Below are 113,838 nucleotides of genomic sequence, written 5' to 3' on the forward strand. Positions count from 1 at the left end.
ATCCAAACCGATAAAAAACGGTCAAAATTTTGACCGCACTTTATACCATTGTAAAGGTGCGGGTGATTTTTTATCTGTTTTTTACTCTTTCGGCAGCTTAACGATTGAAACTATTAATCCGCCCCAAATGATGGCGAGGGCAATCACCATCATCACGATTGCACTGGTATTCATGATTGTTCTCCTTTACGTTCCGTTATCACTTCGTTTTTCCATTTCAAGCGAGAAAGCAGGAAAGCCACCACGACTAGCATAATCGACATGCCCCAGCCGAACGTGTTGATAAACCAATTCGGATATCCTTCATAACCTTCCGTGAAGACTTTCGCTCCTTCGCTGAACAACATGAAGGCCAGAATTCCTGTGGTTACCACGATACACAACCGCCACACGAAACCGACTTTGAATGAAGACGTTTCATTAATGTGCTGACCCAGCACGCCTAATTTTTCGTCCGCGACAATGACCATCAGCGAAACGAACGCCACCGCGACGATACCGAAATAATTCACGAATTTATCCATGACGTCTAACATCGGCAAGCCGGTGGTAGAACCGAATAAAATCACGGAAACCGCCATCATAGGCAAGCCGACCAGGAAAGTGACTTTTGAACGACGGATGCGCAATTTATCCTGTACGGCGGAAATGATAACTTCGATAACGGAAATAAACGACGTTAATGCCGCAAAGGTCAACGAACCGAAGAATAACACACCGATAATTTCACCAAACGGCGCTTCGTTAATGAGGGTCGGGAATGCAAAAAAGGCTAAACCAATACCGCCTTTCGCCACTTCGCTGACTTCCTGTCCCTGCGCGGTCGCCATAAAACCGAGTGCGGCAAAAACGCCGATTCCCGCCAACAGTTCAAAACTGGAGTTGGCAAAACCTACCACCAAGCCGGAACCGGTTAAATCGGAGTCTTTCTTCAAATATGAAGCATAAGTGATCATAATTCCAAAACAAATGGATAATGAGAAGAAAATCTGCCCGTATGCCGCAATCCAAACACTCGGATCGGATAACTTATCCCAATCCGGCGTAAATAAAGCGTTTAATCCTTTTGCCGCGCCCGGCAGAAAAAGCGATGACACCACAAGCACAATAAACATCACCACCAACACCGGCATTAAAATATTGGAGGATTTTGAAATCCCTTTTTGTACGCCCAACGCCAACACTCCTAAGGCGACCAGCCAAACCGCAATCAACGGTCCGATCACCATGCCGACAAATTCGAAACTCACCCCTTGCTTAATATCGCCGACTCTCAAATATTCGTTAATAAAAAACTGAACGGGATCATTCCCCCACGCGGCGGTAAAGGAAAAATAGGTGTAAGTTGCCGCCCAACCGAGCACCACGGCGTAATATAATCCGATGATGACATTCACCATCACCTGCCACCAACCGAAGGTTTCAAAATGCTTATTGAAACGGCGATAGGACAACGGCGCGCCGCCGCGGTGACGATGCCCGATGGCGTAATCTAAAAATAAAAGCGGAATACCGGCGGTCAATAACGCCACAATATAAGGAATAATAAATGCGCCGCCGCCGTTTTCATAAGTAGTGTAAGGAAAACGCCAAATGTTTCCCAACCCGACGGCGGAACCGATGGCCGCCATAATAAAGGCTTTACGCCCGGAAAATGTTTCACGTGTAGAATTCGACATTCTGACACCCCTTTGTTGTTATAAGTAAAGATTAAGTCAAGACATTGGATAAGGAAATATAAAGGAAAAATCCTCTCAGTCAATAAAAAACTGGTTAACCGAAACGATTAAGCTTGACAATTACGCTGAAATTTCCAATAAAATTCAACTTCCGCGCATCATATCGCCTTGATTATGCTATGCTAACATCCGTTAATTTTAGAACGGACGGCATTATGCAAAAACGCGTTTTTATTACTCACGGCTACACCGCAAACTCGCAAAAACATTGGTTTCCCTGGCTAAAAGTGCGGTTGGAAAATGAAGGATTTTCCGTTAAGGTTTTCGATATGCCGAATGCCGACAAGCCGAATCCCGCAATCTGGCTGGCGCATCACCGGGCAAATATTCCTAACGTTTCACCGCAGGATATTTTTATCGGACACAGTTTGGGCTGCATCGCCACCTTGCGCTTTCTGGCGCAACAAAACCGGTCGGTAGGCGGGCTGATTTTGGTGGCGGGATTCGATCAAGCGTTACCCAACTTGCCCGAACTGAACGACTTCACCGCGCAACAACCGGATTATGCCGCGCTCATCCGCCGCATCCCGCAACGCACCGTTATCGCGTCGCTGGACGATAATGTGGTAAATCCCGCTTTCAGCGAACAACTGGCGGCGAATCTGCAAGCGAAATATATCACAACTCAGGGTTATAAACATTTCACCGAACATTACGGCGTCACCCAATTGCCGTTGGTTTATGACGAAATAATGACCTTTGCCCGCTAATAAAAAGTGCGGGCAAAAAACGCCGCATTTTTCCGAAAAAAACATTCAAAAAATCGCCCGCACTTTTTCTACCCTTTTTGTGTGATCAAGATCATATTTTAAGCAAAAAAAATTTGACTATTTTCACCCGACATTTAGACTTGCCAATGTTCAGCAACCGTTTGCATTGTTATTTGACGAGCGGCTGAAACGTGACAATTATCAATCCTCATTACAAACGGAGATCTGAAATGACGCATCTTATCGTTGCGACACACGGAAAATTTTCAGAAGAAATCGTAAACTCAGCGGCCATGGTTTTCGGTGAAGATGAAAATACCCATGTAGTCACATTTTTACCCGGCGAAGGCGGCGACGACCTGGTTGCCAAATACAATGCCATCCTTGAAACATTGCCTGAAAACGAACCGGTTCTGTTTATGGTGGACTTATTCGGCGGCAGCCCTTACAACGCGGCGGCCCGTGTTGCCACCAACCGCGAAAACACCGATATCGTAACCGGTATCAGCCTGCCGATGCTGCTTGAAACTCTGGACGCCAAAGACAGCGCTTCTTTAGAGGAATTAGTGGAAACGGCGAAAGAAGTCGGCGTGATGGCGGTGAAATCTTTCCGCAATCCTGAACCGAAAGCCGCCAAAACGGAAGAAAAACCGGCAGCCGCGGCGGTTCCGGCGGCGCCGCGCGATCCGAACTTAAAAGGTAATATGAACATCTCCTTATTGCGTATCGACAGCCGTTTAATCCACGGACAAGTGATGACGTCCTGGGCGAAAGCCGTAAAATGCGAAGCGATTTTTGCCATTAACGACGGTGTCGCAAAAGATGACATCCGACGCGAATTATTGCTTCAAATCGTGCCGTCTCACTTAAAAGGTTACGTTATTACGGTTGAGAAAGCGATTAAAGTATGGCACAACCCGAAATACGCAGGCAAAAACATCATTTGGCTGGTGACCAATCCGGCCGATATCGTGCGCTTAATTGAGGGCGGAGTAAAAATTTCGGACGTCAATGTAGGCGGCATGACTTACCGCGAAGGCGACAAGCTGATTTCGCAAGCCGTTGCAGTAAACAAAGACGATGTGGCGGCATTCAAAAAATTATTGGAACTCGGTGTGAATATGTCGCTTCAACAGGTCGCCGCGAACCGTAAAGAACCGCTTACCAAAGAAAAACTTGATGCAATTCAATTCTAATTCAGGAAAACATTATGACTACATTAGAAATTATTTTAGTAACCCTCGTCGCCGCGATTTGCGGTATGGGTTCCGTGCTTGACGAACGTCAAACTCACCGTCCTCTGGTGGCTTGTACTTTAATCGGCTTAGTATTGGGCGATTTACAGTCCGGCGTGATTGTCGGCGGTATGCTGGAAATGCTGGCGTTAGGCTGGATGAACGTCGGTGCGGCAATGGCGCCGGATGCGGCGTTGGCCTCCGTTATTGCCGCAATTCTGGTAATTAAAGGCAATCAGGATAAAGCGACCGCAATCGCCGTCGCTATTCCGGTTGCCGCAGCGGGCCAGGTATTAACCATCTTCGTCCGTACTTTAACCATTTTCTTACAACACAAAGCTGATGATTATGCGGAACAAGCCAACTTCCGCGGTATCGAAATCTGTCACTTTGCGGGTCTCAGCCTGCAGGCGTTACGCGTAGCCATTCCGACATTTTTCGTGGCGCTGGTTGCCGGTACGGATACCGTAACCGCCGCGTTAAATGCGATTCCTGAAGTGGTTACCCGCGGGTTACAAATCGCCGGCGGATTTATCGTGGTCGTCGGTTACGCCATGGTCATCAACATGATGCGCGCCGGTGCGTTAATGCCGTTCTTCTTTATGGGCTTCGTTATCGCCTCCTTCTCAAACTACAACTTGGTCGGTTTGGGTTTCCTGGGCGCATGTTTAGCCCTAATTTACATCCAATTAAATCCACAATTCAACAAAGCGGCGGGGCAAGTCGGTAGCGTAAAACGCGAACTTGCGGACGACGAACTTGAAGGTCTATAAGAAGGAATACGAAAATGTCTGAGAAAAAACAATTAACCGCGCGCGATATTCGCTCAACTTACTGGCGTTCAACATTCCTTTTGGGTTCTTTCAACTTTGAACGTATGCAGTCCATGGGATTTTGCGTATCCATGATTCCGGCGATAAAACGCCTTTACAGCAACAAAGAAGATCAGGCCGCCGCCTTAAAACGTCACCTCGAATTCTTCAACACTCAGCCTTGGATCGGCTCCGCCATTATGGGTGTAACGGCGGCCATGGAACAGGAACGGGCCAACGGCGCGGACATCGACGATGCGGCAATCAGTGGGGTGAAAGTCGGTCTGATGGGGCCGTTAGCCGGTGTGGGCGATCCGATTTTCTGGGGAACCTTACGTCCGGTATTAGCCGCGCTCGGCGCCGGTCTTGCCATCAGCGGCAGCTTACTCGGCCCGTTATTATTCTTCATCGGCATCAACATTTTCCGTGCGCTGACCCGTTGGTACGGCTTTAAATACGGTTATGCCAAAGGGACGGAAATCGTGTCCGAAATGGGCGGCGGTCGTTTACAAAAAGTCACTCAGGGCGCCTCAATTCTCGGTTTATTCGTGATGGGCTCACTGGTATCCAAATGGACCAGCATTAATATTCCGCTCGAATTGTCCCGTTATAAAAACGCCATGGGCGAAGAAGTGGTCACTACCGTGCAAAGCGTGCTGGATCAGCTGTTGCCGGGGCTAATGGCATTGTTACTGACTTTCGTCTGTATGTGGTTATTACGCAAAAAAGTGAACGCCATGTACATCATTTTCGCCTTGTTCGGCGTCGGTATTTTAGGTTATTGGCTAGGTATTTTGGCGTAATTCTTACGGACCGTGATATAATTCGGGGCAGTCTTCTTCGGGCTGCCCTGTTTTTATTTAGCTAATAAAGTGCGGGCGATTTTTTCATCGTTTTTTAGAAGGACCGTTATGAAACTCAAAGATCTCATCCAACCGCCGCCAAGTGAAACCTATGTGAAAAATTCATCGCCGTTAGTGACCGCACTTTTGATTATCGCGGGATTGCTGTGGTATGTAACGCAATACGGTTCCATTATCGCTTTGGTGCTGGCGTTATTTGTGCTGATGGGGCAGAAAATGCTGTTGGCGCAGGCAAATAAAGACTTCCGCGAAATGTATCTGTCGCAACAACAGTTTGAGAAAACCCGAAACGCGGATTATTTACGCTACATCCAGGCTCGCAGCGAACAAATGTTGCGGGATAATAAAGTGCTGTCCGACAAAGCCAAACGCGAAATCGCGCAATTACAGGCTTATGCGGCGAAAAATCTGAAACAGGAAAATCCGCAATGATTCCGATTCTGGGCGTCACCGGTTACAGCGGCAGCGGCAAAACCACTTTATTGGAAAAAATCGTGCCGAAATTGACCGCACTTGGACTGCGCGTAGCAGTCATCAAGCACAGCCACCATAACGCCTCGGTGGATAAGGAAGGCAAAGACAGTTGGCGCATGAAGGAAGCGGGTGCCAGCCAAGTGATTATGGCCTGCGACAGCCGCTGGGCGTTAATGACGGAAACCCCGCGGGAACCGGTTTCGCTGCATTATCTGGCGGCGCAGTTTGATCAAAACCTGACGGATCTCGTGCTGGTGGAAGGCTTCAAACAGGAACCGATTCCGAAAATTCTGCTTCATCGTCGCGACATGACAAAACCCTTGCCGGAATGCGATGAAAATGTGCTTGCCATCGCCACGGATTATCCGTTAAATACGGAAAAAGTGCGGTTAAATATTAACGAGATTTCGCAAATCGCCGCCTTCATTTTCGATTATTACCAACGACAGAAATAACCATGAACAGCGCCACCGAAAAAACACAAGATTACCGTCCGCTCGCCTGGATTGCCGCCATGGCGCTGTTTATGCAGTCTCTCGACGCCACCATTCTGAACACGGCGTTACCCGCTATTTCCCGTAGTCTGAATCAATCGCCGCTGGAAATGGAACTGGCGATTATCAGCTACGCCTTGACCGTCGCAGCGATCATTCCTTTAAGCGGTTGGATTGCCGATCGTTTCGGCACATTGTTCACCTTTCGCGCCGCCGTGTTCATTTTCGTGCTGGGTTCTTTGGCCTGTGCCCTTTCCACCAACCTGGACGCGTTGGTGGCCTCGCGCATTTTGCAAGGCGTAGGCGGCGCGTTAATGTTGCCTGTGGCGCGCCTGGCCATCATCCGCAATGTGGAGAAAAGCCAGCTTATCGTAGCCTGGAATCTGATGGCGATGTCGGGTTTAATCGGGCCGGTGTTGGGGCCGATTCTCGGCGGTTGGATCGTCACTCACGCCAGTTGGCCGTGGATCTTTCTAATCAATCTGCCCATCGGCATTATCGGAATAATCGTGGTGGGAAAATACATGACCAACAGTTACGGCAATGCGGGAAAACTGGATTGGGCGGGTTTTCTGTTGTTTGCCGCCGGGTTGGTCACGACGACTTACGGGCTGGACGTCATCGCCGAAAATCTGGCGAATAAAAGCAAAGCGGTAATACTTATCCTCAGCGGCATAATGTTGCTTATTGCATATTATTTGTACGCCTTACGAGCGAAAAATCCGCTGATTCCTTTGTCTTTATTGCGTTTCCGCACCTTTAATCTGGGCATCCTCGGCAATCTGTTCATCCGCATTTCGGGTTCGGGCATTCCCTTTCTGTTGCCGCTGATGTGGCAGGTTGCTTTTCATTTTGATGCGCAAACCTCAGGGTTTATGCTGGCGCCCATTGCCATCAGTTCTATTCTGGCGAAATCCGTTGTCACGAAAATTCTGTACCGTTTCGGTTATCGCAACAGTTTGGTGGTCAACGCCCTGCTGATGGCGGCGGCGATTGGCGCGATGTCCCGTTTCACCCAGGACACGCCGCTGTGGCTGTATATCCTGATTATGATGTGGTACGGTTGCTGTATATCGTTGATGTTTACCGCTGTGAATACGCTGGCGGTTTGCGATTTGCCGGATAATCTGGCGGGTTCCGGTTCCACTATTTTAAGCATGATGCAGCAACTGGGAATCGGCGTGGGCATTGCCATTTCTTCCGTTGTGCTCGCCTTATTTCGCGAATATTTCGGGCAAACCGGGAATTTGGTCTCGGCATTCAGTCATACCTTTCTGGTTTCCTCTTTGTTCGCCGTATTTCTGGCGATCCTCATGTCGCGCCTGCATCCGGAAGACGGCAATAATTTGCGTCACCGAAAATCGATAAAAAACTGACCGCACTTTACAAAATTTCAGCCTCGATAAGCCGAATCCGTAAAAGTGCGGTCAAAAAAAACCATGTTTTTTTATCGCGCGGAATGCGTTTTATCCTTTAATTTTCCACATCCACCCGCAGCACCTGCGCCTGCTGTTTCAGCAGCGAATAAATCCGCTCAAGTGTCTCCGATGTCAGCGGGCCATAACGATAAGATAACTTAATTTCGCCGTTGCCCTGTTCCTTCATGGTAAAGTTTTCAAAAGGGAAATTATTCACCAACAGCAAATCCGTCACATAAGTCATGGCCGAAATTTGCGACACATAAACCCGAATCACCGCTTTCTTTTCCTTCGCTTTCTGACGGTTATGAACAAAACGCTGCACAATCGGACTCAGACGAATCGCAACCAGAATCATCGCTGTCGCCATAACGGCATCGAAAAAGAATCCGGCTCCCGAGGCAATGCCGATGCCCGCCGCCGCCCAAATAATCGCCGCCGTCGTCAAGCCCGAAATGGCGTCGTTGCTTTTACGCAAAATCACGCCTGCACCCAGAAAACCGATACCGCTCACCACCTGCGCCGCCAAACGCATCGGATCGGTTCGGATATTTTCCGAAATCTGCGCATAATATTCCGCCGATTGAATGGAAATCACCGTTAAAATGCAAGTGGTAATGGCAATAATCGCGCAGGTTTTCACGCCGACGGGTTTATGCTTCAACTCGCGTTCCAACCCGATAATCGCCCCCAACAGCAAGGCAATAAACAGTTTTAACAAAATAATAAAATGCGTGGACGACAGCAGCACGTCCTGCATTTCATGCAAAAAATTCATGATTTTCCCCTTATCCCGAGGTTAAGAATTGTAACGAATTTTAGCGGGAACAGAAAGCGGTGCCGCGCGGAAAATAGATTTTCCACGCCGATTTATGCCGCGCAGAACGGAATTTTCATTCTCCCGACAAGAGAAACTCAAACCCGCGCCAATCCCCACGCCTGAATATGCTGCACGCCCTGCTTACGTAGTTGTCGGGCAATTTCATTCAAGGTGGAACCGGTGGTAATCACATCGTCCAGCAAAGCGACCGAACGATAAGGCACGGAAGCATTCACCCAAAAAGCGTTTTTCAGATTAGAACGGCGCGCCGCGGCGGTTAATCCGCGTTGATTGGGCGTTCGTTTTATACGCCGGATCTGGTGTAAATCGCAAGGAATATTCAGCCACTCGGATAAATAACGGGCAAGCAACGCGGTTTGGTTGTAACCCCGTCGCCATTGGCGAAAATGATGCAACGGCACGGGCAAAATCGCTTCCGGCAAACACAAACCCTGTTCCCGCCTGGCACGAATAATCGCCAGCAACATCAGGCGCGCCAGCGTGCGATCCAACCAAAACTGACGCCGGAACTTAAAGCGATGAATCAGGCTCGATAAAGGCTCGTCGTAACGCCCGATCATCACCAGCCGATCCCAACCGTGTTTAGATTGCAAGCAGCGTCCGCAATGCAAGGCGTTTTCCCGCAGCGACGCGCCGCAAGTGCCGCAATAAGGAAAACGTTCAATCAGCCGATTGCAACGGCTGCACAAACCATGACGGGCCAGCGCCAGACGCTCGCCGCACCGTACACAACAAAATCCCAACGGATTCATAAAAAAACATCCCGATTTTTTCCCGCACTTTTGTGCACTTTAATTGAAAAATAAGGAATACGGGTGAAAATATCACGGGATTGGAATATCGATCACAAAACACTTGAAATACGGCGGGCGGAATAACAAAATGAAGCGGAAAAGTCATTTGGCGGAAGGTCATGGGAGTCGAACCCACCCAAGAACGCTGGCGTCCTTAACAGGATTTGAAATCCTGCCGCTTCACCGGAAACGACGACCTTCCGAAAGGAACTCAACTTTAGCTCAAAATCGCCGGCGATTCAAGTTGAAAACCGTTTAAGAGGAAAATCATGCATAAACCCAACATCACTATGGCATGCGTCGTGCATTGCAAAGGCAAATTTTTGTTCGTGGAAGAAATCGAATACGGCAAACGAACCTTAAACCAACCGGCGGGACATCTGGAAAAAAACGAAACCATTTTACAAGGCGCCAGTCGCGAACTTTACGAAGAAACCGGTATTCGCGCCGATATGCAAAAACTGGTTAAAATTTACCAGTGGCACGCGCCGCGCAGCCAAACCGATTATCTGCGTTTCGTGTTTGCGCTGGAACTGGACGATTGGCTAACGACAACGCCGCATGACAGCGACATCACGCGGGCGTTATGGTTAACCTTGGAGGAATTCCGGCATTACATTGCCCAGCCCGAACAATGCGAACGCAATCCGCTGGTGATTCAAGCCGTTCAGGATTATCTGAAAGGCGAATCTTATCCGCTGGATTTGTTGTCGGTATTTGAATAATTATTTCTCATACCAGATTTCGTTGATATACAGCGTAACCTTGCCGGCGGGTGTTTCCACCCGCACTTCGTCGTCCACCGCTTTACCGATTAACGCCCGCGCCACGGGAGAATCCACCGAAATCCAGTTTTTCGCCGGGTCAAACTCGTCGCAGCCCACAATCCGATATCGCTTTACTTCGCCATCCTCGTTTTCCAATTCCACCCAGGCGCCAAAAAATACTTTGCCTTCCTGCCGACTGTGATAATCCACAATTTGCAACACTTCCAGCCGTTTCATCAGAAACCGAACGCGGCGATCGATTTCGCGCAAACGGCGCTTACCGTAAATATATTCCGCGTTCTCGCTGCGATCGCCTAACGCGGCCGCATCAGAAACCGCCTGCGTCACTTTCGGACGTTCCTCTTTCCATAAAAATTTCAATTCCTGATCCAGAGCGTTCCAGCCCTGGCGGGTAATATAATTCGATTTAGCCATAATATTCCGTAAAAGTGCGGGCAAAAAAAGCGATGTTTTTTGAAACGTTAGCCCTGCCGACGCCCCAAATAAAGCAATGCTTCCGAAGATTATAAACAAAACGCCGGTTTTTCCGACCGTTCCGCCCGCCGATAGACACAAATTATTGCAATTATAGCGGGTAAACCATGAAAGAATTATAGTGAAAATTTGCATAAACGTCTCTATCGGCGTATTATTCCCGACCATAAAACTCAGATAAAATCAGGAATATTTATGGAACATATTAAAATTTCAGAGGCCGCGCAGGCTCATTTCCGCAAATTGCTGGAAAGTCAGGAAGAAGGCACCAATATTCGAATTTTCGTCGTCAATCCCGGTACGCCGAATGCGGAGTGCGGCGTTTCTTACTGCCCGCCGAGCAACGTGGAAGAAAACGATACCGAACTGAAATTCAACGGATTTTCCGCCTTTATCGACGATATCAGTTATCCGTTTCTGGAAGATGCCGAAATCGATTATGTAACGGAAGAACTCGGCACCCAGTTAACCTTAAAAGCGCCCAATGCCAAAATGCGCAAAGTGGCGGATGACGCGCCGTTAATCGAACGGGTGGATTATGTGATTCAAACCCAAATCAACCCGCAACTTGCCAGCCACGGCGGTCGCATTACCTTAATCGAAATTACCGACGACGGCTACGCAGTGCTGCAATTCGGCGGCGGTTGCAACGGCTGTTCGATGGTGGACGTCACCCTGAAAGACGGCGTGGAAAAACAATTGGTGGAACTCTTCGGCGGCGAACTCAAAGGGGCGAAAGACGTCACCGAACATCAGCGCGGCGAACATTCTTACTATTAATTATGTATTTTCAAATCGGCGCCTTACGCCGATTTTTTATGGCGGAAGAAAAATATGACACGTTGTGATTGGGTGGGCGACAGCGAAATTTATCGGGATTACCACGACAATGAATGGGGAAAACCGCAATTCGACAGCCAAAAACTATTCGAAAAAATCTGTCTGGAAGGCCAACAGGCGGGATTATCCTGGATTACCGTGCTGAAAAAACGGGACGCTTACCGCGCCGCGTTTCATCAGTTTAATCCGGAAAAAATCGCGCAAATGACGGAAACCGACATTGACGGTTTAATGCAAAACGCCGGGCTCATTCGCCACCGTGCGAAGCTGGAAGCCATTGTGAAAAACGCCCGCGCCTATCTGGAAATGCAAAAGTGCGGGCAAAATTTCAGCGATTTTATTTGGTCATTTGTCAACCATAAACCGCAAATCAACGATGTGTCGGATTTAAGCTGCGTACCGGCGAAAACGGAAACCTCCAAAGCCATGTCGAAAGCGTTGAAGAAAAAAGGTTTCGTCTTTGTGGGCGAAACCACTTGTTATGCGTTTATGCAATCCATGGGGTTGGTGGACGATCACCTCAACGGCTGCTTTTGTAAAAGCCAAAAACAGGCAAAAAAATGACCGCACTTTTGTTATAAGATATGACGTTTTTTTATTTCGTCGCCCGGCCGAATTCTATTAGAATGCACGCAAATTTCATTTCAATCTTAAAAAGGAAAGTTCTATGTTTAAAAAATTAGCATTACTGGCAACCTCCGTATTCGCGCTTGCGACCGCAACTCAGGCGGCGGCTGCGGACAGCTTACTTGATCGCATTAACAATAAAGGCACTATTTCCGTCGGTACGGAAGGAACTTATGCGCCTTTTACCTATCATGACGAAAACGGCAAATTAACCGGTTACGACGTGGAAGTAACGCGCGCCGTTGCGCAAAAATTAGGGGTGAAAGTGGATTTCAAAGAAACGGCTTGGGATTCCATGATGGCGGGACTGAAAGCCGGTCGGTTTGATGTTGTGGCAAACCAAGTGGCGTTAACCACGCCGGAACGTCAGGCGACATTCGATAAATCCGAGCCTTACAGCTGGTCCGGCGCCATGATGGCGGTACGCGCCGATGAGAACGGCATTAAAACCCTGGATGATATTAAAGGTCGCAAAGCGGCACAATCCTTAACCAGCAACTACGGCGAACTGGCTCGCGAAAAACAGGCGAAAATCGTGCCGGTTGACGGTTTGGCCCAATCTTTGCTGGTAGTTCAGCAAAAACGCGCGGACTTAACCTTAAACGACAGCCTGGCGATTTTAGACTATTTAAAGAAAAACCCGAACGCCGGTTTGAAAACCGCCTGGGAAGCGCCGGCTGAAGAAAAACTGGGCGCCGGTTTAATCGTCAATAAAGGCAACGACGAAGCCTTAGCCAAAATCAGCGCCGCAATTGTCGAATTGCGACAAGACGGTACATTGAAAAAATTAGGCGAACAATTCTTCGGAAAAGATATCAGTGTTAAATAATCTTCTTCTTTCTTTGCCTTTTATGACCGAGTCCCGTGCGGACTTGGTCATTAACGCTTTCTGGCCAATGGTGGAAGCCGCCGTTCTGGTTTCCATCCCATTGGCGATTGCGTCTTTTATTATCGGCATGATTATTGCGGTCGGCGTGGCGTTAATCCGCATTACGCCGGTGAACGGATTGATTCACCGCATCGCATTGGTGCTGGTCAAAATCTATATTTCCATTATTCGCGGCACCCCGATGTTGGTGCAAATCTCCGTGGTGTTTTACGGCTTGCCGGCAATCGGTATTTTTATCGATCCGATTCCGGCGGCGATTATCGGTTTTTCGCTCAATATCGGCGCTTACGCTTCGGAAACCGTGCGCGCCGCCATTTCTTCCGTGCCGAAAGGGCAGTGGGAAGCGGGTTACACCATCGGCATGAATTATATTCAAACATTCCGCCGCATTATCGCCCCGCAGGCGTTTCGCGTCGCCGTGCCGCCGCTAAGCAATACTTTTATCGGCTTGTTTAAAGATACTTCGCTGGCCTCCGTTGTGACGGTAACGGAAATGTTCCGCGTGGCGCAGCAAGTGGCGAATATGTCCTACGATTTCCTGCCGGTTTATATCGAAGCCGGTTTGGTTTACTGGTGTTTCTGCTGGATTTTATTCTTCGTTCAGGCACGCCTTGAGAAGCGCATGGCACGTTATGTCGCCCGTTAATGTGGCAGGAAAAAACATGATTAAAGTCAGAAATATTCATAAATCTTTCGGTGACAACACAATTTTACGCGGTATCGATTTGGACATCACCAAAGGTGAGGTGGTGGTTATCCTCGGCCCTTCCGGTTCGGGTAAAACGACGTTTTTACGCTGTTTAAATGCGCTGGAAATGCCGGAACAAGGAACGATTGAGTTTGATAACGCCAATCCGTTATCGATAAATTTCGCGGCAAAACCGTCGAAAAAAGACATTCTTGCCTTACGTCGCAAATCCGGTATAGTTTTTCAGAATTACAATCTGTTTCCCCATAAAACCGCATTGGAAAACGTGATGGAAGGCCCGGTTCAGGTGCAAGGCAAACCGACGCCGCAAGCCCGTCAGGAAGCGTTGGAATTGCTTAAAAAAGTAGGGCTGTCCGATAAAGCGGATTGGTATCCGTTCCAACTTTCGGGCGGTCAGCAACAACGGGTGGGAATCGCCCGCGCGTTGGCATTGCAACCGGAGCTGATGCTGTTTGACGAGCCCACTTCCGCCCTTGATCCGGAATTGGTACAGGATGTGCTGGACACCATGAAATCCCTTGCCAAAGAAGGTTGGACCATGGTGGTGGTAACTCATGAAATCAAATTTGCCTTAGATGTAGCGGATTTGGTGATTGTAATGGACGGCGGCGTGATTGTAGAACAGGGTTCGCCGCAGCAATTATTCGACAATCCGCAGCACGAACGCACAAAAGCGTTTTTGCACCGGTTACGTTCCCACTAATTCTCCATTCTTATTCATAAAAAAGGCTGCAACATAAATTTGCAGCCTTTTATGCAGAAAAGTGCGGGCAAAATTTACAACGTTTTTTGCCTACATAAACGCCGCCACATATTTCAGCATAACCCCGGCGGCAATGGCGGAACCGATTACGCCGGCCACATTCGGCCCCATGGCATGCATAAGCAGGAAGTTCTGATTATCCGCTTCCAACCCGACTTTGTTAGAAACGCGAGCGGCCATCGGCACCGCAGAAACCCCGGCGGAACCGATAAGCGGATTGATTTTGTTTTTGCTGAATTTATTCATCAGTTTCGCCATCAACACACCGCTACCCGTGCCGATACAGAAGGCGATTACGCCCAATAACAAAATTCCTAGCGTTTGCGGTTGCAGGAATTTATCCGCAATCAGTTTTGAACCGACGGATAATCCCAAAATAATCGTCACGATATTGATTAACGCGTTTTGTGTGGTATCGCTTAAACGATCAACCACGCCGCTCACTCTCATCAAATTACCAAAACAGAACATCCCCAGCAACGGTGCCGCATCCGGAAGCAATAAGCCCACGAGCAACAACAACACAATCGGGAACATGATTTTTTCCGTATTGCTTACCGTACGTAATTGCGTCATTCGGATTTTACGCTCTGCTTCCGTGGTTAACGCTTTCATAATCGGCGGTTGAATAAGCGGAACCAACGCCATGTAAGAATATGCCGCGACCGCAATCGCACCAAGCAATTCAGGGGCGAGTTTACTGGTCAAATAAATGGCCGTCGGACCGTCCGCACCGCCGATAATCCCGATAGACGCCGCTTGCGGCAAAGTAAATTCGATAATACCGAAATAGTTCAGCGCTAAGGCTCCCAATACGGTGGCGAAAATACCGAATTGTGCCGCCGCTCCCAACAACAGGGTTCTCGGATTCGCCAATAACGGACCGAAATCGGTCATCGCGCCTACGCCCATAAAGATAATGAGCGGCGCCACGCCGTAACTGATGGCCACTTTATAGAATAAAGCCAGAATCCCGGCGGAATACCCCATATCCACAGACAGCGCTTCAAGCTGGTTAACCGTCGAAGCCGGAACAGAAGACAGCGCCGCTTTGATGGTGGCGGGATCAGCCGCCACACCTAATTCCGAAGCAATAACGCCGATTTGTTCGGGCGAGCCTAAATGCAACAGGTTTTCCAATGCCGTCATCGCCAAACCGGCTTCCGGAATATTGGATAACAGCCCGCCAAAACCGATTGGCAATAACAACAAAGGCTCAAATTTTCTCGAGATGGCCAACCACAATAACAGCACACTGATGGCAATCATTACGGCTTGCCCCCATTCCATGTGCATTACTCCCGTACCTTGGATTAATGCAATAATACTCTCCATTATTTGCTCCTTATGCCAAGGTCATCACAACGTCGCCGACGGAGACGCTGTCGCCCGCTTTCACCTGAATACCGCGAACGGTACCGGCCTGCGCCGCTCTCACTTCCGTTTCCATTTTCATGGCTTCAAGAATAAACAACACATCGCCTTCCGCCACAGCCTGACCTTCGCTTGCCACCACTTTCCAGATATTACCGGCCATTGGCGCGGTAACCGGAACACCACCCGCCGAAGAAGCCGGTACCGCAGCAGCCGGTGCGGCTTGTGGTGCCGCAGGTGCCGCTACCGATGCGATGGCTGAAATATCACCGCCTTCGCTGACTTTTACCACAAAGGCTTTGCCTTCCACTTCAACGGTATAAACCGCAGAACCGGACTGCGCTTTCGGCGCCGCTTTTTCTTGCGTTTTTTGTACCGCACTTTCTGCGGTCGGTGCCGGTTCGAAGGCTGCCGGATTATTACGATTTTCTAAGAATTTCCAGGCGATTTGCGGGAATAACGCCGCAATTAACGCATCATCCACGGTATTTTCCGCCAATTTCACGCCTTTTTCTTGCGCTTGGGCAATCACATCCGCTTCGATTTTCGCCATTTCCGGTTCAAGATGATCGGCCGGACGATCGGTCATCGGTTCCGCGCCTTCTAACACCCGCGCTTGTAACTCGGCATTAACCGGTGCCGGCGTTTTACCGTATTCGCCTTTCAAGACGCCCGCGGTTTCTTTAGCGATAGTTTTATAACGTTCGCCCATCAATACGTTAATCACGGCCTGGGTTCCCACGATTTGCGAAGTCGGCGTAACCAACGGAATGTAACCTAAATCTTCACGGACGCGCGGAATTTCTTCCAATACTTGGTCAAGTTTATCCGATGCATTTTGTTGTCTGAGTTGATTTTCAAGATTGGTTAACATACCGCCCGGCACTTGCGCTACTAAAATACGGCTGTCTACGCCGCGTAACTGACCTTCGAATTTCGCATATTTTTTACGCACGTCACGGAAATAAGCGGCAATTTTTTCCAGCCGAGGAATATCTAATCCGGTGTCAAACGCCGTGCCTTGCAGAGTTGCGACAATGGCTTCCGTCGCCGGATGACCGTAGGTGCCGGACATCGAGGAAATCGCCGTATCCACGCCGTCAACGCCCGCTTCAATCGCTTTCAGCAAGGCCATTTCTGACATACCGGTTGTGGCGTGGCAGTGCAAATGTAATTCCACGTCAAAACGTTTTTTGATTTCACCCACAAGTTCGGCGGCGGCCATCGGATTTAAAATGCCGGACATATCTTTGATAACCAGACTGTCCACACCGATTTCCAATAATTGTTCGGTCGTGTCCAACCAGGTTTGTAACGTGTGAACCGGGCTGGTGGTATAACTTAACGTACCCTGTGCGTGGCCGCCTTGTTTTTTCACCGCCTGTAATGCGGCTTTCATATTGCGCGGGTCGTTTAACGCATCAAATACCCGGAAAACGTCCATGCCGTTTGCCACGCAGCGTTCGACGAAACGATCCACCACGTCATCGGCATAATGACGATAACCTAATAAATTTTGGCCGCGTAATAACATTTGCAGAGGCGTTTTCGGACAGGCTTTTTTCAATTCGCGTAAACGCACCCAAGGATCTTCGCCTAAAAAACGGATGCAGCTATCGAATGTCGCGCCGCCCCAGGCTTCCAATGACCAATAACCGATATTGTCCAATTCCGCCGCAATCGGCAACATATCATCAAGGCGCAAACGTGTTGCGAAAAGAGATTGGTGGGCATCACGAAGTACTAATTCGGTAATTTTAATTTTTTTAGCCATAATAAAAATTCCTTCTATTTTAATTTAAGCCTTGAGAACGGCGATGATGGGCGATAGCCGCCACGATGACGGGACGTAAACGTTCTAAATCGCTGACCGGCGCCGCAGAAAGTGCGGGCGAATTTTGCGAAGTTTTAGGTTGTTTAACGGGTTCGGGGAAAAAATGGTTTATGAGTTTTGATATCAGGCTGATTGCCCAAATTAAAATGAGCAAAAATACAATTACAAAACCCATACCCGAAAGCATCAGGTTAATCCCTTCACCAAAGAGTTCTGCTGGAGTCATTGGTTAGTCCTTTTTTGTTAACAAAGAAACATCGATTTGCGCATTCTAGCTATTATTGACCAGAAATGTTGTGATACAGATCAAATTCTTAAAAATTTCATTTTCACCCGATTAAAAGGCGCGATAAATAACGCGCCTTTTAAAATGCCATGCCTAGGATGGAAAAAACGGGAATAAAATCGGTAATAAAATCATAGCCGCCGCAATTGTCACAATAATGAGCGGCACCCCGGCCTTGGCATAATCCGCAAAACGGTAATGGCCGACAGAAAGAATCATAGTGTTTGCCGGCGTACCGATTGGTGTCGCGAAGGCGCAGGACGAGCCCACCACAACCGCCATTAATACCGCTCTCGGATCCGCGCCCAGAGAATTGGCTATGGAAAGCCCGATTGGTGCAAGCAATGCGGCCGTTGCCGTATTGGACATAAAATTGGTCAGCAGACAGCTCAGCACCAAAATGGTAAACAGCAACAAATAGGAATTCGGATGAGCGCCTAACCAGCCGAGAATGGTATGGGCGATTTGTGCGCCCGCCCCGGTGGTTTGTAAAGCGTTTGCCAGGGCTAAAGTTCCGGCGAATAAAAACACAACCTGACTGTCAATGGCCTGATAAGCTTGTTTTTCCGTTATCACGCGCATAATCACCAGAATCAACGCGCCCACACAAGCGGACAAATACAATTTCACCCCGATAAAATCTTCAAATACCATCGCCATCAGCGTTCCGATCAATACCGCCAGCGAAAGCCACTGTTTCCATTTCGGAATGTGGTTGTGATGGTTATGGTAAGCCTGATATTCTTCCTCATTCACATGCAGATTCAAATTGGAAGGCAATAAACGGTAACCGATAAATGCAAAATATAAAATACCGAAAACCAGAACGGGCAAACCGATTTCACCGTACTCGAAGAAACCGAACTTTTCGCCGGTTTGTGATAAAACGCCCTGAACCACCAGATTATTCGGCGAACCGATAAGGGAAAGATTCCCGCCCAAGGTGGAGGCAAAGGCCATCGGCATTAATAAACGGGAACGGGCAAAATCCGATTTAGCCGAAATCCCCAGAATCACCGGAATCAGAATCGCTGCGGTACCGGTATTGGACAGCACGCCGGACATCACACCGGTAATCACCATTAAAACCACCATTAGTTTACGTTCGCTGGAAGCAAAACGGCTGACAATTCCGCCGATTTTGTTCGCCATGCTGGTTTCAAACAAGGCGCCGCCGATAACGAACATGGCAACGAATAAAATCACGTTGGTGTCCACAAATCCCATGAAAGCGTCCCGGGTCGGTAAAACGCCGGTTAAAGCCAAACCGACGCTGACAACCATTGCCGTCACGGCAAGAGGTAATTTCTCCCATGCGAACATGATGATCGCAAAAACAAGGAAGCAAAGCGTAATAGCACTTGGGGTCATAAAAACTCCGTCAGTCAAATTGTCTTATTGCTTAACTCATATATATCTTTATAAGAGATAAGCCTAACAATACAGGCTTTACGTCTATTCTTTTTTGATCTACAACAAGTTTTGATGTGTTTTTTTCGTTTTATTCACATGCCTCGGCATTTAAAAAGTGCGGTCAAAATTGACGAAGTTTTTTGATGAAAATAAAAAAAATCCTTATTTATCATAAAGTTAGTGGGATACATCCGATGTTTGTTTAATGTTATCGATAATAGGCTTTGCCTCGTCGCTTGCTAAAAAACGCAAACTTGAAACGGGCAGCATGCTGTTCAATTTCTTCCAATCGTCACCCTTGATTGCCTGACGCACGGCGGAAGCGCTGATAATTTGCCCGTCAACGGCTTTTCGTTGCAACACGATGCATTCGATACCGGATTCGGGCAGTTGCCGCTGCATAATCCGATTATAAATATTGGTGACATGGCTGAAAGGTTCGTCGCCCACATAACGTCGCTGAATTCCCAGTTTTTGCGCAATTTTGACGAAAACATTCACATCTACCAGCGCATTGCTTTCGATCACCGCATCATCGTCTTTCTGAAAATAACTCGGAAAAGTGGCGGAACTGATAATATAAGAACCGCTGTCGTGACAAATCACGTTCGGCAAATGCGCCACGCCCGCCAGAATCAATTTTCTGCGCACGTCAAAGGGCACCAGGCTTTGATCCTCGCTCACCATAAACAAATGCACGATGTCATTTTCCGCCGCGGCTTTTTCCACCAAATACTGATGGCCCAAAGTAAAAGGATTGGCGTTCATCACAATGGCGGCAATCCGCTGTCCGGCCTGCGGTTCGGGCGATTCCTCGGCAAGTTTCCGCAAATAATCCGCAAAACCGTTACGACGGTTTTCCATAAACGCAATTTTGCCGTCTATGTTGACAATTTCATAAAAACTCAGACCGGAGAAAAATTTGGCCGCACAACTTTTGGTATACAGAAAAAGATGAAAACGACCGCGCTCAAACTGTTCGTTAATCAGATGGGTAACGATTTGATTCATCAATCCTTCGCCCTGATGCGCCGCCGATACCGCCAGGCACCGCAAACTGTCGGCAAACAAACTGCCGGTGGCGATAATGTTGCCCTCGTCATCGTACATGGCGCAGGTGTAATCCAAATTCTGATCCCGCCGAATGCCTTCCTGCGCCAGTAATTGGTCGATTTCCGCCAGCTCTTTATGATTGGTCGGACTCACTTTGCCGATGTTATATGTCATATTTTCTCCGTCAAACAGATAAACGGCACAAAAGTGCGGTCAAAAAAAGCAACGTTTTTTGAACGTTGGCTTTGCCAACGGTGGCGAAGCCATAAGTAATCGCACCGGCGATCACGCATAAAAAAGCCACGTTTTTTTACACGACTTTTTGTATCAATGCGGAAATATCCGGTGCAAAGCATTCTTCTTTCGCCATTTCCGCAATCTGTGCGTGATGGTATTTTTCGCCGTTGTAAACCGCCACTATACTGATGTCGCCCGGTTGTAAATAATGACTTTCGCCAAACGGCGTGTAACGCGTGGCGCCGATACTGATGATGGCTTTAGCGGGATAATCCGCCTGCCGTAGCAAACGGGCGATATCGTTCATCGGGCCTTCGTCCGGTTGATTATTCATGCGATCGACAATCCAATCCAGTAATTTTTGGTGAAAATAACTGTAACCCACGGCTTGGCTGTCCTGCCCGTATTCGTTCAATTTGCCGTCGCGTTTGTGGAAACAGGCAATGCGATAGGCGTCGATGTTGCCGCCGGCGGAAAATTTATCCAACGCAATCCGGGTGGCGGACAAACCTTTTGAATTCGCGCCCCAATTTTTCTTTTCGGAAATCTTACGGGCGTTAGGGCGGCGGATTGAACAATCGTTATAGGCGGCAAAATGAGTCGGATAAAGTGCGGTCACTTTTTGCCCCGAATATTTGACCTCGCAGATTAAGGCGATTTCCGGTTCGATTTGCAAATTATCGGCATCATTCGGGAAAGTTAAACGATCGGCGGAAACGGGATATATCGATAAAAACTGCATCGATTCATCCGGCTTTTCAGCAGGAACATAAAACGGAAAAATGGCTTTAGGCTGAACCTCTTCCTGAGTTTTGACATTCGCAAAATCCGCGGCTTCGCCGGCTTGTTCGAGGTGTCCGGCAAAATTGCCCGCCACGCCCAAACCGATAAATTTCTCATTGTTCATCATTGTTTTCCTTTCGCTTAGAAATATAGCCTACCATAGAACAAAGGCTTGGAATATCCAAGCCTTTTATCGTACGGAAATTAATCCGCATTGGTCATTTCGTCCAGATTGTCACCCACGACGCCTGAGAGAGTATAAACACGTTTGGTCGTGCTGATGTGGGTGCGGTATTTATTCCAGGTCTTCTCAAAGAAAGTTTCCGGTTGACGTTCGCCTTTGCAGAAGGCCACAAATGCTTTTTCTTCGTCGGTTTTCGGTTTGCGTTCGCCGAGTTCCAACGCTTTAAACGCTTGACCGTATTGTTCCAACGCCTGAGATTCTCTGATGGTATAATCACCGTGACGAGCAAAACCGCGCGGATAATTTTTATCATCGAAAAAACGACGTTCTACGCTAAAGCTTTCTGCCATTTTCATTCCTCACTTACTTTTTTAATAATTCGATTGTTGTTTTTACGTAATCGCCCACAAAATCATCATGGGATAAACCTTCTGCGTTCACCCGGTATTTACCGTTAACGTAAAAATCCGGTACGCCCTGCACTTTAAACTGTTCCGCCAGATTTTGTTGTTTTTTCACTAGCGCGTTGACGGCAAAACTGTTAATGCCGCCGTCGAATTGTTCCGCCGTGATGCCGTTATCGATGAATTTCTGACGAATATCATCCATTGAACGCAATGCGTTTGCCTGCGCACTTTCGAATAGCGCCCGTTTCACTTTACTTTCCGCACCCAACGCCATCGCCAATGCCCAGGCGCGAGTGAGATTTTCACCCTGCGGTCCTAAAAAATCGACGTGATATTGTTTGAATGAAGCGTCTTTCGGCAGGCCGGCTTTGATTTTTTCCGGAATTTTATAGGTCATTTCGAAACTGTAACAGTGCGGGCAATAAAATGAGAAAAATTCAATCACTTCCGGCTCAGAGGAAGGATTTTGCGCCACCGTAATATATTGTTCGCCCTCTTTTAATTCGGCGGCCTGAACATGCAATGACATCGCGGCGGTTGTCGCCGCAATTAAGGTAAACAGCATTTTCTTCATGAAAATATCCTTATTTAATAATACCGCGCGCTTTTAATAATGCGGTTTTAAAATCTTCTTCGTAATCTTTTTTAATGCCGGGAATCGGTTCCAGCTTATCCGCATCACGCATTTTCAACTGATAAATAATGACTTCGTCCGACAACTCCGTTAACGGTTTATCAAATCCCGCTTCATCCGCGATGCTTTGCAAAATCTGCATTAAACTCATTTCCGGGTCTTTTTTAGACCAGTATGGCTGTAAAAGTTCCAAAACTTCATTCAGACGATGACATTTCATAATCATTTCCTTTAATATAAATAAGCTAGCGGTGCATAATACTTGAATTAGAGGCGAATGACAAACAATGATGACAATAAGCGCGGTGATTTTAGCGGGCGGCTTGGCAAGACGCATGAACGGAGCGGACAAAGGCTTGCAAAAATTTCATGGAAAACCGCTGATTCAGCACGTAATTGAACGCTTACAACCGCAGATTTCCGACATATCCATTAATGCCAACCGTAATTTGGCGGACTATGAAAAATTCGGTTTGCCGGTTTTTTGCGATGAACTCGCCGATTATCAGGGCCCGTTAAGCGGCATGCTGACGGGATTAAAAAAAGCCGGCACGGATTATGTGCTGTTCGTGCCTTGCGACTGCCCGTTTTTGCCGCTAAATTTGCTGGAAAAATTAAAAAGTGCGGTCAAAAAAAACGATGTTTTTTTGAACCTTGATTGCGAGGGCGGCTGCGAATCAGCGAGCAATCGCCGACAATCGGACGTTTTAGCGGCTTACGCCTGCGACGGCGAACAAAAACATCCCACTTTTTGTTTAATTTCTCGTCAATTATTGACCGCACTTGCGGAATATCTGGCCGCCGGCGAACGGCGCATGCTGCATTTTTTAAACCGCCAACATGCCGTCGCTGTGGACTTTTCCGAACAGAAACCGGCTTTTCGTAATTTTAATAGCCCGGAAGATTTACAATCCGCTTAATCAAGAAGGAGTGCCTTATGCAACATATTCAACTGGCTCCCGATTTAACATTCAGTCGATTAATTCAAGGATTCTGGCGGTTAAAGAGCTGGCGAAAATCGCCGCAGGAATTGCTTACTTTTATCAAGCAAGGATTGGAATTCGGCATCGATACCCTCGATCACGCCGCTTGTTACGGCGCTTTTACGTCCGAAGCGGAATTCGGACGGGCGCTGGCGCTGGATAAATCCTTGCGCGCGCAACTGACTTTGGTAACGAAATGCGGAATTTTGTATCCTAACGAAGAATTGCCCGAGATAAAATCTCACCATTATGACAACAGCTACCGGCATATTATGTGGTCGGCGCAACGCTCCATCGAAAAACTGCAATGCGACTATTTGGACGTATTGCTGATTCACCGCCTTTCTCCCTGCGCGGATCCCGAACAAATCGCACGGGCTTTTGACGAACTTCATCAAACCGGAAAAGTGCGTTATTTCGGGGTATCGAATTATACGCCGGCTAAATTCGCTATGCTGCAATCCTATGTGAAACAGCCGTTAATGACGAATCAGATCGAGATTTCGCCCCTTCATCGTCAAGCTTTTGATGACGGTACCTTGGATTTTTTACTGGAAAAACGGATTCCACCGATGGCTTGGTCTCCTCTGGCCGGCGGTCGTTTGTTCAATCAGGACGAAAACAGCCGGGCGCTGCAAAAAACATTGCTCGAAATCGGCGAAACGAAGGGCGAAACCCGTTTGGATACCTTGGCTTACGCCTGGTTATTGGCGCATCCGGCGAACATTATGCCGATTATGGGTTCCGGTAAAATCGAACGAATGAAAAGTGCGGCGGACGCGCTGCAAATTTCCTTCACCGAAGAAGAATGGATTAAGGTTTACGTGGCCGCTCAGGAGCATGATATTCCGTAATATCCGCCGCCCCGCTTTAGCAAAGCAAGGGCGGCGTGGATTTATCGAAAACTATCGGCGGAAAAAATAATTTAATTTCGAACGTCCGTTATCAACAAACGCCCGCCATTATTCTTTCTGACGAATATCGTTCACTTCTTTTAACAGCTTCCGAATATCCGTATCGGCAAACATATCGTCTATATTTGCGCTTAAACGGCGGCGCCAGTTGGCATATTGAGTACTGGTGCCCGGAATATTGACCGGTTCGCTCATGCCAAGCCAGTCTTCCGGTTGGAAACCGAATAAACCGCTGCTCACACGGGCCACATAGGTTTGTAACCGATAAATAAATTTTTTGCTCGCCGGAGAACCTAATTCCGCACTAATTTCCGCTTCTACCGGCACATGATGTTGCCGTAATCGGCGTAAAATCTGGGTTTTAGCCCGCACGCGATCCCGCTGTAAAATCTCCAGAATTTTCGGATTCGGATACACGCCGAATTTTTCCCCTAATTCAAAGTCATAACCGCGCCAATAGCCGCTGATGGTCGGCAAATCATGAGTACTTAAAGTCGTCATGGCTTGATAAGGATAGGTTTGCAAATCCCGGCTTTGTCCTTGTTCGTCAAACTCAAAATAGAAGATTTTATAAGATAAAATTCCGGCATTTTTTAATTTGCTGACGATTTCTTTCGGCACAGTACCTAAATCTTCGCCAATGATTAAACATTGGTGGCGTTGGCTTTCAAGAGCGAGAATGGCGATTAAATCGTCCACCGGATAACGTACGTAAGCGCCGTTCACCGCGCTGTCGCCTTTCGGAATCCACCATAAACGAAGCAACGACATAATGTGGTCTATACGTAATGCCCCACAATGTTTCATATTGGCGCGAACAAGATCGATAAACGGACGATAGGCTTGCTGTTTTAACACATGCGGATTCATCGGGGTTAAGCCCCAGTTTTGTCCTTGCGGACCTAACACATCGGGCGGCGCGCCGACGGAAGCCTTTAAACAATAAAGCCGTTTATCGTTCCAGGTTTCCGCGCCGCTTCCCGTAACGCCCACCGCTAAATCGCGATACATGCCGATGCGCATATTTTGTTGCCGGCAAACCGCATCACATTCCGCCAACTGTTGATCGGCGATAAATTGCAGCCATGCATAAAACTCAATATCTTCCTGATGTTCGGCGCGGAATTGTTGCACCGCCGGAGAATGATAATCCTGATATTCTTTAGCCCAAAAATCCCAGCCCCATTGATTATCAAACCGCTCGGCCAAATACTGATGAAGAGCGTCGAAAGTCGCCTGCACCTGCAGACTTTCTCCGCCCTGTTGCACAAATTGCGCAAATTGTCGAACGGAAAGTGCGGTCGGATTTTGCTTAGTTTTTTTGAAGGCAAAACGCAACCCTTTCAGTTTAAGCGGAATCACTTTGCCGTAATCCAGCCACTGTGCTTGGCGCAATTCCGTGAGCTTTTTCTGTACTTCGGCGGAATGAAACCAAGCCTGCGCTTCGTCGCTTTGCTGGAATTCGGCTAACTGATTCACATCAATATAAGCAATATTCAGCCACTGACGAGAAGACGGACTGTAAGGACTTGCCGAATCGGGATTAGCGGGGAAAAGCGAATGAATCGGGTTTAAGCCTAAAAAATCCGCCTGGAACGGCGCAAGATTTTGCAGGAATTTTTTCAAATCGCCGAAATCGCCGATTCCCCAGTTTTGCTCGGATTTTAAGGTATAAAGCTGTAAAAAGGTTCCCCATAATTTTTTATGTTCGCGCAATGCCTGCGGTTGATAACAGGCTTGCGGCGCAACAATCACCGTACAGTTAAAAACTTTACCGCCGCTTTGCAATTGCAGTTGGTGATAGCCTAACGGCAAATCTTTCGGCAAGTTAATTCCGCGCGCCTTAACAGACCCGGAAATCACCGATTGGCTGTTTTCCAATTGCAGTTGCCAACGACCTTTTAACGGATGTTTTTTATCCGCCAGATTAAACGGCAAAAAGTGCGGGCGATTTTGATAAAGAATTTTTACCGCAGGAATAGGAACGGAAGAAGCTTGAATATTACCGTCAAAAGTGTTGAAGAGCGCTTTTTTAATGTTATACGGCGCCCATTTTTTCACGCCTCGTTCATCGAAGAAATAAGGCATGATTCCTGCACGGCGGAATTGCTTGGTTGTTATTGTCATTATTTTTCTCCATGGCTTACACTTCAGGTACATTGGAAAAGCAGACGGCTTCCTCTCGGGAAGAAGCCGCCTGAAAGTGATTATTTCTTCAACCAAATGCGTTGTTGATAATCACGAATGGAGCGATCCGAGCTGAAGGTACCCAGACGGGCGGTGTTTAAAATCGCGCTGCGTAACCAGGCTTCCCGATTTAAATACGCGTTGCCGATTTTTTGTTGTGCCCGGCGGTAGCTGTCAAAGTCGGCAAATACCAGGAACGGATCCCGTTCAAGAAGACTGTCCAGCATTAATTTGAACGTCTCTTTGTCGCCTTTGGAGGCTTTTCCGTGCGCTAAGAAATCCACCGCATTTTTCAATACGCTGTCTTTTTTGTAGTAATTTTTCGGCTGATAACCTTTGGCTAACAATTCCCGCACGCTTTCTACCGTATGCCCGAAAATGAAGACGTTTTCTTCGCCCACCATTTCGGCGATTTCTACGTTCGCGCCGTCTAAAGTGCCTAAAGTCAATGCACCGTTGAGCGCAAGCTTCATATTACCCGTGCCGGACGCTTCTTTCCCCGCCATGGAAATTTGTTCCGATACGTCGGCGGCAGGAATAATTTTTTCCGCCAGGCTGACGCGATAATCCGGTAAAAACGCCACTTGCAGGCGATCGCTGACTTGTTTGTCATTATTGATAATATCCGCCACATTGTTAATGGCATGGATAATATTCTTCGCCAGATAATAACCCGGCGCCGCTTTACCGGCAAACACAAACACACGCGGCGTATAATCCTGATTCGGATTGGCCTTTAAGGATTGATAATCGGCGATGATGTTCAGCAAGTTTAAATGTTGACGTTTATATTCGTGGAAACGTTTAATTTGCACGTCAAAAATGGCGTCAGGATTCACCTGTAAACCTAAAGTATGCTTGATTTCATCGGCCAGTACGACTTTGTTATGACGTTTAATAGCCTGATATTCTTCGCGGAAACCGGCATCGTCCACGTATTTTTCCACTCCGGCCAGCAATTCCAGATCTTTGGTCCAATCCTGTTTGATGGTGCGGTCCAATAAATCGCTTAATTGCGGGTTAGCCTGACGAATCCAGCGACGAGGCGTGATACCGTTTGTCACGTTACAGAATTTGCCCGGGAATAATTTGTTATATTCCGGGAATAAATCGGTAACCAATAAATCGGAGTGAATCTGCGCCACGCCGTTAACCCGGAAACAGGTTACCACGCAAAGGTTAGCCATGCGCACGCGATAATCGAAGAGAATCGCAAGTTTTTCCCATACTTTAGAATTCTCGCCAAATTCCGACCGCACTTTCTGATGGAAAATATCATTAATTTTTTCCACGATTTGATAATGACGCGGCAGTAATTGTTTGAATAAGCGTTGATCCCACTGTTCGAGGGCTTCCGGCAATAACGTATGGTTAGTGTAGGCGAAGGTGTTGGCACAAATGTCCCAGGCCTGATCCCAGTTAAGATGATAATCGTCCAACAACAGGCGCATTAATTCCGGAATGGCCAGTGTCGGGTGAGTGTCGTTAAGCTGAATAACCTGACGTTTGGCAAAATCCGCCAATTGATAGCCTTCGGCAAAATGACGTTCTAAAATGTCGGCAACGGAGCAGGCGCAATGGAAGTATTGCTGCATTAAGCGTAATTTTTGGCCGGCTTTATGATTATCGTTCGGATAAAGCACTTGAGTCAGCGCGGCGGCATTGACGATGGTTTTATCGGCATTGAGGAATTTACCTTCGTTGAAAGCGTCAAAATCAAAGGATTGATCGCTGTCCGCCTGCCATAAACGTAAAGGCTGAATAATATTATTGCGGTAACCGACAACCGGCAAATCAAAGGCTTTGCCTTGAATCGTCAGTTTTGGTGACCATTCGTAATGATCCCCTTGAATATGTTTGATTTTACCGCCAAAACCGACAAGACGGGTTTTCGACGGGTTGAAGCGATGCCAAGGATAGCTATTGCGATCCCAGGTATCCGGCGTTTCTTTTTGCATACCGTCGGCGAAACTTTGTTTAAATAAACCGTATTGGTAATGCAGACCGTAACCCGTAGCATTTTGTCCCAAGGCCGCCATAGAGTCTAGAAAGCAAGCGGCAAGGCGTCCCAAACCGCCGTTTCCGAGCGCCGGATCGCGTTCTTGTTCTAAAACATCTACTAATTCCACCTGATATTGTTTAAGATAGTCACGAATTTGTTCGTAATATCCCAAATTCATCAGGTTATTTCCCGTCAAACGACCGATTAAAAACTCCATAGACAGGTAGTTAACATGGCGGGATTCCGCAGGTTTGACGGCCGGTTGGCTGTAAGCTAATTCGAGTGATCCTTCGGCAACAATTTGATACCATTGTTGTAAGGTGAATTGTTTGGGATCCGCTACATCGAAATAACGGCAATATTTTTCTACAATTGATTGAAATGTCATAGGAAGCTCCTAAATTAGAAATTAGTTGTCGTTTATTATGTGGAATCCGAATAAAAGCAAATCATCCCTGAAATCATCTTATTTAGTATGATTATCGGGAAGTAGTTGAAATGCAAAAGGAGGGGGATTTATCTTCATTTTGCTATGAAAGAAAAACAGAAGCCCATTATGTTGATACCATCTAAACTTATCTGTTCCTATCGCTTACAAAACAGCGTGCAGCGTACGCGTTTAACGCAATTATTAGATAAATCTTCTCTCTATCCCGTCGTATTGGTGAATGCACCCGCCGGTTACGGTAAAACGACCCTGGTTTCCCAGTGGCTTGAAAATAGACAAAATATCGGCTGGTATTCTTTAGACGATGGCGACAATAAATCGGATCGTTTTGCCGCTTATTTCAGCAGCGCACTTTACACGGCGATTAACGAAGCGGAACCGCAGTCGGAAGAAAACCGACAAGCGAACTTGCTAGCGCAATTCAACCAATTATTGGTTAAGGTTTCCCATTTTCCGCAACATATGTACTTAGTTATCGACGACTATCATTTGATCGAAAACGATGAAATTCACGAAGCCTTAAAATATTGGATTAAACATCAACCGTCCAACATGACGCTGATTTTAATTTCCCGTTCGGTTCCGCCGTTAGGCATAGCCAGCCTGCGCGTCCAGGAACAGTTACTGGAAATAGACATGAATCAGCTTATGTTTGATCATTCCGAATGCATCGAGTTTTTCCAGACCAGACTAGGATCGGAGCTCAAACAACAGGACGTCATCGCGCTGTGTAACGAAGTGGAGGGATGGCCAACCGCATTACAGTTGATCAGCCTGTTTGCCAAAAACAAATCCCGCGCGTTACAGGTGCCGTTACAGGATATCGCCAAACGTCTTGCCGTTTCTAACAACTACCACATAAACGAATATCTGGCGGACGAAGTACTGAATAAGGTGGACAATAACACGCGGTTATTTATTCTGCGCTGTTCCGTATTACATTCGATGAACGAATATTTAGTACAAGCGGTAACGGGAGAAAAAAACAGCTGTAATAAATTGGAATCATTAGAAAAACAAGGATTATTCCTACAACAAATGGCTAACGGCAACGGACAATCCATAGACGAAAACTGGTGGAAATTCCATCCGCTGTTTGCTTCGTTCCTGAATTTTCATTGTCACCACGAGCTACATGACGAACTGCCGGAATTACACCGACGCGCCGCCTATGCCTGGGTTAAATTGGGATACGTTACCGAAGCGTTATATCACGCTATGCAGTTATCCGACACCACCTTATTACTCAACCTGTTAGAAGAACACGGCTGGAGTTTATTTCATCAGGGTGAACTCAAACTGCTGGAAGAAAGCTTAAACAGCCTGGATTACGCCCATTTAAGCAAATACATCAATTTAGTGTTATTAAAAGCCTGGTTGGTACAAAGCCAACACCGCCATACGGAAGTGAGCGGTATTTTGGCGGAATTTTCTCAGGCCTTAACGGAAAACAAAATAGAATTAAGTAAAACGGCGCTGGCGGAATTTAACGTATTGCGCGCACAAGTGGCCATTAATTCGGGCGATGAAAATACGGCGCTCCAATTAGCTTCCGACGCATTAAAAGATCTGTCGGAAAACGCCTATTACGCCCATATCGTCGCCACCTCTATCATTGGCGAAGCCCATCATTGCCACGCGAATCTGCCTCAAGCGCTCGCTATGTTGCAAAAAGCCGAACGGATGGCGCGTCAACATCACACTTATCACAACATTCTTTGGTCCCTTTTGCAGCAATCCGAAATTTTACTGGCGCAAGGCTTTTCCCAAGCCGCTTACGAAATGCTGGATAAAGCCCATGAATTCGTCAAGGAAAATCACCTTCAGAAAGTGCCTATGTATGAATTTCTCCTGCGCTTGAAAGGTAAAATTCTGTGGGAATGGTACAATCTCGATAAAGCGGAATCCATGGCCAATGCCGGCATGCAGGTGTTACAGAAAAACGAAGATAAATTACAATGTCTGACCCTGTTAACGAAAATTTCACTGGTCAGAGGTCATTTAGACAACACCGCCCGCCTGCTGAACGAAGTGGAACAGCTGGAAGGCACGCATACCTATCACCACGACTGGATAGCCAACGCCGATCAGGTGCATATTTTTTATTGGCAAATGACCAATGACGTAGAATCCGTTCGCAATTGGTTGATTCAAAATCCTTCTCCCGTTTCGGATAAAAATCATTTTACCCAAATACAATGGCGCAATATTGCGCGGGCCCATATTTTGCTCGGCCAATACGAACAGGCGAAAAGTATTTTGGATAACTTAATTGAAACGGCGGAAGCGTTTTCTCTGGTTAGCGATTTAAACCGGGCGCTGATTGTACGCAACCGCCTCTATTATCTGCAGGGAATGAAGGAATCGGCGCAACAGGATTTAATCGCCGCCCTGAAACTGACCAGACAAACCAATTTTATCAGCGCTTTTGTGATTGAAGGCGATGTGATGGCGCAACAAATCCGTAATTTATTGCAATTAAACGTGTTGGACGAACTGGTTTTACACAAAGCGCAGTTTATTTTGCGCAACATTAACCAATTCTACCGGCATAAATTTGCTCATTTTGACGAAGCTTTCGTCAACCGGTTATTAAACAACCCGAAAGTGCCCGAGCTTCTAAAAATCAGCCCGCTGACTCAACGGGAATGGCAGGTGCTGGGACTGATTTATTCCGGCTACAGTAACGAGCAAATCTCCGATGAATTGCAGGTGGCCGCCACCACCATAAAAACCCATATCCGCAATCTTTATCAGAAAATCGGCGTAACCAATCGCAACGAAGCCATCAGTTACACCAAAGAATTACTGGTCTTAATGGGTTATAATTAAATAAAAGTGCGGTGAAAATTTTGAATGTTTTTTTACTTATATTCGTCTGTCGGCGATTACTCGTTCCTTCGAGGTCGTCGCCGGATCTAAGTTCAAAAAACGTTGCTTTTTTTGACCGCACTTTTCCGATTCAGCTAATTTCCGGCCCAAACCACCATGACTTTATCTTCGCCAAGGGTTCGACTGAAAGCGAAATAGCCTTCGGATTTTAGCGTTTGATGAACGCCGGCGCCAACGGCTTGGTGACGCTGACGGAATTGCGCCAATTTCTGCCAGTGTCGATGCAGCGCCTGTTTGTTCCCATCGTTTTGCAAATCCCACCAATTCATATCCGAACGGGTGCCTTGTATCGGGTCGGAACCGGTGGCTCCGAATTCGCGCCCGCTTTCATCGCCGTAATAAATCTGCACCGCGCCCGAAGAAAGAAGAAGCAGGTTGGCCGCGGTTTTTTGTTTTGCCGTATTCCGTTCGCTGTCGGAATGGAAAAATAACCGCGTGTCATGGGAAGACAAATAGCTCAACACATTGAAATCTTTCAGTTTATCGTTCATTTCCCGATATGCGGGTTCAATCCGGGCAAAACAGTCCAGCGCATTTTTTGCCTGATCCTGAAAATCAAAATTAATCATGGCGTCAAAACCGTTCTGGTAGTAATCGCTTTTGAATACGCCGTGTCCCCAGGCTTCGCCCGTCATCCAAAAATCGTCGCCGAAACTTTCTTTCGGATTGTTCCGTTGCCATTCTTTTAAAGCTTGTTGCGAAGCCTGTTTCAACGCAAGCCAGGTGGATTTTTCCACGTGTTTTGCGGTGTCCACGCGGAAGCCGTCAACGCCGTATCGACGCACCCAGTCCGTTAACCATGCGATTAAATAATCCCGTACTTTGGCATTTTCCAATTCTTTCGCATTGGTATTTTTATGCTGAAAAAATCGCGGTAATTTGACCGCACTTTCGCTTTCCGTTTTTAAATCCGGCAAGGCGGAAAGCGACATTTTTAAATCGTCGAATTTAGGGCTGTCGTAATCGCCGATGTCCGCGCGCACCCAATCTTTTCCCCACCAGTTTTGCCAGGCTTGGCTGTCGCCGAATTTGATGAAATCGTTAAAACTGTGCCAGTTTTGCCCTTTTTTCGGTTGCCAATCCGTCCATTTTTTACCCAGCGTGGCGGTAATTTCTTCCGGTTTGAGATAAAAACCGCCGAAGTTAAATTCCTGCATATCGGCAAGCGTGGCATAGCCGGTGTGATTCATAACGATATCAAACAACACCCGAATGCCGCGCCGATGGGCCTGCTGCATCAGGTTTTTCAGATCCGCCTCCGTTCCCATGTTGGCATCCAGTTTTGTCCAATCGAGGTGATAATAACCGTGGTAGCCGTAATGAGGGAAATCGCCTTTGTCACCGCCGCCGACCCAGCCGTGCATTTGTTCCAGCGGCGAGCTGATCCACAGCACATTCACCCCTAACTGTTGCAAATAATCCAGTTTTGCCGTTAAGCCCTGTAAATCACCGCCGTGAAACGTTCCGATTTCCTGCATGCCGTCCTTATGCCGACCGTAACTGTTATCGTTGGCGGGATTTCCGTTTTGGAATCGATCGGTAAGAACAAAATAAACGGTGGCATTTTTCCAATTAAAACCGTCCGATTTTTTATTTGTCTTCGCCTGTTGGCGATTACTCACCGCTTTGTTGCCTTCAGCAGAACCGCCATTCAAAAAAACATCGTTTTTTTTGACCGCACTTTTCTCCAGCAAAATCAATCCGTCGGCATCGGCGGCCGGCATCATGGTTATTTTGCCGTTTTTCACTTCAGCCGTTTGTCCCGAATAGAAATCCCGAACCGATTCGCCCTCGGAAAAAACGGAAGAAACGTCAATTTCAACGGGTTGTTTATTCCAAATCGGACAGCTTTTCGCCGTATTTTTATCGGTTTCCGCTTGTTGTTCTACGCTGATTCTCAGCGTCGGCGTGCCGCTGCGCATATCGATTTGAGCAATATAATTCCCCTGACGGAATAAACGAAGCTGCGGCGCTTCGCCGGAACAAGGAATCAGTGAAACCGTTTGATTTAATTTCACCGCACTTTGCGGCTGATAACATCGATTATCAAGGGTGAAAGTTAAAGGATAATTACCTTTTTCCAACGACGCTTGCGCCTGAAATAAATGGGGTTCGGCGTTGTCGCTGAAATGCTGAAAATGCGTATGCTGCCAGCCTTGCGCGAAGGCGGCGGACGATGTGAACAAACAAAGACAGAGTAAGGATTTTTTCATAATGACCTGATTTATAAAATAGACATTTCGACTTAAAAAACATGCGAGGCGTTACTTTCAATCGCCTATGGGCGATCATTCGCTTGGTTCTGTTCCGGACAAAACTGGGGTCAAAAAACTATCGTTTTTTTATGCGTAATCGCCGGTGCGATGACTTATGGCTTCGCCACCGTTGGCAAAGCCAACGTTCAAAAAACGTTGCTTTTTTTGACCGCACTTTTACCGTCTTCCGCCATAACGCACGCTTTTAACCTATGTTTGTTTATTCGACACAAATTAAAAAATCTGTGTAGTGTTAAGAGCCGATTATTTACAGCGTCGGTGAATTTAAAATTCTTATTATGCTGCTCCCCTCTTTGAACAAGAGGGGAGTTTAAGCGAATTTAATTATGCGCCGAGGTATGTGTAGAACGTATCGGCTTTGCCTTTTAGGTAAAATTAACCTTTCACCCCGCCGGCGGTTAATCCGCCGATTAACCAACGTTGCGCCAACAAGAACACTAACGTAATCGGAATTGCCGATAGCACCGCTGCGGCGGCGAAATCGCCCCATAAATAGTTTTGCGGATACAGGTATTGCTGCATGCCCACCGCCAGAGTGTAACTGTTCACATCGCGCAATAACAACGACGCTACCGGCACTTCGGTTATTGCCGAAATGAAGGAAAGAATAAAGACCACCGCTAAAATCGGTACGGAAAGCGGTAATAAAATCAGGCGGAAAGCCTGCCACGGCGTAGCGCCGTCCAGTGACGCCGCTTCCTCTAAGGAACCGTCAATGGTTTCGAAATAACCTTTGATCGTCCAAACGTGCAGCGCTATACCGCCCAAATAAGCAAAAATCACGCCGCCGTGGGTATTTAACCCGAGGAAAGGAACGTATTGTCCTAAACGGTCAAATAAAGCATACAACGCCACTAAGGAAAGCACGGCCGGGAACATTTGGAATATCAGCATGCCTTGTAAAATCGTCTTTTTGCCCTTGAATTTCATGCGGGCGAAAGCGTACGCACAGGTTGTGGATAAGGTCACAATACCAACGGAGGTAATGGTTGCCACTTTAATGGAATTCCATAACCAGCGTAATACCGGGAACGGCGGCGGCGTCACCGTGCCGTCCGCATGCGTCACATCGAAGCCTAATGCCGCTTGCCAGTGTTCCCAGGAAATTTGGCTTGGGATAATATCGCCGATAGCAAGGTTGCCCGGGCGTAAAGAAATGCCGATTACCATCAATAACGGGAAAATAATCAGGGCAAGAAAGCAAATTAAAATTAAATGGGTTGCCCATACGCGATAACGCACTGATTTAGATTGAACAATCGCCATAAATACTCCTTAAATCAACTGGGGTTAAGCCAAATTCCTTAACCTGAAAAAATTTTATAATTCCATTTTGGTCGCTTTAATATTCAATAACGCTAAACCGCCCACCAACAGGAAGATAATGGTTGCAATGGCCGCTGCCAAACCAAAATCCTGAGTGCCGCTGCCTTCAAATGCGATGCGGTAGGTGTAGCTGACCAACAAATCGGTATAACCCGCCGGGGTTGTGGTGCCGATCATGTCCGGGCGACCGTTGGTTAACAATTGAATCAGAACGAAATTATTAAAGTTGAACGCAAAAGAAGCAATCATCAACGGAGTCAAGGGTTTCAGCAGCAACGGGAACGTAATTTTGCTGAAATTTTGCCAGGTTGATGCACCGTCCATTGCGGAGGCTTCGTATAAATCCGACGGAATCGCTTTTAATAAACCCATACATAAAATCATCATATAAGGATAACCCAGCCAGGTATTGACGATAAGAATCATCACTTTGGCAAGGAAAGGATCATTAAACCATTCGGGACTGATACCGAATAATTGATTCAGAATCATATTGATTTCACCGAAACTCTGGTTAAACAACCCTTTGAAAATCAAGATGGAAATAAAGGATGGTACCGCATAAGGCAAAATCAGCAGCAAGCGATAAACCGCTTTGCCTTTCAGCGCTTCCCATTGCACCAAACAAGCCAGCACCATACCGAGAATAACGGTAAATACCACGGTTAATAAGGAGAACACTACCGTCCAAATAAAGATTTGCACGAAAGGTTTTTGAATGCCTTTGTCGGTGAAAATTTTCACAAAATTATGGAACCCGGAACTCACCGTATAACCCGGTTCAAGAGTTTCGTTTAACCAATCGCCGCTTTCGTTTACCGCCTGGAAGAAACCGATTTCATTGTTAGCCTTATACAATTTGCCGTTTTCATTATTACGTAAGATATTATTTTCTTTATCGAATTGATAACGGGCTTTTTGTCCGGAAAATTGGCGCAATGAACTCATGGTCAGTTCATTGTTGTTCGGCAAAATCACTTTTATTGCCTGAAGCGCGCTACGATTTTGAGTAATAATTTTCAGCGGAGCAACCTCGCCTGTCGGTTCGGCTTGTTCGCTGACCGGCACCTCCGCCGCCTTCAACGCAATATTTTCGGACACGAAGGTCTGCGCCGTGACAGGATTGGTTAATACAATTTTATATTGATTATCAGCCTGCGGATAAAGTTTAAAATTGTATTTATCGCCGGCAAAATAACGCTGTTCGGTGAGCACGGAAAGCGCACGTTCGAAAGATAACTGATTCGAACCGCTGTAATTGGTAAAGGCGATGGCAATGGTTGCCACTAAGGGGAATAAAATAAAAATAGTCATCCCCATAATGCCGGGATAAACATAACGCCACGCATAAGCGTTCTTGTTGGTAAACACATAAACGCCGGAAGTCAGGATGACGAGGGTTAAAATGGCAAATAAATATTCGCCTTGCAAATACATTAATCCGACCAGGTAAAAATCAAATAACAGCACAAGGCCCGCTATCAGATATTTTAACCAATGAGTGGATTGAGATTGAGTGACAGTAGACATAAAAACACCTCGAATTTTGACCGCACTTTTTAGGCGAATAAAACAGAGTGGGCAACAACGCCCACTCTAATTAAGAAAATTATTGTTGTTTTTGGATACGGGCGTGCGCATCATCCAGTGCCGCTTTGACTGTTTGGCGACCGCTTACCGCATTGTTAATTGCGGATTTTTCCGCGTACCAGAAAGAAGTCATCTGCGGAATATTCGGCATAATTTCACCGTTTTTCGCATTTTCCATGGTTGCCGCAATGCGCGGATCCTTAGCCAGTTTTTCCTGGTAGGATTTTAACGCCACCGCACCTAAAGGTTTATCTTTATTCACTTGATCCAAACCTTCATCGGTTAACAAGTAGTTTTCCAGGAATTCTTTCGCCAAATCTTTATTCGGGCTTGCGCTGTTCACACCGGCGCTTAATACGCCTACGAACGGTTTAGACGCATGACCGTATAAAGTCGGTAATACCGCCACGCCGTATTTTACGCCGCTTTTATCAATATTACCCCAGGACCAAGGACCGTTGATGGTTAATGCGGTCTGGCCTTTATTGAAAGAAGCTTCCGCCACGGCGTAGTCCATATCCGCGCTGATATTTTTATTTTTCACCATATCAACCACAAATTGTAAAGCTTTCACCGCGCCTTCATTGTTCACGCCAATGTCTTTTACGTCATATTTGCCGTTGTTGTATTTGAAAGCGTAAGCGCCGTTAGATGCGGCTACAGGCCAAGTGAAATAAGGTTCGGAAAGATTCCACATAATGGCGTTTTTGCCTTCTTTTTTGAGCTTTTTATCTAACTCAAGAATTTCTTCCCAGGATTTTGGCGCTTCTTTTACTAAATCTTTGTTATAGATTAAAGAAATAGCTTCGATAGCAACAGGATAACCGATAATTTTGCCGTTATAGGTTTCCGCATCCCAAGCGAAATCAACGAATTTATCCTTAAATTCTTTGCTTACGCTGACTTCCGCCAACAAACCGGATTGTGCATAACCGCCAAAACGGTCGTGCGCCCAAAACATGATATCCGGGCCGTCACCGGTTGACGCAACTTGTGCGAATTTTTCTTCGAGTCTGTCCGGATGTTCCACTAATACCTTGACGCCCGTATCTTTCTCAAATTTTTTACCGACTTCCGCAAGACCGTTATAGCCTTTGTCGCCGTTAATCCAGATAACAAGCTTACCTTCCGTCATTTTGGCAGCGACTGCGGAAGACAATAGCAAGCCTGCAACGGCGGTTAAAGTAAATGTCATGAGTTTGTTTTTCATAGTTAGTCCTTACTGTTATTTTATTTAGTAATACCGGAACGAATACGCGAAGCGGCTTCGTCCAATGCTTGTTTTACGGTTTGACGACCGATTACCGCGTTTTTAATGGCGGAGTTTTCCGCATACCAAAATGCCGTCATTTGCGGGATGTTCGGCATGATTTCACCGTTCTCCGCGTTGATCATAGTGGCTTCGACGCGGGGATCGGAAGATAACTTTTCCTGCAGAGAAAGCAGAGGAATCGCACCCAGCGTATTAGTTTTATTGATGGTTGCAAGGCTTTCTTCGGTAAGCAGATAATTTTCAATAAATTCGATGGCAAGATCTTTGTTCGGGCTGGCCGAGTTAATGCCGACACTCACGATACCGACGAACGGTTTGGACGGTTTACCTTCAAAGGTCGGCAGGGTAGTAACGCCGTAGTTCATCTTGGCGCTATCCAGATTTGACCACGCCCACGGGCCGTTGATGATCATGGCGACGTCGCCTTTTAAAAATTGTGTCTCGGCAATTTGGCGATCCATATCGGAGGCGATATGTTTGTTTTTTACAAAATCCACTAAAAATTGCAGCCCTTTTTGCGACCCTTCGTTATTTACGCCGATATCGTTGACGTTATAACTGCCGTTTTCAAACTTGAAGGCATAACCGCCGGCAGCGGCAATGAGCGGCCAGTTAAAATAAGGTTCGGCTAAATTCCAGCTGATGGCGTGTTTACCTTTGTTTTTCATTAATTCTTTATCAAGCGCCGGAATTTCTTCCCAAGTTTTCGGCGGGGTCGGCAACAGATCTTTATTATAAATAAGAGAAAGAGATTCAATTGCCATCGGATAGCCGATGATTCTACCTTCATAGGTTTCCGCATCCCAACTGAATTTGGCGAATTTGTCTTTAAATGTTTGGCTCGGATTTAACTCCGCCAACAAACCGGCTTTGGCATAACCGCCGAAGCGATCGTGAGCATAAATGATAATATCCGGACCGGCACCGTTTGACGCTAATTGTGCGTAGTCTTCTTCAAGTTTTCCCGGATTTTCGACTTTAACGGGAACGCCTGTATCTTTTTCAAATTGTCGGCCTATTTGTGCGATAACGGTATGCCCTTTACCACCGCCCCAAACAACCAATTTACCCTCCTCGAATTTGGCGGATACAGAAAAAGAGCAAAATGCGATTGCACCTGAAAGTAATGAGCAAAACAGAGTTTTTGAGTTGCAATTTAATTTCATAATACAGTTCCTGACAAATTAAAGGGATAAAAGATTCTTTTTACCTGACGGCTATTATGGTTAATCCCCCTATGTTGTTATCATCCCCCCTTCTACGCCCCCCATGAGAAAAATATGAGTAAGATCAAATTTTATTTCTATTCGGCATTATATTGTGATCCTGATCACAAAATATTTTTTTCAAAATGTGATCTATCTCACAAAAAAACGCTGATAAATAAGAATATCTCTTTATTTTATCTAACAATTATCAAATTAATCTCACCCTCAAAAAATTTGTCATGGGATGATTTATTATTGTACTGAAAAGTGAATGATTAAACGCGAAAAATCGTTGTAAGAGGTTAAATTATGGCTAATGTAACATTACGCAATGTAGGTAAATCTTACGGAGATGTCTGTATTTCTAAAGACATTAATCTGGATATTGAAGAAGGCGAGTTTGTTGTTTTTGTCGGCCCTTCAGGCTGCGGAAAATCCACCTTATTACGGATGATTGCAGGACTTGAAGATATTACTACAGGCGAACTTTATATTGGCGATAAATTAATGAATGATGTAGAGCCGTCCAAACGGGGTATCGGTATGGTATTCCAATCTTATGCGCTTTACCCTCATTTAGATGTAGCCGAAAATATGTCTTTCGGTTTGAAATTGGCCGGTGTGAATAAAACCGAACGGGATAAACGGGTAAACCAAGTGGCTGAAATTTTACAGCTTGCCCATTTATTAGATCGTAAACCTAAAGCGCTTTCCGGCGGTCAACGTCAACGTGTGGCTATCGGCAGAACTCTGGTTTCCCAACCTGAAGTATTTTTATTGGACGAACCCCTTTCAAATCTTGATGCCGCATTACGCGTACAAATGCGGGTAGAAATTTCTAAATTACACAAAAAACTAAACCGCACAATGATTTATGTAACCCACGATCAAGTGGAAGCGATGACTCTTGCCAATAAAATTGTGGTGTTAAATGCGGGCGGTATTGCACAAGTGGGCAAACCTTTAGAACTTTACCATTATCCGGCAAATCGTTTTGTCGCCGGGTTTATCGGTTCACCGAAAATGAATTTCCTGCCGGTAAAAGTTACTGCGGTGGAAAAAGAACGAGTAAAAATCGAACTGCCTGATGCAAATCATCATAATTTCTGGATTCCTGTTTCAGGCGAAGGCGTAAATGTAGGGAATAATCTGTCTTTAGGTATTCGCCCCGAACACTTAGTTCCATCGGATCAAACGGCCGTCACCTTACACGGAATAGTACAGGTAGTGGAACTATTAGGTAATGAAACCCAAATTCATTTGGAAATTCCTGAGATCAAACAACCTTCTTTGATTTATCGCCAAAGCGACGTGGTGTTAGTCAATGAAGGAGACGAGATGAATATCGGTATTGTACCTGAACGTTGTCATCTATTTAAAGAAGACGGTACCGCTTGTAAACGATTGTTTTTGGAAAAAGGCGTCTGATTGAGAGAACGATAAGATGTGTTTATCCGTTTACCAAGCAAAACCTTATGTAGAATTAAAACATCCCGAATGGGCGGAAAGTGCGGTCATTTATCAGGTTAATATCCGTCACTTCACAAAAGAAGGCACATTCGAAGCCTTTCGCGCTCATTTGCCGAGATTAAAGGATTTGGGAGTTGATATTCTTTGGTTAATGCCGATTCATCCAATCGGTGAATTAAATCGTAAAGGGTCATTAGGCAGCCCATATGCCGTGAAAGACTACTATGCGGTAAATGCTGAATTTGGTACTGCGGAAGATCTACACAGATTAATTAATGATATTCATGCTCTGGGTATGTTCGTCATATTAGATTGGGTAGCCAACCATTCTGCATGGGATAATTCGTTAACCCAATCCCATCCCGAATGGTATAGCAAAAACAAACAGGGAAATTTTCAACCTACCCCTTGGTATGACTGGGATGACATTATTGAGTTCGATTATACCAATCCCGGATTACGTCAATATATGACGGAAGCGATGAAATACTGGGTGATCAATTATGATATCGACGGTTTTCGTTGCGATGTAGCGGGGTTTGTTCCAACAGATTTCTGGAATCAGGTTCGTTTTGAGCTTGATATGATTAAGCCCGTATTTATGTTAGCGGAATGGGAAAGTCGCGATTTACATCAGAAAGCTTTCGATATGACATACGGCTGGAATCTTTGGGACAAACTACTGGCGGTAGCAAACGGACGAGGATATAACCGGCACGCTTTTCCCGTATTAGTGGAATATATGGCTCATGATGTAAAAACATTTCCGAGAGACGCTTACCGCATGTTATTCACGGACAATCACGATAAAAATGCGTGGGAAGGTAATCAATATTTAAACTTTGCCGATGCTCTCGGTGTGGCGACGGTAATGACCGTTTTAGCTAATGGTATGCCTCTTGTGTATAGCGGTCAGGAAGCCGGGTTAGATCGTTCACTTGCTTTCTTTGACAAAGATTTTATTGAATGGAAACCGCATCCTAATGCGGAGCTTTATCGAACGTTATTTAGCCTGAAACACAAAAACCGAGCCTTACGTAACGGGCAGCGCGGCGGAGAAATGATTAGAATCCCAAATTCAGGGGATAAAATTCTATCCTTTTATCGCGAAAGTGACGGAGATCGCGCCGTTGCCATTCTAAATTTCAGCGATAAAAGACAAATGTTAAAACTTCAATGCGACGGTATTGAAGGAATTTACATAGATTGGTTTAGTCAACGATCTTATCAACTTGAAATATCTCACCAAGTCGAGATTGAACCTTGGGGATATATCGTATTAAGCCAGCATAAAATTGATAATTAACCTAAGTAAGACTTAAGTGAGGTCTATTATGAACAAAAAAACACTTCTAGCAGTTGCAATCGGTGGAGTGATGTTTGCGACAAGTGCGGCGGCAGTGGATTTCCACGGTTATGCCCGTTCCGGTATCGGTTGGACATCCGGTGGCGGTGAGCAAAAAGCGTTGCAAGTAAACGGCGGCGGTTCAAAATACCGTTTAGGTAACGAAGCGGAAACCTATGCAGAATTCAAATTAGGTCAAGAGCTTTATAAAGACGGCGATAAATCCATTTATTTGGATTCCAATCTCGCTTATTCGATAAACCAACAGGTGGACTGGGAAGCTACTGATCCGGCGTTGCGTGAAATTAACGTACAATTTAAGAACTTTGCCGACAGCCTACCGGGCGCTACGCTATGGGCCGGTAAACGATTCTACCAACGTCATGACATCCATATGAACGACTTCTACTACTGGGATATTTCCGGTCCGGGTGCAGGGGTTGAAAATATTGACTTAGGCTTTGGTAAATTGTCTTTAGCGGTAACTCGTAATACCGAATCAGGCGGTGCTTATAGTTGGTCATGTAATAATAATACTTGTACATCCAATCAAGATCGTGATGTTTACAATGACGTATTTGATATTCGTTTAGCGGATTTAAACGTCAATCCGAACGGTAAATTGGAACTCGGTTTCGATTACGGTCGTGCCCGTACCGACGGTGATGCATGGCTTGATCCGAATGCGTCAAAAGACGGCTTTATGATCACGGCGGAACATACCCAAGGCGAATTCTTCGGCGGTTTCAATAAATTCGTGGTGCAATATGCCACCGATTCTATGACTTCATGGAATACCGGTCACTCACAAGGCGGTTCCGTGAATAATAACGGTAAAATGATCCGCGTGCTTGACCACGGTGCGATTAAATTAAGTGAAAACTGGGAAACTATGTATGCCTTAATTTATGAAAAAACAGACTTGGATAACAACCAAGGTAAAACCTGGTACTCCGCCGGTATTCGTCCGATGTACAAATGGACGAAAAATATGAGCACTTTATTCGAAGTGGGTTACGATCGCATTAAAGATCAAGCCAGCGGCGAGAAAAACGATTTGGTAAAAGCCACTATCGCTCAACAATGGCAGGCCGGCGACAGCATTTGGGCACGTCCTGCTATCCGTGTATTCGGAACTTGGGGTCGTTGGAACGATACCTTCAATATCGATCAACGTACTAGCGCCGGCTATAAAGCGAAAGATCAGGAATTCATCGTCGGCGTTCAAATGGAAGCCTGGTGGTAAAATAAAAAGGACGCTCTTCGTAAACGAAAGAGCGTTCCAAACGATAATAACCGGGGGAAAAATACGAAAATTTTCAAAAAAACGACCGCACTTTTCCCCTTTTATCCCATATTAGATGGTTATTCTCGTTTTAACATTTTAAGTTTTGAGGTATTAATATGAAAAAAACATTACTTGCGACCGCTCTTTTAGCATTGTTCTCCTTATCTGTTTCAGCAAATCAGTCTGTTCATATTAATCCGCAGACATTATCAGCCGTTCAATGGCAGGATATTGAATTTTCTAAAAACGTAAAAACGGAACTTTCCGCCAATCAAAATCAAACCTTTACCCGCAGTTTCGCCGGTACGGAAAGCCCGGTGGTGGCATACCGCATTCCCGCCAATCAAGGCGCACTAACCATTGATATTTACAGCCAAATTATAGATGGAAACGTTTTTATACCAAATGCAGTAGTGTTGGATGCCAATTTTAATGTCGCGGCAAGTTATCCTTCCTCTATGTTTAAATTCCAAGAAGAACGCGGCATGTTGCCAAACCGTTTCACGGCGGAACTGAATCTTACTCCGGTTTCCGGTCAGGATTATATTTATTTGCTGATTTACACCACGCAGCAGGATTTAGGTAAGACCACAACGGTTCCGCATCCGGCGAAAATTTACGCTAAAGCTATGGGCAATCAGCCGCCGGCAATTAACGATATTGAAGTCAAACACAGCCGCAGCGGTGAAATCGTTGTGAACGTAAGCAACGAACAAGGTACGCGCTTTATCGGGCTGGATGATATTTTACCAACTAAATCAAGTAAAAAAATGACGGCAGTCGGAGCAACCGTAGACGGATCGGCTGCTCACAGTAAAGCGATAAATACGCCGGTGGATAAAGATACCGAAGCCTATTTCAATCAAGCGGTAACAAAAGCGCTGAAAGCAAAGGATATAAACAAAGCGTTGAATCTGGTTAATGAGGCGGAAAAATTAGGATTAAAATCGCCTCGTCAAATTTTCTTAAAAAATGTGAACTCGAATTAATCCTCTAATAGTCTTTTTCATATTTGTATTTTTTATCTGCACATCAGTGTTGAATTTAAATTCACCCGACGTGCAGATTTTTTATTTAAATTCATCCTCTAATATCAGAGCGATACCGTCTTCATCATTACTTGCCGTCACTTTTTTTGTAACCTGCTTAATTTCATCCGGCGCATTGCCCATAGCAACGCTTAAACCCGCATATTCAAGCATATCCAAATCGTTGAAATTATCGCCGAAAGCAATCATTTCATCGGCATTGACATGTAAATATTTCGCCATGAAATCAATGGCTTTTGCTTTAGTTGCCGCTTTATTCATGATTTCGATATATTCGGGTTTAGAAAGATGAATGCTCAAGTGCGGGAGATTTTGTTTAAGTTTTTGTTCAAGCGGTTTGATTTTATTCGCTTCCCCCATCACCAAAATTTTATGCGCCTTGGTGAGGTTAGCCGGCGTTTGTTTTGGGGATAAACCGGTAATATCCGCTTCCTGCTTTGTCCAATAATTATTCAAATCATTGGTAAACCAATCTAAACCGGCATAATGATTTATCGAGAGAGACGACTCATTCGCCAGAATTCGATTAAGCGCCGCTAAATCGGCCGGATCTATTTGAACGCTATAAAGTTCCTGCAGATTTTTATCCAGAATCAACGCACCGCTGTAACAAATAATCCCATGGTTGGTTTGTAACTGTTCGGTATAAGGTGTTATGGCATAAGGTGGGCGGGCTGAAACGGGAATAAAAGGAATGCCTTTGGCAATAGCCGCTTTAATAGCCGCTTCGGTTCTTGGGCCGATTTGATGTCGGCTATTCAATAAAGTGCCGTCCATATCGCTGAAAATGGCTTTGTATCGCATATTTATTTCCCTGTCGTAAGGTTATTAGCCTATTTAAATTAACAGAGAACAAACCTAAATACCAATACTAAAAAAATAAAGCCGTTCCTAATAATAGGAACGGCTTCAAGTGCGGTCAAAATCAGCGTTTGTTTTTCACTAATTTTTCGGTCAATTCGTAAGCGCGTAATTTTGCCATTTCTTTTGATAATTTTGCTACCAGTAAATCGTGATCCACATCGGCATGTTTTGCCACGATATTTTCTTCCGCTTTGCGTTTCGCATTAAGAATACGTTCTTGATCCAATTCGCTACCGCGGATAGCAACGTCGGCAAGCACTGTAACGATATTCGGCTGAACTTCCAAAAAGCCGCCGGATACATAAAGCACTTCTTCGCTATTATCTTCACTGGTAATTTTGACGATGCCCGGTTTAATTCCCGTTAATAAAGGAATATGTCCCGCTAAAATACCCAATTCACCTTCCGAACCGGTGGCTTGAATACTTCTTACGACACCTTCAAAAATTTTTTCTTCCGCACTTACAACGGTTAAGTTGAATGTTGCCATGTTTTTCTCCTTCAATTCTGGTAATCAGTCTTGAAGTGATTACATATTTTTCGCTTTTTCAATAACTTCTTCGATAGAACCGACCATATAGAAAGCTTGTTCCGGAATGTGGTCGTATTCGCCTTCAAGAATACCTTTAAAACCGCGAATAGTATCTTTCAAGGAAACATATTTACCCGGCGAACCGGTAAATACTTCGGCGACGAAGAACGGTTGCGATAAGAAACGTTCGATTTTACGCGCACGTGCTACCACGAGTTTATCGTCTTCCGAAAGTTCATCCATACCAAGAATGGCAATAATGTCTTTCAATTCTTTGTAACGCTGCAAAATACCTTGTACGCCGCGCGCCACATCATAATGCTCTTGACCTACCACTTGCGGGTCTAATTGACGAGAAGTGGAATCCAACGGGTCAACGGCCGGATAAATACCTAAAGAGGCAATATTTCGACTTAATACCACGGTTGAGTCCAAATGCGCAAAGGTCGTGGCCGGAGACGGGTCGGTTAAGTCGTCCGCCGGTACGTAAACCGCTTGCACCGAAGTAATCGAACCGGTTTTAGTTGATGTAATACGTTCCTGCAATACGCCCATTTCTTCCGCCAAGGTCGGCTGATAACCTACCGCAGACGGCATACGGCCTAACAATGCGGATACTTCGGTACCTGCAAGGGTGTAACGATAAATATTATCTACGAAGAATAATACGTCACGACCTTCATCACGGAATTTTTCCGCCATGGTTAAACCGGTTAACGCCACGCGTAAACGGTTACCCGGCGGTTCGTTCATTTGACCGTAAACCAAAGATACTTTATCCAAAACATTGGATTCCGTCATTTCATGATAAAAATCGTTACCTTCACGGGTACGTTCACCTACACCGGCAAATACGGAGAAGCCCGAGTGTTCAATCGCAATATTACGGATTAATTCCATCATATTAACGGTTTTACCTACACCGGCACCACCGAATAAACCGACTTTACCACCTTTCGCAAACGGGCAAATCAAGTCGATAACTTTGATACCGGTTTCTAATAATTCGGTACTGTTGGATTGCTCCTCGTAACTTGGCGCTTCACGGTGAATAGCCCATACTTCTTCCGCACCGATTTCACCTTTTTGGTCGATTGGTTCACCTAACACGTTCATAATACGGCCAAGAGTTTTCGTACCAACCGGTACGGAAATAGGATGTCCCGTATTATCAACATTTAAACCGCGTTTTAAACCGTCTGACGAACCTAACGCAATACAACGGACTACACCGCCGCCTAATTGTTGTTGAACTTCGAGGGTTAAACCGCCTTCTTCAACTTTTAATGCATCGTAAACTTTTGGTACTGCATTTTGTGGGAACTCAACGTCGATTACCGCACCGATAATCTGTACAATTTTTCCTGCTGACATTACCGCTTTTCTCCATTAAATTGCTGCGGCACCCGCAACAATTTCATTTAATTCATTTGTGATACTTGCCTGACGGGCTTTGTTATACACCAACTGCAGATCATTAATTAAATTACCTGCATTATCTGTTGCTGCTTTCATTGCAACCATTCGAGCCGCTTGTTCTGAAGCCAGATTATCTACAACCGCCTGATAAACCTGAGATTCCAAATAACGAATCAATAAACTATCCAGTAATACTTTTGGATCAGGTTCGTAAATATAATCCCAAACCTGTTGGTTATTACCTAAATTATCGGTTTTCAATTCAGGCAACGGAACCAACTGTTGGAAAACCGGTTTTTGCGACATTGTATTAACGAACTTATTATAAGCGATATAGATTGCGTCAATTTCGCCTTTTTTATAAGTTTCGAATATTGCATTGGCTACACCGATTAATTCTTCCAACGAAGGATTATCACCAAGACCGGAAAGTTGCCCTTTTACGTTCAAACCGAGCGAACGAAAGAAAGCAATCCCTTTAGAGCCAATCAAACCCAACTCTACACTGATAGCTTTTTCTTTCCATTGCTTGATTTCGTTAAGTGCGGTTTTAAACAGGTTAATATTTAAGCCACCACACATTCCGCGATCAGTTGAAACAACCAATATGCCGACTTTTTTTATTTCACGCTGCACAAGAAAAGGATGTTTATAACCAATATTGGCTTTCGATACGTGGCTGATAACATTAAGTATGGTTTCAGAATACGGACGAGAGGCAGCCATGCGATCCTGGGTTTTACGCATTTTCGAGGTTGCCACCATTTCCATTGCTTTAGTAATCTTTTGTGTACTTTGCACACTGGAAATTTTGGTTTTTATCTCTTTTCCACTAGCCATTGTCTTTCTCCGAATCTATTACCAAGCGTTACTCGCTTTGAAATTATCTAAAATACCTTTTAATGTATTTTTAATTTCATCATTGTAATCGCCCGATTTGGTTAATTCACGCATAAACTCGGCATTAGTGCGATTCGCATAATCTAAAAGTGCGGTCTCAAAATCAGCTATTTTATTTAAATCCACATCATCTAAATAACCAAATTCAACAGCGAATAAAAGCACGGCTTGTTCCGCTACGCTTAACGGCGCATATTGTTTTTGCTTCAGCATTTCAGTGACTTTTTCACCGTGAGACAATTGTTTGCGTGTCGCATCATCCAAATCCGAAGCAAACTGAGCAAAGGCCGCCAATTCACGATATTGCGCTAATGCCGTACGAATACCGCCGGCTAATTTTTTAACCACTTTAGTTTGAGCCGCACCACCTACGCGAGACACCGAAATACCCGGGTTTACCGCAGGACGTACGCCGGCATTGAATAGGTTGGATTCCAAGAAGATCTGACCGTCGGTAATAGAAATTACGTTGGTCGGAACAAAAGCGGAAACGTCACCGGCCTGAGTTTCGATAATAGGCAATGCGGTTAATGAACCGGTTTTACCTTTTACTTCACCTTTAGTGAAATTTTCTACGTACTCTTCATTTACGCGAGCCGCCCGTTCAAGTAAACGGGAATGCAAGTAGAATACGTCACCCGGGAACGCTTCACGACCAGGCGGACGACGAAGTAATAACGAAATTTGACGATAGGCAACCGCTTGTTTGGAAAGATCATCATAAATAATTAATGCATCTTCACCTCGATCACGGAAATATTCACCCATTGCACAACCGGCATAAGGCGCTAAATACTGTAAAGCGGCGGATTCGGATGCGGAAGCCACCACAACGATAGTATTTGCTAACGCGCCGTTTTCTTCCAGTTTACGCACCACGTTGGCGATAGTTGATGCTTTTTGACCAATGGCAACATAGATACATTTAATACCGGAATTTTTTTGGTTAATAATGGTATCGATAGCCAATGCGGTTTTACCCGTTTGACGGTCGCCGATAATTAATTCGCGCTGACCGCGACCGATAGGTACCATGGAGTCGACCGCTTTATAGCCGGTTTGTACCGGTTGATCAACGGATTTACGTTCGATAACGCCCGGTGCAATTACTTCAACCGGAGAAAATCCGTCATTTTCAATTTCGCCTTTACCGTCGATTGGCTGACCCAAGGTATTTACCACGCGACCTAATAAACCGCGACCTACCGGCACTTCCAAAATACGACCGGTACATTGTACTTCCATCCCTTCGGCAAGATCCGTGTAAGGACCCATAACCACCGCACCAACAGAATCACGTTCTAAGTTTAATGCCATCGCAAAACGACCGGTAGGAAGAGCAATCATTTCCCCCTGCATTACTTCGCTTAAACCGTGAATACGGATAATACCGTCGCTCACGGAAACGATTGTCCCGGTGTTGCGAGCTTCGCTCACCACATCAAACTGGGCAATGCGTTTTTTTATCAATTCACTGATTTCAGTTGAATTTAGTTGCATTTTAAAATCCTCTTATCATTGCAATTCGTGTGCCAGACGGTTTAATTGTCCGCGGCTTGAACCGTCAATCACAAAATCGTCCGTACGAATGATAACCCCGGCAATCAGGGCATTATCTACACTGCAATTTAATTTAACTTTACGGGCAAGTCTTTTTTCCATTGCAGCGGCAATTTTATCTGTTTGCGTTGCATTTAATGGTTGAGCCGAAATGACCTGAACTTCGGCAATTGCATTGTGTTCTTCCTCATAATGTCGGAATTCGTCAAATACAGCCGGAAGCACAGTTAAACGCTTATTTTCAGCCATTAACCGAATAAGATTTTGCCCGTATTGATCAAGTTGTTCGCCACAAATAGAAATTACCGTATCCGCCACTTTTTGAGCGGGTAAAGATCCTGTCAAAAATTGCTGAACCTGTTCGTCTTTTGCCACTTCCGCGGTAAAAGCCAACATTTCATGCCATTTTTTGACCGCACTTTGTTCCACGGCAAAATCAAATGCTGCTTTGGCATAAGGGCGAGCTATCGTAGTTAATTCTGACATAAGCTCAACCTTCTTATAATTCTGCAACTAATTTATCAATAATGTCATTGTTCGCCGCTTCATCCACGGTACGACCAACAATTTTTTCCGCACCTGCAATCGCCAATGAAGCCACTTTGACACGAAGTTCTTCTTGAACGCGTTTACGCTCGGCTTCCACTTCCGCATAGCCTTGTTCAATAATTTTAGCTTTTAACGCTTCCGCTTCCGCTTTCACTTCATCTAACACTTCATTACGGCGTTTATTGGCGGAATCAATAATTTCCTGAGCCTGGATTTTAGCCTTGGTAATTTCTTCTTCCGCTAACGCTTTCGTGTCCGCTTGTTCTTTTCTTGCGGCTTCAGCCGATGCCAAGGCATTAGCAATAGAACTTTGACGTTCTTCAATCGCTTTAATAATCGGCGGCCAAACAAATTTAACGCAAAACCATGTAAATAATGCGAACGCAATAAGCTGACCGATTAATGTTGCATTTAAATTCACAACACCCTCCTCTGTTAATATTGTCGGCTCTGTTTAAAAGAGCTAATAAAATTAGAAAAAATCGACAATTATTGTAATAAACCGATGAATGGGTTAGCGAAAATGAATAGTAATGAAATACCTACAGCGATCATCGCAATGGCATCCAAAAGACCTGCAACGATAAACATTTTAGTTTGTAAACTTGAAGCAAGCTCAGGTTGACGAGCTGAAGACTCTAAGAATTTACCGCCTAAAATAGCAAAGCCGATTGCCGTACCCAGTGCGGCAAAAGCCAGAAGAATTGACGCACCAATGATTGTAGCTGTAATTACAGATTCCATAATGTTCTCCATTAAGTTAAGGAATAAGCCCCAAAGGGACCGGGTTTAGTTAAAAATTAATGTTCTGCCTTATTATAAGCAATACTCAAATACACTACCGTTAACATCATAAAGATGAAAGCTTGCAAAGTAATCACTAAAATATGGAAAATCGCCCAAGCCAAGTGTAAAGGAATACCTAATGCGGCAATGGCGGCATTCGCGGAATACATAACGGCGATAAGAATAAAGATTAATTCTCCCGCATACATATTACCGAATAAACGGAACGCCAATGAAATGGGTTTGGCCAGCAAAGTCACGGTTTCGAGAATAAAATTGACCGGAATAAAAGCCCAGTGATTAAAAGGATGAAGCGTATATTCTTTCACCAATCCGCCGAAACCTTTAGATTTCACCGTGTAGAAAAGGATTAACGCAAACACACACAAGGACATACCTAATGTTGCGCTGATATCGGCGGTAGGTACCGCTCTAAGATAGTGAATGCCGAATAAACCGGCTAACTGAGGAAGAAAATCGACAGGAATCAAGTCGATGGCATTCATAATGAATACCCAACAGAAAATAGTTAATGCCAAAGGTGCGACAACATTACGCGGACCATGGAAATTTTCTTTAACAATACCGTTAATCCATTCCACCACAATTTCAATCGCACATTGCAATTTACCCGGCACACCGGAAGTGGCTTTTTTCGCTACGGAACGAAATACCGCCAAAAAAATCACAGCCGCTAAAACGGAAAAAAACAAGGTATCAACATGAATATTCCAAAAAGAATCCCCTGTTTTCAAAAATTGTAAATGGTGACCAATATATTCGGAAGTCGTTTGTCCAGACATAATAAATCCTCTGACGATTACGATTTAATTTTTTTACCGATCAACACGGGTAAAAGATTATTCAGTATCAGTGCGACGAAGTAACCCGTAAAAAAAACGATAAAATTCATCGTCACAAATAACTTAAAACAAGCGATAATGCAAATCACGGTTAAGCCGAATTTAATCGCTTCGCCGCGATAAAAAGCGGCCATTTCGGTGGAATAGGTTGCTTTTCTGAAAAAGACAATCAGCACAAAAACCGCAAAAGGTAAAAAAGCCGATAAAAATCCGAGCCCAAAACTGACCGCACTTTTCCATTGCCATAAACACAAAAGCAGGAAAAAAAACATTAATCCGCCCAATTCGACGGTTAATGCTTTTTTATATTGTTGTCTTGCTTGTCCTATGACTTTCGACATAACCCTTTTTACTTATCAAAACACGAATGATTATACGCATATTTCCGGTTTATTCCAACTTAAACCGCGCGAAAAAAATGCAAATAAACCATAATTTTTACATTTTTTTAACTTTAACCAAATGTCGTTCGCCCGTTAATTCGGGAACTTGCAGTTTTATCACTTCAACAACCTGAAAACGATCATCCATATTCATCACTTCATCTTGCTGATAAATCCCCTTCAAGGCATAAAACAAACCGTTATCGACCGGTAAATGATGACACCAATCCGTCATATCTTTCAGGCTGGCAAAAGCGCGGCTCAATACGCCGTCAAATTTATGATCGGGCATATATTCTTCCGCGCGGCTGAGTACGGGTTCTACATTAGTTAGTCCCAACTCACGTACCGCATTGCGGATAAAACTGATCCGTTTGCCAAGGCTGTCGAGCAATACGAATTTTTTATTAGGATTAATAATAGCCAAAGGCAGACCGGGTAAGCCCGGGCCAGTTCCCACATCAATAAAACGATCACCTTGTAAATAAGGACTTACTACCAGACTGTCCAGAATGTGTTTAACCAGCATTTCCTGCGGATCACGTACGGAAGTCAGATTGTAAGCCTTATTCCATTTATTCAGCAATAAAACCAACCGCACTAATTGCGATTTCTGCTGAGAGGTCAAACAAAGTTCGGTCTTTTTTAACAGATTTTCAAGCTTTTGCGCAAGAATCCGCTCTAAATCATTCGCCACGTTTTAACATTCCCTGTTTTTTCAAATTGACCAGCAAAATAGAAATTGCCGCCGGCGTCACGCCGGAAATTCGACTCGCTTGTCCGATTGAAACCGGGCGATGTTGTTCCAATTTCGACCGCACTTCGTTGGATAATCCGGCAACCAACGAATAATCGAAACGTTCGGGAATCAACGTATTTTCGTGACGTTTTTGTTTTTCGATTTCTTCCTGCTGGTGTTCGATATAGCCTTGATATTTAATCGCAATTTCCACTTGTTCGGCGGCTTGTTTATCCTCAAGTGCGGGAGAAAATGCCGCAGTTTTTGTCAGTCTTTCATAGTTCACTTCAGGGCGACGCAGCAAATCTTCACCGCTGGCTTCACGGGTTAACGGCGTATTAACCAAGCCGTTAATCTCGTTCAAATGTTCGGATTGCGGATGAATCCAGATCTGTTTCAATCGTTCGCGTTCTTTGGCAATATTTTCCATTTTCCGATTGAAACGCGCCCAACGGGCTTCGTCGATTAACCCTAATTCGCGGGCAATCGGCGTTAAACGGCTGTCCGCGTTATCTTCGCGCAATAATAAACGATATTCCGCGCGAGAAGTAAACACACGATAAGGCTCTTTGGTACCGAGAGTACACAAATCATCCACCAATACGCCTACGTAAGCCTGATCCCGGCGTGGGAACCAGGATTCTTTTTCCTGTACGTATAAACCGGCGTTAATTCCCGCTAACAAACCTTGAGCCGCCGCTTCTTCATAGCCGGTGGTGCCGTTGATCTGACCGGCAAAAAACAAACCGTTGATTGCTTTCGTTTCCAAGGTCGGTTTCAGATCCCGCGGATCAAAATAATCGTATTCGATAGCGTAACCCGGTTTAACAATGCGGGTATTTTCCAGCCCTTTCATGGAATTGACTATTTTCATCTGTACGTCAAACGGTAAGCTGGTGGAAATCCCGTTCGGATAAATTTCGTTGCTGGTTAATCCTTCGGGTTCAAGATAAATCTGATGGGAAGTGCGATCGGCAAAACGCATCACTTTATCTTCGATAGACGGACAATAACGTGGTCCGATCCCTTCAATCACGCCAGTATACATCGGACTACGATCCAGATTATGGCGGATCACATCATGGGTTTGTTCATTAGTATGAGTTATAAAACAAGGAATCTGGCGCGGATGTTGATCCACCGATCCCATAAAAGAGAAAACCGGTAATTCCGAGTCTCCGTACTGTTTTGCCAAAATCTCGAAATTAATGGTACGAGCGTCCAAACGTGGCGGCGTACCGGTTTTTAAACGATCCACTCGCAAACCGAGATCACGTAATCGGTGAGAAAGTGTGACGGAAGCCGGATCTCCCGCACGTCCGCCTTCATAATTGGTTAAACCGATATGAATTTTGCCGGCTAAAAAAGTTCCCGCCGTTAAAATGACAGACTTAGCCCGAAAGGTTAATCCCATTTTGGTGGAAACCCCTGCGGCGCGATTTTGTTCCAGTAAAATATCCGTGGCTTCCTGTTGGAAAATATCCAAATTAGGTTGATTTTCAAGAGCCTGGCGCACCGCTTGACGATATAACACGCGATCCGCTTGCGCACGAGTTGCCCGCACAGCCGGTCCTTTACTGCTATTTAAGGTACGAAACTGAATGCCCGCCAAATCAGCCGCGGTTGCCATTAAACCGCCCATAGCATCGATCTCTTTCACTAAATGCCCTTTACCGATGCCGCCGATAGCCGGATTACAAGACATTTGACCTAAAGTATCCACATTGTGCGTTAAAAGCAGGGTTTTCAAACCCATTCGGGCCGGAGCAAGTGCCGCTTCGGTTCCTGCGTGACCGCCGCCGATTACGATCACATCATAATTTTCCGTATAAAACATAGTAACCTTATGTAATGAATATGATCGCTTTCACCGATCCATAAATTGAAATATAAAAGTAACGGGCTATTTTACTGAAATTTACCCGGGCTTGAAAGTTGAAATTAAACGTTAGGCGGGATAAAACTCAGAAAAAGCCGGTTGCTAATAAAATAAGATCTTAAATTTATATAAAGATCTTATTATGACGATAATTAGGATCACCTGATCTTTGTGTATAAAAGGATCTTTGTTAGCAAAATAAATCGGTTAGATAAAAAAGGATCCTGTTAAAAATTTTGATCTTTACAGTAAAAAGCCTGTGAATAACATAGTGATTTATCCACAGTTAAATTAAATTGTTATTTTATACACGGGAAAAATACAGCTTTTATGCGTTTTTTTATTAAGTTATCCACAAGATAAAAGTGATAAAAAAGACATCGAAAGTAAACGTTTTATGAAAAGTGCGGTCAAATTTCGTGATAAATTTTGGTACTTCAAGTATAATTAACCCACTTTTATGTTTAACCGGTTAGCTATGAAACATTCTTCTTATTCCTTTATTTCTTTTGCGATTTTGACCGCACTTTACAGCAGCGGCGCGTTGGCGAACGCCGATGATTTACATCGTCAATGTTTGTCGGGTGTGCCTCAGTTTACGGGAGAACCGGTTTCGGGTGATGCCAACGAACAGCCCGTTTATATTGAGGCGGATCAGGCGGACATTGTTAATCCTTCCCGCGCCACTTATAGCGGTGATGTGGATATTAAACAGGGAAATCGTCATTTGCAGGCGCCGGAAGTGGTTGTTACCCAAACGGGTGAAGGCGCGAATGCATTACGTCATGCTTATGCTAACGGTGTTTTTGATTATCGGGATGAATTGATCGTATTAAAAGGTAAAGACGCAAAAATCAATCTGAATAATAATGATGCGGACGTCGCGAATTCCGATTATCAATTTGTGGGAAGACAAGGCCGCGGAACGGCGGAAAGTTCGGAAAATCGCGAGAATTATCGTTTACTGAAAAACGCCACCTTTACTTCCTGTTTGCCGAATGATAACGCCTGGCAAATTGACGCTTCCGAAATGAAACAGCATATAAAAGAAGAATATGCGGAAATGTGGCATGCCCGCTTTAAAGTTGCGGGCGTGCCGGTTTTCTATACGCCTTATTTGCAGTTACCTATCGGCGATCGTCGTCGATCAGGTTTATTGATTCCGAGTGCCGGTCATTCCAGTCGTGATGGTTACTGGTTTGCTCAATCCGTTTATTGGAACATCGCGCCGAATTATGACATGACAATTACGCCTAAATATATGTCGCAACGCGGCTGGCAATGGTTAGGTGAATTTCGTTATTTAAACGCTTTGGGCGAAGGGAAAATCTTCGGCGAATATTTAGGCGATGATCGTTATGAAGATTACACCGGTGAAAATCGTTCGCGCCATTTGTTTTATTGGAAACACGATGCCCGTTTGTGGGACGATTGGCGATTAAATATCGATTACACCAAAGTAAGCGATAAACGTTATTTTTCTGATTTTGACTCCGATTACGGCAGCAGTACCGACGGTTACGCTACGCAATCCGCCCGATTGTCTTACTATCAGCCTAACTGGAATTTTGCGATTTCGGCCAAAGAATTCCAGATTTTTGATGATGTGGATATCGGTCCGTACAAAGCGCTACCGCAAATGGATTTCAATTATTATAAGAACGGACTGGCAAAAGGTTGGTTGGATTTCAAATTATTCGCTCAAGCGGTGCATTTTGATAATGACAGCAAAGCGATGCCGACGGCATGGCGTTATCATGTAGAACCGAGTTTAAACCTTCCGATGGCGAATAAATACGGCAGTCTGAATATTGAAACCAAATTGTATGCCACCCATTACCAACAAAAAGCCGGTACGGGCGTGGATGCGAATATTAAGAAATCCGTAAATCGTACTATTCCGCAAATTAAAGTGGATTTACAAACGGTGCTGGCAAGTAATGAAACCTTTATCAAAGGCTATACTCAAACTCTTGAACCGCACGTACAATATCTTTATCGTCCGTACCGCGATCAAAGTAACATCGGTTCCAAACGTTATTCCAATTATTTAGGTTTGGGTTATGATTCCGCGTTGTTGCAGCAGGATTATTTTTCTCTGTTCCGCGATCGCCGTTACAGCGGCTTGGATCGCATTGCTTCCGCCAATCAATTTACTTTGGGCGGAACCAGCCGTTTCTACGATGAAAACGCCAATGAACGGTTTAACGTATCTTTAGGGCAAATTATTTATCTGAACGATTCCCGTATTGATGAAAATTCCGAACACAGTACCACCGGACGTTCCTCTTCATGGGCGTTGGAAAGCAACTGGAAAATTAACGATCAATGGAACTGGCGCGGCAGTTATCAATACGACACCCGACTGGACGCCGTTTCCTTAATGAATACCAGCCTGGAATATAATCCCGAACGTAATAACCTGATTCAGTTGAATTACCGTTACGCCAGTAAGGAATATATCGATCAGAACTTAACCTCCGGCGTTAACCGTTACAATCAGGATATCAAACAGCTGGGCAGTACGGTCGCCTGGGAAATTGCCGATAATTGGGCGGTAGTGGGACGTTATTATCATGACATCGCCCTGAATAAACCGGTGGAACAATATGCCGGCGTGCGTTATAACACCTGCTGTTGGTCCGCCGGTGTCGGTGTGCGTCGTTACCTGGTGAGCGAAAGCGACACGCGTAAATATAGCGACAGCAAAGACACTCTGTATGATAATAGCGTGAGTTTCACGGTGGAATTACGCGGTTTAGGTCCGAACGATCATCACAGCGGTTTGGTGGATATGCTGGACAAAGGCATGCTGCCGTATGTGAAACCGTTTAATTTATAAAAGATTATTGTTTATATTTCAAAAAGATGGCTAAAAGCCTTGTACTATAAAGATCTTAAGCTACTTTTTAACAACCATTTTGTCTACTATGCCTTTATAAAAAACAACGTAAAAATCGCTGCTAAAAAACGTTTAAAATTTTGCCCGCACTTTTTGAGACCGAACTTTGTAAAATTACAGCGCGGCGATGAAATTCGGCAGCCAGTTTTCCGCCGCTTGTTCGTGATTTTCCTCCGTTAACACATCAATGCGGAGGGCGTCGCAAAGTCGGACGGCGCCTTGGGCGAGCAGCAGATTTTCCACTTTATCCACCGCGAAACAAAAGGTGTCGTAATCGGAATTGCCTAATCCCACCACAGCGAACCGTCGGCCCGATAAATCGGTTTTTTCTTCGGCGATTTGATTCATCAGCGGTTTCAGGTTGTCCGGTAAGTCGCCGGCGCCGTGGGTTGAGGTCACAATCAACCAAATTTTGTCGTCAATGACTTCATCCAGAATTACGGCGTTTTGTACGGTGACATCAAACCCTTTTTCTTGTAGCACATCGCCTAAGTGATCGCCCACATATTCGGCGGCGCCTAAAGTGGAACCGGTGATAATTGAAATTTTTTCTGACATTTCAATACCTTATGTTTCTTATTTGCGATTCAGCCACGCCATATATTCCGCCACGCCTTCGGCAACGGATTTAAATTTTAAATCGCAACCGGCGGCTCGTAATTTGCTGAGATCCGCTTGCGTATATTCCTGATAGCGTGATTTTAAGTGATCCGGGAACGGAATGGTTTCAATGGCGCCTTTACCGTGATGTTTGATCACCGCTTCGGCAACGGCTTTGAAACTTTCGGCATGGCCCGTGCCGCAGTTGAAAATACCGGAAATCTTATTTTGCCACGCCCAGATATTCACGGCGGCAACATCGGCGACATAAACGAAATCGCGCAGGAAGTGTTCGCTGCCGGCGAATAATTTCGGATTTTCGCCTTTCAGAATTTGGTTGTTCAGGTGAAATGCCACGCTGGACATGCTGCCTTTGTGCTGTTCGCGCGGTCCGTATACGTTGAAATATTTAAATCCGCAAACCGGTGAGGCGGCGTTCGGTAAAATCCGGCGCACATATTGATCGAATAAGAATTTGGAATAACCGTATACGTTTAACGGGCCTTCAAATTGGCGTTCTTCCACAAATTCCGTTTTGTCGCCGTAAGTGGCCGCACTCGATGCATAGAAAAACGGGATTTTGCGATCTAAGCAGTAATGCAGCAATTCTTTGGAATATTCGTAATTGTTGTGCATGATGTATTTGCCGTCCCATTCCGTGGTGGCAGAACAGGCGCCTTCGTGGAACACGGCGTTTACGTTACCGAAATCGTCACCGGCGATAATTTGTGCGATGAAATCTTCTTTATCGCAGTAATCCGCAATATCTAAATCCACTAAGTTGATAAATTTCGTGCCGTCTTTCAGATTGTCCACGACTAAAATATCTTTACGACCCAAATCATTTAATGCTTTAACAATATTACTGCCGATAAAACCTGCGCCGCCTGTAACGATAATCATAATGCTGTCCTTTTGTGTGTGAAAACTAATAGGTATTGTAATAGATTTTAATTTTTCAGGCAGGAAAATTTTTGTTATGAATGCTTTTTATCCGTAAAAACATGGATGTTTAACCATGAAAATGGCTATTTTACAGACTTTTACAAAACTTTGCACTGCCTAAATAATAAGTATTAACCCTTTGATATACATATAAATATATTGTGACTGAATTCGGTATATTTTTGAGTTATCGCTTATTTTCGGTTTTTGCTATTTGATCTTGTGAAATCTCTATAGTAGGCTGAAAATGCATCATAAAAAGGAGGATGCCATGATTAGACAATTTATTGCTCTGATAACACTGTCTGTTGCAGTGACAGCGGTTTCCGCTAATACGCAGAATGTCACTGTGTCGGGAAGTGTTATTAACAAGTCTGATTCTGCTGGGAAGGCTTCGGTGAACGTTGGTTCTACCGTGGGTCGGGTTGTCGGTTCGAACAATACGCAAACCGTTGTGGTTAACGGTTCGCTTATTAATACTGCTTCAGGCGGTGGGAAAGCCGCTATTAACTTGGGTTCATCGGTAAATTATGCCGGTAGCAACAATCAGGTTGTATCGGTAGGTACTATCGTAAATTCAGCCTCCGGCGGCGGTAAATCTGAAGTTAATATCGGTTCTGTCGTAAAAGATTAATACTGATCTTTACGAGAACCATTAGGCAATATATAAATTTTTTCTTTTGAATTTTATTCAGATAAGGGGTTTTTGATGAAAAATTTAATGAAAACAGGTCTTGCAGTCGGACTTATCGCTGTATTTTCGGTGGCTACGGCAAATGCCAAAGTTTCTATCGGTGGTAATAACCAGCAATCTGTAGATGTTAAAGGCGCGGTATCAAACTTTGCAATGGGTGCCGGTAGAGCGACTCAAAATTTAGCTTCCAATAGCGGTAAAGTTACTGTCGGCGGTAATAACAAACAATCCGTAGACGTTAAAGGCGCGGTATCAAACTTTGCGATGGGTGCCGGTAAAGCGACTCAAAACTTAGCTTCCAATAACGGTAAAGTGACCATTGGCGGTAACAACAAACAATCCGTTGACGTTAAGGGTGCCGTATCTAACTTTGCTATGGGTGTTGGTCATGCAACACAAAACATGGCGTCTAATAACAGCGAAGATTAATCTTCCTTATTTAACCTCGGGAGCCAATCGATTGCTCTCGAGGTTATTTCCTTCACTTAAAGAGAGATGAAAATGAATAGATCTTTTTACATTTATGTTGCAGCCTGCTTATTCTCATTTTCAACTTCAACCTTTTCCGCATCTTCGGAACTTGCGCCAAGACAAGGGATGTCTCCTTTAGATAAAGCAAAAGTCCATTCCGTACAGGCTCAGAACTGGGCAAAAATGGGAAAAGCGGGATATGACGCCGAAGAGGTGACGGAAAGAACGACGGAAGGCAGTTCAGTGAGCGGTATCGGCTCCAGAAGTTGTACCACAAATATTGGTACCACAACAACGAAAAGCGGCGTAAGTTCCGGTAAGTACGGACCAAGCAAAAATTCCGATAATATCGTGATTATCAAAGGCGATGTTGTCAGTCTCTGTAAATAATCTTCTCCAATAAAAACATTATTCTACAACTTTTTAATTTTTACTTAAGGGAATCATTCTGTGAAAATTCATCATGTGTTTCTTTCATATGTTGCCGCGTCAGTTTTAGCTGGTTGTTCGACGGGAACGCAATTACACGGCGACAGACCTTATATCGAATCTACTACCACCCATACCCGTCCGGTGTCGGAACCGGTCAGAGCCATGACCAGTTTCAGCGACAGTTTAAGCTGTATGGATAATTTATTGTTACAAAGTAATGCGGGACAAACGGTTGTCGCCATTAAAACCATTAACGATCCGTCGGGTAAAGCGTTAGTCGCCGCAAATGACATGATTGTGACCGCACTTTCACAGATGTCTCGTACCAGCGGAGCGTTCAGAGTGGTGGATTTTGAAATCAATCCGATGAAGCAGGACACGGTACAAACTCTTTCCAGTTTACTTTTACCAACCGGCAGCATGCAGATTCCCGCCCCGCAAATTTATATTTCAGGTTCCGTTTCTTATGTTGACCAAAGCGTGTTGAAAAAATCCGACAGCGCGGGAATTTCGGTAAGTGATGACGTAGAACTTGGTCTTTCCGGCGATTTAATCACCACGGCGCTGGGTATGGAATTACATGTGGGGGATTTTTTAACCCGAACTTTATATCCGGGTATTGATTCGGCAAATGAAATTGTCGCCGCCAACAAAGGTTTCGGATTCGATTCCGGAGCAAAAATCCGTAAAGTGGGCGTTCAGTTCTCCTTTGAGCGAAATTTGTCTCAGGGCGTCGGCTCGGCGGTACGGACGTTAACGGATTTAGGCATGATTGAATTGGTGGGTAAATATGCGCAAGTGCCTTATTGGCAATGTTTATCCTTAGATCAGTCTCATCCGGAATTCCAACGCCAGTTGTTGGATTGGTTTGAAGGTATGGGCGAAACTGAAAAAGTGAAGTTATTCCAAACCGGATTACGTAATCTCGGTTATTACAACGGCCCTGTAGACGGTACGCCGACAACGGCATTTAAAGAAGCGCTGACCTTGTTCCAAAAAGACAACAATGCCACACCGTCCGGCGTGATTAACTTTGAAAGTTATGAACGAATGATGAAAAACTACACAAGGGTTGACGGTAGCGGTAATATCAAAAAAGCGGGGTTACAGCCTTCCGGTAAAAAAGATGAAGACGGTTCGAACGAACCTCGTAACGGCTATCCGTATTTTTACACGGATAAAGGCGATCCGATTAGCCTGAATATGTCGTCCGATAAATCGCAATACAAAATCGGCGACAAACTGTCGCTTACCATCAACGCTGATAAAGAAGGTTCGCACGTAAGCTGTTTCTATCAGGATGCGAGCAACAGTATTGCTCAGATCTATCCGAATCCGTTAGAGGCGGAAGAAAATCTGTCCGCCGGGAAACCTCTGAATCTGCCGGGCAGTAACGCTTATTCTCTGGATTTAACCAGTGCGGGCAACGAATCGGTCATGTGCGTAGCTTCCTATTCATCCTTAGCACCGCGTTTGAGCCAGACCTTCGGTGAACCGTTCAATCCGATTGACGTGAAAAGTATGTCGGAGCTTTCCGCTAAGTTGAAAGAAGTCTTTGGTGATGAAATTAAAGGTACACAAACCGTTTCTTACACGGTTAAGTAATCAGGAGGGAGTATGTTGACGCATTTTTGCCGTTTCCCTTTAAATCACATTCTGTTTATGCTGAGTGTCGCCGCATTCGGTATGGGCAGTGAGGCGGCTATCGTGATTAATCAACCGGCCGCCGGTGCGAACGAATATGTCCCGATTCAGGCTCAGCCGGCGACACCGAATGAGGAAGCCGAATCGGATCAAGTGACGGCCCTCGGACAGGCGTTCGAAGCATATAAACGGGAAAATTATTCCTATGCCTATAATATTTTTTCCCATTATGCCGATATGAATGACCCGCACGCTATGCTGGCAACGGGATATTTCCTGTTTATGGGATACGGCACTGCACAGGACTACGCTAAAGCGAAGCGTTATCTGGAACGGGCGAACGGTTTGGGTTTTGTGCGGGCGACCACCTTATTAGGTTTGCTGGAACAGCGTAGCAATCCGCAACCCTCTAACCAATCCGCTCTTCGCTTGTTAACGAAAGCGGCGAATATGGGCGATTCCGTTGCCGCTAATGCCTTGGCGAATCTGTATTATCGTCGCGGCAATACAACGGATGCCGTCGCCTGGAACGAAAAAGCTATCGCTTTAGGCAGCTATGCGGCGAAACGTAATCAGAAAAGCCTGACCGCGGCGCCTAATCGAACTCAGCAGATTGTCAGCGTAAACCATAACGAGCATTTTCAGAAATTACGGCAGGAATCGCAGGCCGGTAACGGACAAGCCAGTTATGAATTGGCAACGCGTTACCACAAAGGTGCGGGCGTTCCTCAGAATTTCGGCGAAGCCATTCGATTATATCGGCTTGCCGCTCAACAAGGGAGCGATCAGGCCCGTAAAATATTGCCGATTATCCTGTCGAAACAAAATGCGTCGGGAAACAGTTTAAACAGCCTGTGGATGCAGGAAACGTCGAATATGGTGACGACACCGCCTATCGTACTGACGCCGGCGCAGGACGGCAAAACGGAGAAAAGTTCGTCTTCACCTGTCGGCGGAACGCCTAATGTCAGTTTAACGGAAGATGATCCGTTGGAAAATTTACTTTTGCTGAAACCGAGCCATTCCGTAAAAATCAATAAATAAGGGAGAAAAATATGACAATGTTAACTAAAGCAATGCAAACCGCCGCTTTAACATTGATGGCCTCGACCGTTGCCTTTGCCGCGGATAACGAACAAAGCGTTTCCGTGCAGGGAACCATCATAAATAAAGCCGTCGGGCCGAATGCGGTTTCCGAGCAAAATATTCCGGGGCGTCACACGGTGGCTAAAAATGCTACGATTAAAACCGTTAACGGAAAAACCACGGTCATTCCGAATGACAAAGCGGATTCCATGCCATTGGAAGCCCGCGAGGATTTCATCAATGCGAAATTAGCGGGTAAGGATTTGTCCAATAAAAATTTCTCCGGCATGGATTTCACCAACGCCAATTTAGCGCGTGCGAATCTGCGTCATGCGAATCTGCAAAACGCCGTGCTGATTAATGCGGATTTACGGCATGCGGATCTTTCCGGGGCGAATTTGAAAGGCGCGGATTTAACCAACGCTCGTTTGGACGGCGCTAAAACCGACGGCACCGTTTGGAAATAATGCCGCGATGTGATTCAATCCGACAAAAGCCCGGTTCGCATACCGGGCTTTTGGTTTTTGTCATCCGTAAAAGTGCGGTCAAAATTTTGCACGTTTTTTTATTGTCACCTTGGCACAGCCGCGCTTATATCAAGCTTGTTAGCGACGGCAACCTTCAAAAAACTATCGTTTTTTTTCCCGCACTTTTATGCTTATTCGCCGATTAACTGATAAATCTCCGCATCTTTGCGATCGAGATAATGAGTGGATTGAATGCGTCGGATTGTGCGGGATTTGCCGCGAATCAGCAAGGTTTCGCTGGTGGCTAAATTGCCTTTGCGTTGAATGCCTTTGAGTAAATCGCCGTTGGTGATGCCGGTTGCCGAAAACACAAGATTGTCGTCTTTTGCGAGATCGTCTAATTTCAAGACGGTGTTGACTTCTACGCCGTTTTCATGACAACGGCGAATTTCGTCTTCGGCGATTTTTCGATTTTCCGCCGTGTCTCCTTTTACTTGATTACGCGGCAGCAAGCGGGCCTGCATGTCGCCGTGTAAGGCACGAACGGCGGCGGCGGAAATCACGCCTTCGGGCGCGCCGCCGATACCGTAAAGCATATCCACGCCGCCGTCGGGCAAACAGCATAACAGCGATGCCGCGACATCGCCGTCGGGAATGCACATGACACGGGCGCCTAAATGTTGAATGCGTTTAATGACTTCTTCGTGGCGGGGTTTGGCCAGCACGGCAACGGTAAGCTGAGTGACGGATTTACCCAGACGTTGCGCGGCGCGGCGACAATTTTGTTCGATAGGCAGCGTTAAATCAATCATGCCGTTTAATTCGGGACCCACCACCAATTTTTCCATGTACATATCCGGTGCGCGCAGGAAGGTGTTTTTTCCGCCTGCCGCCAGTACGGCGATAGCATTTGCCTGACCCATTGCCGTCATGCGCGTGCCGTCGATAGGATCTACCGCAATGGAAACCACTTCGCCCATGCCGGAACCTAATTTTTCACCGATGTAGAGCATAGGCGCCTGATCGATTTCCCCTTCGCCGATGACGATTTCGCCGTCCATGTGAATTTGATTCAGCATAAAACGCATGGCTTTCACGGCGGCGTTATCGGCGGCATTTTTATCACCGCGTCCTAACCAGGCAAAAGCGGCAAGCGCAGCGGCTTCGGTGATACGAGAAAATTCAATGGCTAAAGATCGGTTCATCTGTTTGTCCCCTTTGATTTGATGAAATTGAGCTAATTTTATCACCGCGGCAAACGATTGCGGAAAAAATCTTTCCGGATTTAAAAAAATTCCGTTTCGGTCGTTCAAATTTGTACAGTTCTAGAGTAAAATAACCACACTTTATTTTGTTTTAATCAAAGGGAAATTACCATGTCATCAGAAATTTTAGATCAATTGGAAAGTAAAGTCCGCCAGGCGGTGGAAACTATTCAGTTACTTCAGTTGGAAGTGGAAGAGTTAAAAGAAAAAAATGATCAGGCACAACAAGCTAATGACGCATTGCGTAATGAAAACGAACAACTGAAAGTCGAACATAATAACTGGCAGGAACGTTTACGTTCATTATTAGGTCAAATCGACAACGTTTAATTTATTTGTGACGTAAAAAAACGATCTGTGAAGATCGTTTTTTATCGGCTAAGACAATCATCAGTGCGGGTGTGCCGCGCCTCTGGCAAGCATGCGCAACTGTAAGATCAGACGTTCTTTCAGCTGTTCCCGCTCTTTCGGATTCATATCTAAAGCATTGGCTCCCGCTGTAAACACCAATGTCACCATGCCTTCCGCCTGAACATAAGCGATATATTGAGAATAACCGTGTTTATTCGAGATATATTCCGCCAGTTCGTCGGCAAAATGTTTAATTTCACGCGCCGCCGCGGTGCGGAATGCCTGCGATGTACCGGAACTTTCGCGTAGTAGCAGACGGAACACGTTCGGACTGTTATTGATAAATTCAAAAAAGGTTTCCACCGAAATGGCGATCACACTGCCGCCTTTTTCAATCCGTTTGCGCGCCTGCCGCATTAGTTGACGCAAGGTCATCCCCGCTTCATCCACCATCACCAGGCCAAGCTCGTCCATATCTTTAAAGTGGCGGTAGAATGAGGTGGCGGCGATGTTGGCTTCGCGCGCCACTTCACGCAGACTGAGATTGGAAAAACTTTTCTCCGCATTAAGCTGATTAAATGCGGCGTCAACCAGTGCGCGACGGGTTTTTTCTTTTTGAATTGCACGAACGCCTGCCATTTTAATCTCCCTCTAAAATCGGTTTAACCGCTTTTTTGACCGCATTTGCGACCCGTTCGTAACGGGCGCGTAACGGCGAACCGGGACGGTAAATCAGCGTAATGGTACGTTGCGGTTCCGGATCGACACAGGGAATATATTTGACTCCCTGACGCTGGCCTTCGTTCAACACGGCCAGTTCAGGCATAAGTGTGATACCCGCATTGGCAGCAATCATATTGCGTAACATTTCCAGGCTGGTGGCCTGAAAATGGGCGTTTTCTCTGGCGCCTGCGGCAAAGCAGTAACCCAAAGCCTGATCCCGCAGACAATGACCGTCATCCAGCATTAACACTTCCATGCCTTTTAAGTGATCCAACGGAATATTTTTTTCTTTCGCCCAGGAATGAGTTTCCGAGACTGCGACCAGCATTTTTTCGTTAAACAGCGGTACCTGGATGAAAGGTTCCGTTTCGGCGACGGCGGCCAAAATCGCACAGTCCAAACGGCCCGTTTCCAGCTGATCCACTAATTGGTTGGTTTGCGCTTCATACAAAAACAGCTCCAATTCCGGAAATTCTTCTTTGAGTACCGGCATGATATAAGGCAATAAATAAGGACCGACGGTCGGAATGACGCCGATATGCAACGGACCGGTCATATCTTTACCCTGATTGCTTGCCATTTCTTTCAATAATTTTACTTCGCGCAACACCTGCTTGGCTTGTTCCACCAATAATAACCCCGATTGCGTGAACAATACTTTACGGCTAGTACGTTCAAGCAACGTAATGCCTAATTCGTCCTCTAATTTTCGGATTTGTCCGCTTAAAGTGGGTTGACTGACATTACAGGCATCCGCGGCGCGGCGGAAGTGTTTGAATTCGGCGAGCGAAACAAGATATTCTAAATCACGGATATTCATAATAACGGCAACTCTTAATATAGAAAAAAACGATTGAATGAATAGAAATTAATTGATTGTAACGATAACATAAAACTAATTATAATTCACCCCGTAAACAGAAAATCATTTATTCAAACAGGAGAAAAACTATGAGTATGGAAGGTAAAAAAGTCCCGCAAGTCACGTTTCACACGCGTCAGGGCGATGCTTGGGTAGATGTAACCACATCCGAATTATTCGACAATAAAACCGTTGTTCTGTTCTCGTTGCCGGGCGCTTTTACCCCGACCTGTTCCTCAACGCATTTACCTCGTTATAATGAATTGGCCTGCGAATTCAAAGCCTTAGGCGTCGACGATATCATTTGTGTATCCGTTAACGATACCTTTGTGATGAACGCCTGGAAGGCGGATCAGGAAGCCGAAAACATCACGGTTATTCCGGACGGTAACGGCGACTTTACCGCAGGCATGGGAATGTTGGTGGATAAAGAGGAACTGGGTTTCGGTAAACGTTCGTGGCGTTATTCCATGCTGGTGAAAAACGGCGTGGTTGAAAAAATGTTCGTGGAACCGAACGAACCGGGCGATCCGTTCAAAGTTTCCGATGCGGATACGATGATCAAATACATCAAACCGGACTGGACGGCGAAACCGTCGGTATCGATTTTCACCAAACCGGGTTGTCCTTTCTGCGCCAAAGCCAAAGGTTTGTTAAAAGTGAAAGGCTATACTTTCGAAGAAATCGTATTGGGTCGCGACGCTTCCACTATTTCGGTGCGCGCCATTACGGGTAAAACCTCGGTACCGCAAGTCTTCATCGGCGGCGAATACATCGGCGGCAGTGAAGATTTAGAAAAATATTTCGCTTAATTGACTTTAGCGACGCGGCGAAACGCAAAAAACGTTGATTTTTTTGCCCGCACTTTTATCCGCCCGCCGTTCTGACGTAAGGTTAACGCAGAACGGCAGGCGGATTTTTTTATTAACAAAAAGCGGATATTGAAAAATCCCACAGATCACATCGTTCCGACGTTTAATCATTGAGCAGTTTTGGGTATAATTGCTCCAATTTTTTGCAAAGAGACAGAAGAATGATTCATTTTCAAAATGTCAGCAAGGCATATTTTGGGGGAAAGCCCGCCTTGCAGGGACTTACATTTCATTTGCCCGTAGGCAGTATGACGTATCTTACGGGGCATTCCGGCGCGGGGAAAAGTACATTATTGAAGCTCATCATGGGCATGGAACGCGCTAACGGCGGGCAAATTTGGTTTAACGGACATGATATAACCCGTCTTTCTCATTACGAATTACCTTTTTTACGCCGCCAAATCGGCATGGTTCATCAGGATTATCGACTATTGCCCGATCGTTCCGTGGCGGATAATGTTGCGTTGCCGCTAATTATCAGCGGAATGCACCCGAAAATTGCACGCGAGCGTGCGCTGTCCGCTTTGGATCGCGTCGGATTATACGATCGCGCCAATCATCAGCCCGTTCATTTGTCCGGCGGCGAACAGCAACGGGTGGACATCGCCCGCGCCGTGGTGCATAAGCCGCAATTATTGCTGGCGGACGAACCGACCGGCAATCTCGATAATGCGCTTTCCCTGGATTTGTTTAATCTGTTTGAAGATCTCAATCGTATGGGCATGACCGTGCTGATTGCCACGCACGATGTGGGCTTAATCAGTCAAAAACCGAAGCCTTGCCTTGTGCTGGAACAAGGCCGTTTGCGTTAAAATCGGAGAAATTTATTATGAGTTCAACACAAAAAGCTCCGTTTTGGGTGCAAATGAAATATGTTTTAGGCCACGTGTGGGCGGATTTGGTTAAGCGAAAATACGGCACGCTGTTAACTATTTTGGTGATCGCGGTGTCGTTAACCATCCCTACCGTCAGCTTTTTACTGTGGAAAAATACCCACAACGCTATTACCCAGTTTTCGCCGGACAGCGAATTAACGGTGTATTTGCACAAAAACCTCAATGAAGACGACGCCAACGGCGTGGTGGAAAAAATCCGCTCGCAGGCCGGCGTGGAAAGTCTGAATTACGTGTCCCGTCAGGAAAGTCTGAAGGATTTCCGAGCCTGGTCCGGTTTTGGCGAAGAATTGGATATTTTAGACGACAATCCGTTGCCGGCGGTGGTGATGATTAAACCGACGGCGGAATTCAAAGCCTCGGAAAAACGTCAGGAACTACGCGAAAATCTTGCTAAAATCAAAGGCGTGGAAGAAGTTCGCATGGATAACGATTGGCTGGAGAAACTCACGGCGATAACCTGGCTGATCGCGCATGTCGCCATTTTCTGCGCGGTGTTGATGACGCTGGCGGTATTTTTGGTTATCGGCAACAGTATCCGTTCCGATGTGTACAGCAGCCAGGCGAATATTCAGGTGATGAAATTATTGGGTGCAACGGATCAGTTTATTCTGCGTCCGTTCCTCTACACCGGCATTATTTACGGCTTTTTCGGCGCTTTTTTCGCCTGTTTTTTCAGCGCCTTACTCATCGGTTATTTCACCAGTGCGGTGAAATATGTGACGGATATTTTTGCCGTCACCTTTAATCTCGGCGGCCTGGGTTTCGGCGAAATGCTGTTTTTACTGGTGATTTGCTCCATCGTCGGTTACGCCTCGGCCTGGATTTCCGCCACTCGCCACATTCGTCTGCTGGATAAATAATTTAAGTGCGGTCAAAAATTCTTTCGTTTTTTTGACCGCACTTTTAGCCTTTCCGCCTTTGAAAATCCGCCGACTGCGGTTATACTTAAGCTCTCTTTTTATCATTAATCTATTGAGAACAACATGGAAGAATTTTTAACGCTGGCTACGCCTTTTATCAAAAATCACACCTTATTGGTTGTCGCCTGGGTCGCAATTTTTATTGCTTTTATTTATGTGAATTTCAAAGCCTTTACCAGCAAAGTGAAATTGGTGTCCAATGCCGAAGCGGTGGCGTTGATGAACAATCAAAACGCGGTGGTGATTGATTTGCGCACCATCGAAGAATTCAAACGCGGACACATTGTTAACAGCCAGGAATTCGTGCCTTCGGACATTAAAAATCACAATCTGGGCAAATTGGAACAACACAAAGACGTGCCGGTGATTTTAGTTTGTGCGAGCGGCGTAACGGCCCGCGCTTCGGGTGAAATTTTAGCCAAACAGGGCTTTAAACACGTTTATGCATTACAAGAAGGCATTGCAGGCTGGAATGCCGAAAATTTACCGTTAGTAAAATAAGGAATTCAATATGACAGATGAAAATCAGGCCACCCCGGCGGAACAAGCTCAAGAACCCGTATTGCAGATTCAACGAATTTATGTGAAGGATGTGTCATTTGAAGCGCCGAATCTGCCCGATATTTTTCAGCAGGAATGGAAACCGGATTTAAACTTTAATTTAGGCACGGAAGCCAAACAATTAGGCGAGAATTTATTCGAGGTGACATTAAACGTGTCGGTGGAAACCACGCTGGAAGACAGCGGCGATTCCGCTTTTCTGTGCGAAGTGAAACAGGCCGGCGTATTCACCATCAGCGGGTTAACCGATATTCAGTTAACACATGCGTTAACTTCGCAATGTCCGAACATGCTGTTTCCTTACGCCCGCGAATTAGTAGCGAGCCTGGTCAATCGTGGCACTTTCCCGCCGCTGAATTTAGCGCCGGTGAATTTCGATGCGCTTTTCCTCGAACACATGCGTCGTGTGGAAGAAGAATCCGCTACGGAAGAACAACCGACCATTAATTAATTCCGAATATCGGCAACGCTCACGTTCCCACGTGGGCTTTTCTTTAGGTGGAATCTATGGTGAGTCAAGCTCCGATCAGCATTCTGGGCGCCGGTTCTTACGGCACGGCGCTGGCAATCAGTTTTTCCCGGAACGGCTATCCCACCATATTGTGGGGACATAACCGGGCGGAATGTCAGCAGTTGCGTGAAGAACGGCAAAATCGCCGGTTTTTACCGGATATTGCGTTTCCCGAATCCTTAGTGATTGAGGCAGATCTGGAAAGTGCGGTCAAAAAATCGAAAGATTTATTGGTGGTGGTGCCCAGTCATGCTTTCGGTGAGGTGATTAAACGGATTAAACCGTTTTTGCGTCCCGACAGTCGTATCGCTTGGGCAACCAAGGGCTTGGAGCGGGACAGCGGGCGCTTGCTGCAATCCGTAGTGGAAGAGGAACTGGGGAAGGCGCATCCGTTGGCCGTGTTGTCCGGTCCGACCTTTGCCAGGGAGTTAGCCGCCGGCATGCCGACGGCGATTGCTTTGGCGGCAAATGACGAACGCTTTGCCCGGGAATTTCAGGCGCGCATCCATTGCAGCAAGCATTTCCGGGTGTATCTCAATCGGGATATGATTGGCGTACAGCTGGGCGGAGCGATTAAAAACGTGATCGCCATTGCGGCGGGAATGGCGGACGGTTTGGGATTCGGCGCCAACGCGCGCACCGCCCTGATTACCCGCGGGCTGGTGGAAATTACCCGTTTGGGCGTATCATTGGGAGCAAATCCGAAAACCTTCACCGGCATGTCTGGCTTAGGGGATTTGGTGCTGACTTGTACCGATAACCAATCGCGCAATCGACGTTTTGGTATGATGCTGGGACAGGGAATTTCCGCGCAGGCGGCGATGGAACAAATCGGGCAGGTGGTGGAAGGCTTTTACAACACCAAAGAAGCCATGGCGTTGGCGCAGCGCCAGGGCGTGGAAATGCCGATTACGGAACAGATTTATGCGGCCTTGTTCCACGGTAAAAATCCGCAGGAAATGGCGACCACACTTTTACAGCGCGAACGTAAAGACGAATATTGAGGAACCGAGATGGCAATTAAAGTTTGGAAACAAATCCGGGAAGAAGCCCAATGTCTGGTGGATAAGGAACCTATGCTGGCGAGTTTTTTCCATTCGACCATTCTAAAACACAAACATTTGGGCGGTGCGCTGAGTTATATTCTGGCCAATAAACTGGCGACGGCAACCATGCCCGCCATTACCCTGCGTGAGATTATTGAAGACGCTTATGCGGCGAAACCCAGCATTATCGAAAGCGCCGCCTGCGATATTACCGCGGTGCGCCAGCGCGATCCGGCGGTGGATTTATGGTCTACGCCGTTACTGTATCTGAAAGGCTTTCACGCGTTACAAAGTTATCGCATTACCCATTATTTGTGGCAGGAAAACCGCCGTTCACTGGCGATTTATCTGCAAAATCAGATTTCCGTAGCGTTTGATGTGGATATTCATCCGGCGGCGCGTATCGGGTGCGGCATTATGTTTGACCACGCCACCGGTATTGTGGTGGGGGAAACGGCGGTGATTGAAAACGACGTTTCCATTTTGCAGGGCGTCACATTAGGCGGCACTGGTAAAGAAACGGGCGATCGTCATCCGAAAATTCGCGAAGGCGTGATGATCGGCGCCGGTGCGAAAATTCTGGGCAATATTGAAGTGGGCAAATACGCCAAAATCGGCGCCAATTCCGTGGTATTACAGCCGATTCCCGAACATGCTACGGCAGCCGGCGTACCGGCACGGATTATCAGTAAAGATCACGATTCCAAACCGGCGTTTGAAATGAATCAATACTTCATTGATGACGCCGCAATGCTGAATATTTAGGCATAATCATTTTATTTTGTCGGAGCGGGTTAACCCGCTCTTCTTATTTGTGTGGTAAAATGCTCCCGTTTTTTGAGGAGAAAAAGCGTGACATTAGCAGATTACGTTGAGATCTTACAGGCGGAACATCGCATGGAACGGGTTTATCCCTTTGAATTCGAAGGGAAGTCTTACTGGCTGAAACAACCCGAGCATCCCCACGGCATTCAGCGTTTGCTCAAACCCTTTTCCCGGGCGGCGTTTCGACGGGAAATTCAACGGATAAAATGGCTGATCCTGCATAAAGCGCCGATTCCGCCGGTAAAAATCATCAATTCCCATTGTTTGGTGATGGAAGATGCGGGGCACAATGTGCGCTTCTGGCTGGAAAGCGATATTACGGCCGCACAAAAACAGCGGATTCTGGACGATTGCGCCAAAGCCCTGGCGGATTTGCATGAACACGGCATTGTTCACGGACGCCCTTTGCTGAAAGATATTTTGTGGCAGGACGGCAAAGTTTCCTTTATTGATTTCGAAGCGGTTTCCCATTCCCATAAGCTGATATGGCAGAAAATGCGTGACGCCTTATTGTTTATTTACGGGGTGTGCCGGGAAAAAACCACGCCCGCGCAGATTCAACGCACCATTGACACCTTTGTCTGTTACGAAGACAGCCGCGTGTGGCATTACGCTTTGGCTTTGGTGAAAAAATATCGTTTTTTGTATTACCTCTTGCTGCCGTTTAAACCTTTGGCGAAAACGGATTTGCTCGCTTTTTACGTATTATTTGAAACTTTGCTGACGAAGTTTCTGTAACCAAAATCGGCGCAATACGAAAAGTGCGGTCAAAAATTCTCTCGTTTTTTTATTTGCCATTCCCGGAAGGATTCCTCTCAAAGCGTTGGCAAACGAAGTGCAAAAAACGATGATTTTTTTGACCGCACTTTTATGTACGAATTAAATAATACGCGAGAATTGTTGTCTGCGCGCCTGCTGACGCGAATAGGCGTCAAAGCACAGACAAATGTTGCGGATCAGCAAACGGCCTTTCGGCGAGACGATGATTCCGTGCGGTTTAATGTCCAGCAGGCCGTCTTCCGCCAGCGGTTTCAGTAGCGCCAAATCTTCGGCAAAATGTGTAGTAAAATCAATATGATATTGCCGTTCGACGGCGGCGTAATCCAATTTGAAGTTACAGATTAAAGCCTTAATTACATCCCGACGCAGGCAGTCTTCTTCCGTTAAAGCGAGCCCTTTGTGCAGCGCAATGCCTTTTTCGTCCACATCGGCATAATATTGTTTTAATTCTTTTTGATTTTGCGCATAGCTGTCGCCCAACAGGCTGATGGCGGAGACGCCCAACCCCAGTAAATCGCATTCTTCCTGTGTGGTGTAACCTTGGAAGTTGCGATGCAGAACGCCGTTTTGTTGCGCGATGGCCAGTTCATCGTCCGGTTTGGCAAAGTGATCCATGCCGATAAATTTATAGCCGGCGGCACCTAAGGTTTCGATGGTGTTTTGTAAAATGCTCAGTTTGGTTTCCGGCGACGGCAAATCTTTGTCTTTGATTTTTACTTGGCCGGCGAAACGGCTTGGTAAATGGGCGTAGTTGAACACGCTCAGGCGATCAGGATTCAGCTCGATGACTTTTTGTAAAGTGAACATAAAACTTTCCACTGTTTGGAACGGCAAGCCGTAAATGAGATCCAGATTGGTGGATTGGAAGCCCAGTTCGCGCGCACGAATCAGTAAAGCGCGGATAAAATCTTCGTCCTGCTCGCGGTTGACGGCTTTTTGCACTTCTTTATTGAAGTCCTGCACGCCCATACTGATGCGGTTGAAACCGATGCGACGTAAGTGATCCAACATGGATAATTCGATTTCGCGCGGGTCCATTTCAATGGAAATTTCGGCGTCGTCGGCAATGGTGAAATGGGTTTTTAGCATGTTCATCAGGCGGGCGGATTGGGTTTCGCTCAAATAAGTCGGCGTGCCGCCGCCCCAATGGATTTGGGTTGCCGTCCGGTTTTTGAATAAAGGCGCGCGGTTGCTGATTTCTTTTTCGAGAAAATCCAGATAAATATCCGCTTTATGCCGGTGGCGGGTAATCACCTTGTTGCAGCCGCAGAAATAGCAGAGTTTATGACAGAACGGAATATGCACGTAAAGGGATAACGGCCGCTCGGGATAACGCGCCGCCGCCGTTTCGAAATCTTGTTCGCTGTAATTTTCATTAAATTCCAGCGCGGTTGGATAACTCGTATAACGAGGCCCGGATTGATTGTATTTTTGAATCAGGGCGAGATCGAAAGTAATATCAGTCATATCGTCAGATTAAATGTTAGGGTTGTCGAGTAGATAATCGTTGTCAAAAAGCGGCGTGGAGAAATCTTATTGTAATTCGTTTAACAAGGCTTTCGCTTCGGCTTTAATCGCTTCTTCCAGCTCGATTTCTTTGGTTTCTCGTTCGAGATCCAACTTCATACGCTCATTTTTCTTCAGCAATTTGCGATCTTCATGGGTCGGCATATCGCGCACCGTTTCGTAAAGCCGCCACATGGCGTCATATTCCGATAAGGTTTTCTGTCCAAAAGGCTCCAACAGCATTTTCAATCGAATCACGCCTTCCGAATGATTGCATTCACCCGCATGCATTGCGCGGGCAATAATCCGAATGCTTTCTTTTAAGCGCGCCGAGCGCGCCAGTCTGGCCTGTTCGTAAAGCCGTTTTTGTTTGCGTAATTGGGCGAAAAGATAAAGGGTATATCCCACCATAGCCAGTAAAATTGCAACGCCGATTAGCAATAAAACGCCGGTCATCATCATTAACGGAATTGGTTAATATTGATTTTCTCGAAGGTGCGAAGCAAATCGTCTTCGCCTTCCTCTTCATCGCTAATGCCCAATTCGTCCATTAATTGCGCAATGCGATCCAGACATTCGTCAACAAAAGCCTGATCCGCTTTAGTGAGAACCTTTCCGGCATCCAGTTGATCCAACAAATTGTTCAGACATTCGTTATTTTCAAGCTGTTCCAGCTCTGACATCGGATCAAGTGCGGGCGATTTTTCGTTCGTTTTTTCCGCTTGAATGAACTGACCTTTTTCCGGCTTGTTCACGAATTCCACCATCAACGGCACTTTTTTACGGCTGCCGATGCGCGGATCTTTCACCTCGATTTGCGAACTTTTATCGGTATTTGCGGCGGCACTGTGGCGCGAACCGGAATTCAGGCCTTTATGCTTGCGTTTACGTTTTTCCTCGCGCGCTTTGGCATCCAATTCATAACGGGTTAATTTCTTGCCGGGACGCGTTTTTACCGCACCGATTTCAGGTTTTTTATCGGTTTTGCGGGTCGGCATAATGTCGGTTAAACGACGGGATTTTTTCTGTCTGGACATGATTTTTTCAGCTAAATTAAATTTCCCGCGATTGTATCACAAAACCGCAATGCTTGTTAGAATACTGTTAAATCTATTTTAATGAGGAAATTCCCGATGAAAACCTTAAAACCCGGCGAAAACGCCCCGCACTTTACCTTGCCTAATCAGCACAACGAACCTGTTTCGTTAACCGATTTCCGGGGCAAAAAAGTGTTGATTTATTTCTACCCGAAAGCGCTCACGCCGGGCTGCACCGTTCAGGCCTGCGGGCTTCGCGACGCCAAGGCGGAGCTGGATAAATTAGGCGTTGTAATTCTGGGTATCAGCCCGGATTCTCCGAAGAAACTCGCTCAGTTTGAAGAAAAGAAAGCGTTGAATTTCACTTTGTTATCCGATGAAGACCACCGAGTCGCCGATCAATTCGGCGTTTGGGGCGAAAAGAAATTTATGGGAAAAACTTACGACGGCATCCACCGTATCAGCTTTTTGATTGACGAAAACGGCGTCATCGAACAGGTTTTCACCAAATTCAAAACCGGCGAACATCATCAGGTGGTGTTGGATTATTTGACTAAAAAATAATGGAAAATTTGACCGCACTTTTGAAAGTGCGGTCGATTTTTGAAGAGTTTTAGCGGAAAGTTTTTTACCACTAATTGACGAAATTCCGCGGCACTCCGGATTTGGTCTAATGCCATTAACTGACAGCCTACGTTACCCAGAACGGAAGCTTCTATAGGACCGGCAAAGACATCCATACCACAAAGATCGGCGCAAAGTTGGTTTAAAAATTCGTTTTGGCTGCCACCGCCTACGATGTGTAATGCGCTGATTTGTTTGCCTTGTAATTCGGCAAGTTCTAACGCCGTTTTGCGGTATAACATCGCCAGACTGTCGAAAATACAGCGTGCAAGTTGAGCCGTGGTTTTGGGCACGGTTTGATTGTGTTCACGGCAATATTGTTGAATAGCCTCCACCATAGACGGCGGATTTAAGAAGCACTCTGCATTAGGGTTGATAAGACTTTGGAATGCGGGTTCGGCTTCGGCTTGTTTGACCAAAGCCGGAATATCCGTGATATTGCGTTCGGTGCACAGGCGATTGAATAACCATAAGCCCATAATATTTTTTAGAACTCGATAATGTCCGTCTATGCCGCCTTCATTAGTGATATTTGAGTTCATCACCGTATCGTTAGTACAAGGCGTTGTGGTATCCAAACCCATTAATGACCAGGTGCCGGAACAGAGATATGCGGCATTTTCATCAGAAAGTGGCGCAGAAATGACCGCACTTGCGGTATCGTGGCTGGCAACCGACATGACAGGAATCCGGTTATTCCATAAGCCGACTTGGTGGCCCGGGTGGCAAATGCGTCCGAACCAGCTTGCCGGTAAGCCAAGATAATCTAAAAGTGCGGTATCCCAGTTATCTGTATTTACATTTACCAGTTGTGTGGTGGTGGCATTGGTGTATTCTCGATTAATCACGCCGGTTAAGCGATAATTCAGATAATCGGGAATCATCACAAAATCTTTAACCAGGGAAAGCCATTGCGGATTTTCATCTACCATTGCCTTGAGTTGATAAAGAGTATTGAAAGTTAAGAACTGAATACCTGTTTTACGATAAATGATTTCTTTACCTAATTCGGATTGCACTTTTTGCATTACCCCATCAGTACGGTGATCTCGATAAGCATAAGTCGGCGCAACTACTTCACCGTTTTTATCCAGCAAAACATAATCCACTCCCCAAGTGTCGATTCCGATACTGTGAAGAGGTTTCCCACTGTCTAGAATTTTGCGTAATCCGGTGACAATTTCTTTTTCTAAGGCAAGGAGATCCCAACAGTCATGCCCGTTTTGAGAGATAAATTGATTTTTAAAGCGATGAATTTCTTCCAGTGAAATTGCCTGATTATCAATATGATAAGTGGAAAGCATGATACGACCGCTTGATGCGCCGAGATCGACGGCAGCAATATTGAGAATACTCATAACTTTGTGCTCCAACTCATTTAAGTTGATTGCAGTCTAAGTCTACGGATCGATTAGGGCATTAAATCATCTGCCAAATTTGAGGCAAATATGGCAAAAATTTAAAAGTGCATGTGATCTGATTCACAGAATTGAGAATTAGTTGTAATTAAGAGAAGATTGAACGGATTTTCGGAAAGCACATTATTTTTATTATGATATTCTACCGCCGAGCTTCTTAAGATGGTGGGGAGGATGACATGATTGAAAAATTATCCTTTAAAGATTTTTTTAAATCGGGTCAACAACAATTTGCAATTGAACCGAGAGTACCTCAATCCGATTTTCCGGAACATACTCACGATTTTAGCGAATTAGTTATCGTGACGGAAGGTCGCGGACGCCATATTCTCAATGGTTATCCTCATGATCTATACCAAGGAATGGTGCTTTATATTGAGGCTAGCGACCACCATTTATATGAAAATGTCGATAACCTTTGTCTGACCAATATTTTATTGAAAGATTACAATGATTTTAAATTTATCCGCAACTTAGACACTCTGCTGAAAAATTTAAAACCGGATTGTGCTGATTACAAAATCATCAATCGGGATACGCTCGGTTTGATCAATGAAAATATCACATTGCTCATGCATAGTCAGAATTTCAAAGTAAAAGATTCGTCCGCTATGGTAGAAACAGCGTTACAAAAAGAATTTTCCTTTTTCCAATTGGTAATGTTATTACAAAATCATTATGTAGATGGACAAATGGTAGGTTCAATGGAAGCAAAAGGACGGCAAATTATCAATTGGTTGAATTTCCATTTTTTGGAAGAAATTAGTTGGGATAAGTTGGCGGAAAAATTCAATTTATCCATAAGAACGCTCTATCGTTATGTAAAAGTGCAAACCGGTTTAACGCCTCAGGCTTACGTGTCTAAATTACGTTTGTCCAATGCCTATTATCAACTCCGTTATACCGAAAAGCCTATTACCGATATTGCACTGGATTGCGGATTTAATGACGGCAGTTATTTTTCGACTTGTTTTAAACATGAATTTGGTATTTCTCCTAAGACCCTTAGAGGGTAAAAAACAAGCGTTAAAAAGACCGCACTTGATTGCTAAAAGTGATCTGCCCCCAAAACCTAGACACTTAATTTGAGGTGCAGAATATGACTTACTCTTATCGATTTCGTTTAAAGGTCGTTAAACTGGTTACGGAGCGGGATTTTAGTCTTCGCGAAACGGCAAAACGTCACGCTATTCGCATTCCGTGGTCGTCACCTGGCTGAAAGCCTTTCGCGAAAGCGGGCTAAATGGAGTAAAATCGCTTGGTACTCGACCCGAATAAACCCGCAAAAATCCAGGGGAACAACATGAAAAAACTGCCGAATTACAGGCCGGCATTGAAGAATATTTGGCGTATTACAATCAAAAACGGATTAAACCGAATTTAAAAGACCTGAGCTCTGCACAATACAGAGCGCAGTATTTGACTAACCCGTCCAACTTTTGGGGGGCGGCTCATTTTTTATTACCCACCATACATCCGTACGGCATAATGGGCTAAATTGTATGCAATGCCCCACATCACCGCGCCGATTATGCCGTCCAGCACGCGCCAGGTGGCGGGGCGTTTAAATAACGGAATCAGCAGCCGGGCGCCGTAACCTAAACTGAAAAACCATAACGCCGACGTCGTCAACGCGCCTAACAGAAAAAACAGCTTTTTATCCGCCGGAATGGTGCCGGCAATCCCGCCGATAATAGCGAAGCAATCAAGATAAACATGAGGATTCAGCAGCGTGATTGCCAGAGTTGTCAACACCGCTTTCAGGGAGGAAGATTGCCCGCCGTTTTCGGCGTTCAAATCCAACGCGGCATTGCCGACATAAGCCGAACGAAAGGCGCGCAAACCGTACACAAAAAGGAACACTGCGCCCACAATCGCCAGTGCCACTGTGGCGACCGCGCTTTCGCTGATAAGCGAACCCAAACCCAACACGCCCAGGGAAATCAGCACAAAATCGCAGACAAAACAGGTCAGAATCACCGCCAGAATATTGCGCTTCAGTAAGCCCTGCTTCAAAACAAAAGCATTTTGCGCACCGATCGCGATAATCAAGCCGCCGCATACTAAAAATCCCTGAATAAAAAACGTCATTTTGTTCCCCGTGAATGATGTACTAAAAAACTCGGTAAAATTATACCGCACTTTTGCCGCCTTTCTCTTTAAATTTATAGCCATTAAGTAGTACACTAGGACTGCTTTTGTCAACCCAAAGGGGAACCGTATGAAACCTTATTTAATTGCACCGTCGATTCTTTCCGCCGATTTGGCGCGCCTTGGCGAAGACGTGGAAAACGTGCTCAAGTGCGGTGCGGATTTGATTCATTTTGACGTGATGGACAATCATTACGTGCCGAACCTGACTTTCGGTGCGCCGGTATGCAAAGCCCTGCGCGAATACGGCATTACCGCGCCGATTGACGTGCATTTAATGGCGACGCCGGTGGATTCGCTGGTGCAGGATTTCGCCAAAGCGGGCGCCACCTCCATAACCTTTCACGGCGAAGCCAGTCTGCACATTGACCGAACGCTACAACTGATTCGCGATAACGGCTGTCAGGCCGGGCTGGTGTTTAATCCCGCCACGCCGTTGAGTTATCTGGATTACGTGATGGACAAATTGGACATGATTTTATTGATGTCGGTCAATCCGGGATTCGGCGGGCAATCTTTCATTTCGGCGACACTCGATAAACTGCGGCAAGTGCGTCAGCGTATCGACGATAGCAGTTTTGACATTCGTTTGGAAGTGGACGGCGGCGTGAAAATCAATAATATTGCGCAAATCGCCGCCGCCGGCGCCGATATGTTCGTGGCGGGATCAGCGATTTTCGACGCACCGGACTACAAAAAAGTTATCGACGACATGCGGGCCGAATTAGCGAAAGTACAAAAATAACATAGGAAGAAAAATGGCATCTCAATTCAAATTAATCGGATTCGATTTAGACGGTACGTTGGTCAACAGCCTGCCCGATCTCGCGTTATCGGTGAACTCGGCTTTGGCTGAATTTAATTTACCTCAGGCTCCGGAATCGTTAGTGTTAACCTGGATCGGTAACGGTGCCGACGTGTTAATCAGCCGCGGCGTAGAATGGGCGAGCGAGCAATCCGGCAAAACTCTCGACGAAGCGGAGATCAAACAACTTAAAGCGCGTTTTAACCATTTCTACGGCGAAAATCTGTGTAACGTGAGCCGTTTGTTTCCGAACGTGAAGGAAACCCTGGAAAAACTGAAAGCTCAGGGATTCGTTCTTGCCGTTGTCACCAATAAGCCGACTCAGCACGTTCAACCGGTACTGAAAGCTTTCGGCATAGACCATCTGTTCAGTGAAACGCTGGGCGGTCAATCTTTACCGGCAATTAAACCGCATCCGGGCCCGATTTACTATTTATGCGGAAAATTCGGTTTCTACCCGCGCCAGGTCTTGTTCGTAGGTGATTCCCGTAACGATATTCTCGCCGCCCACGCCGCGGGCTGTCCCGCCGTCGGAATGACTTACGGCTATAACTACAATGTTCCCATTGCGGAAAGTAAACCGGACTGGGTGTTTGACGATTTTGCAGAAATCCTGAATATCGTGTAAAGTGCGGTCGAAATTTTATCAGTTTTTTGGATTAAGGAATAAACATGACAAAACCAGTTGTACTTAGCGGTGTGCAGCCGTCGGGCGAATTGACTATCGGCAATTACCTCGGCGCCCTGCGTCAATGGGTGAAAATGCAGGATGATTACGAATGCCTGTTCTGTATCGTGGATTTACACGCCATCACTGTGCGCCAGGACCCGGCGGCATTACGTAAAGCGACGTTAGACGTTCTGGCGTTATATTTGGCTTGCGGAATCGATCCGGAAAAAAGCACGATTTTTATTCAATCTCATGTGCCGGAACATACGCAACTTGCCTGGATTCTGAACTGTTACACCTATTTCGGCGAAATGGGCCGCATGACTCAGTTCAAAGATAAATCGGCGAAACACACGGATAACATCAACGTGGGATTATTCACTTATCCGGTCTTGATGGCGGCGGATATTCTGCTGTATCAGGCAAATCAGGTGCCGGTGGGCGAAGACCAGCGTCAGCATCTTGAAATCACCCGCGATATTGCTCAACGGTTTAACGCGTTATACGGCGAAAACCGGTTTGTGGTGCCGGAAGCCTTTATTCCTAAAGCCGGTGCGCGCATTATGGCGCTGCAGGAACCGACGAAAAAAATGTCAAAATCCGACGATAATCGCAATAATGTGATTACGCTGTTGGAAGAGCCGAAATCCGTCGAGAAAAAAATTAAACGCGCTATGACCGACGGCGACGAACCGCCTGTCGTTCGTTATGACGTACAAAACAAAGCGGGCGTTTCAAATTTGCTGGAAATGCTTGCCGTCATGAGCGAAAAATCGATTCCCGAATTGGAAAAAGAATTTGAAGGCAAAATGTATGGCCACCTGAAAAGTGCGGTAGCGGAAGAAACAGTGAAAATGTTGACCGCACTTCAGGAGCGTTTCCATCATTACCGCAATGACGAAGCGTTATTAATGCGTATCGCCGCGGAAGGCGCACAAAAAGCCCGAGTCCGTGCGCAGAAAACCTTGAAAGCGGTTTATGACGCCGTAGGATTTGTCCCCGCCGCTTAGGCTTATTATCCGAATAAAACCCGTTGCTAACATAACAACGGGTTTTTTCAGGCTTAAAAATAGCGTAATGACGACGGAAAAATTAAAATATAAAAAGAAAAAGGCCGAGCGATAAAACACTCGGCCTTTATTTTTATATTTTATTCGATATTAGGCTTTCGGACCGGCAGAAACCAGTTTCGCCGCTTCCGGATTTTCCGTATATTTCACAAAGTTTTTCACGAAACGACCGGCCAAATCTTCCGCTTTTGCCTGCCATTGAGCTTTATCCGCATAAGTATCGCGCGGATCCAAAATAGCGGGATCAACGCCCGGTAACGCTTTAGGAATGGATAAATTGAAAATCGGTAATTGACCCATTTCCGCTTTTTCGATTGAACCGTCCAAGATTGCGTCAATGATACCGCGGGTATCTTTGATTGAAATACGTTTACCCGTGCCGTTCCAACCGGTATTCACCAAATAAGCTTCCGCACCGGATGCTTTCATACGTTCTACCAACACATTGGCGTATTGGATCGGATGCAAGCTTAAGAACGCCGCGCCGAAACAGGCTGAGAATGTCGGAGTCGGTTCGGTTACGCCGCGTTCCGTGCCCGCTAATTTCGCCGTAAATCCGGATAAGAAATAGTATTCGGTTTGTTCCGGCGTCAGTTTTGAAACCGGAGGCAATACGCCGAATGCGTCGGCGGTTAAGAAAATCACTTTAGTAGCGTGACCCGCTTTTGATACCGGACGCACAATGTTGTCGATGTGGTAAATCGGATATGAAACACGGGTGTTTTCCGTTTTTGAACCGTCGTCGAAGTCTACGGAACCGTCCGCGCGAACCACAACGTTTTCTAATAATGCGTCACGACGGATCGCACCGTAAATATCCGGTTCGTTTTCTTTAGACAAATTAATGGTTTTCGCATAGCAACCGCCTTCGAAGTTAAACACGCCGGATTCGTCCCAACCGTGTTCGTCGTCACCGATTAATTGGCGTTTAGGATCGGTTGAAAGCGTTGTTTTACCCGTACCGGATAAACCGAAGAAAATGGCGACGTCACCGTCTTTACCCACGTTAGCGGAACAGTGCATAGACGCTACGCCTTTCAGCGGCAGGAAGTAGTTCATCATAGAGAACATACCTTTTTTCATTTCGCCGCCGTACCAAGTACCGCCGATAAGTTGAATGCCTTCGCTAATATTGAACGCCACGAAGTTTTCACTGTTCAAACCCTGTTCTTTCCAGTTCGGATTGGTGCATTTTGCGCCGTTTAATACGGTGAAGCCCGGTTTGAAGTTTTTCAGCTCTTCTTCGGTCGGACGAATAAACATATTTTTCACAAAATGAGCCTGCCATGCCACTTCAGTCACGATGCGCACCGGAATACGGTGTTTTTCACTGGCGCCACAGAAGCCTTCCACCACGAATAAACGTTTACCGGAAAGTTGTTTTCCCACCAATTCTTTCAAGCTTTTCCAGGTTTCTTGCGTCATCGGTTTGTTATCGTTTTTCGCCGCTTCACTGTTCCACCAAACGGTGTTTTTTGTTTTTTCATCATAAACGATATATTTATCTTTCGGCGAACGACCGGTAAATACTCCCGTGTCAACGGCAACCGCGCCAAGCGTAGTTAACGTACCTTTATCGAAACCGTCCAAACCTGGTTTGGTTTCTTCCTCGAAAAGTTGTTCGTAACTCGGGTTATACACAATTTCTTTGACATCGGTAATACCTAAGTCATTCAGTTCTTTAACGAGTTTGTTTAAGTCAGTCATGCTTCACCTCTTGGTAATTAAAATTAAAATTCAAAGTGCAACCATTGTAGAACCATTTTTTTCTAAAAAATGTTAACTAGATCAAATTTTTGATAATTAGTTCTAATTCGAACGCACTTTTTTCATGATTTGTGAGCAACTTCAAATTTTTATGATGATAAATGAAAAAAACACGGTCGTTTTCACTCAAACAGACCGTGTTTTTCGCTATTGTTGCTGTATTCTCAGTTTATCGATAGCTTCCCGATTAAAGAAATAATGCGTACCGCAACATTCGCACTGCATATCGATACTGCCGTTGTGCTCCGCCAGAATCTCATTAATTTCTTCATCGGAAATCAATAATAAAGCAGCGCCCGAACGTTCCGCCGAACAACCGCAATGGAAAGTAACGGATTGCGGTTCATAAAGCTCGACATGCTCCTCATGATACAAGCGGTATAGCATTTCTTCCGCCGATAACCCAAAAATTTCTTCATTTTTTACCGTGAAAGTTAATGTCGCAAGGTGCGAAAAATCATCCGGCGACCCCGAGCCGTCCGGCATAATCTGTAGCAGCATTCCCGCCGCCACCGGTTCACCGTTAAATTCTCCGGTACGGATAATTAATTGAGTTTTTAGCTGCTCCGAACGCTCAAAATATTCTTCCAGACATTCCGTAATGGTCGGTTTATCCAACGCCACCACGCCTTGATAACGCTCGCCCTCTTCCGGCGTAATGGTAATCACCAACACGCCTTTACCAATCATTTGGTGCAATGTCATATCGTCGGTAATTTCGCCCTGCAGGCGAGCCAGAGCGCGAATTTGCTGGGTATCGGTACCGTTCACTAAAGCCAGTTTTAACGGACCGTCGCCTTGCACCTGCACGGTAATGTGTCCGTTAAATTTTAACGTCGCCGTTAACAAACTGGTCGCCACCATCATTTCCCCTAACAGATTTTGCACCGGCAGCGGATAATGATGGGTGTTCAGCGTTTCGGTAAAACTTTTATTCATGCGCACCCATTCACCGCGCACGGCACGGTTTTTGAAGAGGTAACGGTAGAGTTTGTCGTTGTCTTGTTGGTATGTCATTTGGTTTGTCGTTCCTAAAATTAATTGTTATTTCAATGGGATGCTTATCTTACTTTGATTCGGTAAAGAAAAAGTAAAACATCTATTCCTGATGTTTAAATCTCATCAAATCCCGGCGTTCTTTTTTATTCGGACGTCTGTCCGGATGCGGCATGGCGTTCATTTTTCGGGCCAACGCCATTTTTTCGCGCTTTTCGACGCTTTGTTCGGTTTCGCGGTATAGTAACTGCGCTTCCGGAGCGCCGCGGCGTTGGGCGGAAAGTGCAATCACTTCCACTTCTTTCTCGTCATTGCCCTGACGCAATGTGATCTTGGCGCCGATTTCCACCGCTTTGTTCGGTTTAGTGCGTTGCCCGTTGTAATGCACCTTGCCGCCGTCGATCATTTCTTTGCAAATGGTACGGGTTTTATAAAAACGCGCCGCCCACAACCATTTGTCCAAACGAACGTCGTCGCTTTCATTCGACACCTTTTTCTGCGTATTTTTTGCCATAATTTTCCCTTAACGCTGAATCAGGCTTATGGTATCGTTATTCCGTACTTTGTCAAATTAGAGAACAAAAAATGACCCAACAATTACCCGAAATTCTGGCGGTTTCCGTGGCGGCCAAAAGTCGTATTTTCGAAATTCAGGCGGTGGAGTTGAAATTCGGCAACGGCGAATTCCGTACTTACGAACGCTTTACGCCTTCGACCCGGCCGTCGGTGATGGTGTTGCCGATTGACGGCGACGATATTTTAATGGTGCGCGAATACGCGGTGGGAACGGAACGTTATGAATTAGGGTTCACCAAAGGCTTGATGGAAAAAGGCGAAACGCCGGAACAAAGCGCAAACCGCGAAATGCAGGAAGAAATCGGCTTAGGCGCGCGAAAATTCCGGCATTTGCGTACGGTGAACTCGAATCCCAGCTATATGAATAATCCGATGCATATTCTGTTGGCTTGGGATTTTTACCCGTCCAAACTGGCGGGAGACGAACCGGAACCTTTGCAATTGGTTCGCTTTCCGCTGGCAAAAATCGACAGCTTAATCAACGACGCGGATTTTTGCGAAGCGCGTAATTTAGTGGCGTTGTATGCTTTGCGGGATTATCTGGCGGCGTCTTCCGCGGATTAACGTGCATAAACCAAAAGTGCGGTAAAAAAACGAAGGATTTTTTGACCGCACTTTTATATGCAAAATCCGTTAATCTTTCGTCACTTTCAATCCGGCGAAGGTTTGAGTAACCGGCATAATTTCAATCCGGTTGATGTTTACGTGCGGCGGTTGCTGATAAATCCATAAAATGGTGTTGGCAATGTCTTCCGGCTGAATGGCGTGCGCACCTTCATATAAATCGGCGGCTTTGGCGTCGTCGCCTTTAAAGCGTACGTTGGAAAACTCCGTGCCGCCGCATAAACCCGGTTCCACATTGGTGACGCGGATTGCCGTGCCGGCCAAATCGGCGCGCAAATTCAGGCTGAATTGTTTGACGAAGGCTTTTGTCGCACCGTACACATTGCCGCCCGGATACGGATAATTGCCCGCAATGGAACCTAAATTAATAATGTGCCCTTTATTCCGTTGTACCATTTTCGGTAGAATCCGACGGGTGAGATAAGTCAAGCCGATAATATTGGTTTGAATCATGGTGAGCCAGTCGTTGTAATCCACTTCATAAGCCGGTTCCAGTCCCAACGCCAAACCGGCGTTGTTCACCAACAAATCGATTTCCGACCACTCCGCCGGCAGGCCCGCCAGTGCGGCATCCACTTTTGCCGGATCCGATACGTCCATTTGTAACGGGTAAAATTTCTCGCCCAGTTCCGCTTTCAGTTCGTCTAATTTGTCTAACCGACGGGCGGCGCCGATAACCGGATATCCCGCCTTGACGAATGCGCGGCAGGTGGATTTACCGAATCCCGCCGATGCGCCGGTCACTAAAATTGCCATGTTATTCCTCCTTTCGGTTATTGTTTCGTTTTAAGATAGATCGCCCAGACAATAACGTCAAGCCTTGCACTTCACCCGCTTTTTGATAAGATGAAACTACGCCAATCTTCGGAAAACTTCTATGCAACGCACGCCAGACTTACTTCAGGCCGTTATCGCCGTTTCACATCAGGCCGGCGAACATTTAAAACGTTTTTACGCCCGTTCGGTGCATGTTCGCACCAAATCCGACAATACGCCCGTCACCGAGGCGGATTTGTTTATCAGTCGATTTTTAACGGAAAAACTGACCGCACTTACGCCCGACATTCCCGTGCTTTCCGAAGAAAATTGCGAAATGCCGCTGGAATTGCGGTCAAAATGGCAGGAATATTGGTTGATTGACCCCTTGGACGGCACCAAACATTTCATCAACCGTACCGGACAATTCGGCATTCTGATCGCCCTGATTCAGCATAACCGTCCGACCCTCGGCGTGATTTACGCACCAATAACGGGGATTACCCATTACGCCATGAAAGATTACGGCGCCTTTCGTTTACAGGACGGACGCTGCGTGCGACTGCGGGCGCGTCGCATTGATCCGAGCAAACCGCTGAAAATCGCCATCGGTTCCGAACTCGCTATCGCTAAAGTGCGGTCGATTTTGAACGAGAATATTCGGGCGGAATTTGTGGTTCACGGCTCAAGCGGCCTGAAATGCGCCATGGTGGCGGACGGTCAAGCGGATTGTTACGTCCGCCTTGGCAGAACCGGCGAATGGGACACTGCCGCCGGCGAATTGTTACTGGAAGAATTGGGCGGGAATGCGCTGGACGATCACTATCGACCGCTCACCTATAATCAACGGGAAACCTTTGTCAATCCTGACTTCGTCATTACCGCCGACGCCTCGGTGGACTGGAAGACCGTCTTTCGATTTAATTTGTCCTAGCTATTAGATTTTTTGCCGGAATTCAGGCATTATTAACCGACGATTTTCCGGATAAGCATTAGGATAAAAAATGAAAGCAGAAAATAATTGTATTGTGATTTTCGGTGCGTCGGGAGATTTGACGCACCGTAAGTTAATTCCCGCACTCTATAATCTTTACAAAATCGGACGGTTGGAAGAAAACTTTTCCGTCCTGGGCGTAGCCCGTACCGACATGACCGACGACATCTTCCGCCAAAAAATGCGCGAAACCCTGATTACTCACGAAAACGCCGAAGGTGAAACGCTGGATAATTTTTGTTCTCATCTGTATTACCAGGCGGTGAATACTTCCGATTCGTCGGATTACGTCAAATTATTGCCCCGCCTGGACGAATTGCACGATAAATACCAAACTTGCGGCAATACGCTTTATTATCTTTCCACTCCGCCGAGCCTGTACGGCGTGATTCCGGAATGCCTGGCTGCGCACGGTTTAAATACGGAAGAATTCGGCTGGAAACGGATTATCGTGGAAAAACCTTTCGGTTACGACATTAAAACCGCCAAAGCGCTGGACGTGCAAATTCACCGTTTCTTCGAAGAACATCAGATTTACCGTATCGACCATTATTTAGGAAAAGAAACCGTTCAGAACCTGTTGGTGCTGCGTTTTTCAAACGGTTTGTTCGAGCCGCTTTGGAACCGTAACTTTATCGATTACGTGGAAATTACCGGTGCGGAAAAAATCGGCGTGGAACAACGAGGCGGTTATTACGACGGTTCCGGCGCCATGCGCGATATGTTCCAAAATCATTTATTGCAAGTATTGGCAATGGTCGCCATGGAGCCGCCGGCAATTATCAACGCCGATTCCATGCGTGACGAAACCGCCAAAGTGCTTTATTGTCTGCATCCGCTGACCGACGAAGATCTCAAACACAATCTGGTGTTAGGTCAATATACGGCGTCTACCGTCGATGACAAACCGGTTAAAGGCTATCTGGAAGAAGCGGGCGTTCCGTCCGATTCCACCACCGAAACCTACATGGCGTTACGTTGCCAAATCGATAACTGGCGCTGGGCGGGCGTGCCGTTTTACGTACGTACGGGCAAACGCCTACCGACCCGGGTGACGGAAATCGTGATTCATTTCAAAACCACGCCACATCCGGTTTTCAGCCAAAATGCGCCGGATAATAAATTAATCATCCGCATCCAGCCGGACGAAGGGATTTCCATGTTTTTCGGTTTGAAAAAACCGGGCGCCGGCTTTGACGCCAAAGAAGTGTCCATGGATTTCCGTTATTCGGACATCAGCTCTTCCGCCGATTTATTGACCGCATACGAACGTTTATTGCTCGACGCCATGAAAGGCGACGCCACGTTATTCGCCCGAACCGACGCCGTTCACGCTTGCTGGAAATTCGTACAACCGATTTTAGATTACAAAGAAAATCAGGGCCGCGTTTACGAATACGAAGCCGGTACCTGGGGACCGGTGGAAGCGGATAAACTTATCGCGCGCGAAGGACGCGTATGGCGTAAACCTTCGGGCACGATGAAGAAAAAAATCTAACCCGACGGCAGGAGCGTATCGCATGCGCTCCTTGATATCAAAACTGTTATAAGGGCGTATGCGCGTCCTGCGAGAAAAATATGAATTATCTAATCTTCCCGACCGCCCAGCATGCGGTGGAAAAAATCGCACGGGAATTTGTGCTTTACAGCCAATTAAATCGTCCCGTACATATTTCTCTTTCCGGCGGTTCGACGCCAAAACTGCTGTTCAAAACCTTAGCTTCGGCACCGTTTAACACAAAAGTGCGGTGGAAAAATCTGCATTTTTGGTGGGGCGACGATCGCATGGTACCGCCGAGCGATCCCGAAAGCAATTACGGCGAAGTACAAAAATTATTGTTCGATCACATTCGGATTCCGGCGGAAAACATCCACCGAATTCGCGGCGAAGAACCGGCGGAACAAGCGCTAAAACGCTTTGAATCGGAATTAAGTGCGGTCATTTCCGACGGTGTTTTTGACTGGATTATTCTCGGCATGGGCGGCGACGGCCACACCGCCTCTTTATTTCCCCATCAAACGGATTTTGACGATGAACGTCTGGCGATTATCGCCAAACATCCGGAAAGCGGGCAAATCCGCATTTCCAAAACGGCGAAATTAATCGAACGGGCAAAACGCATCACCTATTTGGTCACAGGTTTGGCAAAAGCGGAAATCTTAAAACAAATTCAAACCACGCCGGCGGAACAACTGCCTTATCCCGCCGCTCGCATTCGGGCGACAAACGGCGTAACAGAATGGTATTTGGATAAAGATGCGGCGAAATTGTTAAAGTAATAACACAAACACAGAGAGGTTAAAATGTTTATTGCATCGTTAAACTACATTCAACCGCTGGATAAAATCGAGCAATATTTGGAAGCGCATCGCGCATTTTTGGATAAATATTATCAACGGGGCGTTTTTCTGATGTCCGGTCGCAAAGAGCCCCGAACCGGCGGCATTATATTAATTCATGCGGCCGATTTGGATGAAGTGAATCGGATTATTGCCGAAGATCCGTTCAACCGGGAAAAGGTGGCGGAATATACGATCACCGAATTTTTACCGTCCAAAACGGCGGTCGGCTTGGAAAAATATTTGCAAATTTAACCGTTATCAACAAAAGTGCGGTCAAAATTTAAGGAGTTTTACATGAAAACACTCGGTATTTTAGGCGGAATGAGCCCAGAAAGCACGGTTTCCTATTATGTGAACGTCAATCGTGCGGTCAATCGGGCGCTGGGTGGCAACCGCAGCGCGAAAATACTGATGTCCAGCGTGGATTTTGAAGAAATCGTGCAATGCCAGAAATCCGGCGATTGGCAAAAAGCGGGCGAAATCCTTGCCGAACAAGCGGAATTACTGGAACGGGCGGGCGCGGACGGCATTCTGCTCGCCACCAACACCATGCACAAAGTAGCCAGCCAAATTACCGACCGCATTAACGTTCCCTTTCTGCATATTTTAGATGTGGTGGCCAATCGCATAAAAGCGCGCGGTTTAAGCTGCGTGGCGCTGTTAGGCACCGCCTTCACCATGAGCGATAATTTCTACCGCGACGGTCTAACGGAACGGGGCGTTAACGCCATTGTTCCCGACCAACGAGATCAGCGGGAAATCCACCGCATTATCTTTGACGAACTTTGTTTGGGTGTGATTAAACCCGAATCCAAAGATTTTTATCTGAAAACTATCGAAAAATTGACCGCACTTGGCGCCGAAGGTGTTATCCTGGGTTGCACGGAAATCGGCTTGCTTATCAACCAAACGGATTCCGCTCTGCCGTTTTTCGATACCGCCGCATTGCACAGCGAAATGGCGGTGAATTTTATTTTAGAAAAACAGGAGAATCTATGAAACCTATCGTTTATTTTGCCCCTTGGTGCCCAGACACCGCCCCGTTTTTCGCCGAACTGGAACGCTTAAATATTGACGTGGAAAAAGTGGACATGGTAGGCAATCCGGCAGGATTAAAAGCCTTTTTGAAATTACGCGACAACCACCCGGCTTTCGAAAGCGTCAAACAAAACGGCTACATCGGCATCCCCGCGTTAGTGTTGGAAAATGGGGATGTGGTGTTGGATAAGGATCAGTTATCGGCGATTTTTAATAAGTAATTTTTGGATAGCGCTTTGAGGATAGCTCTTTTTGGATAGCGCGCGTCCCCCGACGCGTACTTAAAAATAGTTAAAAGCCACGTGTCAGGAGACACGCGCCATCGTGGGGGGCTTAAATATTGACGTGGAAAAAGTGGATATGGTGGGCAATCCGGCAGGATTAAAAGCCTTTTTGAAATTACGCGACAACCACCCGGCTTTCGAAAGCGTCAAACAAAACGGCTACATCGGCATCCCCGCGTTAGTGTTGGAAAATGGGGATGTGGTGTTGGATAAGGATCAGTTATCGGCGATTTTTAATAAGTAATTTTTGGATAGCTTGGGATAGCGCGCGTCTCCCGACGCGTGCTTAAAAATAGTTAAAAGGCACGCGTCAGGAGACGCGCGCCATCGAGGGGTTTTCGCCGAACTGGAACGCTTAAATATTGACGTGGAAAAAGTGGACATGGTGGGCAATCCGGCAGGGTTAAAAGCCTTTTTGAAATTACGCGACAACCACCCGGCCTTCGAAAGCGTCAAACAAAACGGCTACATCGGCATCCCCGCGTTAGTGTTGGAAAATGGAGATGTGGTGTTGGATAAAGATCAGTTAGCGGCGATTTTTGGCAAATAATTTTTGGATAGCGCTTTGGGGATAGCTCTTTTTGGATAGCGCGCGTCTCCTGACGCGTGCTTAAAAATAGTTAAAAGGCACGCGTCAGGAGACGCGCGCCATCGTGGGGGTGGGGGCCGAATGAGCTTGCCGTCTTTAGCAAATGGAACAAAACATGTTTAACTTAAACAATAAAATTTTTACCGCCGTGCAAAACAGTGAAAACGGCGAAGTCAGCGGTGAAACTAAATTTTATTATTATCAACAAGATAAAATGATTTGGGCGGAATATTACGGCGGTGAAATAGCTAAAGGTTTCCTGATTGGGAAATGGATAAGCGAAAATAAAATATCCTTTACTTATCAGCATTTAAATACTCGGCTGGAAAACCGTTTGGGTAAATGTATTACCGAATTCCATTTGGATAATGATAAATTATTGGGGCAAGAAAGTTGGCAGTGGCTTGATACGCTGGAAACGGGACAATCTCAAATCAGAGAAATTTAAACGCCACGAACAGAATTAACCGTGAGGCGAACCGTCTTAGTGGAAATCGGCGCTGCCGGTAACATAAAGAATAAAAGTGCGGTCAAAATTTTCAGAGTTTTTTCCGTGTCATAAATTAACCAAAACAGGAGATCAACATGTCAGTAAAAGGCGATATCGGCGTTATCGGTTTAGCGGTAATGGGTCAAAACTTGATCCTTAATATGAACGATAACGGATATAAAGTGGTAGCTTACAATCGTACAACTTCTAAAGTCGATGAGTTTTTAGAAGGCGCGGCGAAAGGCACGAATATTATCGGCGCATATTCTTTGGAAGAGCTCGCGGCGAAACTGGAAAAACCGCGTAAAGTCATGTTAATGGTGCGTGCCGGTGACGTAGTAGATCATTTTATCGACGCTTTACTGCCGCATTTGGAACCGGGCGATATCATTATTGACGGCGGGAACTCAAATTATCCGGATACCAACCGCCGCACGCAGGCGTTGGCGGAAAAAGGCATTCGCTTTATCGGCACCGGCGTTTCCGGCGGTGAAGAAGGCGCACGCCACGGGCCTTCTATCATGCCGGGCGGCAACCCGGAAGCCTGGCCTTATGTAAAACCGATTTTGCAGGCGATTTCCGCCAAAACCGACAAAGGCGAACCTTGCTGCGATTGGGTGGGCAAAGAAGGTGCCGGCCATTTTGTGAAAATGGTTCACAACGGTATCGAATACGGCGATATGCAGTTAATCTGCGAAGCGTACCAATTCTTAAAAGAAGGCCTGGGCTTAAGCTACGAAGAAATGCACGAAATTTTCAAAGCATGGAAAAAAACCGAGCTGGACAGCTATCTGGTGGACATTACAACGGATATTCTGGCATATAAAGATACTGACGGCACGCCGTTAGTGGAAAAAATCCTGGATACCGCCGGCCAAAAAGGTACGGGTAAATGGACGGGTATCAACGCGTTGGACTTCGGCATTCCGTTGACGTTGATTACCGAAGCCGTATTCGCGCGTTGCGTGTCTTCATTCAAAGAACAACGTGTCGAAGCGGCAAAATTATTCAATAAAACCGTTTCACCCGTTGATGGCGATAAAAACGTCTGGATTGAAGCGGTGCGTAAAGCGTTATTGGCATCAAAAATCATTTCATACGCCCAAGGTTTTATGCTGATTCGCGAAGCTTCCGAGCAATTCGACTGGAACATCAATTACGGCGCCACCGCTTTATTATGGCGCGAAGGTTGCATCATTCGCAGCGCATTCTTAGGCAATATTCGTGACGCCTATGAAACGAATCCGGATTTAGTGTTCCTGGGTTCCGATCCGTATTTCAAAGGCATTCTGGAAAATGCCATGGCGGATTGGCGCAAAGTGGTGGCGAAATCTGTCGAAGTCGGTATTCCAATGCCTTGCATGGCGTCTGCGATTACCTTCTTAGACGGTTACACTTCCGAACGCGTGCCTGCGAATTTATTGCAGGCGCAACGCGACTATTTCGGCGCTCACACTTACGAACGCACGGACAAACCGCGCGGCGAGTTCTTCCATACCAACTGGACCGGTCGCGGCGGCAACACGGCGTCCACCACTTATGACGTGTAGGCGAAAAGAACGGAATAGATAGTTTTCTGAACTAATCGGTGTTCTGAAACTCTAAAAAAGTGGATAGGCAACGTTTCCTATCCACTTTTTATTTTTAAATTAAGGGGTTTATTATGAAAAAATTACTCGGTATTGCACTGACAACATTGGCTTTAGCGGCATGTTCATCACCTAACGATCGTCCGGAACCGCCGCACGATGCCGTGGCTCAGGGTGAAATGAACCAAGCACCGATGCCTCAACAGGGCGCACAAGGCGGCAATCCAAAAGTGGAAGAAGCGTTGAAAGCCTGCCAGCAATCGGTCGGTGCCAGCCAGGATCAGGTAAAATTTGATGCCTGCATGAAGGAAAAAGGTTTTGTAAAACCGGACCAGCAACCGGCTCCTCAAGCGGTTCAGGCACAGGAAAATCCGCAAGCTAAAACCGTAAGTAATTCAAAAACTAGAAAAGTAAAATCGACTAAAAAATAAAAACTGATAAAAAATCGCCCGCACTTTTGGAAAGTGCGGGCGATTTTTACGTTGTTTTTTATAAAATGAAACGGCTTAAATCTTCGTTATCCACCACGTCATTCAATACGTTCGATACGTATTTTTCATCAATTACCACGCTTTCGCCGGAACGTTCGCTGGCGTCAAAAGAAATACCGTCCATCAGGCGTTCGAGCACGGTGTGCAAACGGCGAGCGCCGATATTTTCGGTTTTTTCATTCACGTGAAATGCCGCTTCGGCGATTTTGCTGATGCCGTCCGGGGTAAACTCAATGCTCACACCTTCGGTTTTCATTAACTCTTTGTACTGTAAAGTCAACGACGCGCTCGGTTCGGTTAAAATCCGCTCAAAATCTTCTTTGGTCAGCGATTTTAATTCCACCCGAATCGGTAAACGGCCCTGTAATTCCGGCAATAAATCCGACGGACGGGCAATCTGGAAGGCGCCGGAACAGATGAACAGAATATGATCGGTTTTTACCATTCCGTGTTTAGTGTTGACCGTCGAACCTTCGATAATCGGCAACAAATCCCGCTGTACGCCTTCCCGTGAAACGTCGGCGCCGCCGCGGTCGGACTGCTTGCAGATTTTGTCGATTTCGTCGATAAACACGATACCGTTTTGTTCCACCGATTCGATGGCTTTTTGTTTCAAATCTTCGTTGTTAACCAGTTTTGCGGCTTCATCATCGATTAAGACTTTCATCGCGTCTTTCACTTTCATTCGGCGCTTTTTCGAACTGTTCGGCGCCAAACCTTCGAAAAGGGATTGAAGCTGCGAGGTCATTTCTTCCATGCCCGGCGGCGTCATAATTTCCACACTGGTTTGCGAGGCGATATCCACGTCGATTTCGCTATCGTCCAACGCGCCTTCGCGTAATTTTTTGCGGAACACTTGGCGGGTGGCGGAATCCTTCTCGTATTCGATTTCGCCCCATTTATTTTTCGCTCTCGGCAACAGAATGTCTAAAATGCGCTCTTCCGCCGCATCCTGCGCTTTCATTCGGTTCTTTTCCACTTCGATTTTACGAATCTGCTTCACCGCAATATCCGTTAAATCGCGAATAATCGTATCCACTTCTTTCCCGACGTAACCCACTTCGGTGAATTTGGTCGCTTCCACTTTTACAAAAGGCGCATTGGCCAATTTGGCCAAACGACGGGCGATTTCCGTTTTACCGACACCGGTCGGACCGATCATCAGAATATTTTTCGGCGTAACTTCCTGACGCAATTCTTCCGGCAGCTGCATTCGGCGCCAGCGGTTACGCAGCGCAATGGCTACCGCGCGTTTCGCTTCGCTTTGGCCGATAATGTAAGAATCTAATTCAGACACGATTTCTCTTGGTGTCATTGTTGACATAATCTATTCCTTTCTTATGTGATGGGTTGCATCTTAAAATGTGAAAGGCACGAATATGCTTTCGTGCCGATAAAATTAAATTTCTTCGATAACATGATTGTGGTTGGTATAAATATCGATATCGCCCGCAATAGTTAACGCTTGTTTGACGATTTCGGCGGCGGTTAAATCATTTTGCGTCCGCAATAATGCCAGCGCCGCGGATTTTGCATAATTTCCGCCCGAACCGATGGCTAATACATCGAATTCCGGTTCGATTACGTCGCCGCTGCCGGATATCAACAGAAAATCGGTTTCGTTCGCCACAATCATCATCGCTTCCAAACGACGCAGCGAACGTTCCGTGCGCCATTCTTTAGCCAATTCCACCGCACTTTTCACCAGATGCCCCTGGTGTAATTCCAGTTTTTTCTCAAACAATTCCAGCAGAATGAAGGCATCTGCCGTCGAACCGGCAAATCCGGTTACCACTTTTCCTTTATAACTGCGGCGGACTTTACGCACCGTGCCTTTTTCCACACAGTTACCCAATGTCGCCTGTCCGTCGCCGCCAATCGCGATTTTTCCGTCTTTTCGCACACATACGATAGTTGTCATTATTTTGTCCTTTTTGTGGAAACTTTTTGCTTAAATGGGGAGAGAAAAACCTTTTTTCAAGCCTGAAATAAAAAGAATCCGCCTAAATTTTTATTCGGACGGATGATCTTTTTAACCGTTAGACAATTGGACGGATTAATTTTTATCTAAATCCAAATCCGCTTTATATTCGATACGGTGATGATCTTTTAATTCGATGGAAACGTCCAGTTCTTCGTCGCCGCGTTCAAATTTTAAATCCGCATCATCGCGTTTGATATCTTTCTCTTCTAAATGAAAACCCCGGCTGCGCGCATGAGCAATCACTTCCCGCGCTAATTCCGGCACGCTGACGTCGCGAGAATCCAAACGGAATTCCGCTTCAAATTCACCGCCGCCCTGGCGGTCCGCCTTGATAATGTCCGCATCGTCAGGCACATAAATGTCGCGCGGAATAGATGCGGCGCCGGCGCTTGCCGAAAACAAACCGGCAAGAATTGTGCTAAGTACAATTTTCGTATTGAGTTTCATAAAACGTCCTTTTATTGGTAATTTATTCGCTGTATTTGAGTTTATAGACATGAGGAAAGTTCCTGAACGCCTGTAAAATGAAACAAACATGCGGTTTTGTTTCAGAAAAAACGTAGCGTTTTTTATGCGTAATCGCCGGTGCGATTACTTATGGCTTCGCCACCGTTGGCAAAGCCAACGTTCAAAAAGCGTTGCTTTTTGTGACCGCACTTTTACTGAGAAAGCGGCTTTTTAGCCGGTTCAACCAACGCTTTATGTTCTTTGATTATCGCCATAAACGGCTGCGCAAAGCGTTCCCATTTGATGGCGCCCACGCCGTTGATTTGCAGCATTTCCGCTTTGCTGGTAGGTTGATAAAGGGACATTTCCTGCAATGTAGCGTCGCTGAATACGATATACGGCGGAATATTTTCCCGATCGGCAATTTTCTTGCGTAAAAAACGCAAGCGGGCGAATAAATCTTTGTCATAATTGGTGACCGCACTGCGTTGCGGCGAAGAAACCGTGGCAATGGCGGATAAGCGCGGCGTCGCCAGTTCCAGCTTAATTTCGCCCCGCAACACCGCGCGGGCGCTTTCGGTTAAATGCAGCATCACGCCCACTTCGTTCATCACTTGCCGGATAAATCCCAGATGAATTAACTGGCGAATGACGGATTGCCAGTATTCTTTGCTTTTATCTTTACCGATTCCGTACACGCTGAGCGTATCGTGCCGGTGTTCGCGGATTTTCTGATTATTCATGCCGCGCAACACGCCGATGACATATTGCACGCCGAAACGTTGTCCGGTGCGGTAAATGGCGGACAGAATTTTCTGCGCGTCCATCAGCCCGTCGTATTTTTTCGGCGGATCGAGACAAATATCGCAGTTTCCGCAGGGTTTTTGCCGATTTTCGCCGAAATAGTTCAACAACACCAAACGGCGGCAAGTCTGGCTTTCGGCAAATTCGCCGATGGCTTCCAGCTTGTGCAGTTTAACGTCGCGCTGTGCCGATTCCGGTTCTTCCATTAAAATTTTATGCAGCCAGCCGTAATCCGCAGGCTCGTAAAACAGCACGGCTTCCGCCGGCAAATCGTCGCGCCCCGCCCGTCCGGTTTCCTGATAATAGGCTTCAATGCTGCGGGATAAATCGAAATGCGCCACAAAACGTACGTTGGATTTATTGATGCCCATACCGAATGCGATAGTCGCCACCACCACTTGAATGTTGTCGCGTTGAAAATCGCGCTGCACCCGTTCCCGTTCGCTCACTTCCATGCCCGCATGATAAAAAGCCGCCGAGATGCCGCGTTTTTTCAGCGCATCGCTGACTTTTTCCGCTTTATTGCGGCTGTTGCAGTACACAATACCGCTTTTGCCTTTCTGCGCCGCTACGAAATTGCACAGCTGTTCCATCGGTTTAAATTTTTCCACCAGCGTGTAACGAATATTCGGGCGATCGAAGCTGCCGACGTATAAGTGCGGTCGATTTAGCCGAAGATTTTGCAGAATATCCTGTCGCGTCGTGCTGTCGGCGGTAGCGGTTAACGCCATAATCGGCGCATCGGGAAAACTGGCTTTTAAACCGCCCAGTTGAGTATATTCGGGGCGAAAATCATGTCCCCATTGGGAAATGCAATGAGCTTCGTCAATGGCGATAAAACTCACCCGACAGAGGGAAATAAAGGAAAAAAAACTGTTGGTCATTACCTTTTCAGGGGAAAGATAAAGCAATTTCAGTTGACCGGCAATGGCTTTATTTTGTACCTGTTGCTGCTGTTCGAACGTTTGGCTGGAATTCAGGTAATCCGCCGCAATGCCGTTTGCCAGCAGTTGATCCACCTGATCTTTCATCAACGAAATCAGCGGCGATATAACCAGCGTAAGCCCCGGAAAACACAAAGCCGGCAATTGATAACACAGGGATTTGCCGTTTCCCGTCGCCATCACCACCAGGCTGTCTTGCCCTTGCAGCGCCGCGTTAACGGCTTCTTCCTGTCCGGGACGAAAAGACTGATAACCGAAAACCTCTTTCAGAACCTGAAGTGCGGTCAAAATTTCGGATGTTTTTTCCATCAGGCGAAACTCACCTGTTCGCCGTGGGCCCGACAGGCTTCAGCTAGGGCGTCCCAAAAACGCACGCCCTGCCCATTGACCCAATCGTTATTTTTCCAGGCAAAATGCAATCCGCCCAAACGGCTTGCCAGCCAAAGTTCGAGCAACGGTTCCTGTTTATTCACCACAATCTGGCTGCGATCATCAAAGGTAATCGTGAATACGGAACCCTGACGATCGCAATCCGCATCGGCATCCTGCGCTTCTAATTGTTCTTCAATGCTGTCCCAGATTTGATCGATATTTTGGTGAAATTCGGCTACGTTCATCATTTATCCTAAAGTAATGTTTTTAATTGATATAAATAAGCTAACGCCTGTTTCGGACTTAGTTCGTCGGGATCCAGTTTTTCTAGCATTTCAAGCGCCGCGTTTTTGCCGTCGTCCTCTTCCATTAACGCCAGTTCGCCCTGCATTTGCTGAAGCGCTCTGAAATCCTGCAGTTTTTGATCCGAACTTTGCGCCGACAGTTTTTCCAGTTGCGTCAATTTTTGTTTCGCCAGTTTAATCACCGGCTGCGGCACGCCCGCTAACGCCGCCACGGCCAAACCGTAGCTCTTGCTTGCCGCGCCATCCTGTACGCTGTGCATAAAGGCGATGGTATTTTCGTGCTCCAACGCATCCAAATGTACGTTTGCGGTGCCGACGAGCTGTTCAGGCAACACGGTCAACTCAAAATAATGGGTGGCAAACAGCGTGAGCGAACGCAGTTTCTTCGCCAACCATTCCGCACAGGCCCAAGCCAGCGACAAGCCGTCGTATGTAGATGTGCCGCGCCCGATTTCATCAATCAGCACCAGGCTGTTGGCGGTGGCTTGATGCAGAATGTTCGCCATTTCCGTCATTTCCACCATAAAAGTCGAGCGACCGGAAGCCAAATCGTCGCTGGCGCCGATTCGGGTGAAAATGCGGTCTATCGGTCCGATTACCGCCCGTTCCGCCGGCACAAAACTCCCGATATAGGCCATCAGCGTAATCAGCGCGGTTTGGCGCATGTAGGTGCTTTTTCCTCCCATATTCGGGCCGGTAATCACTAGCAGATGACGTTGCGGATTCAGTTGAACGGGATTGGCGATAAACGGTTCCTTCAACACCTGTTCCACCACCGGATGACGTCCGTTTTGAATATCCACGCCGATTTCCGGGCTGAATTCGGGACAAACGTAATTCAGGGTTTCCGCCCGTTCCGCCAGATTGGTCAGCACATCCAGTTCCGCCAGCGTCATGCTGGATAACTGCAAGGCGGCCAAATGAGGAAGCAGCTGGTCAAAAATCTCGTCATAAAGCTGTTTTTCCAACGCTAAAGCGGCACCTTTGGCTTTCAGCACTTTGTCTTCATAGGTTTTCAGTTCGGGAATAATGTAACGTTCGGCGTTTTTCAGGGTTTGGCGGCGCACATAATGCATCGGCGCTTTATGCGCCTGCCCCTGACTGATTTGAATGTAATAACCGTGTACCGCGTTGTAACCGACTTTTAAGGTATCAATTCCCGTGCTTTCCCGTTCGCGCCGTTCCAATTCTTCCAAATACTGCGTGGCGCCGTCGGCCAGCGAACGCCATTCGTCCAGTTCCGCATGATATCCCGGCGCAATGACGCCGCCGTCCCGAATCAGCAGCGGGGGCGAATCGATAATGGCTCGCCGTAACAACTCGTAAAGTTCGGTAAATTCGCCCATCGGTTGGGAAAGTGCGGTCAGATTTTGCGAAGTTTTTATCATTTTCTGCAATTCGGGAAGCTGTTCCAACGCCGTTCTTAAACGGGTTAAATCGCGCGGACGCGCCGTACGCAGCGCTACCCGCGCCAGAATCCGTTCCATATCGCCCACTTGTTGTAACAGCGGTTGCAGCGCGCCGATTAAATCGTTCTGTAAAATAGCGGCGATGGTTTGCTGGCGTTGGCGCAATTTTCGGATTTGGCGAATTGGCTGATGAATCCAGCGTTTCAGTAAACGGCTGCCCATGGGCGTCACGCATTTGTCCAGCACCGAAGCCAGCGTATTTTCCGGGCCGCCGCTCAAATTCCGGGTTAATTCCAAATTGCGGCGGGTGGCGGCATCCAATTGCACCGTATCGGTATTTTGCACCAGGCTGATGCTTTTAATGTGCGGCAATGCGGTGCGTTGGGTTTCTTTGGCGTATTGAAACAAACAACCCGCCGCGCATAAGCCTAAAACCGCTTTTTCTACGCCGAACGCCGTTAAATCCTGAGTGCCGAACTGACGATTCAATAATCGCACGGCGGTGCCCAATTCAAATTCCCAAACGGGGCGACGGCGCAGACCTTTAAACGGTTCGATAATCGCCGTTTCGGTAAAATCCTCACAATAAAGCAATTCCGCCGGCTGCAAACGTTGCAATTCCGCATGCAAAGTCTCCGCGTTTTCCGGTTCGGCAATTTGAAATCGTCCGGAAGACATATCCAAAGAGGCCAAACCGAAGCGGTCTTTTTCCTGATAAATCGCGATCAGCAAATTATCCTGCCGTTCCGGTAACAGGTTTTCATCACTGACGGTGCCCGGCGTCACAATCCGCACGATTTTGCGTTCCACCGGCCCTTTGGCGGCGGCGGGATCGCCAATCTGCTCGCAAATGGCGACGGATTCACCCAGTTGCACCAGTTTTGCCAGATAGCCTTCCACCGCGTGATAAGGCACGCCTGCCATAGGAATCGGCTGGCCGGCGGATTGTCCTCGTTTGGTCAGCGAAATGTCCAGCAACGCCGCCGCTTTTTTGGCGTCGTCGTAAAACAGTTCATAGAAATCGCCCATACGGTAAAACAGCAGAATATCGGGATTTTCCGCTTTTATGGTCAGATATTGTTTCATCATCGGCGTATGAGCGTCAAAATTTGGCATGGCTGTCTCTTTTTTACAAAATTAAAGGCGAATTATAACAAAAAAGTGCGGTCGGATTTTCCGTTATTTTTTCAAGGCGCCCAGAATGCCGCGCATAATCTGTTTGGTAATTTGATTTCGCATATTGCGCCCCATGGATTTCACCACGCCGTTGACGATTTGTTCCGTCGGCGTAAGCTTTTCTCCGCGTTTTTGAGTACCGAAAATCATACGGCTTAAACTGCCTAAAATGCCGCTTTCCGCTTCCTCTTGCGCCTGTTTTGCCTGTTGTTCCGCCACATCAGCCAAATCGGCTTGTTGCTGTAGCGTTTCAAACGCCGACACATTGTCTACAACTTGACTGTAATGAGGATATAAATCGTCGGCTTCCACCCAGGCCAGACGCTGTTCTTCGGTTAACGGCGTCAGTTGGCTTTTTGGCGGATAAATCGCGGCGATTTCCACCGGCGTCGGCATACCTTTTTCATCCAGGAAGGAAACCAGGGCTTCGCCCACGCCCAATGCGGTAATGGCTTCCACCACGTTTATTTCTTTGTTGGAACGGAAGGTTTCCGCCGCCGTTTTCACCGCTTTTTGATCGCGCGGCGTAAAAGCGCGCAAAGCATGCTGGACGCGGTTGCCCAGTTGTCCTAACACGGTTTCCGGCAAATCCAGCGGGTTTTGCGTTACAAAATAAATGCCTACGCCTTTGGAACGAATTAAACGCACCACCTGTTCCACTTTTTCCACCAGCACCGCCGGCGCATCGTCGAACAACAAATGGGCTTCGTCGAAGAACATGACGAATTTCGGTTTGTCCGGATCGCCTACTTCCGGCAAGCGTTCGAATAATTCCGCCATCAGCCATAATAAAAATGCGCCGTACATTTTCGGCGAATTAATCAGTTTTTCCGAATTCAATATGTTAATTACGCCTTTTCCGTCGCGGGTTTGCAGCCAGTCTTCCAGATTCAGCGCCGGCTCGCCGAATAATTTGTCCGCGCCCTGATTTTCCAACGTCAGTAAGGCTCGTTGAACGGCGCCCACGCTGGCGGCGGAAATATTGCCGTATTGCAGTTGAAATGCTTTGGCGTTATCCGCCAAAAATTTCAACATGGCACGCAGGTCTTTTAAATCCGTCAACAGCAAACCTTTATCGTCCGCCACACGGAACAGGATGTTTAACAAACCTTCTTGCGTGTCGTTCAGATTAAGCAGACGCGCAAGCAACATCGGTCCCATTTCCGAAATCGTGGTGCGCAACGGAATACCGCTGTCGCCGAACACATCCCAAAACGAGACGGGATAACTGTCCAAATAGGCTTCGCCGCCCAATTCAAAACTTTCCACTCGTTCGGCAATTTTCCCCTGCAAAGCGCCTTTTTGGCTGAGCCCCGACAAATCGCCCTTTACGTCTACCAGGAAAACCGGAACGCCGTCGTCACTGAAGGCTTCCGCACATTTGCGCAAGGTGACGGTTTTCCCCGTCCCCGTCGCACCGGCGATCAAGCCGTGGCGGTTTGCCATTTTTTTGTGAATGCCGAAGGTTTCTCCTCGGGAATTGCGCGCGATAGGGTAAATGCTCATAAATCATCCTTTTTATTGAAAAGTGCGGTCGGAAAAATCAACGTTTTTTATCATCGGTTTTGCCGGATAACACAGTTATTTGTCGATTAAATATGCCGTATTTTATGCTATCCTACCCCGAGAAAAAAGGAGAAATTATGACCGCACTTTGTCCTTGTCAATCGGGCCTCGCTTATGCCGATTGTTGTCAACCGTTTCATTTATTTAAAATTTATCCGCAAACGGCGGAACGGTTAATGCGTTCCCGTTATTGCGCTTACGTGTTGAAAAATATTGATTATGTGATTCAAACCACGGTGCCGAATCAACAGGCGCAATTGGACAGAACCTTATTGCAGAATTGGGCGGACAGCACGGCATGGGCGGGATTGCAAATCCTGCGTCATCAGCCGGCGGTGTCCAAAATCCACGGCACGGTGGAATTTAACGCATTTTTTACGGTAAACGGCGAAAAACAAGCGCATCATGAAAACTCTCTGTTCGTGAAAATTGACGGACGCTGGTATTTTGCCGATCCCACCTTGGATTTGCCCGATCGGAAACAGCCCTGTTTATGCGGTTCGGGCAAAAAATTTAAACATTGCTGCGGGGCCTATTTATGAATATGACATACGTCGCGCTTGCCGACTTCGGCAAAATATTCTGGTCGCGTTTTAATCAAAATAAACTTTTGCTGGAAGCGGGATCCTTGACTTACAGCACCATGCTTGCCATTGTGCCGTTAATTATGGTGTTTTTTTCTATTTTTTCCGCTTTTCCTATATTCCATGACGTCACCGGCGTCTTAAAAGAATTTATTTTCACCAACTTTGCTCCGTCCGCCGGCGATATCGTAGGGCAGTATATTGACGAATTCGTGCAGAATTCAAAAAAGATGAGCGCCGTCGGCATTATCAGTCTGATTTTGGTCGCCTTAATGCTGATTCATTCCATCGACAATTCCCTCAACGGCATTTGGCGAACGCCCAAACGCAGCACCCTGTTTTCCTTTGCGGTTTATTGGACCATTTTAACGCTCGGTCCGATTATTATTGGTGTCAGCATTGCCATCAGCACTTATGTGGCCAATTTAAGCCCGTTTCGCGGTGAACTGAATTTACCGTTCGGCATCAAGCTGCTGAGCTTTGTCCCCTTCATTCTCACCTGGCTCAGTTTTACCCTGATTTACGCCCTTGTTCCGAACAAAAAAATCAACATGAAACATGCCGCCGCCGGCGCGTTGGTCGCCGCCGTTTTCTTCACGTTGGGCAAAAAGGCTTTTATGTGGTACATCACCACTTTTCCTTCTTATCAATTAATTTACGGCGCGATGGCGACCTTGCCGCTCATGCTTTTGTGGCTGCAATTAAGCTGGCTGTTTATTTTATTGGGCGCGCAACTGGCGGCGGTTTTGGACGAATTGCCGCTTATTCGGGCGGAAAATTTCAATTCGGAACGGATTAAGGATGAAAAATGATAGCGCTGATTCAACGCGTCACGCAGGCGCAAGTGGATGTAAACGGAAAAACCGTGGGAAAAATCGGTAAGGGATTGTTGGTTTTGCTCGGCGTGGAAAAAGACGACGACAGAATGCGCGCCGATAAATTGGCGGAAAAAGTGCTGAATTACCGCGTGTTCGGCGACGAAAACGATAAAATGAATTTAAACGTGCAACAGGCGGGCGGCGAACTGCTGGTGGTTTCGCAATTCACCTTGGTCGCCGACACCCAACGGGGATTACGCCCAAGTTTTTCCAAAGGTGCCGACCCGGATTTGGCAAACGAATTTTACGGTTATTTCGTGCAAAAATGCGGCGAAAAAATTCAGGTGGCAACGGGCGAATTCGCGGCGGAAATGAAAGTCAGCCTGACCAATGACGGTCCGGTGACGTTTTGGTTACAAAGCTAAAAAACTCGTTAAAAATCGCCCGCACTTTTTTATTTGTTAAAAGTGCGGGCAAAAAAATGAACGTTTTTGACCGGCTTTAATGCCCGTGATGACTGGTGCTGTAAAGCACTTTGTCGGTATAAGCCATCGCCACGGCGGATATTAAGAAACCGAGGTGCAGCAATAACTGCCACATCATGGTTTTTTCCGGCATATTGGCGGCGTTCACGAAGGTTTGCAGCAAATGAATGGACGAAATGCTGATGATCGACATGGATAATTTCACTTTCAGCACCGAGGCGTTAACGTGATCCAGCCATTCAGGTTCGTCGGGATGATCTTCCGTGTTCAGTTTCGACACGAAAATTTCATAACCGCCGATAACCACCATCACCAGTAAATTGGCAATCATCACCACATCGATTAAATTCAGCACCGAAAGCATGATGGCGTTGCTGTCCAGTTCGTTAATGGTGGACAGCAATTCCCACAGGGATTTGATAAATTTATAAGCATAAATCCCTTGAACCACAATTAATCCCAAATAAATCGGCAACTGCAACCAGCGACTGGCAAAAATAATCTGTCCGATAACGTTCGATTTACGTCGGTATTTCGCCATTTTTTCTTCCGTTTTTTTGCTTTCCGGATAATCCATTTCTTTCATTCCTTAAAATAATCAATAAAAAATAACATCAAAGTTCGGGCTTATCGTCAACGGCTTTCACCACCAACAATTTGTCCGTATCAATATCGTTATGCAGCAATTCCACTTTAGGCAAGGTTTTATTGGCTTTTGCCGATAAATCCTTAAAGCGTTCCACTTTGCCCGCTAAACCCTGTTGTCCCACCAAAGCGGTAACCGTTTCGTTATAACGACTGCTGACGCTGGAAAGCGTCGCGCCGAGTTTCGCCAAGCGTTCCGCCACCAGACAAATCTGATTGTAAATTTCGCCGGCGCGTTCGCTGATTTCACGGGCTTCTTCGTTACCCCGTTCCATCCGCCATAAATTCGCCACCGTGCGTAGAATCGGCATGAGCGTGGTATAAGACACCAAAATGACGTTTTTGTTATAACCGAAATTAAACAAATCCGCATCGGCTTTCATGGCTTCGATATAAGCGGGTTCCACCGCAATAAACATCAGCACGAAATTCGGACTGCGCATGCCGATCAGGTTGCTGTAATCCTTTTGCGACAAATCATTAATGTGATTGCGCACGGCTTTCAAATGTTCGCGCATAAATTGCGCACGCTGCGATTCATCGTCGCAGCCGACCGCACTTTCATAAGCCACCAGCGACATTTTGCTGTCGATAATCAAATGTTTGTTATCGGGCAAATACACCACAAAATCCGGATAATTATTTTTGCCGTGCTGATCTTTAAAATGCGCCTGTGAGCGGTAATGTTCGTCCTTCACCAAGCCCGCCGATTGCAGCGCCCGTTCAAGCTGTACTTCGCCCCAGTTGCCGAGGGTTTTCTTTTCGCCTTTCAGGGCGGACGTCAGATTATTCGCTTCCTGCGACATGGCAAGCCCGATGTCGAGCACTTTTTTAATTTCCGATTCCAGCGCCGTATTACCTTTCACATTTTCCGAATGAATTTCATTCACCCGTTTCTGGAATCCTTCAATCTGTTCGCGAAACGGCTTCAGCAAAGCATCCAACGCGGTTTGATTGGATTGACTGAACGATTGGGATTTTTCCTCCAGAATACGATTCGCCAGATTCTGAAATTCCACCGAAAGCTGTTGTTTGGATTGCGCAAAAGTTTGTTGTTGTTCCGCAAAATTTTTCTCTTTTTCCGACAGCTTAATCTTAAACGCGGTTAATTCCTGTGAAAGTGCGGTCAGTTTTTCGCGAGTTTTTTCGAGTTCCCGGCGTTCCGTCTGTAATGCCAAATCCCGCTCGGTGATTTCGTTACGCAAATAATCGTTGCTGGTTTGAAACCGCGCCGCCGCCAGATCCTGCTGACTTTTTAATTCACCCAGCGCGTCAAATTTATCCGCCAGCCGATTGTAATCCTGAATATTTTTAGTCAAATCCTGTTGTAATTCCTGCACATCGCGACTGCGGCGCATCAGCATAAACAGCAAAACAAGACACAATAGCGCCAGCAAAAGTGCGGTCAATAAATAAGGATTTTCGAGAAGTCGTTGCATAAAAATTCCTTCGTTTTAGGTTGTAGTATAAACGAAAACAGGTAAAATCAAGTGACTATTTTTTATGAGAACAGGTTGATGACATCCGCGCTTTTCGAACACACCAGACATCAGGAACTTTGCCCGCAATGCGGTTCGCCGTTGCAAATCCGGCAAAGCAAGAAAGGTTTGTTTTTGGGCTGTTCGGGCTATCCGAATTGTGATTATCTCAAGCCGTTACAGCCTTATAACGCAAGCAAAATTCTGAAACAATTGGACGAAATATGTCCCGAATGCGGTAAAAATCTGCAGCTTAAAACGGGTAATTACGGCATGTTTATCGGTTGCAGCGGTTATCCGGACTGTCGTTTCGTGGTGCATGACGAAGCGGAATCCGCGCAAGAAAGCTTTCCCTGCCCCGAATGTAAAAAAGGCGAATTGGTGGCGCGACGCGGACACCGGGGCAAAAGCTTTTACGGTTGTAACCGTTTTCCCGCCTGTAAATTCACCGTTTCCGGCAAACTTTACGCTGTCGGCTGTCCGCAATGCGGCGGTTCGCCGGTGGTATTAAAAAAACAAACGGAAACCCACCGAGTTTTTGTTTGCCTGAACAAAAACTGTAAACATCAATTTAACAGAGAATTATGAATTTCACTGAAATCGCCGAAAAATTAAAACAAAATCAAGTGGTTGCCTATCCCACCGAGGCGGTATTCGGTTTGGGTTGTAATCCGTTGAGCGAAAGTGCGGTCAAAAAATTGCTCAATTTGAAACGGCGCCCGATGGAAAAAGGCTTGATTCTGGTTGCGCCGAATTTGACCTATTTATTGCCTTTTGTTGATACCGAACGGTTAACTGCCGATCAAATCCGCCGTTTAACGGCAAGTTATCCACATCCCGTAACCTGGGTGGTGCCGGCAAAAAACGCCACTCCCGAATTGATTAAGGGGCAATTTAACAACATTGCGGTACGCATCAGTGATCATCCTGCAATAGCCGAGCTCTGCCGCTTAACCGGTTTTGCCTTAACGTCCACCAGCGCCAATTTATCCGGTTTACCGCCTTGTAAAAGTGCTGATGAAGTGCGGTCGCAATTCGGCAAGTTTTTTCCGGTGTTAGATTATGCTGTGGGTAAAGCGGAAAAACCGTCGGAAATTAGAGATTTACTCACAAATCAATTATTCAGAGAAGGTTAAACATGGACTACTATGCGGTTTGGGGCAATCCCGTTAAACACAGCAAATCCCCGCAAATTCACAAGATTTTCGCCGAACAGACCCAACAAAACATGGAATATGAAGCTATATTGGGCGATCCCGAACGGTTCGAAATTGAGCTGTTAAGCTTTTTTGCCAACGGCGCCAAAGGTTGTAATATTACCGCGCCGTTTAAAGAACGGGCTTATGATTTGGCCGACGAATACAGCGAGCGCGCTTTAGCCGCGGAAGCTTGCAACACGTTGAAACGTTTAGATAACGGCTGTTTATATGCCGATAATACCGACGGCGCCGGTTTAGTCAGCGATTTGGCGCGTTTGGGCTGGTTGAAACCGGATCAATCGGTGTTAATTCTCGGTGCCGGCGGCGCCGCAAAAGGCGTGTTGTTACCTTTATTACGGGCACGGCAGAATATCACCGTTTCCAACCGCACGTTAGCCAAAGCACAGCATTTGGTTGATAAATTTCTCTCTTACGGCAATATTCGGGCGGTCGGACTCAGCGATATTCCGCGGCAAAAATTTGATTTGGTGATTAACGCTACTTCTCTCGGTTTGCAAGGTAAAACCCTGAATATCGATCCCGAAATTTTGCGTCTGGCGGGCGCCGTTTACGATATGCAATACGCTAAAGACAAAGACACGCCGTTCGTTGCCCTGGCGAAATCTCTCGGCGTGCAAAATATCAGCGACGGATTCGGCATGCTGGTGGGACAGGCCGCGCATTCCTTCTATTTATGGCGCGGGGTGATGCCGGATATTCGGCCTTTATTGGAAAACGATTCCGTCTAATACAAAAGTGCGGTGAAAAAACGTGAGATTTTTTCACCGCACTTTGATCGCAATGTTATATCGGGCGGATTAATCCGCCTTAATTTTTAAATATGAGAACGGATTTCCGTTTTTGCCGCGGTTAAATCCGACTGCGTCGCGGCTTGTTCCAGGCTGTCGATGAGTTTATTCAATTTCCAGCCGGCGTAAGTTGCGTCCAATTGCGCCCGACGATTATCGGCCGATTCGCCGAAATCGAACGTCTGCGCTTTTATTGCCGCTTTAGCCTGTTGCGCCAATTCTTTTGCGTCGGTTGCTAAGCGGTTGAACGTCGTTATGTCGGGAGCTTGATTTAACTGATTTAATTTCGCGTTTAACGCCGTTTTTAGCGCATCGTAACGATTGGTTTCCACTTTCACCGCACGGTGAGTTTGGTTTGAAATATCGCGCGTAATTTGGCGTTCCATATGGCTCGCTGCGCTGGCCTGTGTGGCGAATGCCGCGGTGACGAATGCGAAAGTAAGAGTTTTAATCATTGAATGTTTCATAATCTTTTCCTTAAAAATGTTCGTTAATAACGGTTAAACAAACGACGTTCGTCGTTCGATGGCAGGCATTATAAAGAATTAAATTAATATGATAAGATTGCCAATAGATAATTCACTTTTAAGGAAAAGTTAATAATACTATGCAGAGCTCAATTTACGGTTATCTCACTTATTTTCATGAAATCGTTAACGAAGGATCTATCGCGGCGGCGGCAAGAAAGCTGGAAATCGCCCCGCCGGCGGTAAGTAACGCGCTGAAACTGTTGGAACGCCATCTCGGTTTGCCGTTGTTTACCCGCACCACTCGCAAAATGGAGTTGACGGAAGCGGGACAACGGTTGTTCGATTCCACCCGGGATATAATTCAAGGGCTGGATTCGGCCATGGAGTCCGTTCGCGATTTAACCCTGAAGCCTTCCGGTTTGGTGCGGGTGACAACCTCTTCGATTGCGTATTTATTGGTCGTCAAACCGTATTTTGCCGAATTTTGCCGGCGTTATCCCGATATTCGGCTGGAAATTTCCGTGAATGACGGCATTGTGGATATCGTAAAAGAAGGTTTTGATGTGGGCATTCGTTTCGGCGACAGGCTGGAACAAAATGTTGTGGCCAAAAAATTGCTCGATCCGGTGCGGTTGGGGCTTTATGCGTCGGAAAACTATATTCGGAAATACGGCAAGCCGGAAACCTTACAGGATTTGAGCCGTCATAAACTGCTGGGTTATCGTTTTGTTACGGCAAATCGTATTTATCCGCTGACCTTAAATCAGGACGGCAGAGAAATTTCGGTGGACATACCGCACGTTATTGTGACCAATAATGTGATGGTCGAGCTGGATTCCGTGCGGCAGGGCGTGGCGTTGGGGCTGTTGTTCGAGCCGGTGGTTAACGCGCTGCACGATCGCGAGAAGTTTATTCCCGTGCTGGAAAAGCACTGGACGCAATATCCCGAGTTGTTTTTGTTTTATATGCAACACAGTCAAAAAGCCGGCCGCGTGCGGGCATGGATTGATTTTCTACTGGAAAAAACATCGGCTTGAGGGAAAAGTGCGGTGAAAAAATTTGAAGTTTTTTGGAGTGCTTATCAATACAACAGGCTATAGCGCCGATTGAATAAAAATATCCCATAAAGCTTCGACCGTTTTACGCATTTTCTCTGTCGAGCGGTATAGCCGGATTTCAATGGGCAGTCGGTAATCGGGGTTTTCCGTTGCCGCTATAATATCACCGTTTTTAACGTCTTGTTCCGCCAGCGTTTCCGGTAGCCATGCTACGCCGTCTCCTGCTTTCACCATCGCCAGCAGTGTAGCGGCCAAATCAGAGGTGAATGCCAGTTTCAGCTTATCGCCGATTCGATTGATTGCCGCCGTATTGGCGATAATTCGCCCGATTCCTGATTCATTACTAAAGGACAAATAAGGAATTTTCTTCTCATTATCGATTGCCCATAAAGGCTGTCGGCCGTTCTTTCCGGTTTTGCTGTACGGAATCAATCTATCAACGCCTAAACGCAGACTGGAAAAGTTTTCCGGCGATAAGTTGAGCTGCATATAGGGATGATAATGACAAAGCAGAAATTGTGATTGTCCCTGTAACAGCGTACGTTCGCATGCATGTAACGTGTCGGAAAGCAAACGAAACGCCCCGAAACGAGCGATATCATGGTTGTGTCGTAATAATTCCGGAAAAAATGAAAATGATAAGGAATGGGTGGCGGCAATAACTACATCGGAGCGATTCTTATCCGCCATATCCAGCGCCTCATTTCGGGTATTATCGATTATTCTTAGAATTTCCGGCACTTTCGAACAAAACTTTTCTCCTGCCGGGGTTAGCTGCACACCTCGTCGATTACGAACAAACAGCGGTGTGCCGACCCATTGTTCCAATGCTTGAATCCGACGGCTAAATGCCGACTGTGTTACATAACGTGTCGTCGCTGCTTGCGAAAAATTCAGTTTTTCGGCCAGCACAATACAGTCTTTCAACCATGTTATCTCTAAGTTATGAAAATCTTGCATGACAGCATTCCTGATTAACATTGGACGAAGATCATTTCGATATTTAATATTCACAATGAAAATTAAATGGAAAAGATAAATAAAATCTTTTCTGAATTATATTTACAATCCTGTAGTTATGCAATTTATGCATAAATCTTGTTGCTTTTTAAAGGAGGATACCATGCGTATTACCGATATTCTTGAAGTTACCAAACCTATTTCTTCCCCTATCCGAAACGCCTATATCGATTTCAGTCAAATGACCTGCAGTA

General features: G+C 46.2%; 119 protein-coding genes, 1 tRNA gene and 1 pseudogene (1 of these 121 only partly in view). 62 read left to right on the plus strand and 59 right to left on the minus strand.

Translation table 11 applies throughout. The features are described from left to right. Positions 1-81: 81 nt before the first annotated feature. Complete coding sequence (locus P7M01_RS05000; RefSeq protein WP_202936459.1) at positions 82-174, minus strand: methionine/alanine import family NSS transporter small subunit; 93 nt, start codon at positions 172-174, stop codon at positions 82-84. Beyond that, positions 171-1,679 carry a sodium-dependent transporter gene (locus P7M01_RS05005; protein WP_317481294.1) on the minus strand — a complete coding sequence of 503 codons (1,509 nt, stop codon included), beginning with the start codon at positions 1,677-1,679 and terminating at the stop codon, positions 171-173. Before P7M01_RS05005 ends, P7M01_RS05000 begins: the two co-directional genes overlap by 4 nt. Before the next feature lie 215 nt (positions 1,680-1,894). Between P7M01_RS05005 and P7M01_RS05010 the strand changes: the two genes are divergently transcribed. The 7 genes from P7M01_RS05010 (at position 1,895) to P7M01_RS05040 (ending at position 7,703) form a co-directional block, all read left to right on the plus strand. Beyond that, on the plus strand, positions 1,895-2,449 hold the full coding sequence (locus P7M01_RS05010; RefSeq protein WP_317486326.1) for an RBBP9/YdeN family alpha/beta hydrolase: 555 nt from the start codon (positions 1,895-1,897) through the stop codon (positions 2,447-2,449). Positions 2,450-2,679: 230 nt separating this feature from the next. After that, positions 2,680-3,645, plus strand: a complete 966-nt coding sequence (locus P7M01_RS05015; protein WP_317477214.1) for a mannose/fructose/sorbose PTS transporter subunit IIA — start codon at positions 2,680-2,682, stop codon at positions 3,643-3,645. A 14-nt stretch (positions 3,646-3,659) separates the two neighbouring features. After that, entirely contained in the window at positions 3,660-4,457 is a 798-nt protein-coding gene (locus P7M01_RS05020) for a PTS mannose/fructose/sorbose transporter subunit IIC (protein WP_202936463.1), read from the plus strand. A gap of 14 nt (positions 4,458-4,471) precedes the next feature. After that, positions 4,472-5,299, plus strand: a complete 828-nt coding sequence (manZ, locus tag P7M01_RS05025) for a PTS mannose transporter subunit IID (protein WP_202936464.1) — start codon at positions 4,472-4,474, stop codon at positions 5,297-5,299. Between the two features lie 108 nt (positions 5,300-5,407). Beyond that, a complete protein-coding gene (locus P7M01_RS05030) occupies positions 5,408-5,791 on the plus strand; it encodes a hypothetical protein (RefSeq protein ID WP_317481291.1) in 384 nt (127 codons plus the stop codon). Continuing rightward, complete coding sequence (gene mobB, locus P7M01_RS05035; RefSeq protein ID WP_202936466.1) at positions 5,788-6,288, plus strand: molybdopterin-guanine dinucleotide biosynthesis protein B; 501 nt, start codon at positions 5,788-5,790, stop codon at positions 6,286-6,288. Before P7M01_RS05030 ends, mobB begins: the two co-directional genes overlap by 4 nt. 2 nt (positions 6,289-6,290) lie before the next feature. Then, the gene (locus P7M01_RS05040) at positions 6,291-7,703 is read left to right on the plus strand and encodes a DHA2 family efflux MFS transporter permease subunit (RefSeq protein ID WP_317483385.1); all 1,413 of its coding nucleotides are present in this window, start codon (positions 6,291-6,293) and stop codon (positions 7,701-7,703) included. 97 nt (positions 7,704-7,800) lie between these two features. On the opposite strand, the gene P7M01_RS05045 is transcribed toward P7M01_RS05040, so the two are convergent. The 3 genes from P7M01_RS05045 to P7M01_RS05055 all read right to left on the minus strand — a co-directional run bounded on the left by P7M01_RS05045 (position 7,801) and on the right by P7M01_RS05055 (position 9,582). Continuing rightward, positions 7,801-8,523, minus strand: coding sequence for an MgtC/SapB family protein (locus P7M01_RS05045; RefSeq protein ID WP_202936468.1), 723 nt, complete (start codon positions 8,521-8,523; stop codon positions 7,801-7,803). Positions 8,524-8,660: 137 nt separating this feature from the next. Then, entirely contained in the window at positions 8,661-9,338 is a 678-nt protein-coding gene (locus P7M01_RS05050; protein ID WP_317475861.1) for an amidophosphoribosyltransferase, read from the minus strand. A 149-nt stretch (positions 9,339-9,487) separates the two neighbouring features. Continuing rightward, a tRNA-Sec gene (locus P7M01_RS05055) sits at positions 9,488-9,582 on the minus strand. 67 nt (positions 9,583-9,649) lie between these two features. On the opposite strand from P7M01_RS05055, the gene P7M01_RS05060 reads away from it, so the two are divergent. Next, positions 9,650-10,105, plus strand: a complete 456-nt coding sequence (locus P7M01_RS05060) for an NUDIX hydrolase (RefSeq protein WP_202936470.1) — start codon at positions 9,650-9,652, stop codon at positions 10,103-10,105. Here P7M01_RS05060 and greB read toward each other — a convergent pair whose 3' ends face one another. After that, entirely contained in the window at positions 10,106-10,582 is a 477-nt protein-coding gene (greB, locus tag P7M01_RS05065) for a transcription elongation factor GreB (protein WP_317477209.1), read from the minus strand. Between the two features lie 255 nt (positions 10,583-10,837). Between greB and nfuA the strand changes: the two genes are divergently transcribed. From nfuA to P7M01_RS05090, 5 genes are all read left to right on the plus strand, one after another. Continuing rightward, positions 10,838-11,422 (plus strand): Fe-S biogenesis protein NfuA, encoded by a 585-nt coding sequence (gene nfuA, locus P7M01_RS05070; protein ID WP_317481288.1) that lies wholly within the window; start codon positions 10,838-10,840, stop codon positions 11,420-11,422. Between the two features lie 54 nt (positions 11,423-11,476). Then, the gene (locus P7M01_RS05075; RefSeq protein ID WP_317477207.1) at positions 11,477-12,046 is read left to right on the plus strand and encodes a DNA-3-methyladenine glycosylase I; all 570 of its coding nucleotides are present in this window, start codon (positions 11,477-11,479) and stop codon (positions 12,044-12,046) included. 103 nt (positions 12,047-12,149) lie between these two features. Continuing rightward, on the plus strand, positions 12,150-12,938 hold the full coding sequence (locus P7M01_RS05080) for an amino acid ABC transporter substrate-binding protein (protein WP_317477206.1): 789 nt from the start codon (positions 12,150-12,152) through the stop codon (positions 12,936-12,938). Next, positions 12,928-13,644 (plus strand): amino acid ABC transporter permease, encoded by a 717-nt coding sequence (locus P7M01_RS05085; protein WP_202936475.1) that lies wholly within the window; start codon positions 12,928-12,930, stop codon positions 13,642-13,644. Before P7M01_RS05080 ends, P7M01_RS05085 begins: the two co-directional genes overlap by 11 nt. A gap of 16 nt (positions 13,645-13,660) precedes the next feature. Further along, the gene (locus P7M01_RS05090) at positions 13,661-14,410 is read left to right on the plus strand and encodes an amino acid ABC transporter ATP-binding protein (RefSeq protein WP_317483384.1); all 750 of its coding nucleotides are present in this window, start codon (positions 13,661-13,663) and stop codon (positions 14,408-14,410) included. Positions 14,411-14,500: 90 nt separating this feature from the next. Here P7M01_RS05090 and P7M01_RS05095 read toward each other — a convergent pair whose 3' ends face one another. The 9 genes from P7M01_RS05095 to P7M01_RS05135 form a co-directional block, all read right to left on the minus strand. Further along, positions 14,501-15,805: a sodium ion-translocating decarboxylase subunit beta gene (locus P7M01_RS05095; RefSeq protein ID WP_202936477.1), complete on the minus strand. Its 1,305-nt coding sequence runs from the start codon at positions 15,803-15,805 to the stop codon at positions 14,501-14,503. A gap of 10 nt (positions 15,806-15,815) precedes the next feature. Next, positions 15,816-17,618, minus strand: coding sequence for a sodium-extruding oxaloacetate decarboxylase subunit alpha (gene oadA, locus P7M01_RS05100; RefSeq protein ID WP_317483383.1), 1,803 nt, complete (start codon positions 17,616-17,618; stop codon positions 15,816-15,818). A gap of 19 nt (positions 17,619-17,637) precedes the next feature. Continuing rightward, positions 17,638-17,904, minus strand: a complete 267-nt coding sequence (locus P7M01_RS05105) for an oxaloacetate decarboxylase subunit gamma (RefSeq protein ID WP_317480435.1) — start codon at positions 17,902-17,904, stop codon at positions 17,638-17,640. A gap of 153 nt (positions 17,905-18,057) precedes the next feature. After that, the gene (locus tag P7M01_RS05110; protein ID WP_317483382.1) at positions 18,058-19,335 is read right to left on the minus strand and encodes an SLC13 family permease; all 1,278 of its coding nucleotides are present in this window, start codon (positions 19,333-19,335) and stop codon (positions 18,058-18,060) included. 219 nt (positions 19,336-19,554) lie between these two features. After that, entirely contained in the window at positions 19,555-20,604 is a 1,050-nt protein-coding gene (gene citC, locus P7M01_RS05115; protein ID WP_317483381.1) for a [citrate (pro-3S)-lyase] ligase, read from the minus strand. Positions 20,605-20,740: 136 nt separating this feature from the next. Beyond that, a complete protein-coding gene (locus P7M01_RS05120; protein ID WP_317483393.1) occupies positions 20,741-21,574 on the minus strand; it encodes a DUF5718 family protein in 834 nt (277 codons plus the stop codon). Between the two features lie 80 nt (positions 21,575-21,654). Beyond that, positions 21,655-21,984 carry a DUF413 domain-containing protein gene (locus P7M01_RS05125; protein ID WP_202936483.1) on the minus strand — a complete coding sequence of 110 codons (330 nt, stop codon included), beginning with the start codon at positions 21,982-21,984 and terminating at the stop codon, positions 21,655-21,657. Between the two features lie 13 nt (positions 21,985-21,997). Beyond that, positions 21,998-22,615, minus strand: coding sequence for a thiol:disulfide interchange protein DsbA (gene dsbA / locus P7M01_RS05130; protein WP_317483380.1), 618 nt, complete (start codon positions 22,613-22,615; stop codon positions 21,998-22,000). 10 nt (positions 22,616-22,625) lie between these two features. Next, positions 22,626-22,895, minus strand: coding sequence for a YihD family protein (locus P7M01_RS05135; RefSeq protein WP_202936485.1), 270 nt, complete (start codon positions 22,893-22,895; stop codon positions 22,626-22,628). Positions 22,896-22,962: 67 nt separating this feature from the next. Between P7M01_RS05135 and mobA the strand changes: the two genes are divergently transcribed. Continuing rightward, positions 22,963-23,595: a molybdenum cofactor guanylyltransferase MobA gene (gene mobA / locus P7M01_RS05140; RefSeq protein ID WP_202936486.1), complete on the plus strand. Its 633-nt coding sequence runs from the start codon at positions 22,963-22,965 to the stop codon at positions 23,593-23,595. Positions 23,596-23,612: 17 nt separating this feature from the next. Then, the gene (locus tag P7M01_RS05145; protein WP_317477198.1) at positions 23,613-24,512 is read left to right on the plus strand and encodes an aldo/keto reductase; all 900 of its coding nucleotides are present in this window, start codon (positions 23,613-23,615) and stop codon (positions 24,510-24,512) included. Between the two features lie 108 nt (positions 24,513-24,620). On the opposite strand, the gene malQ is transcribed toward P7M01_RS05145, so the two are convergent. Further along, positions 24,621-26,699: a 4-alpha-glucanotransferase gene (gene malQ, locus P7M01_RS05150; RefSeq protein WP_317483379.1), complete on the minus strand. Its 2,079-nt coding sequence runs from the start codon at positions 26,697-26,699 to the stop codon at positions 24,621-24,623. Between the two features lie 80 nt (positions 26,700-26,779). Next, the gene (gene glgP / locus P7M01_RS05155) at positions 26,780-29,149 is read right to left on the minus strand and encodes a glycogen/starch/alpha-glucan family phosphorylase (protein ID WP_317483378.1); all 2,370 of its coding nucleotides are present in this window, start codon (positions 29,147-29,149) and stop codon (positions 26,780-26,782) included. 168 nt (positions 29,150-29,317) lie between these two features. Between glgP and malT the strand changes: the two genes are divergently transcribed. Continuing rightward, positions 29,318-32,041: an HTH-type transcriptional regulator MalT gene (gene malT, locus P7M01_RS05160; RefSeq protein ID WP_317483377.1), complete on the plus strand. Its 2,724-nt coding sequence runs from the start codon at positions 29,318-29,320 to the stop codon at positions 32,039-32,041. A 134-nt stretch (positions 32,042-32,175) separates the two neighbouring features. Here malT and P7M01_RS05165 read toward each other — a convergent pair whose 3' ends face one another. The 5 genes from P7M01_RS05165 to malE (P7M01_RS05185) form a co-directional block, all read right to left on the minus strand. Continuing rightward, on the minus strand, positions 32,176-34,314 hold the full coding sequence (locus tag P7M01_RS05165; RefSeq protein ID WP_317483376.1) for an alpha-amylase: 2,139 nt from the start codon (positions 34,312-34,314) through the stop codon (positions 32,176-32,178). A 438-nt stretch (positions 34,315-34,752) separates the two neighbouring features. After that, a complete protein-coding gene (malG, locus tag P7M01_RS05170; RefSeq protein ID WP_202936492.1) occupies positions 34,753-35,643 on the minus strand; it encodes a maltose ABC transporter permease MalG in 891 nt (296 codons plus the stop codon). 54 nt (positions 35,644-35,697) lie between these two features. Beyond that, complete coding sequence (gene malF / locus P7M01_RS05175; RefSeq protein WP_317483375.1) at positions 35,698-37,233, minus strand: maltose ABC transporter permease MalF; 1,536 nt, start codon at positions 37,231-37,233, stop codon at positions 35,698-35,700. A 79-nt stretch (positions 37,234-37,312) separates the two neighbouring features. After that, positions 37,313-38,503, minus strand: coding sequence for a maltose/maltodextrin ABC transporter substrate-binding protein MalE (malE, locus tag P7M01_RS05180; RefSeq protein ID WP_202936494.1), 1,191 nt, complete (start codon positions 38,501-38,503; stop codon positions 37,313-37,315). Positions 38,504-38,523: 20 nt separating this feature from the next. Continuing rightward, the gene (gene malE, locus P7M01_RS05185; protein WP_317483374.1) at positions 38,524-39,732 is read right to left on the minus strand and encodes a maltose/maltodextrin ABC transporter substrate-binding protein MalE; all 1,209 of its coding nucleotides are present in this window, start codon (positions 39,730-39,732) and stop codon (positions 38,524-38,526) included. Between the two features lie 351 nt (positions 39,733-40,083). Between malE (P7M01_RS05185) and malK the strand changes: the two genes are divergently transcribed. The 4 genes from malK to malM all read left to right on the plus strand — a co-directional run bounded on the left by malK (position 40,084) and on the right by malM (position 44,866). Then, complete coding sequence (malK, locus tag P7M01_RS05190) at positions 40,084-41,202, plus strand: maltose/maltodextrin ABC transporter ATP-binding protein MalK (protein WP_202936496.1); 1,119 nt, start codon at positions 40,084-40,086, stop codon at positions 41,200-41,202. 16 nt (positions 41,203-41,218) lie between these two features. Further along, entirely contained in the window at positions 41,219-42,550 is a 1,332-nt protein-coding gene (locus P7M01_RS05195) for an alpha-amylase family glycosyl hydrolase (protein ID WP_317483373.1), read from the plus strand. A gap of 28 nt (positions 42,551-42,578) precedes the next feature. Next, positions 42,579-43,835 (plus strand): maltoporin, encoded by a 1,257-nt coding sequence (locus P7M01_RS05200; RefSeq protein WP_317483372.1) that lies wholly within the window; start codon positions 42,579-42,581, stop codon positions 43,833-43,835. 158 nt (positions 43,836-43,993) lie between these two features. Further along, positions 43,994-44,866: a maltose operon protein MalM gene (gene malM, locus P7M01_RS05205; RefSeq protein ID WP_202936499.1), complete on the plus strand. Its 873-nt coding sequence runs from the start codon at positions 43,994-43,996 to the stop codon at positions 44,864-44,866. Positions 44,867-44,947: 81 nt separating this feature from the next. Here malM and P7M01_RS05210 read toward each other — a convergent pair whose 3' ends face one another. The 12 genes from P7M01_RS05210 to mnmG all read right to left on the minus strand — a co-directional run bounded on the left by P7M01_RS05210 (position 44,948) and on the right by mnmG (position 55,358). After that, a complete protein-coding gene (locus tag P7M01_RS05210; RefSeq protein WP_317483371.1) occupies positions 44,948-45,730 on the minus strand; it encodes a Cof-type HAD-IIB family hydrolase in 783 nt (260 codons plus the stop codon). 121 nt (positions 45,731-45,851) lie between these two features. Further along, the gene (locus tag P7M01_RS05215) at positions 45,852-46,280 is read right to left on the minus strand and encodes a F0F1 ATP synthase subunit epsilon (protein ID WP_317483370.1); all 429 of its coding nucleotides are present in this window, start codon (positions 46,278-46,280) and stop codon (positions 45,852-45,854) included. Between the two features lie 39 nt (positions 46,281-46,319). Then, entirely contained in the window at positions 46,320-47,696 is a 1,377-nt protein-coding gene (atpD, locus tag P7M01_RS05220; protein WP_317477186.1) for a F0F1 ATP synthase subunit beta, read from the minus strand. A 15-nt stretch (positions 47,697-47,711) separates the two neighbouring features. Continuing rightward, positions 47,712-48,581: a F0F1 ATP synthase subunit gamma gene (gene atpG / locus P7M01_RS05225; protein ID WP_202936503.1), complete on the minus strand. Its 870-nt coding sequence runs from the start codon at positions 48,579-48,581 to the stop codon at positions 47,712-47,714. 18 nt (positions 48,582-48,599) lie between these two features. Further along, the gene (atpA, locus tag P7M01_RS05230) at positions 48,600-50,141 is read right to left on the minus strand and encodes a F0F1 ATP synthase subunit alpha (RefSeq protein ID WP_317475842.1); all 1,542 of its coding nucleotides are present in this window, start codon (positions 50,139-50,141) and stop codon (positions 48,600-48,602) included. A gap of 15 nt (positions 50,142-50,156) precedes the next feature. Further along, complete coding sequence (atpH, locus tag P7M01_RS05235; RefSeq protein WP_202936505.1) at positions 50,157-50,687, minus strand: F0F1 ATP synthase subunit delta; 531 nt, start codon at positions 50,685-50,687, stop codon at positions 50,157-50,159. Positions 50,688-50,700: 13 nt separating this feature from the next. Then, the gene (gene atpF, locus P7M01_RS05240) at positions 50,701-51,171 is read right to left on the minus strand and encodes a F0F1 ATP synthase subunit B (protein WP_202936506.1); all 471 of its coding nucleotides are present in this window, start codon (positions 51,169-51,171) and stop codon (positions 50,701-50,703) included. Positions 51,172-51,239: 68 nt separating this feature from the next. Next, a complete protein-coding gene (gene atpE / locus P7M01_RS05245) occupies positions 51,240-51,494 on the minus strand; it encodes a F0F1 ATP synthase subunit C (RefSeq protein WP_011201496.1) in 255 nt (84 codons plus the stop codon). 56 nt (positions 51,495-51,550) lie between these two features. Continuing rightward, on the minus strand, positions 51,551-52,339 hold the full coding sequence (gene atpB, locus P7M01_RS05250; RefSeq protein WP_317477184.1) for a F0F1 ATP synthase subunit A: 789 nt from the start codon (positions 52,337-52,339) through the stop codon (positions 51,551-51,553). A 17-nt stretch (positions 52,340-52,356) separates the two neighbouring features. Further along, on the minus strand, positions 52,357-52,740 hold the full coding sequence (locus P7M01_RS05255; RefSeq protein ID WP_317483369.1) for an ATP synthase subunit I: 384 nt from the start codon (positions 52,738-52,740) through the stop codon (positions 52,357-52,359). A gap of 97 nt (positions 52,741-52,837) precedes the next feature. Continuing rightward, the gene (gene rsmG / locus P7M01_RS05260; RefSeq protein WP_317483368.1) at positions 52,838-53,479 is read right to left on the minus strand and encodes a 16S rRNA (guanine(527)-N(7))-methyltransferase RsmG; all 642 of its coding nucleotides are present in this window, start codon (positions 53,477-53,479) and stop codon (positions 52,838-52,840) included. After that, positions 53,469-55,358: a tRNA uridine-5-carboxymethylaminomethyl(34) synthesis enzyme MnmG gene (gene mnmG, locus P7M01_RS05265; RefSeq protein ID WP_317480445.1), complete on the minus strand. Its 1,890-nt coding sequence runs from the start codon at positions 55,356-55,358 to the stop codon at positions 53,469-53,471. The genes rsmG and mnmG overlap by 11 nt, the downstream gene beginning before the upstream one ends. Positions 55,359-55,878: 520 nt before the next feature. On the opposite strand from mnmG, the gene lptD reads away from it, so the two are divergent. Continuing rightward, positions 55,879-58,242: an LPS assembly protein LptD gene (gene lptD / locus P7M01_RS05270; protein ID WP_317483367.1), complete on the plus strand. Its 2,364-nt coding sequence runs from the start codon at positions 55,879-55,881 to the stop codon at positions 58,240-58,242. Positions 58,243-58,416: 174 nt separating this feature from the next. On the opposite strand, the gene mioC is transcribed toward lptD, so the two are convergent. Continuing rightward, complete coding sequence (mioC, locus tag P7M01_RS05275) at positions 58,417-58,860, minus strand: FMN-binding protein MioC (RefSeq protein WP_202936512.1); 444 nt, start codon at positions 58,858-58,860, stop codon at positions 58,417-58,419. Between the two features lie 18 nt (positions 58,861-58,878). Then, positions 58,879-59,805: an ADP-glyceromanno-heptose 6-epimerase gene (gene rfaD / locus P7M01_RS05280; protein ID WP_317478732.1), complete on the minus strand. Its 927-nt coding sequence runs from the start codon at positions 59,803-59,805 to the stop codon at positions 58,879-58,881. Positions 59,806-60,118: 313 nt separating this feature from the next. On the opposite strand from rfaD, the gene P7M01_RS05285 reads away from it, so the two are divergent. The 6 genes from P7M01_RS05285 (at position 60,119) to P7M01_RS05310 (ending at position 64,641) form a co-directional block, all read left to right on the plus strand. Then, the gene (locus P7M01_RS05285) at positions 60,119-60,481 is read left to right on the plus strand and encodes a hypothetical protein (RefSeq protein WP_202936514.1); all 363 of its coding nucleotides are present in this window, start codon (positions 60,119-60,121) and stop codon (positions 60,479-60,481) included. 75 nt (positions 60,482-60,556) lie between these two features. Next, a complete protein-coding gene (locus P7M01_RS05290) occupies positions 60,557-60,970 on the plus strand; it encodes a hypothetical protein (protein ID WP_202936515.1) in 414 nt (137 codons plus the stop codon). Between the two features lie 168 nt (positions 60,971-61,138). Then, positions 61,139-61,402, plus strand: coding sequence for a hypothetical protein (locus P7M01_RS05295; RefSeq protein ID WP_317477146.1), 264 nt, complete (start codon positions 61,139-61,141; stop codon positions 61,400-61,402). 60 nt (positions 61,403-61,462) lie between these two features. Continuing rightward, entirely contained in the window at positions 61,463-63,049 is a 1,587-nt protein-coding gene (locus P7M01_RS05300; RefSeq protein WP_317483366.1) for a DUF4384 domain-containing protein, read from the plus strand. A gap of 12 nt (positions 63,050-63,061) precedes the next feature. After that, a complete protein-coding gene (locus tag P7M01_RS05305; RefSeq protein WP_317483365.1) occupies positions 63,062-64,132 on the plus strand; it encodes a tetratricopeptide repeat protein in 1,071 nt (356 codons plus the stop codon). Positions 64,133-64,143: 11 nt separating this feature from the next. Further along, positions 64,144-64,641 carry a pentapeptide repeat-containing protein gene (locus tag P7M01_RS05310; protein ID WP_202936519.1) on the plus strand — a complete coding sequence of 166 codons (498 nt, stop codon included), beginning with the start codon at positions 64,144-64,146 and terminating at the stop codon, positions 64,639-64,641. Positions 64,642-64,832: 191 nt separating this feature from the next. On the opposite strand, the gene glpX is transcribed toward P7M01_RS05310, so the two are convergent. Then, positions 64,833-65,846 carry a class II fructose-bisphosphatase gene (glpX, locus tag P7M01_RS05315; RefSeq protein ID WP_202936520.1) on the minus strand — a complete coding sequence of 338 codons (1,014 nt, stop codon included), beginning with the start codon at positions 65,844-65,846 and terminating at the stop codon, positions 64,833-64,835. A 171-nt stretch (positions 65,847-66,017) separates the two neighbouring features. On the opposite strand from glpX, the gene zapB reads away from it, so the two are divergent. Continuing rightward, positions 66,018-66,236, plus strand: a complete 219-nt coding sequence (gene zapB / locus P7M01_RS05320) for a cell division protein ZapB (RefSeq protein WP_202936521.1) — start codon at positions 66,018-66,020, stop codon at positions 66,234-66,236. A gap of 60 nt (positions 66,237-66,296) precedes the next feature. Here the strand turns inward: zapB and fabR are convergent, their stop codons facing one another. Together fabR and oxyR are read right to left on the minus strand one after the other, a co-directional pair. Continuing rightward, entirely contained in the window at positions 66,297-66,896 is a 600-nt protein-coding gene (gene fabR / locus P7M01_RS05325; RefSeq protein ID WP_202936522.1) for an HTH-type transcriptional repressor FabR, read from the minus strand. Position 66,897: 1 nt separating this feature from the next. Then, positions 66,898-67,800, minus strand: a complete 903-nt coding sequence (gene oxyR, locus P7M01_RS05330; protein ID WP_317477152.1) for a DNA-binding transcriptional regulator OxyR — start codon at positions 67,798-67,800, stop codon at positions 66,898-66,900. Positions 67,801-67,931: 131 nt separating this feature from the next. On the opposite strand from oxyR, the gene P7M01_RS05335 reads away from it, so the two are divergent. The 8 genes from P7M01_RS05335 (at position 67,932) to P7M01_RS05370 (ending at position 74,211) form a co-directional block, all read left to right on the plus strand. Next, positions 67,932-68,654, plus strand: a complete 723-nt coding sequence (locus P7M01_RS05335) for a glutathione peroxidase (RefSeq protein WP_317475834.1) — start codon at positions 67,932-67,934, stop codon at positions 68,652-68,654. Between the two features lie 221 nt (positions 68,655-68,875). Then, positions 68,876-69,526, plus strand: a complete 651-nt coding sequence (gene ftsE / locus P7M01_RS05340; RefSeq protein WP_202936525.1) for a cell division ATP-binding protein FtsE — start codon at positions 68,876-68,878, stop codon at positions 69,524-69,526. A 17-nt stretch (positions 69,527-69,543) separates the two neighbouring features. Continuing rightward, positions 69,544-70,470, plus strand: a complete 927-nt coding sequence (gene ftsX / locus P7M01_RS05345; RefSeq protein WP_202936526.1) for a permease-like cell division protein FtsX — start codon at positions 69,544-69,546, stop codon at positions 70,468-70,470. A 123-nt stretch (positions 70,471-70,593) separates the two neighbouring features. Continuing rightward, positions 70,594-71,031, plus strand: a complete 438-nt coding sequence (locus P7M01_RS05350) for a rhodanese-like domain-containing protein (protein ID WP_202936527.1) — start codon at positions 70,594-70,596, stop codon at positions 71,029-71,031. Positions 71,032-71,041: 10 nt separating this feature from the next. Continuing rightward, positions 71,042-71,542 (plus strand): protein-export chaperone SecB, encoded by a 501-nt coding sequence (secB, locus tag P7M01_RS05355; RefSeq protein ID WP_317483364.1) that lies wholly within the window; start codon positions 71,042-71,044, stop codon positions 71,540-71,542. A 56-nt stretch (positions 71,543-71,598) separates the two neighbouring features. Then, positions 71,599-72,606 carry an NAD(P)H-dependent glycerol-3-phosphate dehydrogenase gene (gene gpsA / locus P7M01_RS05360; protein ID WP_394853431.1) on the plus strand — a complete coding sequence of 336 codons (1,008 nt, stop codon included), beginning with the start codon at positions 71,599-71,601 and terminating at the stop codon, positions 72,604-72,606. A 9-nt stretch (positions 72,607-72,615) separates the two neighbouring features. Beyond that, complete coding sequence (gene cysE, locus P7M01_RS05365) at positions 72,616-73,413, plus strand: serine O-acetyltransferase (protein ID WP_202936530.1); 798 nt, start codon at positions 72,616-72,618, stop codon at positions 73,411-73,413. An 87-nt stretch (positions 73,414-73,500) separates the two neighbouring features. Continuing rightward, complete coding sequence (locus tag P7M01_RS05370) at positions 73,501-74,211, plus strand: RIO1 family regulatory kinase/ATPase domain-containing protein (RefSeq protein WP_317483362.1); 711 nt, start codon at positions 73,501-73,503, stop codon at positions 74,209-74,211. 141 nt (positions 74,212-74,352) lie between these two features. Here P7M01_RS05370 and hemN read toward each other — a convergent pair whose 3' ends face one another. From hemN to yihI, 3 genes are all read right to left on the minus strand, one after another. Then, complete coding sequence (gene hemN, locus P7M01_RS05375) at positions 74,353-75,720, minus strand: oxygen-independent coproporphyrinogen III oxidase (protein WP_317483361.1); 1,368 nt, start codon at positions 75,718-75,720, stop codon at positions 74,353-74,355. Between the two features lie 66 nt (positions 75,721-75,786). Further along, entirely contained in the window at positions 75,787-76,218 is a 432-nt protein-coding gene (locus P7M01_RS05380) for a DUF2489 domain-containing protein (RefSeq protein WP_317483392.1), read from the minus strand. A 2-nt stretch (positions 76,219-76,220) separates the two neighbouring features. Next, entirely contained in the window at positions 76,221-76,796 is a 576-nt protein-coding gene (gene yihI / locus P7M01_RS05385) for a Der GTPase-activating protein YihI (RefSeq protein ID WP_317483360.1), read from the minus strand. Between the two features lie 96 nt (positions 76,797-76,892). Here yihI and bcp point away from each other — a divergent pair, with 96 nt between their 5' ends. Beyond that, on the plus strand, positions 76,893-77,360 hold the full coding sequence (gene bcp / locus P7M01_RS05390; RefSeq protein WP_202936534.1) for a thioredoxin-dependent thiol peroxidase: 468 nt from the start codon (positions 76,893-76,895) through the stop codon (positions 77,358-77,360). Here the strand turns inward: bcp and rhaB are convergent. Beyond that, the gene (rhaB, locus tag P7M01_RS05395) at positions 77,342-78,778 is read right to left on the minus strand and encodes a rhamnulokinase (protein ID WP_317483359.1); all 1,437 of its coding nucleotides are present in this window, start codon (positions 78,776-78,778) and stop codon (positions 77,342-77,344) included. The two genes, bcp and rhaB, sit on opposite strands and share 19 nt — an antisense overlap. A gap of 239 nt (positions 78,779-79,017) precedes the next feature. On the opposite strand from rhaB, the gene rhaS reads away from it, so the two are divergent. Continuing rightward, a complete protein-coding gene (rhaS, locus tag P7M01_RS05400) occupies positions 79,018-79,854 on the plus strand; it encodes an HTH-type transcriptional activator RhaS (RefSeq protein WP_317483358.1) in 837 nt (278 codons plus the stop codon). Between the two features lie 292 nt (positions 79,855-80,146). Next, positions 80,147-80,254: pseudogene (locus P7M01_RS05410) on the plus strand (IS3 family transposase); the annotation flags it as partial. 45 nt (positions 80,255-80,299) lie between these two features. Here the strand turns inward: P7M01_RS05410 and P7M01_RS05415 are convergent. Further along, positions 80,300-80,929, minus strand: coding sequence for a LysE/ArgO family amino acid transporter (locus tag P7M01_RS05415; protein ID WP_317483357.1), 630 nt, complete (start codon positions 80,927-80,929; stop codon positions 80,300-80,302). A gap of 130 nt (positions 80,930-81,059) precedes the next feature. Between P7M01_RS05415 and rpe the strand changes: the two genes are divergently transcribed. Genes rpe through trpS form a run of 3 tightly spaced genes read left to right on the plus strand, consistent with a single transcriptional unit; the run spans position 81,060 to position 83,474 of the window. Further along, positions 81,060-81,734: a ribulose-phosphate 3-epimerase gene (rpe, locus tag P7M01_RS05420; RefSeq protein WP_317483356.1), complete on the plus strand. Its 675-nt coding sequence runs from the start codon at positions 81,060-81,062 to the stop codon at positions 81,732-81,734. Between the two features lie 13 nt (positions 81,735-81,747). Beyond that, positions 81,748-82,422: a phosphoglycolate phosphatase gene (locus P7M01_RS05425; RefSeq protein WP_317477169.1), complete on the plus strand. Its 675-nt coding sequence runs from the start codon at positions 81,748-81,750 to the stop codon at positions 82,420-82,422. A 44-nt stretch (positions 82,423-82,466) separates the two neighbouring features. Continuing rightward, positions 82,467-83,474: a tryptophan--tRNA ligase gene (trpS, locus tag P7M01_RS05430; RefSeq protein WP_317483355.1), complete on the plus strand. Its 1,008-nt coding sequence runs from the start codon at positions 82,467-82,469 to the stop codon at positions 83,472-83,474. A gap of 150 nt (positions 83,475-83,624) precedes the next feature. Here the strand turns inward: trpS and pckA are convergent, their stop codons facing one another. From pckA to hslR, 3 genes are all read right to left on the minus strand, one after another. Continuing rightward, complete coding sequence (pckA, locus tag P7M01_RS05435) at positions 83,625-85,241, minus strand: phosphoenolpyruvate carboxykinase (ATP) (RefSeq protein ID WP_317483354.1); 1,617 nt, start codon at positions 85,239-85,241, stop codon at positions 83,625-83,627. Positions 85,242-85,448: 207 nt separating this feature from the next. After that, positions 85,449-86,318: an Hsp33 family molecular chaperone HslO gene (hslO, locus tag P7M01_RS05440; RefSeq protein WP_317483353.1), complete on the minus strand. Its 870-nt coding sequence runs from the start codon at positions 86,316-86,318 to the stop codon at positions 85,449-85,451. Positions 86,319-86,400: 82 nt separating this feature from the next. Continuing rightward, positions 86,401-86,811: a ribosome-associated heat shock protein Hsp15 gene (gene hslR, locus P7M01_RS05445; RefSeq protein ID WP_317483352.1), complete on the minus strand. Its 411-nt coding sequence runs from the start codon at positions 86,809-86,811 to the stop codon at positions 86,401-86,403. Positions 86,812-86,882: 71 nt separating this feature from the next. Between hslR and nudE the strand changes: the two genes are divergently transcribed. Beyond that, entirely contained in the window at positions 86,883-87,437 is a 555-nt protein-coding gene (nudE, locus tag P7M01_RS05450) for an ADP compounds hydrolase NudE (protein WP_202936550.1), read from the plus strand. A 69-nt stretch (positions 87,438-87,506) separates the two neighbouring features. On the opposite strand, the gene P7M01_RS05455 is transcribed toward nudE, so the two are convergent. After that, a complete protein-coding gene (locus P7M01_RS05455; RefSeq protein ID WP_202936551.1) occupies positions 87,507-88,253 on the minus strand; it encodes an SDR family oxidoreductase in 747 nt (248 codons plus the stop codon). A 121-nt stretch (positions 88,254-88,374) separates the two neighbouring features. On the opposite strand from P7M01_RS05455, the gene cysQ reads away from it, so the two are divergent. The 11 genes from cysQ to P7M01_RS05510 all read left to right on the plus strand — a co-directional run bounded on the left by cysQ (position 88,375) and on the right by P7M01_RS05510 (position 96,011). After that, positions 88,375-89,187 carry a 3'(2'),5'-bisphosphate nucleotidase CysQ gene (gene cysQ / locus P7M01_RS05460; protein WP_317483351.1) on the plus strand — a complete coding sequence of 271 codons (813 nt, stop codon included), beginning with the start codon at positions 88,375-88,377 and terminating at the stop codon, positions 89,185-89,187. Positions 89,188-89,257: 70 nt separating this feature from the next. Next, entirely contained in the window at positions 89,258-90,745 is a 1,488-nt protein-coding gene (gene zwf, locus P7M01_RS05465) for a glucose-6-phosphate dehydrogenase (RefSeq protein ID WP_202936553.1), read from the plus strand. A gap of 80 nt (positions 90,746-90,825) precedes the next feature. Then, complete coding sequence (gene pgl / locus P7M01_RS05470) at positions 90,826-91,527, plus strand: 6-phosphogluconolactonase (protein WP_317483350.1); 702 nt, start codon at positions 90,826-90,828, stop codon at positions 91,525-91,527. A gap of 24 nt (positions 91,528-91,551) precedes the next feature. After that, positions 91,552-91,842, plus strand: coding sequence for a YciI family protein (locus P7M01_RS05475; protein ID WP_202936555.1), 291 nt, complete (start codon positions 91,552-91,554; stop codon positions 91,840-91,842). Between the two features lie 42 nt (positions 91,843-91,884). Further along, the gene (locus P7M01_RS05480) at positions 91,885-92,589 is read left to right on the plus strand and encodes an aspartate/glutamate racemase family protein (RefSeq protein WP_202936556.1); all 705 of its coding nucleotides are present in this window, start codon (positions 91,885-91,887) and stop codon (positions 92,587-92,589) included. Next, positions 92,586-92,849, plus strand: a complete 264-nt coding sequence (locus tag P7M01_RS05485; protein WP_317483349.1) for a hypothetical protein — start codon at positions 92,586-92,588, stop codon at positions 92,847-92,849. The genes P7M01_RS05480 and P7M01_RS05485 overlap by 4 nt, the downstream gene beginning before the upstream one ends. Before the next feature lie 103 nt (positions 92,850-92,952). Further along, positions 92,953-93,156: a hypothetical protein gene (locus tag P7M01_RS05490; protein WP_317483394.1), complete on the plus strand. Its 204-nt coding sequence runs from the start codon at positions 92,953-92,955 to the stop codon at positions 93,154-93,156. A 48-nt stretch (positions 93,157-93,204) separates the two neighbouring features. Beyond that, positions 93,205-93,462: a hypothetical protein gene (locus P7M01_RS05495; RefSeq protein ID WP_317483391.1), complete on the plus strand. Its 258-nt coding sequence runs from the start codon at positions 93,205-93,207 to the stop codon at positions 93,460-93,462. 154 nt (positions 93,463-93,616) lie between these two features. Next, positions 93,617-93,949 (plus strand): n-acetylglutamate synthase, encoded by a 333-nt coding sequence (locus tag P7M01_RS05500; protein WP_317483348.1) that lies wholly within the window; start codon positions 93,617-93,619, stop codon positions 93,947-93,949. Positions 93,950-94,086: 137 nt separating this feature from the next. Then, a complete protein-coding gene (gene gnd / locus P7M01_RS05505) occupies positions 94,087-95,541 on the plus strand; it encodes a decarboxylating NADP(+)-dependent phosphogluconate dehydrogenase (RefSeq protein WP_317483347.1) in 1,455 nt (484 codons plus the stop codon). Between the two features lie 113 nt (positions 95,542-95,654). Beyond that, complete coding sequence (locus P7M01_RS05510) at positions 95,655-96,011, plus strand: hypothetical protein (protein ID WP_317483346.1); 357 nt, start codon at positions 95,655-95,657, stop codon at positions 96,009-96,011. Between the two features lie 58 nt (positions 96,012-96,069). Here P7M01_RS05510 and hslU read toward each other — a convergent pair whose 3' ends face one another. From hslU to P7M01_RS05545, 7 genes are all read right to left on the minus strand, one after another. Then, positions 96,070-97,395 (minus strand): HslU--HslV peptidase ATPase subunit, encoded by a 1,326-nt coding sequence (hslU, locus tag P7M01_RS05515; protein ID WP_202936561.1) that lies wholly within the window; start codon positions 97,393-97,395, stop codon positions 96,070-96,072. Between the two features lie 75 nt (positions 97,396-97,470). Continuing rightward, positions 97,471-97,992 carry an ATP-dependent protease subunit HslV gene (gene hslV, locus P7M01_RS05520; protein WP_317480463.1) on the minus strand — a complete coding sequence of 174 codons (522 nt, stop codon included), beginning with the start codon at positions 97,990-97,992 and terminating at the stop codon, positions 97,471-97,473. Positions 97,993-98,127: 135 nt separating this feature from the next. Then, positions 98,128-98,502, minus strand: coding sequence for a hypothetical protein (locus tag P7M01_RS05525; protein WP_317481252.1), 375 nt, complete (start codon positions 98,500-98,502; stop codon positions 98,128-98,130). 212 nt (positions 98,503-98,714) lie between these two features. Beyond that, on the minus strand, positions 98,715-100,559 hold the full coding sequence (recQ, locus tag P7M01_RS05530) for a DNA helicase RecQ (RefSeq protein WP_202936564.1): 1,845 nt from the start codon (positions 100,557-100,559) through the stop codon (positions 98,715-98,717). Further along, positions 100,559-100,867 (minus strand): iron donor protein CyaY, encoded by a 309-nt coding sequence (cyaY, locus tag P7M01_RS05535; protein WP_317477218.1) that lies wholly within the window; start codon positions 100,865-100,867, stop codon positions 100,559-100,561. The genes recQ and cyaY overlap by 1 nt, the downstream gene beginning before the upstream one ends. A gap of 8 nt (positions 100,868-100,875) precedes the next feature. Next, complete coding sequence (gene mutS / locus P7M01_RS05540; RefSeq protein ID WP_317481251.1) at positions 100,876-103,452, minus strand: DNA mismatch repair protein MutS; 2,577 nt, start codon at positions 103,450-103,452, stop codon at positions 100,876-100,878. A gap of 63 nt (positions 103,453-103,515) precedes the next feature. After that, positions 103,516-105,018: a helicase HerA-like C-terminal domain-containing protein gene (locus P7M01_RS05545; RefSeq protein ID WP_317483345.1), complete on the minus strand. Its 1,503-nt coding sequence runs from the start codon at positions 105,016-105,018 to the stop codon at positions 103,516-103,518. Positions 105,019-105,155: 137 nt separating this feature from the next. Here P7M01_RS05545 and P7M01_RS05550 point away from each other — a divergent pair, with 137 nt between their 5' ends. From P7M01_RS05550 to dtd, 3 genes are read left to right on the plus strand one after another with little or no spacing between them, the layout of a single operon-like run. Next, positions 105,156-105,620 (plus strand): YchJ family protein, encoded by a 465-nt coding sequence (locus tag P7M01_RS05550; RefSeq protein ID WP_317486327.1) that lies wholly within the window; start codon positions 105,156-105,158, stop codon positions 105,618-105,620. Further along, complete coding sequence (locus tag P7M01_RS05555; protein ID WP_394853385.1) at positions 105,617-106,474, plus strand: virulence factor BrkB family protein; 858 nt, start codon at positions 105,617-105,619, stop codon at positions 106,472-106,474. The genes P7M01_RS05550 and P7M01_RS05555 overlap by 4 nt, the downstream gene beginning before the upstream one ends. Further along, a complete protein-coding gene (gene dtd, locus P7M01_RS05560; protein WP_317483343.1) occupies positions 106,471-106,905 on the plus strand; it encodes a D-aminoacyl-tRNA deacylase in 435 nt (144 codons plus the stop codon). Before P7M01_RS05555 ends, dtd begins: the two co-directional genes overlap by 4 nt. A gap of 76 nt (positions 106,906-106,981) precedes the next feature. On the opposite strand, the gene P7M01_RS05565 is transcribed toward dtd, so the two are convergent. Both P7M01_RS05565 and rmuC read right to left on the minus strand, forming a co-directional pair. Continuing rightward, entirely contained in the window at positions 106,982-107,506 is a 525-nt protein-coding gene (locus P7M01_RS05565) for a TIGR00645 family protein (RefSeq protein ID WP_238398894.1), read from the minus strand. Between the two features lie 73 nt (positions 107,507-107,579). Then, positions 107,580-109,049, minus strand: a complete 1,470-nt coding sequence (gene rmuC, locus P7M01_RS05570; protein WP_202936571.1) for a DNA recombination protein RmuC — start codon at positions 109,047-109,049, stop codon at positions 107,580-107,582. 78 nt (positions 109,050-109,127) lie between these two features. Between rmuC and P7M01_RS05575 the strand changes: the two genes are divergently transcribed. From P7M01_RS05575 to aroE, 3 genes are read left to right on the plus strand one after another with little or no spacing between them, the layout of a single operon-like run. Next, on the plus strand, positions 109,128-109,676 hold the full coding sequence (locus P7M01_RS05575; RefSeq protein WP_317483342.1) for a DNA topoisomerase family protein: 549 nt from the start codon (positions 109,128-109,130) through the stop codon (positions 109,674-109,676). Continuing rightward, complete coding sequence (locus P7M01_RS05580) at positions 109,673-110,224, plus strand: Sua5/YciO/YrdC/YwlC family protein (RefSeq protein WP_317483341.1); 552 nt, start codon at positions 109,673-109,675, stop codon at positions 110,222-110,224. Before P7M01_RS05575 ends, P7M01_RS05580 begins: the two co-directional genes overlap by 4 nt. Before the next feature lie 2 nt (positions 110,225-110,226). After that, positions 110,227-111,036, plus strand: coding sequence for a shikimate dehydrogenase (gene aroE, locus P7M01_RS05585; protein ID WP_317483340.1), 810 nt, complete (start codon positions 110,227-110,229; stop codon positions 111,034-111,036). Positions 111,037-111,122: 86 nt separating this feature from the next. Here the strand turns inward: aroE and P7M01_RS05590 are convergent, their stop codons facing one another. After that, entirely contained in the window at positions 111,123-111,563 is a 441-nt protein-coding gene (locus tag P7M01_RS05590; RefSeq protein ID WP_317483339.1) for a hypothetical protein, read from the minus strand. Between the two features lie 140 nt (positions 111,564-111,703). On the opposite strand from P7M01_RS05590, the gene P7M01_RS05595 reads away from it, so the two are divergent. Further along, positions 111,704-112,603, plus strand: coding sequence for a LysR family transcriptional regulator (locus P7M01_RS05595; protein ID WP_317483338.1), 900 nt, complete (start codon positions 111,704-111,706; stop codon positions 112,601-112,603). Positions 112,604-112,660: 57 nt separating this feature from the next. Here the strand turns inward: P7M01_RS05595 and P7M01_RS05600 are convergent, their stop codons facing one another. Further along, positions 112,661-113,584: a LysR family transcriptional regulator gene (locus P7M01_RS05600; protein ID WP_202936577.1), complete on the minus strand. Its 924-nt coding sequence runs from the start codon at positions 113,582-113,584 to the stop codon at positions 112,661-112,663. A gap of 163 nt (positions 113,585-113,747) precedes the next feature. On the opposite strand from P7M01_RS05600, the gene P7M01_RS05605 reads away from it, so the two are divergent. Beyond that, positions 113,748-113,838 carry the 5' portion of a mandelate racemase/muconate lactonizing enzyme family protein gene (locus tag P7M01_RS05605; RefSeq protein WP_304518782.1) on the plus strand. Its footprint extends 1,073 nt past the window's final position, so 91 of the gene's 1,164 nt are visible here — the first part of the coding sequence; it begins with the start codon at positions 113,748-113,750; the stop codon falls past the right edge of the window.

Origin of the sequence: Exercitatus varius (assembly GCF_029577735.1) — a bacterium.
In the GTDB taxonomy this organism is placed as follows: Bacteria; Pseudomonadota; Gammaproteobacteria; order Enterobacterales; family Pasteurellaceae; genus Exercitatus; species Exercitatus varius.

Bases quoted from the DNA above. Each gene is read 5' to 3' on its own strand.
- P7M01_RS05000 (WP_202936459.1), bottom strand. From the start codon at position 174: ATGAATACCAGTGCAATCGTGATGATGGTGATTGCCCTCGCCATCATT.
- P7M01_RS05005 (WP_317481294.1), bottom strand. From the start codon at position 1,679: ATGTCGAATTCTACACGTGAAACATTTTCCGGGCGTAAAGCCTTTATT.
- P7M01_RS05010 (WP_317486326.1), top strand. From the start codon at position 1,895: ATGCAAAAACGCGTTTTTATTACTCACGGCTACACCGCAAACTCGCAA.
- P7M01_RS05015 (WP_317477214.1), top strand. From the start codon at position 2,680: ATGACGCATCTTATCGTTGCGACACACGGAAAATTTTCAGAAGAAATC.
- P7M01_RS05020 (WP_202936463.1), top strand. From the start codon at position 3,660: ATGACTACATTAGAAATTATTTTAGTAACCCTCGTCGCCGCGATTTGC.
- manZ (WP_202936464.1), top strand. From the start codon at position 4,472: ATGTCTGAGAAAAAACAATTAACCGCGCGCGATATTCGCTCAACTTAC.
- P7M01_RS05030 (WP_317481291.1), top strand. From the start codon at position 5,408: ATGAAACTCAAAGATCTCATCCAACCGCCGCCAAGTGAAACCTATGTG.
- mobB (WP_202936466.1), top strand. From the start codon at position 5,788: ATGATTCCGATTCTGGGCGTCACCGGTTACAGCGGCAGCGGCAAAACC.
- P7M01_RS05040 (WP_317483385.1), top strand. From the start codon at position 6,291: ATGAACAGCGCCACCGAAAAAACACAAGATTACCGTCCGCTCGCCTGG.
- P7M01_RS05045 (WP_202936468.1), bottom strand. From the start codon at position 8,523: ATGAATTTTTTGCATGAAATGCAGGACGTGCTGCTGTCGTCCACGCAT.
- P7M01_RS05050 (WP_317475861.1), bottom strand. From the start codon at position 9,338: ATGAATCCGTTGGGATTTTGTTGTGTACGGTGCGGCGAGCGTCTGGCG.
- P7M01_RS05060 (WP_202936470.1), top strand. From the start codon at position 9,650: ATGCATAAACCCAACATCACTATGGCATGCGTCGTGCATTGCAAAGGC.
- greB (WP_317477209.1), bottom strand. From the start codon at position 10,582: ATGGCTAAATCGAATTATATTACCCGCCAGGGCTGGAACGCTCTGGAT.
- nfuA (WP_317481288.1), top strand. From the start codon at position 10,838: ATGGAACATATTAAAATTTCAGAGGCCGCGCAGGCTCATTTCCGCAAA.
- P7M01_RS05075 (WP_317477207.1), top strand. From the start codon at position 11,477: ATGACACGTTGTGATTGGGTGGGCGACAGCGAAATTTATCGGGATTAC.
- P7M01_RS05080 (WP_317477206.1), top strand. From the start codon at position 12,150: ATGTTTAAAAAATTAGCATTACTGGCAACCTCCGTATTCGCGCTTGCG.
- P7M01_RS05090 (WP_317483384.1), top strand. From the start codon at position 13,661: ATGATTAAAGTCAGAAATATTCATAAATCTTTCGGTGACAACACAATT.
- P7M01_RS05095 (WP_202936477.1), bottom strand. From the start codon at position 15,805: ATGGAGAGTATTATTGCATTAATCCAAGGTACGGGAGTAATGCACATG.
- oadA (WP_317483383.1), bottom strand. From the start codon at position 17,618: ATGGCTAAAAAAATTAAAATTACCGAATTAGTACTTCGTGATGCCCAC.
- P7M01_RS05105 (WP_317480435.1), bottom strand. From the start codon at position 17,904: ATGACTCCAGCAGAACTCTTTGGTGAAGGGATTAACCTGATGCTTTCG.
- P7M01_RS05110 (WP_317483382.1), bottom strand. From the start codon at position 19,335: ATGACCCCAAGTGCTATTACGCTTTGCTTCCTTGTTTTTGCGATCATC.
- citC (WP_317483381.1), bottom strand. From the start codon at position 20,604: ATGACATATAACATCGGCAAAGTGAGTCCGACCAATCATAAAGAGCTG.
- P7M01_RS05120 (WP_317483393.1), bottom strand. From the start codon at position 21,574: ATGAACAATGAGAAATTTATCGGTTTGGGCGTGGCGGGCAATTTTGCC.
- P7M01_RS05125 (WP_202936483.1), bottom strand. From the start codon at position 21,984: ATGGCAGAAAGCTTTAGCGTAGAACGTCGTTTTTTCGATGATAAAAAT.
- dsbA (WP_317483380.1), bottom strand. From the start codon at position 22,615: ATGAAGAAAATGCTGTTTACCTTAATTGCGGCGACAACCGCCGCGATG.
- P7M01_RS05135 (WP_202936485.1), bottom strand. From the start codon at position 22,895: ATGAAATGTCATCGTCTGAATGAAGTTTTGGAACTTTTACAGCCATAC.
- mobA (WP_202936486.1), top strand. From the start codon at position 22,963: ATGATGACAATAAGCGCGGTGATTTTAGCGGGCGGCTTGGCAAGACGC.
- P7M01_RS05145 (WP_317477198.1), top strand. From the start codon at position 23,613: ATGCAACATATTCAACTGGCTCCCGATTTAACATTCAGTCGATTAATT.
- malQ (WP_317483379.1), bottom strand. From the start codon at position 26,699: ATGACAATAACAACCAAGCAATTCCGCCGTGCAGGAATCATGCCTTAT.
- glgP (WP_317483378.1), bottom strand. From the start codon at position 29,149: ATGACATTTCAATCAATTGTAGAAAAATATTGCCGTTATTTCGATGTA.
- malT (WP_317483377.1), top strand. From the start codon at position 29,318: ATGTTGATACCATCTAAACTTATCTGTTCCTATCGCTTACAAAACAGC.
- P7M01_RS05165 (WP_317483376.1), bottom strand. From the start codon at position 34,314: ATGAAAAAATCCTTACTCTGTCTTTGTTTGTTCACATCGTCCGCCGCC.
- malG (WP_202936492.1), bottom strand. From the start codon at position 35,643: ATGGCGATTGTTCAATCTAAATCAGTGCGTTATCGCGTATGGGCAACC.
- malF (WP_317483375.1), bottom strand. From the start codon at position 37,233: ATGTCTACTGTCACTCAATCTCAATCCACTCATTGGTTAAAATATCTG.
- malE (WP_202936494.1), bottom strand. From the start codon at position 38,503: ATGAAAAACAAACTCATGACATTTACTTTAACCGCCGTTGCAGGCTTG.
- malE (WP_317483374.1), bottom strand. From the start codon at position 39,732: ATGAAATTAAATTGCAACTCAAAAACTCTGTTTTGCTCATTACTTTCA.
- malK (WP_202936496.1), top strand. From the start codon at position 40,084: ATGGCTAATGTAACATTACGCAATGTAGGTAAATCTTACGGAGATGTC.
- P7M01_RS05195 (WP_317483373.1), top strand. From the start codon at position 41,219: ATGTGTTTATCCGTTTACCAAGCAAAACCTTATGTAGAATTAAAACAT.
- P7M01_RS05200 (WP_317483372.1), top strand. From the start codon at position 42,579: ATGAACAAAAAAACACTTCTAGCAGTTGCAATCGGTGGAGTGATGTTT.
- malM (WP_202936499.1), top strand. From the start codon at position 43,994: ATGAAAAAAACATTACTTGCGACCGCTCTTTTAGCATTGTTCTCCTTA.
- P7M01_RS05210 (WP_317483371.1), bottom strand. From the start codon at position 45,730: ATGCGATACAAAGCCATTTTCAGCGATATGGACGGCACTTTATTGAAT.
- P7M01_RS05215 (WP_317483370.1), bottom strand. From the start codon at position 46,280: ATGGCAACATTCAACTTAACCGTTGTAAGTGCGGAAGAAAAAATTTTT.
- atpD (WP_317477186.1), bottom strand. From the start codon at position 47,696: ATGTCAGCAGGAAAAATTGTACAGATTATCGGTGCGGTAATCGACGTT.
- atpG (WP_202936503.1), bottom strand. From the start codon at position 48,581: ATGGCTAGTGGAAAAGAGATAAAAACCAAAATTTCCAGTGTGCAAAGT.
- atpA (WP_317475842.1), bottom strand. From the start codon at position 50,141: ATGCAACTAAATTCAACTGAAATCAGTGAATTGATAAAAAAACGCATT.
- atpH (WP_202936505.1), bottom strand. From the start codon at position 50,687: ATGTCAGAATTAACTACGATAGCTCGCCCTTATGCCAAAGCAGCATTT.
- atpE (WP_011201496.1), bottom strand. From the start codon at position 51,494: ATGGAATCTGTAATTACAGCTACAATCATTGGTGCGTCAATTCTTCTG.
- atpB (WP_317477184.1), bottom strand. From the start codon at position 52,339: ATGTCTGGACAAACGACTTCCGAATATATTGGTCACCATTTACAATTT.
- P7M01_RS05255 (WP_317483369.1), bottom strand. From the start codon at position 52,740: ATGTCGAAAGTCATAGGACAAGCAAGACAACAATATAAAAAAGCATTA.
- mnmG (WP_317480445.1), bottom strand. From the start codon at position 55,358: ATGTTTTATACGGAAAATTATGATGTGATCGTAATCGGCGGCGGTCAC.
- lptD (WP_317483367.1), top strand. From the start codon at position 55,879: ATGAAACATTCTTCTTATTCCTTTATTTCTTTTGCGATTTTGACCGCA.
- mioC (WP_202936512.1), bottom strand. From the start codon at position 58,860: ATGTCAGAAAAAATTTCAATTATCACCGGTTCCACTTTAGGCGCCGCC.
- rfaD (WP_317478732.1), bottom strand. From the start codon at position 59,805: ATGATTATCGTTACAGGCGGCGCAGGTTTTATCGGCAGTAATATTGTT.
- P7M01_RS05285 (WP_202936514.1), top strand. From the start codon at position 60,119: ATGATTAGACAATTTATTGCTCTGATAACACTGTCTGTTGCAGTGACA.
- P7M01_RS05290 (WP_202936515.1), top strand. From the start codon at position 60,557: ATGAAAAATTTAATGAAAACAGGTCTTGCAGTCGGACTTATCGCTGTA.
- P7M01_RS05295 (WP_317477146.1), top strand. From the start codon at position 61,139: ATGTCTCCTTTAGATAAAGCAAAAGTCCATTCCGTACAGGCTCAGAAC.
- P7M01_RS05305 (WP_317483365.1), top strand. From the start codon at position 63,062: ATGTTGACGCATTTTTGCCGTTTCCCTTTAAATCACATTCTGTTTATG.
- P7M01_RS05310 (WP_202936519.1), top strand. From the start codon at position 64,144: ATGACAATGTTAACTAAAGCAATGCAAACCGCCGCTTTAACATTGATG.
- glpX (WP_202936520.1), bottom strand. From the start codon at position 65,846: ATGAACCGATCTTTAGCCATTGAATTTTCTCGTATCACCGAAGCCGCT.
- zapB (WP_202936521.1), top strand. From the start codon at position 66,018: ATGTCATCAGAAATTTTAGATCAATTGGAAAGTAAAGTCCGCCAGGCG.
- fabR (WP_202936522.1), bottom strand. From the start codon at position 66,896: ATGGCAGGCGTTCGTGCAATTCAAAAAGAAAAAACCCGTCGCGCACTG.
- oxyR (WP_317477152.1), bottom strand. From the start codon at position 67,800: ATGAATATCCGTGATTTAGAATATCTTGTTTCGCTCGCCGAATTCAAA.
- P7M01_RS05335 (WP_317475834.1), top strand. From the start codon at position 67,932: ATGAGTATGGAAGGTAAAAAAGTCCCGCAAGTCACGTTTCACACGCGT.
- ftsE (WP_202936525.1), top strand. From the start codon at position 68,876: ATGATTCATTTTCAAAATGTCAGCAAGGCATATTTTGGGGGAAAGCCC.
- ftsX (WP_202936526.1), top strand. From the start codon at position 69,544: ATGAGTTCAACACAAAAAGCTCCGTTTTGGGTGCAAATGAAATATGTT.
- P7M01_RS05350 (WP_202936527.1), top strand. From the start codon at position 70,594: ATGGAAGAATTTTTAACGCTGGCTACGCCTTTTATCAAAAATCACACC.
- secB (WP_317483364.1), top strand. From the start codon at position 71,042: ATGACAGATGAAAATCAGGCCACCCCGGCGGAACAAGCTCAAGAACCC.
- gpsA (WP_394853431.1), top strand. From the start codon at position 71,599: ATGGTGAGTCAAGCTCCGATCAGCATTCTGGGCGCCGGTTCTTACGGC.
- cysE (WP_202936530.1), top strand. From the start codon at position 72,616: ATGGCAATTAAAGTTTGGAAACAAATCCGGGAAGAAGCCCAATGTCTG.
- hemN (WP_317483361.1), bottom strand. From the start codon at position 75,720: ATGACTGATATTACTTTCGATCTCGCCCTGATTCAAAAATACAATCAA.
- P7M01_RS05380 (WP_317483392.1), bottom strand. From the start codon at position 76,218: ATGATGACCGGCGTTTTATTGCTAATCGGCGTTGCAATTTTACTGGCT.
- yihI (WP_317483360.1), bottom strand. From the start codon at position 76,796: ATGTCCAGACAGAAAAAATCCCGTCGTTTAACCGACATTATGCCGACC.
- bcp (WP_202936534.1), top strand. From the start codon at position 76,893: ATGAAAACCTTAAAACCCGGCGAAAACGCCCCGCACTTTACCTTGCCT.
- rhaB (WP_317483359.1), bottom strand. From the start codon at position 78,778: ATGAGTATTCTCAATATTGCTGCCGTCGATCTCGGCGCATCAAGCGGT.
- rhaS (WP_317483358.1), top strand. From the start codon at position 79,018: ATGATTGAAAAATTATCCTTTAAAGATTTTTTTAAATCGGGTCAACAA.
- P7M01_RS05415 (WP_317483357.1), bottom strand. From the start codon at position 80,929: ATGACGTTTTTTATTCAGGGATTTTTAGTATGCGGCGGCTTGATTATC.
- rpe (WP_317483356.1), top strand. From the start codon at position 81,060: ATGAAACCTTATTTAATTGCACCGTCGATTCTTTCCGCCGATTTGGCG.
- P7M01_RS05425 (WP_317477169.1), top strand. From the start codon at position 81,748: ATGGCATCTCAATTCAAATTAATCGGATTCGATTTAGACGGTACGTTG.
- trpS (WP_317483355.1), top strand. From the start codon at position 82,467: ATGACAAAACCAGTTGTACTTAGCGGTGTGCAGCCGTCGGGCGAATTG.
- pckA (WP_317483354.1), bottom strand. From the start codon at position 85,241: ATGACTGACTTAAACAAACTCGTTAAAGAACTGAATGACTTAGGTATT.
- hslO (WP_317483353.1), bottom strand. From the start codon at position 86,318: ATGACATACCAACAAGACAACGACAAACTCTACCGTTACCTCTTCAAA.
- hslR (WP_317483352.1), bottom strand. From the start codon at position 86,811: ATGGCAAAAAATACGCAGAAAAAGGTGTCGAATGAAAGCGACGACGTT.
- nudE (WP_202936550.1), top strand. From the start codon at position 86,883: ATGACCCAACAATTACCCGAAATTCTGGCGGTTTCCGTGGCGGCCAAA.
- P7M01_RS05455 (WP_202936551.1), bottom strand. From the start codon at position 88,253: ATGGCAATTTTAGTGACCGGCGCATCGGCGGGATTCGGTAAATCCACC.
- cysQ (WP_317483351.1), top strand. From the start codon at position 88,375: ATGCAACGCACGCCAGACTTACTTCAGGCCGTTATCGCCGTTTCACAT.
- zwf (WP_202936553.1), top strand. From the start codon at position 89,258: ATGAAAGCAGAAAATAATTGTATTGTGATTTTCGGTGCGTCGGGAGAT.
- pgl (WP_317483350.1), top strand. From the start codon at position 90,826: ATGAATTATCTAATCTTCCCGACCGCCCAGCATGCGGTGGAAAAAATC.
- P7M01_RS05475 (WP_202936555.1), top strand. From the start codon at position 91,552: ATGTTTATTGCATCGTTAAACTACATTCAACCGCTGGATAAAATCGAG.
- P7M01_RS05480 (WP_202936556.1), top strand. From the start codon at position 91,885: ATGAAAACACTCGGTATTTTAGGCGGAATGAGCCCAGAAAGCACGGTT.
- P7M01_RS05485 (WP_317483349.1), top strand. From the start codon at position 92,586: ATGAAACCTATCGTTTATTTTGCCCCTTGGTGCCCAGACACCGCCCCG.
- P7M01_RS05500 (WP_317483348.1), top strand. From the start codon at position 93,617: ATGTTTAACTTAAACAATAAAATTTTTACCGCCGTGCAAAACAGTGAA.
- gnd (WP_317483347.1), top strand. From the start codon at position 94,087: ATGTCAGTAAAAGGCGATATCGGCGTTATCGGTTTAGCGGTAATGGGT.
- P7M01_RS05510 (WP_317483346.1), top strand. From the start codon at position 95,655: ATGAAAAAATTACTCGGTATTGCACTGACAACATTGGCTTTAGCGGCA.
- hslU (WP_202936561.1), bottom strand. From the start codon at position 97,395: ATGTCAACAATGACACCAAGAGAAATCGTGTCTGAATTAGATTCTTAC.
- hslV (WP_317480463.1), bottom strand. From the start codon at position 97,992: ATGACAACTATCGTATGTGTGCGAAAAGACGGAAAAATCGCGATTGGC.
- P7M01_RS05525 (WP_317481252.1), bottom strand. From the start codon at position 98,502: ATGAAACTCAATACGAAAATTGTACTTAGCACAATTCTTGCCGGTTTG.
- recQ (WP_202936564.1), bottom strand. From the start codon at position 100,559: ATGGAAAAAACATCCGAAATTTTGACCGCACTTCAGGTTCTGAAAGAG.
- cyaY (WP_317477218.1), bottom strand. From the start codon at position 100,867: ATGAACGTAGCCGAATTTCACCAAAATATCGATCAAATCTGGGACAGC.
- mutS (WP_317481251.1), bottom strand. From the start codon at position 103,452: ATGCCAAATTTTGACGCTCATACGCCGATGATGAAACAATATCTGACC.
- P7M01_RS05545 (WP_317483345.1), bottom strand. From the start codon at position 105,018: ATGAGCATTTACCCTATCGCGCGCAATTCCCGAGGAGAAACCTTCGGC.
- P7M01_RS05550 (WP_317486327.1), top strand. From the start codon at position 105,156: ATGACCGCACTTTGTCCTTGTCAATCGGGCCTCGCTTATGCCGATTGT.
- P7M01_RS05555 (WP_394853385.1), top strand. From the start codon at position 105,617: ATGAATATGACATACGTCGCGCTTGCCGACTTCGGCAAAATATTCTGG.
- dtd (WP_317483343.1), top strand. From the start codon at position 106,471: ATGATAGCGCTGATTCAACGCGTCACGCAGGCGCAAGTGGATGTAAAC.
- P7M01_RS05565 (WP_238398894.1), bottom strand. From the start codon at position 107,506: ATGGCGAAATACCGACGTAAATCGAACGTTATCGGACAGATTATTTTT.
- rmuC (WP_202936571.1), bottom strand. From the start codon at position 109,049: ATGCAACGACTTCTCGAAAATCCTTATTTATTGACCGCACTTTTGCTG.
- P7M01_RS05575 (WP_317483342.1), top strand. From the start codon at position 109,128: ATGACATCCGCGCTTTTCGAACACACCAGACATCAGGAACTTTGCCCG.
- P7M01_RS05580 (WP_317483341.1), top strand. From the start codon at position 109,673: ATGAATTTCACTGAAATCGCCGAAAAATTAAAACAAAATCAAGTGGTT.
- aroE (WP_317483340.1), top strand. From the start codon at position 110,227: ATGGACTACTATGCGGTTTGGGGCAATCCCGTTAAACACAGCAAATCC.
- P7M01_RS05590 (WP_317483339.1), bottom strand. From the start codon at position 111,563: ATGAAACATTCAATGATTAAAACTCTTACTTTCGCATTCGTCACCGCG.
- P7M01_RS05595 (WP_317483338.1), top strand. From the start codon at position 111,704: ATGCAGAGCTCAATTTACGGTTATCTCACTTATTTTCATGAAATCGTT.
- P7M01_RS05600 (WP_202936577.1), bottom strand. From the start codon at position 113,584: ATGCAAGATTTTCATAACTTAGAGATAACATGGTTGAAAGACTGTATT.